Source organism: Zunongwangia sp., assembly GCF_048269745.1.
GTDB lineage: Bacteria > Bacteroidota > Bacteroidia > Flavobacteriales > Flavobacteriaceae > Zunongwangia.
This window is the reverse complement of sequence record NZ_JBLXIB010000001.1, coordinates 461,374-576,716: the sequence shown is the minus strand read 5'-3', so window position 1 is coordinate 576,716 and position 115,343 is coordinate 461,374. Positions and strand designations below refer to the sequence as shown.

General features: G+C 34.1%; 107 protein-coding genes and 1 tRNA gene (2 of these 108 only partly in view). 56 read left to right on the top strand and 52 right to left on the bottom strand.

The window, feature by feature from the left end; translation table 11 throughout:
- Positions 1 to 398, top strand: partial view of a hypothetical protein gene (locus ACN0WI_RS02560; RefSeq protein WP_417885042.1) — the 3' portion only. Its footprint begins 3,355 nt before the window's first position; the window shows 398 of its 3,753 coding nt (coding positions 3,356–3,753); its start codon lies off the left edge, out of view; it ends in the stop codon at positions 396 to 398.
- Positions 399 to 513: 115 nt separating this feature from the next.
- Here ACN0WI_RS02560 and ACN0WI_RS02555 read toward each other — a convergent pair whose 3' ends face one another.
- Positions 514 to 687, bottom strand: a complete 174-nt coding sequence (locus ACN0WI_RS02555) for an N-acetylmuramoyl-L-alanine amidase family protein (RefSeq protein WP_417885041.1) — start codon at positions 685 to 687, stop codon at positions 514 to 516.
- Positions 688 to 924: 237 nt separating this feature from the next.
- Here ACN0WI_RS02555 and ACN0WI_RS02550 point away from each other — a divergent pair, with 237 nt between their 5' ends.
- The 16 genes from ACN0WI_RS02550 (at position 925) to ACN0WI_RS02475 (ending at position 19,153) form a co-directional block, all read left to right on the top strand.
- The gene (locus tag ACN0WI_RS02550; protein WP_223090183.1) at positions 925 to 1,212 is read left to right on the top strand and encodes a hypothetical protein; all 288 of its coding nucleotides are present in this window, start codon (positions 925 to 927) and stop codon (positions 1,210 to 1,212) included.
- 307 nt (positions 1,213 to 1,519) lie between these two features.
- Entirely contained in the window at positions 1,520 to 3,922 is a 2,403-nt protein-coding gene (locus ACN0WI_RS02545; RefSeq protein WP_417885039.1) for a TraG family conjugative transposon ATPase, read from the top strand.
- A gap of 4 nt (positions 3,923 to 3,926) precedes the next feature.
- Entirely contained in the window at positions 3,927 to 4,502 is a 576-nt protein-coding gene (locus tag ACN0WI_RS02540; RefSeq protein ID WP_417885037.1) for a conjugal transfer protein, read from the top strand.
- Between the two features lie 2 nt (positions 4,503 to 4,504).
- On the top strand, positions 4,505 to 5,347 hold the full coding sequence (locus tag ACN0WI_RS02535) for a hypothetical protein (RefSeq protein WP_417885103.1): 843 nt from the start codon (positions 4,505 to 4,507) through the stop codon (positions 5,345 to 5,347).
- Between the two features lie 10 nt (positions 5,348 to 5,357).
- Positions 5,358 to 5,975 carry a conjugal transfer protein TraK gene (locus tag ACN0WI_RS02530; protein ID WP_417885101.1) on the top strand — a complete coding sequence of 206 codons (618 nt, stop codon included), beginning with the start codon at positions 5,358 to 5,360 and terminating at the stop codon, positions 5,973 to 5,975.
- 43 nt (positions 5,976 to 6,018) lie between these two features.
- A complete protein-coding gene (gene traM / locus ACN0WI_RS02525; protein ID WP_417885036.1) occupies positions 6,019 to 6,948 on the top strand; it encodes a conjugative transposon protein TraM in 930 nt (309 codons plus the stop codon).
- Positions 6,949 to 6,976: 28 nt separating this feature from the next.
- Positions 6,977 to 7,810 (top strand): DUF4138 domain-containing protein, encoded by an 834-nt coding sequence (locus tag ACN0WI_RS02520; RefSeq protein ID WP_417885035.1) that lies wholly within the window; start codon positions 6,977 to 6,979, stop codon positions 7,808 to 7,810.
- A 7-nt stretch (positions 7,811 to 7,817) separates the two neighbouring features.
- A complete protein-coding gene (locus tag ACN0WI_RS02515) occupies positions 7,818 to 8,183 on the top strand; it encodes a hypothetical protein (protein WP_417885034.1) in 366 nt (121 codons plus the stop codon).
- A 145-nt stretch (positions 8,184 to 8,328) separates the two neighbouring features.
- On the top strand, positions 8,329 to 9,330 hold the full coding sequence (locus tag ACN0WI_RS02510) for a type IV toxin-antitoxin system AbiEi family antitoxin (protein ID WP_417885033.1): 1,002 nt from the start codon (positions 8,329 to 8,331) through the stop codon (positions 9,328 to 9,330).
- A complete protein-coding gene (locus ACN0WI_RS02505; protein WP_417885032.1) occupies positions 9,311 to 10,162 on the top strand; it encodes a nucleotidyl transferase AbiEii/AbiGii toxin family protein in 852 nt (283 codons plus the stop codon). The genes ACN0WI_RS02510 and ACN0WI_RS02505 overlap by 20 nt, the downstream gene beginning before the upstream one ends.
- Positions 10,163 to 12,517, top strand: coding sequence for a type I restriction-modification system subunit M (locus ACN0WI_RS02500; protein WP_417885031.1), 2,355 nt, complete (start codon positions 10,163 to 10,165; stop codon positions 12,515 to 12,517).
- On the top strand, positions 12,514 to 13,806 hold the full coding sequence (locus ACN0WI_RS02495; protein WP_417885030.1) for a restriction endonuclease subunit S: 1,293 nt from the start codon (positions 12,514 to 12,516) through the stop codon (positions 13,804 to 13,806). The genes ACN0WI_RS02500 and ACN0WI_RS02495 overlap by 4 nt, the downstream gene beginning before the upstream one ends.
- A gap of 2 nt (positions 13,807 to 13,808) precedes the next feature.
- Positions 13,809 to 14,369 (top strand): anti-phage protein KwaA, encoded by a 561-nt coding sequence (kwaA, locus tag ACN0WI_RS02490; RefSeq protein WP_417885029.1) that lies wholly within the window; start codon positions 13,809 to 13,811, stop codon positions 14,367 to 14,369.
- A 1-nt stretch (position 14,370) separates the two neighbouring features.
- A complete protein-coding gene (gene kwaB, locus ACN0WI_RS02485; RefSeq protein ID WP_417885028.1) occupies positions 14,371 to 15,312 on the top strand; it encodes an anti-phage protein KwaB in 942 nt (313 codons plus the stop codon).
- A 41-nt stretch (positions 15,313 to 15,353) separates the two neighbouring features.
- Positions 15,354 to 18,449, top strand: a complete 3,096-nt coding sequence (locus tag ACN0WI_RS02480; RefSeq protein ID WP_417885027.1) for a type I restriction endonuclease subunit R — start codon at positions 15,354 to 15,356, stop codon at positions 18,447 to 18,449.
- Entirely contained in the window at positions 18,446 to 19,153 is a 708-nt protein-coding gene (locus ACN0WI_RS02475; protein ID WP_417885026.1) for a PP2C family protein-serine/threonine phosphatase, read from the top strand. The genes ACN0WI_RS02480 and ACN0WI_RS02475 overlap by 4 nt, the downstream gene beginning before the upstream one ends.
- 88 nt (positions 19,154 to 19,241) lie before the next feature.
- On the opposite strand, the gene ACN0WI_RS02470 is transcribed toward ACN0WI_RS02475, so the two are convergent.
- The 6 genes from ACN0WI_RS02470 to ACN0WI_RS02445 form a co-directional block, all read right to left on the bottom strand.
- Positions 19,242 to 20,822: a type IV secretory system conjugative DNA transfer family protein gene (locus ACN0WI_RS02470; protein ID WP_417885025.1), complete on the bottom strand. Its 1,581-nt coding sequence runs from the start codon at positions 20,820 to 20,822 to the stop codon at positions 19,242 to 19,244.
- 15 nt (positions 20,823 to 20,837) lie between these two features.
- Entirely contained in the window at positions 20,838 to 21,869 is a 1,032-nt protein-coding gene (gene mobB / locus ACN0WI_RS02465) for a MobB family relaxase (RefSeq protein ID WP_417885024.1), read from the bottom strand.
- An 11-nt stretch (positions 21,870 to 21,880) separates the two neighbouring features.
- A complete protein-coding gene (locus ACN0WI_RS02460; protein ID WP_417885023.1) occupies positions 21,881 to 22,282 on the bottom strand; it encodes a BfmA/BtgA family mobilization protein in 402 nt (133 codons plus the stop codon).
- A 431-nt stretch (positions 22,283 to 22,713) separates the two neighbouring features.
- Positions 22,714 to 22,911 carry a hypothetical protein gene (locus tag ACN0WI_RS02455; RefSeq protein ID WP_417885022.1) on the bottom strand — a complete coding sequence of 66 codons (198 nt, stop codon included), beginning with the start codon at positions 22,909 to 22,911 and terminating at the stop codon, positions 22,714 to 22,716.
- Between the two features lie 10 nt (positions 22,912 to 22,921).
- Entirely contained in the window at positions 22,922 to 23,371 is a 450-nt protein-coding gene (locus ACN0WI_RS02450) for a JAB domain-containing protein (RefSeq protein WP_417885021.1), read from the bottom strand.
- A 75-nt stretch (positions 23,372 to 23,446) separates the two neighbouring features.
- Entirely contained in the window at positions 23,447 to 23,791 is a 345-nt protein-coding gene (locus ACN0WI_RS02445) for a single-stranded DNA-binding protein (RefSeq protein WP_417885100.1), read from the bottom strand.
- 792 nt (positions 23,792 to 24,583) lie between these two features.
- Here ACN0WI_RS02445 and ACN0WI_RS02440 point away from each other — a divergent pair.
- A complete protein-coding gene (locus ACN0WI_RS02440; RefSeq protein WP_041579188.1) occupies positions 24,584 to 24,904 on the top strand; it encodes a helix-turn-helix domain-containing protein in 321 nt (106 codons plus the stop codon).
- Positions 24,904 to 26,166 (top strand): type II toxin-antitoxin system HipA family toxin, encoded by a 1,263-nt coding sequence (locus ACN0WI_RS02435; RefSeq protein ID WP_417885020.1) that lies wholly within the window; start codon positions 24,904 to 24,906, stop codon positions 26,164 to 26,166. The genes ACN0WI_RS02440 and ACN0WI_RS02435 overlap by 1 nt, the downstream gene beginning before the upstream one ends.
- A 151-nt stretch (positions 26,167 to 26,317) precedes the next feature.
- Here the strand turns inward: ACN0WI_RS02435 and ACN0WI_RS02430 are convergent.
- The 3 genes from ACN0WI_RS02430 to ACN0WI_RS02420 all read right to left on the bottom strand — a co-directional run bounded on the left by ACN0WI_RS02430 (position 26,318) and on the right by ACN0WI_RS02420 (position 28,655).
- Positions 26,318 to 26,390: transfer RNA gene (locus ACN0WI_RS02430), tRNA-Met, on the bottom strand.
- A 119-nt stretch (positions 26,391 to 26,509) separates the two neighbouring features.
- Complete coding sequence (locus ACN0WI_RS02425) at positions 26,510 to 26,692, bottom strand: CPXCG motif-containing cysteine-rich protein (RefSeq protein ID WP_417885019.1); 183 nt, start codon at positions 26,690 to 26,692, stop codon at positions 26,510 to 26,512.
- Between the two features lie 40 nt (positions 26,693 to 26,732).
- Positions 26,733 to 28,655, bottom strand: a complete 1,923-nt coding sequence (locus ACN0WI_RS02420; protein ID WP_417885018.1) for an ABC-F family ATP-binding cassette domain-containing protein — start codon at positions 28,653 to 28,655, stop codon at positions 26,733 to 26,735.
- 71 nt (positions 28,656 to 28,726) lie between these two features.
- Here ACN0WI_RS02420 and ACN0WI_RS02415 point away from each other — a divergent pair, with 71 nt between their 5' ends.
- The gene (locus ACN0WI_RS02415) at positions 28,727 to 29,119 is read left to right on the top strand and encodes a DUF983 domain-containing protein (RefSeq protein WP_417885099.1); all 393 of its coding nucleotides are present in this window, start codon (positions 28,727 to 28,729) and stop codon (positions 29,117 to 29,119) included.
- Here the strand turns inward: ACN0WI_RS02415 and ACN0WI_RS02410 are convergent.
- From ACN0WI_RS02410 to topA, 7 genes are all read right to left on the bottom strand, one after another.
- Positions 29,116 to 30,174 (bottom strand): NAD(P)/FAD-dependent oxidoreductase, encoded by a 1,059-nt coding sequence (locus tag ACN0WI_RS02410; RefSeq protein WP_417885017.1) that lies wholly within the window; start codon positions 30,172 to 30,174, stop codon positions 29,116 to 29,118. The genes ACN0WI_RS02415 and ACN0WI_RS02410 overlap by 4 nt on opposite strands.
- 80 nt (positions 30,175 to 30,254) lie before the next feature.
- Positions 30,255 to 31,118, bottom strand: a complete 864-nt coding sequence (gene gldN / locus ACN0WI_RS02405; RefSeq protein WP_417885098.1) for a gliding motility protein GldN — start codon at positions 31,116 to 31,118, stop codon at positions 30,255 to 30,257.
- A 40-nt stretch (positions 31,119 to 31,158) separates the two neighbouring features.
- Positions 31,159 to 32,715 carry a gliding motility protein GldM gene (gene gldM / locus ACN0WI_RS02400; RefSeq protein ID WP_417885016.1) on the bottom strand — a complete coding sequence of 519 codons (1,557 nt, stop codon included), beginning with the start codon at positions 32,713 to 32,715 and terminating at the stop codon, positions 31,159 to 31,161.
- Positions 32,716 to 32,757: 42 nt separating this feature from the next.
- Positions 32,758 to 33,420: a gliding motility protein GldL gene (gene gldL / locus ACN0WI_RS02395; protein ID WP_417885015.1), complete on the bottom strand. Its 663-nt coding sequence runs from the start codon at positions 33,418 to 33,420 to the stop codon at positions 32,758 to 32,760.
- A 101-nt stretch (positions 33,421 to 33,521) separates the two neighbouring features.
- Positions 33,522 to 34,898, bottom strand: coding sequence for a gliding motility lipoprotein GldK (gene gldK / locus ACN0WI_RS02390; RefSeq protein WP_417885014.1), 1,377 nt, complete (start codon positions 34,896 to 34,898; stop codon positions 33,522 to 33,524).
- Between the two features lie 114 nt (positions 34,899 to 35,012).
- Positions 35,013 to 36,170 (bottom strand): formimidoylglutamase, encoded by a 1,158-nt coding sequence (locus ACN0WI_RS02385; RefSeq protein ID WP_417885013.1) that lies wholly within the window; start codon positions 36,168 to 36,170, stop codon positions 35,013 to 35,015.
- Positions 36,171 to 36,172: 2 nt separating this feature from the next.
- Positions 36,173 to 38,692 carry a type I DNA topoisomerase gene (gene topA, locus ACN0WI_RS02380; protein WP_417885012.1) on the bottom strand — a complete coding sequence of 840 codons (2,520 nt, stop codon included), beginning with the start codon at positions 38,690 to 38,692 and terminating at the stop codon, positions 36,173 to 36,175.
- 469 nt (positions 38,693 to 39,161) lie between these two features.
- Here topA and miaB point away from each other — a divergent pair, with 469 nt between their 5' ends.
- From miaB to groL, 7 genes are all read left to right on the top strand, one after another.
- Positions 39,162 to 40,607 (top strand): tRNA (N6-isopentenyl adenosine(37)-C2)-methylthiotransferase MiaB, encoded by a 1,446-nt coding sequence (miaB, locus tag ACN0WI_RS02375; RefSeq protein WP_417885011.1) that lies wholly within the window; start codon positions 39,162 to 39,164, stop codon positions 40,605 to 40,607.
- A gap of 45 nt (positions 40,608 to 40,652) precedes the next feature.
- Positions 40,653 to 41,954 carry a sigma 54-interacting transcriptional regulator gene (locus tag ACN0WI_RS02370; protein WP_417885010.1) on the top strand — a complete coding sequence of 434 codons (1,302 nt, stop codon included), beginning with the start codon at positions 40,653 to 40,655 and terminating at the stop codon, positions 41,952 to 41,954.
- Positions 41,955 to 41,984: 30 nt separating this feature from the next.
- The gene (locus tag ACN0WI_RS02365; protein ID WP_417885009.1) at positions 41,985 to 42,488 is read left to right on the top strand and encodes an LptE family protein; all 504 of its coding nucleotides are present in this window, start codon (positions 41,985 to 41,987) and stop codon (positions 42,486 to 42,488) included.
- Positions 42,488 to 43,348, top strand: coding sequence for a hypothetical protein (locus ACN0WI_RS02360; RefSeq protein WP_417885007.1), 861 nt, complete (start codon positions 42,488 to 42,490; stop codon positions 43,346 to 43,348). Before ACN0WI_RS02365 ends, ACN0WI_RS02360 begins: the two co-directional genes overlap by 1 nt.
- Entirely contained in the window at positions 43,345 to 43,698 is a 354-nt protein-coding gene (secG, locus tag ACN0WI_RS02355; protein ID WP_417885006.1) for a preprotein translocase subunit SecG, read from the top strand. The genes ACN0WI_RS02360 and secG overlap by 4 nt, the downstream gene beginning before the upstream one ends.
- Positions 43,699 to 43,847: 149 nt before the next feature.
- Complete coding sequence (locus ACN0WI_RS02350; protein WP_417885005.1) at positions 43,848 to 44,123, top strand: co-chaperone GroES; 276 nt, start codon at positions 43,848 to 43,850, stop codon at positions 44,121 to 44,123.
- 71 nt (positions 44,124 to 44,194) lie between these two features.
- The gene (gene groL / locus ACN0WI_RS02345) at positions 44,195 to 45,835 is read left to right on the top strand and encodes a chaperonin GroEL (RefSeq protein WP_417885004.1); all 1,641 of its coding nucleotides are present in this window, start codon (positions 44,195 to 44,197) and stop codon (positions 45,833 to 45,835) included.
- Positions 45,836 to 45,970: 135 nt separating this feature from the next.
- Here groL and ACN0WI_RS02340 read toward each other — a convergent pair whose 3' ends face one another.
- From ACN0WI_RS02340 to ACN0WI_RS02320, 5 genes are read right to left on the bottom strand one after another with little or no spacing between them, the layout of a single operon-like run.
- Positions 45,971 to 46,111, bottom strand: coding sequence for a hypothetical protein (locus ACN0WI_RS02340; protein WP_417885003.1), 141 nt, complete (start codon positions 46,109 to 46,111; stop codon positions 45,971 to 45,973).
- Between the two features lie 35 nt (positions 46,112 to 46,146).
- A complete protein-coding gene (locus ACN0WI_RS02335; RefSeq protein WP_417885002.1) occupies positions 46,147 to 46,776 on the bottom strand; it encodes a copper homeostasis protein CutC in 630 nt (209 codons plus the stop codon).
- Between the two features lie 36 nt (positions 46,777 to 46,812).
- Positions 46,813 to 49,458: a carboxypeptidase-like regulatory domain-containing protein gene (locus tag ACN0WI_RS02330; RefSeq protein ID WP_417885001.1), complete on the bottom strand. Its 2,646-nt coding sequence runs from the start codon at positions 49,456 to 49,458 to the stop codon at positions 46,813 to 46,815.
- A 30-nt stretch (positions 49,459 to 49,488) separates the two neighbouring features.
- Complete coding sequence (locus tag ACN0WI_RS02325) at positions 49,489 to 50,289, bottom strand: GLPGLI family protein (protein WP_417885000.1); 801 nt, start codon at positions 50,287 to 50,289, stop codon at positions 49,489 to 49,491.
- On the bottom strand, positions 50,286 to 51,128 hold the full coding sequence (locus ACN0WI_RS02320; RefSeq protein WP_417884999.1) for a GLPGLI family protein: 843 nt from the start codon (positions 51,126 to 51,128) through the stop codon (positions 50,286 to 50,288). Before ACN0WI_RS02320 ends, ACN0WI_RS02325 begins: the two co-directional genes overlap by 4 nt.
- A gap of 159 nt (positions 51,129 to 51,287) precedes the next feature.
- Between ACN0WI_RS02320 and ACN0WI_RS02315 the strand changes: the two genes are divergently transcribed.
- Entirely contained in the window at positions 51,288 to 52,772 is a 1,485-nt protein-coding gene (locus ACN0WI_RS02315; RefSeq protein WP_417884998.1) for an SLC13 family permease, read from the top strand.
- On the opposite strand, the gene ACN0WI_RS02310 is transcribed toward ACN0WI_RS02315, so the two are convergent.
- On the bottom strand, positions 52,767 to 52,997 hold the full coding sequence (locus ACN0WI_RS02310) for an exo-alpha-sialidase (protein ID WP_417884997.1): 231 nt from the start codon (positions 52,995 to 52,997) through the stop codon (positions 52,767 to 52,769). The two genes, ACN0WI_RS02315 and ACN0WI_RS02310, sit on opposite strands and share 6 nt — an antisense overlap.
- A gap of 63 nt (positions 52,998 to 53,060) precedes the next feature.
- A complete protein-coding gene (locus ACN0WI_RS02305; RefSeq protein ID WP_417884996.1) occupies positions 53,061 to 54,086 on the bottom strand; it encodes a helix-turn-helix domain-containing protein in 1,026 nt (341 codons plus the stop codon).
- Between the two features lie 269 nt (positions 54,087 to 54,355).
- Between ACN0WI_RS02305 and ACN0WI_RS02300 the strand changes: the two genes are divergently transcribed.
- From ACN0WI_RS02300 to ACN0WI_RS02275, 6 genes are all read left to right on the top strand, one after another.
- Complete coding sequence (locus ACN0WI_RS02300; RefSeq protein WP_417884995.1) at positions 54,356 to 54,691, top strand: arsenosugar biosynthesis-associated peroxidase-like protein; 336 nt, start codon at positions 54,356 to 54,358, stop codon at positions 54,689 to 54,691.
- A gap of 44 nt (positions 54,692 to 54,735) precedes the next feature.
- Positions 54,736 to 55,791 (top strand): arsenosugar biosynthesis radical SAM (seleno)protein ArsS, encoded by a 1,056-nt coding sequence (gene arsS / locus ACN0WI_RS02295; RefSeq protein WP_417884994.1) that lies wholly within the window; start codon positions 54,736 to 54,738, stop codon positions 55,789 to 55,791.
- Between the two features lie 196 nt (positions 55,792 to 55,987).
- Complete coding sequence (locus ACN0WI_RS02290; RefSeq protein WP_417884993.1) at positions 55,988 to 56,608, top strand: TIGR04282 family arsenosugar biosynthesis glycosyltransferase; 621 nt, start codon at positions 55,988 to 55,990, stop codon at positions 56,606 to 56,608.
- Between the two features lie 2 nt (positions 56,609 to 56,610).
- Positions 56,611 to 57,423, top strand: a complete 813-nt coding sequence (locus ACN0WI_RS02285; RefSeq protein ID WP_417884992.1) for a purine-nucleoside phosphorylase — start codon at positions 56,611 to 56,613, stop codon at positions 57,421 to 57,423.
- 5 nt (positions 57,424 to 57,428) lie between these two features.
- Positions 57,429 to 58,400: an arsenosugar biosynthesis arsenite methyltransferase ArsM gene (gene arsM, locus ACN0WI_RS02280; protein WP_417884991.1), complete on the top strand. Its 972-nt coding sequence runs from the start codon at positions 57,429 to 57,431 to the stop codon at positions 58,398 to 58,400.
- 30 nt (positions 58,401 to 58,430) lie between these two features.
- Positions 58,431 to 59,240 carry a DUF547 domain-containing protein gene (locus ACN0WI_RS02275; protein WP_417884989.1) on the top strand — a complete coding sequence of 270 codons (810 nt, stop codon included), beginning with the start codon at positions 58,431 to 58,433 and terminating at the stop codon, positions 59,238 to 59,240.
- On the opposite strand, the gene ACN0WI_RS02270 is transcribed toward ACN0WI_RS02275, so the two are convergent.
- Positions 59,237 to 60,277, bottom strand: a complete 1,041-nt coding sequence (locus ACN0WI_RS02270) for a glycoside hydrolase family 113 (RefSeq protein ID WP_417884988.1) — start codon at positions 60,275 to 60,277, stop codon at positions 59,237 to 59,239. The genes ACN0WI_RS02275 and ACN0WI_RS02270 overlap by 4 nt on opposite strands.
- 188 nt (positions 60,278 to 60,465) lie before the next feature.
- Here ACN0WI_RS02270 and ACN0WI_RS02265 point away from each other — a divergent pair, with 188 nt between their 5' ends.
- The 5 genes from ACN0WI_RS02265 (at position 60,466) to mptB (ending at position 67,163) form a co-directional block, all read left to right on the top strand.
- Positions 60,466 to 61,752 (top strand): NAD(P)/FAD-dependent oxidoreductase, encoded by a 1,287-nt coding sequence (locus ACN0WI_RS02265; protein WP_417884987.1) that lies wholly within the window; start codon positions 60,466 to 60,468, stop codon positions 61,750 to 61,752.
- Positions 61,753 to 61,757: 5 nt separating this feature from the next.
- Positions 61,758 to 63,338: a 4Fe-4S binding protein gene (locus ACN0WI_RS02260; protein WP_417884986.1), complete on the top strand. Its 1,581-nt coding sequence runs from the start codon at positions 61,758 to 61,760 to the stop codon at positions 63,336 to 63,338.
- Positions 63,339 to 63,411: 73 nt separating this feature from the next.
- Positions 63,412 to 64,110: a glycosyltransferase family 2 protein gene (locus ACN0WI_RS02255; RefSeq protein WP_417884985.1), complete on the top strand. Its 699-nt coding sequence runs from the start codon at positions 63,412 to 63,414 to the stop codon at positions 64,108 to 64,110.
- Positions 64,111 to 64,124: 14 nt separating this feature from the next.
- Positions 64,125 to 65,597: a cellulose synthase family protein gene (locus ACN0WI_RS02250; RefSeq protein WP_417884984.1), complete on the top strand. Its 1,473-nt coding sequence runs from the start codon at positions 64,125 to 64,127 to the stop codon at positions 65,595 to 65,597.
- 135 nt (positions 65,598 to 65,732) lie between these two features.
- Positions 65,733 to 67,163, top strand: a complete 1,431-nt coding sequence (gene mptB / locus ACN0WI_RS02245; RefSeq protein ID WP_417884983.1) for a polyprenol phosphomannose-dependent alpha 1,6 mannosyltransferase MptB — start codon at positions 65,733 to 65,735, stop codon at positions 67,161 to 67,163.
- On the opposite strand, the gene ACN0WI_RS02240 is transcribed toward mptB, so the two are convergent.
- The 8 genes from ACN0WI_RS02240 to ACN0WI_RS02205 all read right to left on the bottom strand — a co-directional run bounded on the left by ACN0WI_RS02240 (position 67,140) and on the right by ACN0WI_RS02205 (position 75,497).
- Complete coding sequence (locus ACN0WI_RS02240) at positions 67,140 to 67,817, bottom strand: lipid-A-disaccharide synthase N-terminal domain-containing protein (RefSeq protein WP_417884982.1); 678 nt, start codon at positions 67,815 to 67,817, stop codon at positions 67,140 to 67,142. The genes mptB and ACN0WI_RS02240 overlap by 24 nt on opposite strands.
- Positions 67,818 to 67,888: 71 nt before the next feature.
- Positions 67,889 to 68,860 carry a deoxyhypusine synthase family protein gene (locus ACN0WI_RS02235; protein WP_417885097.1) on the bottom strand — a complete coding sequence of 324 codons (972 nt, stop codon included), beginning with the start codon at positions 68,858 to 68,860 and terminating at the stop codon, positions 67,889 to 67,891.
- The gene (gene speB, locus ACN0WI_RS02230) at positions 68,853 to 69,728 is read right to left on the bottom strand and encodes an agmatinase (protein ID WP_417884981.1); all 876 of its coding nucleotides are present in this window, start codon (positions 69,726 to 69,728) and stop codon (positions 68,853 to 68,855) included. Before speB ends, ACN0WI_RS02235 begins: the two co-directional genes overlap by 8 nt.
- 66 nt (positions 69,729 to 69,794) lie before the next feature.
- Positions 69,795 to 71,189, bottom strand: coding sequence for an arginine decarboxylase (locus ACN0WI_RS02225; protein WP_417884980.1), 1,395 nt, complete (start codon positions 71,187 to 71,189; stop codon positions 69,795 to 69,797).
- A 305-nt stretch (positions 71,190 to 71,494) separates the two neighbouring features.
- The gene (locus tag ACN0WI_RS02220; protein WP_417884979.1) at positions 71,495 to 72,334 is read right to left on the bottom strand and encodes a pseudouridine synthase; all 840 of its coding nucleotides are present in this window, start codon (positions 72,332 to 72,334) and stop codon (positions 71,495 to 71,497) included.
- 143 nt (positions 72,335 to 72,477) lie between these two features.
- On the bottom strand, positions 72,478 to 73,383 hold the full coding sequence (locus ACN0WI_RS02215) for a geranylgeranylglycerol-phosphate geranylgeranyltransferase (RefSeq protein ID WP_417884978.1): 906 nt from the start codon (positions 73,381 to 73,383) through the stop codon (positions 72,478 to 72,480).
- A gap of 26 nt (positions 73,384 to 73,409) precedes the next feature.
- Entirely contained in the window at positions 73,410 to 74,348 is a 939-nt protein-coding gene (locus tag ACN0WI_RS02210; RefSeq protein ID WP_417884977.1) for a mevalonate kinase, read from the bottom strand.
- Between the two features lie 60 nt (positions 74,349 to 74,408).
- A complete protein-coding gene (locus tag ACN0WI_RS02205; protein ID WP_417884976.1) occupies positions 74,409 to 75,497 on the bottom strand; it encodes a diphosphomevalonate/mevalonate 3,5-bisphosphate decarboxylase family protein in 1,089 nt (362 codons plus the stop codon).
- 101 nt (positions 75,498 to 75,598) lie between these two features.
- Between ACN0WI_RS02205 and ACN0WI_RS02200 the strand changes: the two genes are divergently transcribed.
- The gene (locus ACN0WI_RS02200) at positions 75,599 to 76,075 is read left to right on the top strand and encodes a TspO/MBR family protein (protein ID WP_417884975.1); all 477 of its coding nucleotides are present in this window, start codon (positions 75,599 to 75,601) and stop codon (positions 76,073 to 76,075) included.
- Here ACN0WI_RS02200 and ACN0WI_RS02195 read toward each other — a convergent pair.
- Together ACN0WI_RS02195 and ACN0WI_RS02190 are read right to left on the bottom strand one after the other, a co-directional pair.
- On the bottom strand, positions 76,072 to 77,286 hold the full coding sequence (locus ACN0WI_RS02195; protein WP_417884974.1) for an NAD(P)/FAD-dependent oxidoreductase: 1,215 nt from the start codon (positions 77,284 to 77,286) through the stop codon (positions 76,072 to 76,074). The genes ACN0WI_RS02200 and ACN0WI_RS02195 overlap by 4 nt on opposite strands.
- Positions 77,287 to 77,346: 60 nt before the next feature.
- Positions 77,347 to 78,018: a glycerophosphodiester phosphodiesterase gene (locus tag ACN0WI_RS02190; RefSeq protein ID WP_417884973.1), complete on the bottom strand. Its 672-nt coding sequence runs from the start codon at positions 78,016 to 78,018 to the stop codon at positions 77,347 to 77,349.
- A gap of 376 nt (positions 78,019 to 78,394) precedes the next feature.
- Between ACN0WI_RS02190 and ACN0WI_RS02185 the strand changes: the two genes are divergently transcribed.
- The 4 genes from ACN0WI_RS02185 to ACN0WI_RS02170 all read left to right on the top strand — a co-directional run bounded on the left by ACN0WI_RS02185 (position 78,395) and on the right by ACN0WI_RS02170 (position 82,549).
- On the top strand, positions 78,395 to 78,916 hold the full coding sequence (locus ACN0WI_RS02185; RefSeq protein WP_417884972.1) for a DUF421 domain-containing protein: 522 nt from the start codon (positions 78,395 to 78,397) through the stop codon (positions 78,914 to 78,916).
- A 31-nt stretch (positions 78,917 to 78,947) separates the two neighbouring features.
- Positions 78,948 to 79,568 carry an FMN-binding negative transcriptional regulator gene (locus ACN0WI_RS02180; protein WP_417884971.1) on the top strand — a complete coding sequence of 207 codons (621 nt, stop codon included), beginning with the start codon at positions 78,948 to 78,950 and terminating at the stop codon, positions 79,566 to 79,568.
- Positions 79,569 to 79,983: 415 nt separating this feature from the next.
- Positions 79,984 to 81,774, top strand: coding sequence for a hypothetical protein (locus ACN0WI_RS02175; RefSeq protein ID WP_417884970.1), 1,791 nt, complete (start codon positions 79,984 to 79,986; stop codon positions 81,772 to 81,774).
- A gap of 136 nt (positions 81,775 to 81,910) precedes the next feature.
- Positions 81,911 to 82,549 carry an OmpW/AlkL family protein gene (locus ACN0WI_RS02170; protein WP_417884969.1) on the top strand — a complete coding sequence of 213 codons (639 nt, stop codon included), beginning with the start codon at positions 81,911 to 81,913 and terminating at the stop codon, positions 82,547 to 82,549.
- A gap of 19 nt (positions 82,550 to 82,568) precedes the next feature.
- Here the strand turns inward: ACN0WI_RS02170 and ACN0WI_RS02165 are convergent, their stop codons facing one another.
- The 5 genes from ACN0WI_RS02165 to ACN0WI_RS02145 form a co-directional block, all read right to left on the bottom strand.
- Positions 82,569 to 83,051 (bottom strand): hypothetical protein, encoded by a 483-nt coding sequence (locus ACN0WI_RS02165; RefSeq protein ID WP_417884968.1) that lies wholly within the window; start codon positions 83,049 to 83,051, stop codon positions 82,569 to 82,571.
- A gap of 91 nt (positions 83,052 to 83,142) precedes the next feature.
- On the bottom strand, positions 83,143 to 84,390 hold the full coding sequence (locus ACN0WI_RS02160) for a tetratricopeptide repeat protein (protein ID WP_417884967.1): 1,248 nt from the start codon (positions 84,388 to 84,390) through the stop codon (positions 83,143 to 83,145).
- Positions 84,391 to 84,544: 154 nt separating this feature from the next.
- The gene (locus tag ACN0WI_RS02155; protein WP_417884966.1) at positions 84,545 to 86,062 is read right to left on the bottom strand and encodes a M56 family metallopeptidase; all 1,518 of its coding nucleotides are present in this window, start codon (positions 86,060 to 86,062) and stop codon (positions 84,545 to 84,547) included.
- A 12-nt stretch (positions 86,063 to 86,074) separates the two neighbouring features.
- The gene (locus tag ACN0WI_RS02150) at positions 86,075 to 87,571 is read right to left on the bottom strand and encodes a M56 family metallopeptidase (RefSeq protein ID WP_417884964.1); all 1,497 of its coding nucleotides are present in this window, start codon (positions 87,569 to 87,571) and stop codon (positions 86,075 to 86,077) included.
- A 110-nt stretch (positions 87,572 to 87,681) separates the two neighbouring features.
- On the bottom strand, positions 87,682 to 88,047 hold the full coding sequence (locus tag ACN0WI_RS02145) for a BlaI/MecI/CopY family transcriptional regulator (RefSeq protein ID WP_417884963.1): 366 nt from the start codon (positions 88,045 to 88,047) through the stop codon (positions 87,682 to 87,684).
- 445 nt (positions 88,048 to 88,492) lie between these two features.
- Between ACN0WI_RS02145 and otsB the strand changes: the two genes are divergently transcribed.
- From otsB to ACN0WI_RS02130, 3 genes are read left to right on the top strand one after another with little or no spacing between them, the layout of a single operon-like run.
- Complete coding sequence (gene otsB / locus ACN0WI_RS02140; protein ID WP_417884962.1) at positions 88,493 to 89,281, top strand: trehalose-phosphatase; 789 nt, start codon at positions 88,493 to 88,495, stop codon at positions 89,279 to 89,281.
- 2 nt (positions 89,282 to 89,283) lie between these two features.
- Positions 89,284 to 91,695, top strand: coding sequence for a glycoside hydrolase family 65 protein (locus ACN0WI_RS02135; protein ID WP_417884961.1), 2,412 nt, complete (start codon positions 89,284 to 89,286; stop codon positions 91,693 to 91,695).
- Positions 91,696 to 91,705: 10 nt separating this feature from the next.
- Positions 91,706 to 92,203, top strand: coding sequence for a DUF456 domain-containing protein (locus ACN0WI_RS02130; protein ID WP_417884960.1), 498 nt, complete (start codon positions 91,706 to 91,708; stop codon positions 92,201 to 92,203).
- 10 nt (positions 92,204 to 92,213) lie between these two features.
- Here the strand turns inward: ACN0WI_RS02130 and ACN0WI_RS02125 are convergent, their stop codons facing one another.
- Positions 92,214 to 93,404 (bottom strand): GAF domain-containing sensor histidine kinase, encoded by a 1,191-nt coding sequence (locus ACN0WI_RS02125; RefSeq protein ID WP_417884959.1) that lies wholly within the window; start codon positions 93,402 to 93,404, stop codon positions 92,214 to 92,216.
- 154 nt (positions 93,405 to 93,558) lie between these two features.
- Here ACN0WI_RS02125 and ACN0WI_RS02120 point away from each other — a divergent pair, with 154 nt between their 5' ends.
- Positions 93,559 to 94,215 (top strand): hypothetical protein, encoded by a 657-nt coding sequence (locus ACN0WI_RS02120; RefSeq protein WP_417884958.1) that lies wholly within the window; start codon positions 93,559 to 93,561, stop codon positions 94,213 to 94,215.
- A 49-nt stretch (positions 94,216 to 94,264) separates the two neighbouring features.
- Here ACN0WI_RS02120 and ACN0WI_RS02115 read toward each other — a convergent pair whose 3' ends face one another.
- From ACN0WI_RS02115 to ACN0WI_RS02100, 4 genes are all read right to left on the bottom strand, one after another.
- Positions 94,265 to 94,960, bottom strand: a complete 696-nt coding sequence (locus ACN0WI_RS02115; RefSeq protein ID WP_417884957.1) for an LrgB family protein — start codon at positions 94,958 to 94,960, stop codon at positions 94,265 to 94,267.
- A complete protein-coding gene (locus ACN0WI_RS02110; protein WP_417885096.1) occupies positions 94,957 to 95,196 on the bottom strand; it encodes a CidA/LrgA family protein in 240 nt (79 codons plus the stop codon). Before ACN0WI_RS02110 ends, ACN0WI_RS02115 begins: the two co-directional genes overlap by 4 nt.
- 95 nt (positions 95,197 to 95,291) lie before the next feature.
- A complete protein-coding gene (locus tag ACN0WI_RS02105; protein ID WP_417884956.1) occupies positions 95,292 to 96,065 on the bottom strand; it encodes a creatininase family protein in 774 nt (257 codons plus the stop codon).
- 3 nt (positions 96,066 to 96,068) lie between these two features.
- Positions 96,069 to 97,805, bottom strand: coding sequence for a beta-N-acetylhexosaminidase (locus ACN0WI_RS02100; protein ID WP_417884955.1), 1,737 nt, complete (start codon positions 97,803 to 97,805; stop codon positions 96,069 to 96,071).
- A 153-nt stretch (positions 97,806 to 97,958) separates the two neighbouring features.
- Here ACN0WI_RS02100 and ACN0WI_RS02095 point away from each other — a divergent pair, with 153 nt between their 5' ends.
- Positions 97,959 to 99,005, top strand: a complete 1,047-nt coding sequence (locus ACN0WI_RS02095; RefSeq protein ID WP_417884954.1) for a flavin-containing monooxygenase — start codon at positions 97,959 to 97,961, stop codon at positions 99,003 to 99,005.
- On the opposite strand, the gene ACN0WI_RS02090 is transcribed toward ACN0WI_RS02095, so the two are convergent.
- A complete protein-coding gene (locus ACN0WI_RS02090; RefSeq protein WP_417884953.1) occupies positions 98,980 to 99,828 on the bottom strand; it encodes a universal stress protein in 849 nt (282 codons plus the stop codon). The genes ACN0WI_RS02095 and ACN0WI_RS02090 overlap by 26 nt on opposite strands.
- Before the next feature lie 143 nt (positions 99,829 to 99,971).
- Here ACN0WI_RS02090 and ACN0WI_RS02085 point away from each other — a divergent pair, with 143 nt between their 5' ends.
- The 6 genes from ACN0WI_RS02085 to ACN0WI_RS02060 all read left to right on the top strand — a co-directional run bounded on the left by ACN0WI_RS02085 (position 99,972) and on the right by ACN0WI_RS02060 (position 105,490).
- Positions 99,972 to 100,874 (top strand): YihY/virulence factor BrkB family protein, encoded by a 903-nt coding sequence (locus ACN0WI_RS02085; protein WP_417884952.1) that lies wholly within the window; start codon positions 99,972 to 99,974, stop codon positions 100,872 to 100,874.
- A gap of 132 nt (positions 100,875 to 101,006) precedes the next feature.
- Complete coding sequence (locus ACN0WI_RS02080) at positions 101,007 to 101,555, top strand: PAS domain-containing protein (RefSeq protein WP_417884951.1); 549 nt, start codon at positions 101,007 to 101,009, stop codon at positions 101,553 to 101,555.
- Positions 101,533 to 101,919, top strand: coding sequence for an acyl-CoA thioesterase (locus tag ACN0WI_RS02075; protein WP_417884950.1), 387 nt, complete (start codon positions 101,533 to 101,535; stop codon positions 101,917 to 101,919). Before ACN0WI_RS02080 ends, ACN0WI_RS02075 begins: the two co-directional genes overlap by 23 nt.
- 847 nt (positions 101,920 to 102,766) lie before the next feature.
- Positions 102,767 to 103,501: an SDR family oxidoreductase gene (locus ACN0WI_RS02070; protein WP_417884949.1), complete on the top strand. Its 735-nt coding sequence runs from the start codon at positions 102,767 to 102,769 to the stop codon at positions 103,499 to 103,501.
- A gap of 22 nt (positions 103,502 to 103,523) precedes the next feature.
- Positions 103,524 to 103,745 carry a hypothetical protein gene (locus ACN0WI_RS02065; RefSeq protein WP_417884948.1) on the top strand — a complete coding sequence of 74 codons (222 nt, stop codon included), beginning with the start codon at positions 103,524 to 103,526 and terminating at the stop codon, positions 103,743 to 103,745.
- Positions 103,746 to 103,849: 104 nt separating this feature from the next.
- The gene (locus ACN0WI_RS02060; protein WP_417884947.1) at positions 103,850 to 105,490 is read left to right on the top strand and encodes a carboxylesterase/lipase family protein; all 1,641 of its coding nucleotides are present in this window, start codon (positions 103,850 to 103,852) and stop codon (positions 105,488 to 105,490) included.
- A 74-nt stretch (positions 105,491 to 105,564) separates the two neighbouring features.
- Here ACN0WI_RS02060 and ACN0WI_RS02055 read toward each other — a convergent pair whose 3' ends face one another.
- From ACN0WI_RS02055 to ACN0WI_RS02040, 4 genes are all read right to left on the bottom strand, one after another.
- Positions 105,565 to 105,990, bottom strand: coding sequence for a Fur family transcriptional regulator (locus ACN0WI_RS02055; RefSeq protein WP_417884946.1), 426 nt, complete (start codon positions 105,988 to 105,990; stop codon positions 105,565 to 105,567).
- A gap of 5 nt (positions 105,991 to 105,995) precedes the next feature.
- On the bottom strand, positions 105,996 to 107,183 hold the full coding sequence (locus tag ACN0WI_RS02050; RefSeq protein ID WP_417884945.1) for an efflux RND transporter periplasmic adaptor subunit: 1,188 nt from the start codon (positions 107,181 to 107,183) through the stop codon (positions 105,996 to 105,998).
- 81 nt (positions 107,184 to 107,264) lie between these two features.
- Positions 107,265 to 111,599 carry a CusA/CzcA family heavy metal efflux RND transporter gene (locus ACN0WI_RS02045; RefSeq protein ID WP_417884944.1) on the bottom strand — a complete coding sequence of 1,445 codons (4,335 nt, stop codon included), beginning with the start codon at positions 111,597 to 111,599 and terminating at the stop codon, positions 107,265 to 107,267.
- Between the two features lie 105 nt (positions 111,600 to 111,704).
- Positions 111,705 to 112,088 carry a DUF6660 family protein gene (locus ACN0WI_RS02040; protein WP_417884943.1) on the bottom strand — a complete coding sequence of 128 codons (384 nt, stop codon included), beginning with the start codon at positions 112,086 to 112,088 and terminating at the stop codon, positions 111,705 to 111,707.
- 95 nt (positions 112,089 to 112,183) lie between these two features.
- On the opposite strand from ACN0WI_RS02040, the gene ACN0WI_RS02035 reads away from it, so the two are divergent.
- Positions 112,184 to 113,812, top strand: coding sequence for a dihydroxyacetone kinase subunit DhaK (locus ACN0WI_RS02035; protein WP_417884941.1), 1,629 nt, complete (start codon positions 112,184 to 112,186; stop codon positions 113,810 to 113,812).
- Positions 113,813 to 114,219: 407 nt separating this feature from the next.
- Here the strand turns inward: ACN0WI_RS02035 and ACN0WI_RS02030 are convergent, their stop codons facing one another.
- Positions 114,220 to 114,651, bottom strand: a complete 432-nt coding sequence (locus ACN0WI_RS02030; RefSeq protein WP_417884940.1) for a cold-shock protein — start codon at positions 114,649 to 114,651, stop codon at positions 114,220 to 114,222.
- 625 nt (positions 114,652 to 115,276) lie between these two features.
- Positions 115,277 to 115,343, bottom strand: partial view of a fatty acid desaturase family protein gene (locus ACN0WI_RS02025; protein ID WP_417884939.1) — the end only. 947 nt of this gene lie beyond the right edge of the window; 67 of the gene's 1,014 nt are visible here — the last part of the coding sequence; its start codon lies off the right edge, out of view — the gene reads right to left on this strand; the stop codon is at positions 115,277 to 115,279.

The following is a 115,343-nucleotide window of genomic DNA, read 5'->3' as shown; positions in this document are numbered from 1 at the left end:
ATGTAAATCAGTCTAAAAATGCTTTAAATTTCTTGAAATCATATATTAAACATAATCAAGAAAATCGTAAAAAGATTGATGTAATATTTGATATAATTAGAAAGCAATTCAATCAAAATTTTGAAGAACTACTGCTATTCTTTCTTGATTTGAATAGCAATGTAGAATTTTTCAAGCTAATAGATTGGCCAGGAAATCCAGGAGTACAAATGGGTGAGGTTAATTGGGGTGAATTACACGCAAGAAGATGGGAAAGGATTCTGGACATAGTCGAAAAATCCAAAATGGTGATTGAGATTATTCCAATCAAATCATTTTTAAAAAAGAGAATTCAATCAGAGTATAATCACGCAGAACAAGAACGAATGCAAAAATTCATAAGGCCTTCTGACTTTTAAGATGCCATATTATTTCACTTACTATTTTACGAATACATTTTTTCACCTCAATACCCAATTCTCTAATAGCTATCAATTTTTTAATTAAATATTACTTTATTACTAGAGTCAAGACCTAATAAGTTTCTGACTTTTCGTTAAGACTTACTATTTCCTTTGCAATATCCAATACCACATCTTTTTCCTTAATTCCATTTATACCGATGGCACCGGAATCTTTTCCGCCGTGCCCAACATCGATCAAGATTCGTTTTTGAGCGTCAATTTCCTGCCTAAAAATGATCCACATATTCAGAAGCAAAATCGCAAAACTGACGTTTTTGAGTATCTTTTTCATTTCAACTTTTCGAGTTATTAACAACCTCCCTTTCAAATTCCATAGAATTTGATATCAAATAACACTATTGAAAATCAATTGATTATAAATAATATTTTATCAACAAATAACTGATTTACAGATATTTAAACAAGTAAATTATTACTTTTCTCATAACGAAAACGAATCAAAAATTTAAACCGTTCCGTTATGAAAAAATCAATTTACCTGACAAGCTTTCTTTCGCTGCTATCTACTTCTCTTTTCGCCCAAATTGGTGGTATTGAAGATTCCGTTGATGATGTATCCAATACCATTAGAACCATTTTCCCCATCATCCTGGGAGTCATTTTCTTAATCGGCTTTCTTTTTAATGCCGGTCATTTCTTTGGGGAGAATGCGGACCTTAAAAAAGGGATTACCCGTGTGTTGGTCTTTGTCCTCATTGCCGGTGCCGTAGTGGGCATTTTCACGTACCTCATTGGAATCGTAGTCTAAGTCGCCAAGCGACATTTGGCAATTAATAATTCTGTTATGAAGAAGTTCGAGATCTATAAGAATATTAGAAAAAGGGCAGTCATTTTTGGACTGCCCCTCTCCCTCTTTGCTGTGATGATGATATCCATCATAGCTTCTTTGCTCATTATTATTTTCTCGTTCAGTTTTGGAGTAATCATTGGCGTATTGTTTCTTAATGCAGTCTTATATATCGTCCTGACACGAATCACCAACAATTCTCAAGTTTTTCAGCTGGCGAAAACCTTTCCCAAAAGCATCAGTAACAAACGAAATTCCGGTCTCGATTATGAACACGATTAATCTTTCTACTTACCAGCCCATTGCGGATATCCGTGATAATATTCTATTTGCCAATAATGGCAATGTTGTGCTATGCTATAAAGGAAAACTACCTGAAATTTATTCCTTATCGGAAAAGGACTTTGAAGATATGCACGGTGCCTGGTTTCAAGCATTGAAATCTTTACCTGTCGGTACAGTGGTTCACAAGCAGGATGTCTATCTTAAAAAGCGCTATACAGCTGAACAGCTTTCCAATAGAACATTTTTGGAAAAAGCCACTAGCAATCATTTTAAAGGCCGCGAATATATTGATCATAACTGTTATCTCTTCTTTACGCTAACCAAAAATAAAGCGCTGAACAATCCTAAATATGTCAATCCTTTCCGCAAGGTCTCAAAAACTATAATACAGGAATTGGATGACAATGTTCAGCATTTTATAAGTGCTGTAAGTGATTCCGTTTCCTTTATCAATAACAGTCGAAAAATGAAATTTCTTCCGCTTGACTCAAAGGAAATTCAAGCGATAACCCAACAGTACTTCAATGGCTTTAATGAAGGTTTTGATACCGATATCATACTGGACAAGAAAAACCTCAACATCGGCGAAAATTATTTTGATGCCCTTGCCATCAACAGTGAACTGTGCTTTGGCGAAAGTGTACAGACTAGCAAAACCAATGATAAATTCACTTCTGACGATTTTGTATTTCATCAAGGGTTTATTGATGGTTTAGGGCTTACGCTAAACGAGAACCATATCGTTAACCAAATCTTGTATTTGGATGACAAACATAAATGGCGCAAGCTACTTGATAAAAAAGTGGAAGAGCTTAATAAAAGTTCCAATTTCGGCTCGCAAAACAAAGTGGTGCTTGGTAAAATCCAGCACATCCTGGATCAGATCAATGCCGATGATAATGCCCGGATTATTCGTGGACACCTAAACATCATTTTCTGGGGTAGGGATGCCCGTAGCCTTGATAGAATTGCTTCCAAAATAAAAACGGAATTTAAGGAACTGGATATTATTCCTTATTACCCAAGGGGCGAAGAGCGGAAGAATTATATTCTGAACAGCTACTACAGTTTTTCTTCTAATTTCTCCAATAACGATTTGTATGTAACAGATTTAAAACACGCACTTTGCCTGTTGATCAATAATAGCAATTACAAATCAGATCCTACCGGAATTATATTCAATGACCGAGAACATAACACTCCGGTGCTCAAAGATGTCTGGGACGAACGCAAAAAGCGCATCAAGGCACGTAACTTTGCCATATTTGCACCAACCGGTGAAGGGAAATCCTTTTTGGCCAATAACATTCTGCGCCAGTATTTTGAAAGCGGAGTTCGCCTGGTCATTATTGATTTGGGTGGTTCCTATACCAAATTTGCCAAGCTTTATCCTGAGCAATACACTGTACTCCGCTATGAAAGTGGAAAAAACTTGGGCATCAATCCATTTTATATCAGCGATACGAATGACCTGACACCGGAACGCCTTGAAGATTTATCAGTATTTCTATTTGAACTCTTTGCTTCAGATTTAAAAGTATCCAAGGCCCAATCGGTTGCCGTAAAAAAGATTCTGCGTCATTATTACCATAGTGTTTCTGAAAATCACTCGCTGAATGGTTTTTACAATTTTATTGAGAGTAATCAAAAAGATCTTTTAAAGCAACTTAAAATCCATCCCGACTACTTCAACATTACTAATTTTCTGCACGTAATGTCTGAATACGTCGGCGATGGTATATATAGTTTTCTTTTTGAAGTCAGCGAAGACCAGACTTACAAAATCGAGGATAAACGCCTTATTGTTTTTGAACTGGACGAAGTCAAGGACAATAAAGAAATCCTCTCGGTAATGCTCAAGCTGATTAAATCCGCAATACAGCGAACGATTTGGAAAAATCGAGCTGAAAAAGGCATCATCCTTTTTGATGAGTTCGCCAAGCAACTGAAGTTTGAAAACGTACTGGAAAGTGTGGAATTTTACTACCAAGCTATCCGAAAACAAAATGGTGCAATCGGCATCATTTTGCAATCCATTAATCAACTTCCCAACAATTCCACCTCTGCAAGCATATTGGAGAACACCCAGGTCATTTATAGCCTGAACAACGAGAAAGGCTACGACGAACTGGCAGAACGTCTCAACCTCTCTAGCCACGATCTCAATCAATTAAAATCCATTAAGAACAACCTTTCCGGCACAAGAAAGTATACCGAAATGTTCATCAAAATTGGAAAGGAAAGCAACATTTTCAGGTTGGAAGTTCCCAAAGAAGTATATGCCGCTTATCTCACCGATGGACAAGAAAATGAGGCCATAATGTCCCTTTATAAAAAGACCCAGGATATGGAAAAAGCTATCAAGGAATTCATCGCTAAAACATAATATTATGAAGACAAAAATTTTAATTGTTGCAATAGCCCTGACTTTTATAGTGCACGGCCGTGCTACTGCCCAGGGAATGCCCGTTTATGACAACACCAATTTTGTAAGTCTGGTAAAACAATTAGTAGAATCCGGAAAGCAGACTGCTCAACTTATCAAGTCCGTGAAATTCCTGAAAGATGCAAAAGACAGGATTGAGAAGGTTTCCAGTGTAGTACGGCAACTTAGGGCTGTACAAGAGATTGGGCAAAACAATCAACGGCTCATTAGCGTAATGCAAAATGATTTGCAGGATATCTTAAACTCCCCGTATATCAAGCCGGAAGAAATTTCCCGTATCACAACCTCGTTTGAAAACATTGTTCAAAATTCTTTGGAAACAATGGATTTTATTGATCAAATCTTATCCAGCAATTACCTAAAAATGAGCGATGCCGAACGTGCCACCATATTAAAGCAGAAAGAAATGGAATCGAAGGAAATGGTCTCCGGTATTAGGGTAAAAACTAAACGCTACCGTGACATTATTTCCTTTCGAAAAATGCAGGATAAAATCAATAACAGGGAAACAGAATATTGATGATGAATGCAGTAATTATTTTAAGTGTTGGTCTTGAATACGTGGACACTGTTTTTCAGACCATTCAAGACAGTGATTTTTCCCAGTATACCATTGGCGGAATGAAAACCCTTGCGGTGCTTTTCTTCCTAATTAATATTCTAAAAAAATATAATGAGGGAGTGGCTAATAAAGACGGATATACCTGGGGACTAAGTCCGGGTGAACTTGCCAAAAATTTTGCGGTGGTTATCCTCGTTATATTCTCCACACAGGTATTGGGCTTTTTTGACAGTATTCTGGTTTCCATTGAAAGTCAATATCGGGACACCGCTCCTGCTTTGCTTCCCTTGCAGATGCAGGATATTCCTATCGAAGAAGAAGTTAACCTTATAGATACTGCTAAAAATGCAATGACATTGCTTTATGAAGCTTTGGTTACTCCACTATATGGATTTAAGATACTTGCCTTTATCGGAGGGGTCATTTTGTGGATTCTTGATTTATTTATCTATCCATTGTTCTTAGCGGAACGTTTTTTCCTTCTCGGTATAATGCAAGCGTTTTTTCCGCTGGTGATTAGCCTGGCCGTATTTGAAAAGTTCCGTTCCCTGGCCTATACCTTTTTTAAACTGTATGCTGCCGTGTATATGTTGGTACCAGCCTTCTTTTTGGTCAATGTTTTTGTTAATGCACTTTATACAGAGATCAATACCAACTTTTGGACAAATCTTTTCGGTACCGATACTGGAAGCGGATTTTTTGCCCCGGTGGTACAGCTTGGAACCATAGGTTTTATTGTTTTTCTGAAGTTCAAACTGTACCGACGCGCCACCTCTTTCACTTTACGATTATTTACCGCCTAAAACAACTATGATGAAAACACCTTACAAGAATATTTACGCCGTCCTTAAAACAAACCGGTTCATTGTTTTGGCCGTTGTGATCAGCTGCTTACTCTCCAGCTGTTTTGCCATTTGGATGGTATTTAATATCAATAAAAAAGCCTTGAATAACGCTTTTGCCATCAACACCGATGGCAGTATCATCCCTTTAAAGCTCGTTAGTCAGAAAGAAAACTTTCAAGTGGAAGCTTTGGCGCATTTACAGTTGTTTCATAATTATTTCTACAATATTGATGCAAGCAACTATGAAAAGAACCTAGAAAAAGCACTGTGGCTGGGCAATAGCTCAGTCGATAATTTATATCGCCAAAAAAAGGCAGATGGTGTTTATAATCGACTGTTGCAATATTCTCTGGTTCAAAAAGTACGGAGCATCGATTCCCAAATCGAAGAACAAAATGGAACTTATACCTTCAGAACGGTTACTGTTTTTGAGATTAACCGGGGATCGATCATCGACACCTATCAATTAATTTCGACCGGAAACCTGATGACCGTCGAACGAAACTTTCCCAATAATCCACACGGATTGCTCATCACGAATTATTTCGAAAAATCCCTTAAAAAATTAAGTAATGAAAACCAATAACCTGCCCGATGGCAGTCGGGTGTGTATTTAAAAGACAATAAATATGAAGCTTGAAAAAAATAAAATAGTCTTTGCATCAGTACTCGCCGTAATGGTACTTTTCCTGATCTCCTATTCTATGATGGTAATGGGCGATGATGAAAATGAGGATACTAATTTAAAAGAAACATCGGTTCCCGCACTGGAAGAAAACCAAAAGGAATATGATTCTAAACTGGATGCCATCAACGATCTAAAAGAAGTACGTGAAACCAATGCGCCCAGCATCTATGACGAAAAACTGATCGATTCCCTTGGCTTTTATGATGAAGGTCTACAAGAACTTGAAAAAGAACGTCTCGTGGATAGTATCTACGCCTCAGGTAGGATTAAATATTCCCAAAGAGTTTATGAGCCTATTGGCCATAGCGAAGCTGATGCCAAAGTGGAAAGGATAATTGATTCTACCGAAACAAAAGCGGAACAAAAAATTGCTGCTAAAGAAATGGGACTGGAACATCAATTATTCTTTGCCTCAGATCCGAAAGAAAGTGATAGTTCAGTTTCCGGCACTACCGATGACCTGATTTATGCCGTGGTGGATGGTGATCAGGTAGTGAAAGCCAATTCACGCTTACGGATGCGCCTGATCAAATCGGCAATCATTAATAGTAAACAGATTCCAAAAAATACACCTATTTACGGTTTTATCAGTTTTCAGCCCAACCGGGTATTGATCGAAATCGAAAATATTCAGCATCATCCAACCAAATTAAAAGCCTTTGATCTTCAAGACGGAAGCGAAGGGGTTTATGTAGAAAACAACTTCCGGGCTCAACTTTCAACCGAGGTCATCGGAGATATGGTAGATGACATCAATATTACCGGAGTACCACAGGTCAGTGGCTTCAAAAAAATATTCCAGCGCAATAACCGAAACGTAAAGGTGACCGTGCTCAACAATTACAGGCTCATCCTTAGACCTAAACTGTAGACTCAAAACAACATTCAAATCTATTCTTATGAAACATTTAATTTTTATCTCATTATTGCTGTTTGTTCCTGTTCTCACCACAGCACAACCATCTTTTCGCTTGGATACCATTTATGCGAACGATCAAAAAAATGTAGCATTGTTCTTCCCAGAGCCGATCCGGCAAGGGATAACAGGATCTGAAAACTTTGTCTTTACCTATAATCGTGAGAAAGGACAATATTTCGGCTTGCTCCAAGCAAAACCCGGGAAAGAAAGCAATCTTTTGGTAGTAGGCAAAAACGGGACTGTTTTTTCGTATATCGTAACCTATAAGAAAAAGCTGAATCGACTGAATTATTTTATACCTACATCTAAAAGCATCGGTAATGAAAGGCCTATTGCTCTTGATTCAACGCCTCTTGCTAAGCGTGAAGACACAATAGATAACAAAACCTATTATTACAATAAATTTTGTTCTTATCTAATTGACCGGAAACAACGCATTGGCCGACTTAAAAAAAGAAACGAAGGGATCGTTTTGCGTGTGAAGAATATCGTTTTTGATAAAGAAGAACTCTATTTCGTGATTCAGATTGAAAACAAATCCTCGTTAGATTATGACCTTAACTTCCTAAAATTATCGATTGAGACAAGAAAAAAAGGCAAGAAGAAGTCTTTACAACGGCTTTATCAAGAACCGGTTTTCAACTATAATTTGCCGGCAAAAGTCAAAGAAAACGAAACTGTAAAACTGGTTTATGTAATACCCAAGTTTTCTATAAGCAATGACCGAAGGGCAGTTTTAGAGCTCAATGAGAAGAACGGGGAACGAAACTTAAAACTAAAGATTTCGCATAGATTTATCAATAACCCAAATTAGCATCATTATGAAAAAAATAGTAGTTTTTTCGTTAGTAGTATTATTTCTCTCTTGTGCCGGAAAACAAAATTTATCTCCTTCAGAAACCGCCAAACTCGTCGCTGAAAGTTTTTATCACGGTGATAAGGCAACATTAAAAGAATATACAACAGAATCTGGATATTCAAATCTTTCCAGTATACAAGAAATGTTTACTGAAGATAAAAATTCAGAATCCAACTTTAAGGTCGTGGATGAACAAAGAGAAGGTGAGGTAACTTGGGTTAAATATTCAACATCCTACGACCCTAAACCCGGTATTTTTAAATTAGTCAAGGAAGATGGCGTATGGAAGGTTACGCATAATGGGCCAAGGGATAAAGGCCCGTTTTAAATTAAACACGAATAGCTTAGCCGTCCATTTAGTTCTCCTTACTTCATCAAATTCTTTTAGGAATTAGTGTGATTTATTAAATTTGTTCACTATATTTGAATGTTCATTGTCACTGAACAAAATTAAATAATGAACATAAAGAACTATGTATCACAATAACGACTTCATCTATGAGGCTGCTTCTAAACTGGAAGAACTAACTCAAGTTTCTATTCAGGTAGATAGCAATAGAGCTGATTATGATGCGCTTTTGACTATAAATAACACACAATTTATAGTAGAGAGCAAATCTGCTGTTAGGACATCTAACCAAGGATTTATCTTATCTCAATTAGAAGAACTGAAAAATAATAGTAACAAACCTATTATTTTAATAGCTGAATATATTTCAAAAAAGGCAACCCAAGAACTTAAGGGACGTGGTATTAACTATATCGATGTTGCCGGCAATGCATTTATAAAGCATATAGATTTAACGATCTTCGTAGAAGGTCAAAAGAATACAAAGAAAGATAAGACAAATCAATCACGAGCTTTTCAAGAAACAGGGTTAAAAATTATTTTTCATTTATTAAATAAACCAGAAAATCTTCAAGATTCTTACAGAATAATTTCGGAGCGAGCTGATGTATCCGTAGGATCGGTAAGTAATGTAATGGCTGAACTTGAAGCCTTAAATTACTTATTAAAAACAAGTAATAAACGAGTTCTTAAAAATAAAAGAGAATTATTAGAGCGGTGGGTGGTCGATTTTAATGCAACGCTTAGACCTCGAATTCTCAGAAAACGAATGCGTTTTATAGATCAGGAACAACTAAAAAACTGGCGCGCTATAGATTTACATTCAGAAAATGGTTCTATCCTTTGGGGAGGTGAACCAGGAGGAGCGCTTTATACAGATAACTTAAGACCTGAGCAATTTACCCTATTTACAGATTTAGAACTTTCTCAAGTCGCAAAAACACTACGTTTAATCCCAAGTGAAACCGGTACTGTTGAGATCTTACAAAAATTTTGGAAAGATAACAGCACTAATAACCAAGCCGCACCCCCACTTTTAGTATATGCAGATTTAATAAACAGTGGCTATGGAAGAAATATCGAAACCGCAAAAAAAATACTAGAGAATGAACTACAGTATATCTAGCGAGAAATTTACGCATCCGCTATTAAAACCTATTCTGTTGGAACTTACAGAATACTTCAAAGAAGCTGGTATTTCTTTTTTTGTAATCGGCGCCACCGCACGGGATATCATTATGGAACTACACGATGCGCAGTCCGGTCGCTTAACCTACGATCTTGATATTGCAATTACGGTGAACGATTGGGAACAATGGTTAAGTGTTGAACAGGAGCTTGTAAAGCTTGAAAATTTCACCAAGGATAAAGATCAAAAACAACGCTTTATCTATAAAGGCAAATTTCAATTAGATATTGTGCCTTTTGGAGAAATAATGAAAAAAGAGCACAAAATATTTTGGCCTCCTAACGAAGAAATAGCAATGTCCGTTTTAGGTTTTACAGCTGCTGATGAAGCTGCACTACCAGTTCGTATAGACAATGAAACCGAAATCAAAATTGCGACTCTCAGCGGTATTTTCATTTTGAAAATAATCGCTTGGAAGGATCGCCACCAGCGCAACAATAAAGATGCGGATGATATAGGTTTTATTTTAGAAAACTACTTATCAATTCACGAAGAAAGAGCTGCGACCCATTATTATGATGCTGTATATGGCCAAGAACCATTCAAGAATACTACCGGAGGAGCAGTTCTTTTAGGAAAGGATAGTAAGGAATTATTAGAAAAACACACAGAAACAGTTGACTCTATTTTTAAAATCTTAAACGAAGAAATCGATAAAAAGGAAGAAAGTAAACTGATTAATCAAATTATAGAAACCCATAAATCCCTAAACTATGACGAAGTGCTACAATGCATTGAAAATATAGTTAATGGATTAAACGAAAAATAAATGACTCAAAATTCGCATTCTAAACTTATAGCTTTTATCTGGTCTATTGCGGACGATTGTTTACGCGATGTATATGTACGCGGAAAATATCGTGATGTTATCCTACCAATGGTTGTTTTGCGCCGACTGGATGCTCTACTCGAACCATCGAAGAAAGAAGTAATGGACGAAGTCCGGTTCCAAACGGTAGAAGCAGGCTTTACAGAGCTGGAATCTGAAGGACTGAAAACGGCAGCTGGTTATGAATTTTACAATACCAGCAAATGGACACTTCAATTACTAAAAGATACTGCTTCCAATAATCAGAGCATTCTCTTGGCTAATTTTGAAGATTATATTCTAGGATTTAGCGATAATGTTAAGGAAATCATTTCAAAATTTAATTTGGTTCGCCAAATTAAACATATGGCCACCAAGGATGTATTACTCGATGTGCTGGAAAAATTCACCTCACCACGAATTAACTTAACTCCATTTGAGAAAGAAGATCCCGATGGTTATAAACTTCCCGCATTATCCAATTTGGGGATGGGTTATGTATTTGAGGAACTCATACGAAAATTCAACGAAGAAAATAACGAAGAAGCCGGAGAGCACTTTACACCTCGTGAGGTAATTGAATTAATGACGCATTTGGTATTCGAACCTGTTAAGCATCAACTCCCACCCGTAATGACTATTTACGACCCCGCCTGTGGCAGTGGCGGAATGCTCACGGAAAGTCAGAATTTCATCAAAGATGAAGCTGGTGCCATTCAAGCTAAAGGAGATGTCTATTTATTTGGAAAGGAAATCAATGACGAGACCTATGCTATTTGTAAAAGTGATATGATGATTAAGGGAAATGACCCTCAAAATATCAGATTAGGATCTACGCTTTCTACCGATGAATTTTCCGGAAAGAATTTCGACTTTATGCTGTCAAATCCGCCTTACGGAAAAAGTTGGGCCAGTGAGCAGAAATACATCAAAGACGGAAAGGATATTATCGACCCACGTTTTACCATTCAACTTTCCAATTATTGGCAAGAAACAGACACCGAAAAAGCCATCCCGAGAAGCAGCGATGGGCAATTATTGTTCTTGATGGAAATGGTGTCCAAAATGAAAAATCTAAAACAAAGTCCATTAGGAAGCCGAATTGCCAGTGTTCACAACGGCAGTAGTCTTTTTACTGGTGATGCAGGCAGTGGGGAAAGCAACATTAGACGTTATTTAATTGAAAATGATTTACTGGAAGCCATTGTGCAACTACCCAATAACCTATTTTACAATACGGGTATTACCACTTATATATGGTTGCTTAGCAATAATAAAACCAAAGAACGTCAAGGCAAAGTACAACTCATCGATGCGCAGCCGCTTTACCAAAAACTAAGAAAAAACCTGGGACAAAAAAATTGTGAATTTACCTCGGAACATATTGCGGAAATCACGCAGACTTTTCTGAATTCAGAAGCAAGAGAACGAGAGGAAGACGACCAATTGGCAAGCAAAATTTTTAACAATACAGATTTTGGGTATTACAAAGTGACTATTGAACGTCCCAAGCGCTTGCGGTCTCAATTTACATTAGAAGCTATTGAAAGTTTACGCTACCACAGCCAATTGCAAGAACCAATGGAGTATGCTTTTAAAACCTTTGGTAAAAAGGTTTATACAGAATTGCCCAGTATTAAAACAGAAATCTTAAACTGGTGTGAGGCTAATGATATCAGTTTGAGTTCAAAAAAGAAAACACAGCTTACCGCAAAGAAAACGTGGGAAGATGCTAAATTCTTGGTAGATACTGCCACCAAATTATATGAAGCTATTGGAGACAAAGTGTTTATGGACTTTAACCACTTTTCAAAACAGGTCAACAAAGCACTCAAAAAGTTGGATATCAAATTAAGCAACGCGCAGAAAAAAGCCATTTTGGATGCGGTGAGTGTTTACGATCCTGAAGCCGAAAAAGTTATCAAAACCACCAAAATCTTAAAAGGTGAAAAACTGGAAAACCTTTGCGCCCATTTAGATTGCACGCCCACACAACTACACCATTTCGGCTATTTCCCGGGTGGAAACAAAGATACCTATACAATTTACGAAAGTGAAAGTGATTTACGGGATTATGAAAATGTTCCCTTAAACGAAACCATTTATGATTATTTTTTAAGAGAAGTTTCAACTCACGTGGAGGAAGCTTGGATAGATTTGGATAAGACCAAAATTGGGTATGAAATTAGTTTCAACAAGTATTTCTATCAGCACAAGCCCTTACGCCCGCTGGATGAAATTGATAAAGACATACGTGAACTGGAAACCGAAAGTGAAGGTTTGATTATGGATATCTTAAACAGCGTGAACCTATGAAAACATACCCGGCATATAAAGACAGCGGTGTAGATTGGTTAGGCGAAATTCCGGAGCATTGGGAAGTCGAAAAAGGAAAATGGTTGTTTATTAAAAATGAAAGACCAGTTAGAGAAAAAGATGAAGTCGTAACTTGTTTTCGCGATGGTGAAGTTACACTTCGATCTAATCGTAGAATAGACGGTTTTACAAATTCTATTAAAGAGCACGGGTATCAAGGAGTAAGAAAGGGAGATTTAGTTATTCATCAAATGGACGCCTTTGCAGGTTCTATTGGTATATCTGACTCTGATGGAAAATCGACTCCTGTTTACTCAGTATTAACACCTAGGGTCACAGAGGTAATGTCCGAATTTTATTCACGTTTACTTCGTAATATGGCAAAAACAGGTTTTATCGAGTCATTGGCTAAAGGTATACGCGAAAGAAGTACAGACTTTAGATTTAATGATTTTAGTAAATTAGTTTTACCCTTTCCCCCAAAACAAGAACAACAAGCTATCGCCAATTTTTTAGATGAAACCTGCGGAAAACTGGAAACCGTCGTAGCGCAAAAAGAAAAAATGATTGCGTTGCTTAAAGAGCGTAAACAAGCTTTAATTCAAAATGCAGTAACACGTGGTTTAAATGAAAATGTGCCACAGAAAGATTCAGGGGTAGATTGGATTGGAGACATTCCTGAAAATTGGGAAGTGAAGCGATTAGGAACGTTCGGTTATTTCTCTAAAGGAGGCGGTTTTTCTAAGTCTGATTTAACTGAACAAGGTGTTAAAGCAATTCTATATGGTGATATATATACTAAGTACAATTTTGAAGTAAAATCTGCGGTGCGTACTATTGGTATAAAAACGGCAAAAAAAGCAAGACTTCTTAAAAAAAATGAATTGCTTTTTACTGGTTCAGGTGAAACTAAAGAAGATATTGGAAAATGTGTGACTTTTCAATCGGATGAAATAACGGTAGCTGGTGGCGACGTAATTATATTTACCCCGGTTTCAAATAATTCAAAATATTTGAGCTACGTAATGAATTCCGAATTGGTGAAAGCAGAAAAGTCAAAAACTGCTAAAGGGGAAATTATAATCCACACCTATGCATCTAAATTAAAAGATATTCATTTACCAATCCCACCTAAAGAAGAACAAGAAGAAATTGTCAATTACATTGACGTGCAATCACAAAAAATAGATCAAGCCATTACCCAACAAGAACAAGCTATTGTAAAATTAAAAGAATATAAGGCAAGCTTAATTGATAGTTGTGTATTGGGAAAAATAAAAGTGAGTTGAATATGAGGGAGCTGAAACTTTTTATAATGTCTTTTTGGATATTCTTTTTGTTGCTGATAGTTGTTACTATAGATTTCCCAATATGTATAGAAGATCAATGTAAATTCATTGGTTTTAAAAATCTTTTAACTATTAACAACATTATTGCATTTGGCTCATTTTTACTCATAGTTATGGGGATGATTTTTTATTATCAATTTTTAAATGGATTAAAAGGGGATCTAGATCTACCTGTTAAAATTGAAAAAATTGAAAATATAAACTATGAATACTTTGCCTTACTAATGACCATTATTTCATTAATAGCATTTGATTTCACTACTATAAGAGGTCTGGTATTGCTTATTGTTCTTTTGATAATTTTGGGTGCTATTTTTATGAAAACCAATTTATTTTATTCCAATCCCTCCTTTGCCCTATTGGGGTTTCATATATACAAAGCTGATACGAATAATGAATCCCTAGACAATAGCATTTTTATAACTAAAGATAAAATTCAGATTGGTGATAAAGTAAAGTATTTAAAAATATCGGAAAAAGTTTATTTCACTAAAAAAGTATAATATGGATATTGGACAAATAAAAGAAAAATTTAAATCGATAAATGAAATGGAAGGTATAGGCTTAAATGTCTATTTTCTTTTAAGCGTAGAAGGTGAAAACCAATTAAAAAGGGCAAATATTATTGAAGATGTCAAACAAGATTTAATTAATGCTTATAAAAATCAGTTAAAAAAAATTGTTGATAATGAAGATATAGCTTTATTGAACTTATCTGCTGCGGATGACAGAAAAAGTGTTTTGTATGAATATGACTTAGAAGATAAACCTAGTATTTTTGATTATTTTGACAATATTGCAGATCAAGCAAATCAACCAGATTACTTTAATTTTCAAAATGATTCATTAAAAAACCTAGAAGGCTATTACATTTACTTGGGTGACCACGCAAACAATATCCTACTTTACAGGAAGCAAATGCCTATTAATCTATTTAGACAAGGTAAAATATATTTAATCAAAGATCACCAAACACAATTTGATAAAATCAAAAAAGAATTTTTACGTATCGATACTAAAGTAGATGTCATAAAAATAGGTGAATCCGTTTACATCAATAATATTTCTATTCTAGAACGCCACTATGAGTTCAACGATATAATTGTTAAAGAAGCCACATCATCTTTAACAAGCATTGAAAATCTTGAAATATTGGAAAACATTGAAGTTTTAAGCGAACGTATAGACGATTTACCTTTTGCTAGGAAATTATCCAAAATATCCACTAGTTCACCTGTATTTAATTTACCTAAAGAGTCAATAATTCAATTTGTAAAAAATCACGATAAATTAGGAACTGAATTTAAGTATTCTACCGACAGTACACAGATTTTATTGGATACAAAAAAATCTCAAAACTTTTTCCTAAAGTTAATGAACGATGACTTTCTTCATTCACAACTAACCAAATTCAATTATGTAACACCTGCTAAAGATCAACTTTAAAAAATAGTTTATTTGACCTGAACTTCAGAAAACCATTTACAATGAATAACCAAACCAACGAACAAGCTTTAGAAGCTGCAATCCAAAAATGCTTAACAGGGGTTTCACTAGAAACACTTAAAGAAGAAGGCACTTCAGTTGCAGAAGCTAATGCAGTATATAGAACAAGAAACGGGTATTATAATGGAGACCGTTCTCATTTTGATTCAAAATATGCACTAGATACCGAGCGGTTTTGGAATTTTCTAGAAAGCACACAGGAAGAAGAACTCGATAAACTCAAACGTAGTAACGATTGGAAACTTAAAATCTTGCAACGTTTGGATCGCATTATCAAAAAACAAGGGGTGCTGCACGTACTCAAAAAAGGTTTGGGAGTTGATGATGCACATTTTACCTTATTGTTTCCATTACCTTTAGGAAGTAGCAGTGCAAGAGTTGCTAAAGATTTTGAAAGTAACCAATTTAGCGTAACCCGCCAAGTGCCGTATTCAGAAAGTAATCCGCGGGAAGAAATTGATATGGTAATTTTTGTCAATGGTTTACCGCTAATTACCCTTGAACTCAAAAATCAATGGACAGGTCAAAATGCACGCTTACACGGTCAAAACCAATACCGCAAACAGCGTGATCCCAAAGAAACTCTGCTCAATTTTGGACGCTGTCTTGTACATATGACCGCCGATACCGATGAAGTATTTATGACGACTAAACTGAACGGCACAGATACATTTTTCTTACCTTTTAATCAAGGCTATAAAAATGGTAAAGGCAATCCACCTAATCCATTTGGTCATAAAACAGCCTATTTATGGGAAGAGATATTTAAACCAAAAAGCATAGCTAATATTATTCAACACTTTGTGCGCTTAGACGGAAAGTCTAAAGACCCTATAAATAAACGTACTTTATTTTTCCCTAGATACCATCAAATGCGTGTGGTTCGAAAAATTATGGCACACGTGAGCGAAAATGGAACGGGCTTCCGTTACCTTATTCAACATTCTGCTGGTTCGGGAAAATCAAATTCTATTACCTGGGCAGCTTACCAGTTGATAGAAGCATATCCAGAAAATGAAGAGGTGGCCGGTAAAAAAGCAATCGACAAACCTATTTTTGATTCTGTTATTGTCGTAACCGATAGACGTTTATTGGATCGACAGATTCGTGAAAACATTCGCAGTTTTTCGGAAGTCAAAAATATTGTAGCCCCTGCTTATTCCAGTCGTGGTCTAAAAGAAAGCTTGGAACAAGGTAAAAAGATCATTATTACTACGATTCAAAAATTCCCTTTTATCGTGGAAGGCATTTCTGATTTAAGTGATAAACGTTTTGCAGTGATTATTGATGAAGCACACAGTTCACAATCGGGCACCACGGCAGACAACCTAAACCGGGCTATTGGACAAGAATCAATTGAAGTAGAAGCCGAAGATGTTCAAGATAAAATAGCGCAGGTGATGCAATCCCGAAAGATGCAAACCAATGCTTCTTATTTAGCCTTTACAGCAACACCCAAAAACAGTACGTTGGAAAAGTTTGGAATGCCACAAGACGATGGCAGTTTTGAACCTTTCGATTTGTATGCGATGAAACAAGCCATAGAAGAAAGCTTTATTTTAGACGTACTGAACAATTATACCACATTTAAAAGCTATTACCGTTTGACGAAATCGGCAGAAGAAAACCCGATATTCGACACCAAAAAAGCCCAAAAGAAATTAAAAGCATTTGTGGAAAAAGACCAGCAAACCATAGATACCAAAGCTGAAGTGATGCTGGATCATTTTATAAAGCACTTTGTGCAAAAGAAAAAACTAAAAGGAAAAGCTAAAGCGATGATCGTAACGCAGAGTATTGAGTCTGCTGTTCGGTATTTTAAAGCTATTCAACGTTTGCTGGAAGAGCGTGGCAACCCATTTGGAGCCATCTGCGCTTTCTCAGGAGAAAAAGAAGTAGACGGTATTTCTTTAACCGAAGAATCTGTCAACAATCTACCTGCGCATTTAGATACCGCCAAGTCATCTGATCCCGATTATATTCAGGACAAGATTGCACGTTATTTTGATATGGACGATTACCGTATTTTGGTAGTCGCCAATAAATACCTTACAGGATTTGACCAACCAAAACTCTGCGCTATGTATGTAGATAAAAAACTGCAAGGCGTACTGGCTGTGCAAGCCTTATCTCGGTTAAACCGTTCGGCTCCAAAACTAGGAAAAAAGACCGAAGATATTTTTGTGTTGGACTTTTTCAATGACAAAGAGGATATTAAAAAAGCTTTTGACCCTTATTATACAGTAACAACGTTAAGTAGTGCAACAGATATAAATGTGTTGCACGATGCCAAAATGATTTTGGATGAAGAAGGTGTTTACGAATGGTCTGAAGTGGAACTGTTTAACGACTTATTCTTTTCAAATGCAGATACGGAAACCTTGGGAGCCGCTCTAAGCAAACCCCAAGCCCGTTTTGATGTGGAATTGCAGTTAGACCAGAAGCAAAAGGCAGATTATAAAATCAAAGCACGGCAGTTTGTTAAAATTTACGGGCAAGTAGCAGCACTATTGGATTTCAATAATCCGGAATGGGAAATGCTATATTGGTTCTTAAAGTTTCTTATCCCTAAAATGATTGTGAAAGACCCCGATGAAGACGACTTGGACAAATTATTGGATGCCGTTGACTTGGCGACTTATGGATTGGAACAGCGTGATAAAATAGGAGTAAAAATAGGTTTGGACGAAAGTGACTCAGAACTCGATCCGCAGAACCCAAGTATTCGTGGCGCTCACGGAGAAAACGAAGAAGATGAACTGGAAGCCATCATCAAAACTTTTAACGAACGTTATTTTCAAGGCTGGGATGCTACCCCAGAGGAACAACGCGTTAAAATGCTGAGTTTGCAGAAATTTGTGGAAGCTCATCCAGACTTCGAAGAAAAGGTTAAACTAAACCCAGACGAACAAAACAGCGATATTGCTTTACGTCGCATTATTCAGGAAGTGTTGTCCAGACAAAGAAAAAATGAACTGGAACTCTATAAATTGCACACCCAAGATAGCGCCTTTCAACAAGCGTTTTTCGATACGCTGAAACGGATGGTTCAATTGGATGTACCGACAAATAAATGAAATCTAAAGTAATATCACATATTGGAAAGCGAGAAACCAATCAAGACCGAATATTGGCTGAGAAAATTGGTACTCATTCATATCTCTATATAGTTGCAGACGGAATGGGAGGATATGACGATGGTGATATCGCTGCGGAAATGGTTATTGACAGCTTGACTACTTTCCTATCCAATAGCGATCAATTTAACGTAAATGTCATTCATAAGGCCATAAACAAAGCAAACTTAGCTTTATGCCAATACCAAGAACAACATCAATCAAAACTTGGATCTACCCTTGGCGGAATACTAATCTCAAAAAAAACCGCTAAGACGTTTTGGGTGGGAGATGTGAAAATTCTTCATTATTCAAAAGGCAAACTTTGCTTTGAGAGCAAATCACATAATCTAAGGAATGAGCTTTATGAAACTGACAATTCAAATGGTAGGGTAAATTTATCTAAATATAACCATATTGTTACCCGTTCTATTCAAGGTGATGTTAAGAAATCTGTGCCTTCCTATCACGAACTCACCTTCAATAAAGGAGACAAATTGTTTATTTGTTCGGATGGTGTTCACAACATCATAGATCCAAACACGCTTCAATACTTACTCAATAAAGAGGAGTCAACCGATGCTCTCTTTGCAACTATTGACCAAAGAATTCAAAAAGAAGCGAGTGATAATGCTAGTTTGATTTTAATAGAAGGTTTTGATTGAGGTAAATTAAATCCTCGTAAATAAGTTAAAAATTTTCGGGACACAGTGCGTCCCGAATTCAAAAATCCCATAACAATAATTAAATTTACTACTCAAATATAGACCTCGCTTCTTCATAAATCCGCTCAAAATTAGTTTCCAGATCAGTCTGAGAAAACTGCTTTGATTCTTCAGGTAATCCCCTTTTAATCTTGGCTAATTTAAATTGTACTTTTTTGTCTTCTCCATCTGCGTAGGTAATAAATTCCCCTTGTTTTAAACGAAAGAAAACATCCGCCCTGATTTTTGGAATTTCTTTTTCACCAGTAGTAATCCGTGTATCAAAATCAAGGTTATGCCCACGGCTCACACTCTTTGTTGGGTCTTTTATAATCTCAAAAAAGCGTTCATAATATTTTGCGGTGTCCGGATCGTTGACCTTTCCAAAGAACTGATAGGAAAGATTGCTTAATATCGCTTTACTCGCTTTATCTCCATACATCATATCGTTTTGGATCTTGTCCTGCATCACATATACCGTAGAAATATTATAGCTCCGAAGTGTCGCCGGAATACGGTGCATATTGAGTAAACGTATCGTCGGTGCTTCTTCCATTAACAGAAATGAAGGTTTGGAATTCCGCACGCTCATTTGTTTGGTAATGGTATGGACAACGGTAGCAATCACTGGCGAATAGGATGTTTCAAATTTGGGATTATTGACGATTGAAATTACCTCAGGATTTTCTTCACTATTGATATTAAGCGGCACTTCATCTGCGGACAAGGCCATAAAAATCCGTTGCGTGCTGATGCGTTTCAGTGCATTGGCCAGAGTACTTTTTACCCCGGCAGTTTGCCGTTCCGAATCCTTGCCGCTAATAAAGGCATCTGCCATTGCCCTTGATGTGGTGTTAGTTTCCAGAAACTTTATCAGGCTGTCGGTGTCCAGGTATTGATAAATAGCAATTAAATGTGGAAGGGTGCAGAATTGGGGGTAGGTCGTTTTGAGTTTCCAGATTAATCCCCCAATCAAACCTTCCGCAGCATCATTGAAAAATTTAGTTGTACCGCTTGTTCCCGATTCCCGTTGCTCCAATAAATTCTCGATGAGTACCCGGGACACCTCATTCACACTTTCCTCATTCTCTAAATAGCGAGGTGCAATGGGATTGACCCGATGTATGATTTTATCTAAGGAAATCACCTTAAACGGAATATCCCCATCCTTAAAAAGTGGATACGCCATTTCCGTCAGTTCAAAATCCTTATAATCGTGGATGATACCACAAAAACCTTCTTTCCGGAAATGTTTTAGGAATCCATACACCACACTTTCGGTTTTTCCGCTTCCGGCAGAGCCGATGATGGATGCCCCACGTTTAATATTGTCCAGTTTGAAACTTCCGTTGGTTGTGGCAAAATCAACTTGGTACCTATGGTCACTTTTTTTTGAGTTTTCCCTTTTATGCAAGAAAACATACAATGCCGTGTGGATTAGCAAAAGCGGACAGGTCACATTCAACAATACTAAAATCAAATTATTGGAAGCTTGTAAAAAATAAGACAATGCAAACAATAACAGGTTGTTTACCCAAAATGCATAGTTGGAAAGTCGATACCCACCATAAAATAAAGCACTGGTCAGCCCTATGATGGAAAGAATGGTAAAGAGATGATCTACAAACATACTATTAGAATTAAATTAAATACCTATGGAACTTGATTTGATAGCTACTTCCACACCCCGGCGTAAGCGGTTCAAAACTTTCATTGCCAATTGCGCTTGAGAAACCGGAATACTGGGCAGCATCGGAACACCACTTTCTCTCATCATTCTAAAAGCAATCGCCTTTTCATTGGTGGGCAATTTCATCAGGGATGCAAAATAGACTTTCGGATTCTTGATGAAATCCTTTCGAGCTTTGTAGGTCTCAGCGAAGTTCCTTTGATAGCCAAAAGTTTTGTCAAAAGTCTTTTCTGCTCGCTGGAAAAACCTATCACGGTCAAAGCCCCGTTTTACTTTCTTCCCGTGCATCTCGACTTCCGATGCCTTATGCTTGCTTCCCGGGGAAAGGCTAAAGGTATTGGAGGCATCCTTTCGGCTTACGATGATATGAATATGACTTTGGTTTCCTGCTTTTGGCATTCCCTGAACGATTCGCTGCCCATACTGCTGATGGGGCGCTTCCCTTTCTAATTTGGAGATCTTTCGTTGTAGGGATTTAATTTCCCCTTCCCTGCTCTGTACTTTCAATTGTCGAATCTCATTTTTAAGCTCAAGGATTTGAGTGGCATAGGGCTGGTTTTCCTTGATCTGCCGATCCGTTCCCTTAAAGGTGCGTTGGTGTTCTATTTTTGCATAATACTTAATATCCTCAATACGAATAGGTCGTCCGTTGATTTCACGGTTAAAGGAGGCTACATAATCCTTCATCAGTTCCCGGGTATATTTTTTTAAATCTTCGCTGCTATTCTGCAATCGTTTCAGCTCATATCTGGAAGGGCTGACCGTAATGGAATAGAATTTAGGTTCGTTCTTTTTCAGTTTAGCAGTGTTGCCATCAATTTCTTTGACTACTTCTTCAGCGGAAATTTGATCATCATATTGATTAAAAAAATGCTCCATTTCAGAAGGCTCTAAGCCTTCGTTTTCCTTTTCCAGGTAACCGACAAAATCGCCTGAACCTGGTGAATAATGCCCTCCCAGTTTTTGAGGTGTGATCGTAATATACATAGCTCAAAAATTTAGTGTTCGTTATGATGATTTTTCTTTTCCTGAAATCCTGCCTCACCGGCAGGCAGGCTTACTTTAGGTGGTTCTTCGGCATATTTCTTTTCCACAATCAAGGGTTTCTTTTTGGGTTCTTCTATTTCAAACAGCGATTGAATCATTGCCGCAGTCGGTTTGGTTTGTGTTTTTTCCACATCCCGCATTATGGCGATTACCGCATTGATTCTTTTTAAAAGTTTCGCTTCGATGGTCCTTCCAGTAGGCCCTAATTTCTCTTTTGGGGAGATCTCGTTATAGAAGAAAAAGTCGAGCATTGTTTCCAATGCCTCGGTGTGTGATTTGAAGTGTGTTCTTGAAAATTCCTGAAAACGTTTCGCTGTTTCCTTTTTAAACCTGATACCGATAAATGAGTCCATAATTCGCCGATTTGTCGCAAATCATTCCCTAAAAATGGGCGTTTACAGGGCATTTGTCGCAAATTGTAGAAGGTCGGGAATTTAGCATTCTTTCAAATCACTAAAAATCAGTGATTTAAAAATAAAAAAGAGTCCTAAACATCGCATCGCGTGTTACCCTCTTGCTACTCCTTTTCGTTCGCCCCAGGCGAACAAAATTTCGTACAATTTGGATCAAAATCCAATTGCCATTTTGAGGAAAATAATTTCCTGTTATGTTATTTTTCGATGGGTACGGTTATCGGCGAAAGTCAAAAAAAAGGATAACCCTACGTAAAATTGAATGCTGAATTTCAGCAAACTAAAGATAATGATTTTTATGGAATTAGAACAAATCCAACAAAAAAACACCACTACAATATAGCGGTGTTTTCCTGATAAATTTTTAAAAATTAAATATTGAATACAAAAGTATAAGAATACAAATTCCGTATGGCTTCTTCTTCAATCATCGTTTCAAAACTGGTGTAATATTCCTTAACGTATTTACGGATTTCATTCCCAAATTTTCGTTCCACATCCTTCTTGGAATTTTCCAAAAGTCGGTTTTGAGCTTCCTTGCTCAAGTCTGTAAAATTTAGATAGATCATAGCTTTCAATTTATAGGATTCCGTTATCTGCAAAACTGTAGTAATCGCCATCGGGAGTCAGTATTAAATGGTCTAAAATTTTGATATGAAACAACTCTCCAGCCTTTTTAATTTTTTGGGTCAGGCGTTTATCGGCTTCACTTGGTTTTAAAGTTCCACTCGGATGGTTATGTAGTAAAATAACTGCCGTAGTAAGGCTCTTTAAAAGGACGGCAAACAGGATGCGGACATCTACTAAAGTGCCGGTAATCCCCCCATTGGAAACCTCATAAATCCCTTTGACTTTATTGGCATTATTAAGCAAAAGTATTTTAAAGGTTTCGTATAGTTCGATTGTTTCTTTGTTCCAATGATTATAGGCTAAATCTGCTGCACTCTGGGAACAGGTGATCTTGGGAAGTAAATTTGCTTTGGTGCTTCCGCTGTAACTTATGGCTATTTCATTAACTTTGCTTTTCATTGTTTTTCAATTATTTGTGAATGATGAATAAGAGGGCGCAACTTTCCAAGGGAACGTCCTCTTAAATTTTAAGGATTACTTATCGCTTTTGCTTCCAAGTAATAGAATTTCATTAGCTTCAACCTCGGTTACATAGCGTTGGTTGCCGTCATCCGTGGTATAACTTCGGGTTCGTAGTTTTCCCGTTAGGGCGATTTCCTTTCCTTTGCCTACATAATTTTCGATAATCTCGGCAGTCTTGCCCCAAGCTACAACGGTATGCCAGTCGGTGGACTGTATTTTTTCGCCTTTGTTGTTTTTGTAGACCTCGTTGGTGGCAACTGAAAAACGAGCTACTTTTTTTCCGCTTTCAAGGTTGGTGATGGTTGGCTCTTGTCCAACGTTTCCGATTAACTGTACGTGATTTTTTAAAGTACTCATAATAAAATATTTAAAGACCTGTCTGCCGACAGGCAGGTTAATATTACTATCTGAACCATTCAGAAAGTTTGCGTTTCTATTTTTTTGAAGTGATTTACTTATTATATCTTGAGCGTTTTCCTTTTTTGTTTTTTTTGGTGCCGCTTCCTTTTTGATGTTTTTGTACGATTTCATAAGATTCATTTTAGATTTACTTCCCATAGCGCCCTCGCTGTTACCTTTTTTTGTTGCTGATACATTTTCAATATTTGGAATTGATAAGGATTTATAAAAAGGAGGCACGACTGGCTTATGCAATCCGTTCAACTTCCAAATGTTGGTATTTTGCTGTCAAAAAAAGGGAGGGACAGTGAGGGTGCGGGAGTAGGTCTAAAGGCTTTTGTGAAGTACCAATACATAGGAAGCGACACCAAATGATTAAATGGAATTCCGATGGAGCGGACTCCGTTCCCGATTTCGGATTGGGAATGTAGTGTTCCTTCCCAGAGCATCGGGAAGGGTTAACGGAATGAAAAGGAGAAATTGGGGATGGTGTTCAAGACTTCTATAGGGAAGCTTTTTGCCCGGAATGTAGCTTTTTGCGAGATGAGGGGAATATGCTGAGTGAACTCAATAAAAGAATAATGCTTTATGGGCTAATTATACGCTATAGTGGAAAATATATGTAACAAATTCAATTGTCCTAAAAAAATACTTTTTTTGGCACAAAATTAAGCTCCTTTTATTATTTTTTTCAATAGCGTAAAATACTATTTACTTTTTTAGCTATTTTTGTAAAAAATATTTAACGTTATGCCTAGAAATAGCCTTATACTACTACCTAAAAACCAGAAGCTTTTACAAGCAGTGGGAGAAAATATCAAGTTGGCACGCTTACGCAGGAAACTAACGATGGATCAGGTTTCAGAGCGGGCAGGGATTTCCCGTCCTACACTTTCTTCCCTAGAAAAAGGAAGTCCTTCAATTTCTTTAGGTATTATTCTACAGGTTTTATTAGTATTAGGATTGGAGAAGGATATATTGCTTTTGGCCAAAGATGATACATTGGGTAGAAAAATACAGGATGCCGATCTAACCGTTAAAGAACGTGGTCCAAAAAATACCAAGAAATAATGACACAGGAACGAAAAGAAATATTGGTATATGCGCATTGGGATGGAATTGAAGCTCCATTCTTAATGGGGAGTTTATATGCTACGCCATCTAGAGGAAAAGAAATATTTTCCTTTGAATATGCTAAAGAATGGTTACAATCGGATTATGCCCAGATCATAGATCCAGATTTACAATTATTCGAAGGAGCCCAGTACCTGACTGATGAGAAATCCAATTTCGGTATTTTCTTGGATTCCTCACCTGATCGATGGGGTCGAGTTCTAATGATGCGTAAAGAGGCTGCTAAAGCTAGGAAAGAAGAACGCCGGCCTAACACTTTAATGGAATCGGATTACCTACTCGGAGTTTATGATAATAACAGAATGGGAGGACTTCGTTTTAAAACAACGTCCGATGGTGCATTTTTAGATGATGATGAAGCGATGGCCGCACCACCTTTTGCTGCACTTCGGGATCTTGAATTTGCCAGCTTACAACTAGAAAAAGAAGATGCCCCTGACAATCCAGAATACCTAAAATGGCTAAATATGCTAATGGCACCAGGATCTTCTTTGGGAGGTGCAAGACCCAAGGCAAACATTCGGGATACTGACGGAAGTTTATGGATTGCTAAATTCCCAAGTCAAAATGATCGTCAGGATATGGGCGCTTGGGAAATGCTTGCCTATCAGCTTGCCATTCAATCTGGTATTGAAATGGCACCGTCAAGGATACAAAAATTCTCACACCATCAACATACATTTCTAACACAACGATTTGATCGTAACAACGCTGGTACCCGTATTCACTTTGCTTCTGCAATGACCTTATTAGGATATACTGATGGAACGGACTATCAAGATGGGGTTAGTTATTTGGAGCTTGTGGAATTTTTGATGCAGCATGGAACTAACGTTGATAACGATCTCAAAAAATTATGGAGCCGCATTGTTTTTAATATAGCCATATCAAATACCGACGATCATCTTCGCAATCACGGATTCCTTTTGAGGGATTCGGGCTGGATACTTTCGCCGGCTTATGATATTAATCCAACCCCGAACGGTACTGGTTTAAAACTTAATATTTCAGAAACCGATAATGCGTTGGATTTTGACCTTGTACGAGAAGTAGCTCCATATTTTCGGTTAAAAGAAAAAGAGGCCGATGCTATTATCAATACAATTGGTCAGAATATAGCCCAATGGGAACAAATAGCGACGGATCTAGGTATTCCAAGAAACGAAATGGAATTAATGAAAAATGCATTTAAGTATTAAAATAGTTCATCAATCCTATTTCTTGCAATAAAATAATAGCATTTGAAATCAAGAGAAATGTCAAATCGAAAACGTTGTGATTCTGTACCTATTCTGTACCCCTTGTAAAAAAGAAAGGCCTCACATTTCTGTGAAGCCTTGTCATTGCTAGTAGCGGGAACTGGACTCGAACCAGTGACCTTCGGGTTATGAGCCCGACGAGCTACCTACTGCTCTATCCCGCGATATATATTTTTAATATCTCTATTTCAGTATGTCTTGATAGCCATTGTTTCGCTATCGGGATGCAAATATACAACTCTTTTTTACTTCTCCAAAGGAAAAATAAAAAAAACTGATTTTTTTATTGTTCTATATTTCGAGCTTCAAAAACTTGAAGATTGTTCTCTTCAAATTCTATATGAAACTCTATAGGATTACAGCAATTCTCACAATCTTCAATATAAGTCTGGCTAACAATGGAAGGGTCTAATAATATTGATATTTCTTGCCAACAATATGGACACTGAAAAAAATATTCTTCCATTTTATCGAATTTTAATTAAAGTTATATAAATTAAAATTTATTATTGCTCTAATTCTTCTATCTGAAGAAGTAAATCTTCCCACTCTGTAGTGAATTGCTTTAGTTGTTTCTTTTGAGCATTATAATTATCTAAAAAGTGAGGCTGAGCTATTGTTTTCTCATAATTTGTAGCAAGCTCATGATCTTTATTTTTAAGTTCTCGCTCAATTTTAGTGATTTTAGATTCTATTTTACTCAATTTATTATTAAGTGTTTTTAGTTGCTTTTGATCTCCGTACGATTGTTTTTCTTTCGTTATTCCTTTCTGAACACTAGCTTTAGGTTTCTTGTCGCGCTTTTCTACGGCACGCATATCTTCTAGCTTTCTCTGTTCTAAATAATAATCGATATCTCCTAAATATTCTTTTATCTTATGATCACGAAATTCGTACACTGTACTTGTTAAACCTTGTAGGAAATCTCGATCGTGAGAAACCAAAATAAGGGTTCCTTCAAAATTATTTAAGGCATCTTTTAATACGTTTTTAGATTTAATATCTAAGTGATTGGTAGGCTCATCCATCACTAATACATTAAAAGGCTGCAATAGCATTTTACAAAGTGCTAAACGGTTCCGTTCTCCTCCGGAAAGGACTTTTACTTTTTTATCAACTTCATCTCCTCTAAATAAAAAAGACCCCAACATATCTCTAACCTTAGATCGGTTAGTTTCGTTAGCAGCATCTACCATTGTATTGTAAATACTTTTCTCTCCGTCTAAATAATCAGCTTGATTTTGGGCGAAGTACCCTAACTGAACATTATGTCCTAGTTTTAACTCCCCGGTATGAGAAAGCTCATCTATAATTATTTTAGCTAAAGTGGTTTTACCTTGACCGTTTTGTCCTACAAATGCAATTTTACTTCCTCGCTCTATCAATAAATTTATATCACGAAGTACTTGATGGTCTCCATAAGCTTTACCTACATGATGAGCTTCTACAACAACTTTTCCCGGCTGTACGGAAACAGGAAAAGAAATATTCATTACTGCATTATCATCTTCATCTACTTCAATACGATCTATTTTATCTAACTTTTTGACTAAAGATTGAGCCATAGAAGCTTTTGTTGCTTTCGCACGAAATTTTTCAATCAACTTTTCAGTATGCTCAATTTCTTTTTGCTGATTTTTTTGAGCTGCTAATTGCTGATCTCGTAATTCTTTTCTTAAAACCAAATACTCAGAATACGGTTTTTTATAATCGTAAATTTTCCCAAGAGAAATCTCTATAGTTCGGTTAGTAACATTATCTAAAAACATTTTATCGTGGGATACTAATACTACACAACCCGAATAATTATTAAGGAACTGTTCTAACCAAATAATACTTTCGATATCTAAGTGGTTAGTTGGCTCATCTAATAAGAGTAAATCGTTATTTTGAAGTAGAAGTTTAGCTAACTCTATACGCATACGCCAACCACCGGAAAAAGTATCGGTCAGTTTATCGAAATCCTCTCGTTTAAAACCTAAACCTAATAATACTTTTTCAGTTTCACCTTGATAAGCATAGCCTCCAATTATTTCATATTGATGGGTGATATCGGTTAAACTTTGTATAAGTTCGGTATACGAATCACTTTCGTAATCAGTTCGTGTAGCTAACTGATGATTAATTTCATCCATTTGAAGCTCTAAACTTTTTATAGCTTCAAAAGCCTGGTAAGCTTCATCTAAAACAGTTCGGCCTTGAACAAAATCTATATCTTGTTTTAAAAAACCAATATTAAGCTCTTTATCCTTAGCTATCTGGCCAGTATCGTACTCTTGTTCTTCAGCAATAATCTTAAGCAAAGTAGATTTTCCGGCACCGTTTTTACCAACAAGGCCTATACGGTCTCCTGCTCCTAAGCGAAAACTAATTTCTTGAAATAAATATTCTCCTTGAAAGGAAACTGAAAGTTGATGTATATTAAGCATTATTGTATAAAAAGTATCTTAGATTTCCTGCAAAGATGCTTAAATTTGTACATCAAAAAAAATATATATTTATCATGCTTAAAGGAACTAAACTATACAGCATTTTTACAGGAGCTTGTCCTGTATGTCAAGAAGAAAGCATGTACAAAGAAAAGAACCCGTATAAATTAGGTAAAGTTTACGAAATGCACGACCATTGTTCGCATTGCGGAACAAAATACAAAATAGAACCATCCTTTTTTTATGGCGCCATGTATGTAAGCTATGCACTTGGGGTTGCTTTTTCTGTAGCTGCTTTTATTATTTCACATGTTTTTTTAGGAGGCGGTTTAGTTGCTTCTTTTTTAGCTATTGTGGGAACATTAATCTTTTTTATGCCAATAATTATGCGATTATCTAGAAATATTTGGATTAATTTCTTCTTGAATTATAATAAAAATGCAGCTAAAAAAAATTCAAATTAAGCATTTTGAAAATGCTTTTTTGTAAAGCGATCAATATCTATTTCAGGAGATAAAGGAATATCTTCCTCTATAAAATTTAAAAGTTGTTCTGAAATTAGTGGTGCAATAAGCACACCTCGGCTTCCAAAACCATTACAAACAAAAAGGCTATTATGCTTAGGGTGTTTTCCTAACATTGGCCTACGATCTTTAGTTGCCGGGCGTATACCTGCTACCTGATCTACAACTTCAAAATCACATTTTACTACCTCAGATAATTGCTTTTCTAATTTCTCTTTAGCATTTTGAGTAGGATTTTGAGTTTTATCCTGATGGTTATAGGTCGCTCCTATTTTATACAAATCGTTTCCTAATGGAATAATGAAAACAGAAGATTTTACGGCTTGTTTTAATTGAAGTTGAGGAGATTTAATTATAATATACTCCCCTTTATTTCCTCGTATTGGTAAATAATCAAAATAAGGATTTTTGGTTATATTAAAACCATCACAAAAAATAATGTTTTTTGCTTCGATACCTTTGTATATGACTGAATTTTCCAAGAGTTCTAATTGATTGTAATCGAAACTAGAATATTCTAACTGTTTTTTTTCTTGTAAGTAGCTAGCATAAGTATCTATTAGCTTCTCGGTAGCAAGAGCTCCGGTTTGCTGTACTTTACCAAAAGAAAATTCATTTTTTATATTTGAATTTAAATCTTTTACTAACTGCGGACTTAAAAACGGAGTTAATCGAGGCTTATCGGTTGCTTCGAACCATTGATTTTGTTCTTCTACAGAATGAAACCTACGATGTATAGAAAAAGATTGTAAAAAGGCTGTACTAAACTTTTCCTCTAATGCTTTATAAAAAGGAATGGCATATTTTAATTGCTTATCGGCTTCCCAAGCTAATGTAAAACGTTTTAAAATAACCGGATTATAAATTCCGCCAGCTACTTTAGAAGATGTTAAAGAATTATCTTCAAACACCAAGAAAGAACGTTCTTTTTTCTCTAATTGTTCAGCAATACATAAACCACTTAAACCAAAGCCAACTACAATATAATCGTACATTCTATTTTATTTTACTACAAAGTAAGCATAAAAAAAGCGCCTAAAAAAGGCGCTTTTACATTATATTATTTATGTAGATATTAATAATTCCACATGTCTTGCTCAAAATTTCGAATTTCTTCTTTAATTCTCTGAGATTCTAATAGCTGCATAAAACTATTATCTACTATATAATCATTTATTGAACGATCTCCTTGAACATTATCTTCTTTATAGATAATAGAATTAAAACGACGGGCATTTAATAACTGATCAAAAGAGATTGTATTATTATTACCCATGTAAGCTTTTGCATCAAATAAAACTTGTCTAGCATCTGGATACCATACCCAAAAAAGGTCTACTAGATCGTTCATATCACTATCTAAAAAGTTTACATCGGGAGCTCTTGGAGCTATTCCTAGAATTCGATATTTCAATTGTGCTTGTCGCTTATCAAAATACCAAATCCCTCGTATTTTATACTCTTTAATATCTGCTGAAGTAAGTTCTCTACGGTCTATAAACTGCTCATCAACTTCCTCTCCGGCATTATATTGCTCAATACCTAAATTAGTAGTGTCTACACGAGCAAGAGTTGCTTGGATATCTTTTAAAGTACGCTTTTCTGTAAAATAAGAATCTGCATAGATATTTTCTATTTTCCCGTTTTTAATTGCTCGAATTAAAACATCATATAAAGATCTTCTATTTGATGATATATTCAATGTATCGATTGGATAATACAACGGAAAATTAATACGCTCATCTAAATCTATAATTTCCCAAGTTCCTTTAGACCATAAAATATCTCGATTTCCAACATAACCATATTCTAAAGGTTTGGTTTCTTCTAAACCTTGATCTCCTAAAGGCTTACCTATATCTTCTGGCTTTTCAGCATTTAAGATGTTTACTGTTTGCGCAACACCTGACATTGTTATCAGACAGCATAAACTAAGCATTAATATTTTCCTTATCATAAAAACGTCTTTCATCACAAATTTAGTTTGTAAGCTCTATAAATACAGGAGCTACTTGTTTTAAACGATAACCACTGTTTGTTGATAGTGAAGCTTCAATATCATAAACTTGAACTGTTTCTCCACGAGAGGCTCTTCGAAGTACTGATTTTGCCTGACTATTTAAGCGATTCCCGTTAACTACTACAGTAGGCTGACCAGAAACTTTGAATTTAAATCCGGTTACTCTCAATCCTATATTGAAATCGAAATCCGGTAGATTTGCACCTATGTCTGAAGCTTCTAAACTGTTTCTAGGCATTTTAACTGCTCCAGATTCTCCACGAACTGTACCTACAGGACTTGGAATATCTTTAATTCTAAATGTTGAACTTGAAGGATAACTTTGACCATCTATTGTTCCTGTTACATTTATACTAACCTCTCTTGCCTTCAAGCTAGTAACATCCATTACGTAACTACTACCTGACACTCTAGATATTCCAGGTGCGCTTACGCTTATACTACTAGCTGGAACTCCTGCCATAGAAATAGTTAATGGATTTTTCACTCCTCTATATAAAACATTCATTTTATCTGCTGAGATAGTCGCTGAATTAGGCTTAGGAATTACCGCATATTCTTGACTTACAGGAACAGGAGTATCTTCTCCATTTTCAGTAAAAATCAACTGTCCTTCAATTTTATGACTTCCAGCATTTCCAGTTGGTACATTTAAAACAACTTTACCACCTTGAATAGAATAATCACTATTAGATAATTTCCTTCCATCTAAAGTTAATTCTACTTTATTCGGTTTTGTTGTTGCATCGGTTCTTCCTAATACAATAGAACCATTAAAAGTTTCACCTTGGTAATATGCCGATTTTGGAGTTTCTAATAAAGTTGAATAATTATTCATAGAAACCTCTTCTTGCAATTGGCCTGATAGCATTGCAGAAAGAATATCATTTTCTGTAGTTTTAACATCAGATTGAATTTGCGTCATCTGTGTGATAGACGCTACTAATGGATATCCTTCAAAATTATAGGTTAACCAAGGCTTTTTTATTCCTTCGCTATCAGTTTCATCAGCAGTACTAAATTTATTTTTAATCTCTGCTTTTAAACCCGCATAATCTTCTCCTAAAGTTTCGATTACTGATTTTCTATAATTACTGATTTTGTCAACAAATTCTTTACCTCTTGGAGATATTCTCCCTCCAGTAAAAAATTTCTCATCTAGGATAATATTTTTATCCATCGCTTGGTAATCTGTTTTATCATCAACTTCTTTCAGTAAGTTTTGTTTTACACCAGCTATATACTGGTCTAAGTTTTGTGATAATTGATGAATTTTTTCAGCTTTTTTAGCTAGATCAGCATATTTTTCAGCTTGTTCACTCGCTTTTGCTTGCAAACCTTGCATAGCTGATGAATTACGTTTTTCAGCAGTTGCATTAGAATCTTCTAACTTCTCATTCATCCGACCGAATGCAACTAAAACTTCTTTAGACATATTAAGTGCCATCATTGCGATAAACACTAAATACATCAGGTTAATCATCTTCTGCCTTGGGCTTTGTTTTCCTGATGCCATGTATTTTTCTTATAAGTGATTATAAAGTTTGTAGATTTTCAGTTAAGCTCGCTTCTGAATATTCATTGCTGAAAGCATACCGCCATAAACACCATTTAAAGATGCCATATTTGAGGTTAACGAATCCATCTCAGCTTGCAGTTTACCTGCATTTTCAGTAACAGCTTTATTGATTTCAGCTTGTTTAGAAGCTGATTCTACCTGTACTTTATAAATACTATTTAGAGTCTCTAATTGTGTAGCTGCAGTACTTAATTCTTGGCTATACTTTTTCTGTGAAGCCATTGCATCTACAGTTGGAGAAATATTTTTTGCTGCTCCTTCAAAATTACGAATACTATCACCTAGGCTAGTCATTAATGAAGAATCTATTTTCGCCTCTTTTAACATATCATCTAATTTTTTAGACAACATGCCTTCTGTTTCTTTCACTTGCTCTACATCACCTTCTTTTCGATTAACAGAAGTTGCAACTGCACTACCATCTACTAATTCAGGATAAACTAAAGACCAATCATATTCATCATCTACGGAATCAAACGCAGATACAGTAAACACTAAAGCTTCTGTTATAAGACCAGCGATCAACATCTCATTTCCAAGCGGCCAGTGCATAATTTTAAAAAGTGCCCCCAAGATAACTACAGCCGCACCTAGACCATATACCATATTCATTACCTTAGCTTTTGATTTCGATTTTGCCATTCTATTAAATTTTATAATTTTTTATAAGATTAATGTTTTTGTAAGAATTTGGAGATTCTGAATCGACTAACCTACTATTACTTCCGCTAAAGAGAAAGTTTTTATCGTCGAAATGTATTTTGTTGATTAAGAGGAACATCATTTCCTAAATAATCTTGTACTGTTCTAAACCCTATGTAACTTCTAGCTGAATCCGCATACTCATAATCCCTAGAACTAACTTGTAAGAAGTAAGCTACATCTTTCCAAGAACCGCCTCTAATAACCTTTTTGTTATTATCATAATTATTTACTGTAGGGTTCATTGAAGACATATATTCATAAGAAGATGGATCGTAAGAAGAATTAACCCATTCAGATACGTTACCTGCCATATTGTATAATCCAAATTCATTTGGATCATATGATTTTGCTTCAACAGTATAAAGAGCTTGATCGGCTGCATAATCCCCACGAAGTGGCTTAAAATTCGCCATAAAACAACCTCTATCATTTTTTGTATAAGGACCACCCCATGGATATGTCGCTCCTTCTAACCCTCCTCTAGCAGCATACTCCCATTCTGCTTCAGTTGGTAATCTATACGCAGGCACATTGCTCTCTTCTCGAGCTTTTTTATAATCGTTATTATATTTAGTACGCCATTGTGAAAATGCTCTTGCTTGTTTCCAAGTAACACCTACAACCGGATAATCATCAAATGCGCTATGCCAAAAATAATCGTTATGCATTGGCTCATTATATGAATAATTAAAATCTTTTATCCAAACGGTTGTATCTGGATAAACTTCAACAACTTCAGACTGAATATAATCGCTTCTATTATCATTTTTGCCTTTAGCCGCAGCCTGAACGTCAAACCAAGAATATTTATATTTTAGCTTATGAACATCTATGGTTCTTAATCCATTAAAAGCTTCGTCTTTTGGAATATATAATTGATCCATCACTCTAGAATAAGCAACATCTGGATAATCTTCAGTATCCCATATAATATCTATATCCTTATTCAGCTTTCTGTTTTCGTAATCATCCAACTCACTACCGGTACCATAAGTCTCCATCATATATTCTTGGTAAGGAGTAAGATCGCTCTCGTCATTATCTAAAAAAGCATATTCTCCGATGCCATCATCACCAGGAGTAGCTCCTTCTAATTCTGCTTCCATAGCTAGCATAACACGTGCAACAGAATCTTTTACATAATTAACAAATTGACGATATTCTGCATTGGTAATTTCAGTTTCATCCATATAAAATGAATTAACTGTTACAGTTTTTGGAGATGCATCTAAAGTTCCTGCTATATCATCATCCGACTTACCCATAATAAACGATCCTCCAGGAACTAAAACCATCCCAAAAGGTTCTTCAGGTATCCATTTTTTTCCTTCCGCACCTACTAACTGTCCTTTATCATTGCTTCCACAACTATATAGTAAAGCAAGGACAGATAACAGCGAAATAATTTTCTTCATAATCTTTATTAGGTTAAGACATCTCAAATTTAGGCAGTAAACCTATCTAAATATTTTTTAAAAAACAACAGTTTTAAGAAAAATACAACTACTGATTGGTTTACTAAGATTCAGTTAAACTTCATTTTTTCGTTTTGCTTTATACCACCGATCTGGCATTTCCTGATCGCAAGCTTTTAGATAATCATCCTCACTACATGGTAAAAGCGTTGTGTTTTCTAATCTAGATCCTTCTGTAGGTTGATAAGGTATTTCTATCCACCAACGAGTACTTCTGGGACTTTTGTAAAATACTAATACATCATTATCGATCGGAACTTGATACTTTATAAAAGTATCTATTGCTTTTTTTGTATTCTCATTAGTTCTATAATTTACACCTTCTATAAAATACCAAATAAGCTGAGCAACAAGTTTTGCCGATTTATTTTTGGGTAACTCACCTGCTTCATAAATACCAAAAGAAGATACTGCATCGCTCAAACCTGCATATCTAACTAATGCACAAATCTCTCTACCTGTAAACCCATTTGGGTTTCCTTGAGACTCGTCTCCTAAAGTTGCCGCTTCAATACTATTTACATCAACTCCTACAATATCTGCCATTCGTAAAACAGGTTCCATCTTAGATAAATCAGACGCTGCTTCTCCTAAACGAATTGCATCGAAGAAAAAATGATCCATTAATGCAATTTCTTCTTGAGAATTATAATAGGTTTGATATCCTATATTAGAATAGTTAAATAGATTAAAAGGCTTATTAACGATAATTTTACTAACATAAGATTTATTGGTGATTTCTTTTTCCGCATCTCCTAAATCTAATTGCGCATCAATATTCACCAAATTAACCATAGTTTTTAGATTATCGTAAGCTCTATATTGAGCGTACATCAAATCTTGAGAGCCTCCTAAAATAACAGGAATTATATTTTGCTGAAGTAAAAACTTCACCAAACTCTGTACTGCAAAATAAGTATCTTTAACGCTATCTCCCTTTTTAACAGTTCCTAAATCAGCCAGATTTACATCCCAGTTGCCAGGAAATAGAACATAAAATTCTCTTCGGATTTTATCGAAACTTAATTCTTTTTTTTCTTCTACAGATTGCCGATTCTCTTCTACACTAAAAATTGCAAGCTGTACATTACTTAAATCTAGTAAACTTTCAGGTAGGTTTAATTTTATTTTGGCGCCTAACGAATGCTTACTTATAGTTTTAATATACTTTACAGTATCTTCAGGTAAAGGACTTAAAAAATCCCAATTCATTTTTATTTATTTTTGGTCTTTTTCTTAGTCGTTGTTTTTTTTGCGGTAGATTTCTTTTTAGTTGTTTTCTTTTTGGGAGCATTTTTTTCTAAAATACCTTTCACCTCCTCTAAGGTAAGTTTAGTGGCATCTACTGTTTTAGGTAATTCAATTTTTGTTTTACCTTTTATAACATTCGATCTACCCCATCTGGCTTTTTCTACCCGTATTCCTTCTTCTTCCCAGTTATGAATAACTTTTTCAATTTCTTTTCGTTTCTTCTCTTCAATTAAAGTAACGATATCATCTTCGGAAAGATTGTCGAAATCATATTTTTTATTCACGTTAATGAATAAGCTATTCCATTTCAAATAAGGACCAAATCTACCCACTCCTTTTTGAACTGGTTTATCTTCGTATTCGTAAATAGGTGCATCTGCCTTTTCACGTTCAACAATTAACTCTTTTGCTCTATCGAAATCTACATCTAAAGGTTTCTCTCCTTTTTCTAGAGAGATATATTTTTTCCCAAATTTAACATAGGGTCCATATCGTCCGTTATTCACTTCTACTCTTTCTCCCTTGTACTCTCCTAATTCCTTCGGAAGTTCAAAAAGCTTCATAGCTTCTTCAAAAGTAATAGTATCTAATGTTTGATCTGTACCTAAACTTGCAAATTTTGGTTTTTCTTCATCTTCAACTGACCCTATTTGAACCATCGGTCCAAATTTTCCTAAACGTACACTTACCGGTTTACCTGAATCAGGATCTTCCCCTAAAATACGTTCTCCTACTTCTCTATCAGCATTTTTTGCTACATCCTGAACATGCGGATGGAAATCTTTATAGAATTCCTTCATCATGTGTGTCCACTCCTCATTTCCTTCAGCAATATCATCGAAACTCTGTTCTACTTTAGCCGTGAAATTATAGTCCAAAATATTCGAAAAATGATTCACCAAAAAGTCGTTTACTACTTTCCCTACTGCTGTTGGTATTAATTTTCCTTTGTCGCTTCCTACCATTTCGGTAAGATTCTTTTCGGAAATAGCCTCTTTTTTAAGAGTAAACTGTACATATTCTCTTTCTGTACCTTCTACCGTTCCTCGTTCAATATAATTTCTATTTTGAATGGTTGATATAGTAGGTGCATAAGTAGATGGTCTACCAATCCCTAACTCTTCCATTTTTTTCACTAAAGATGCTTCCGTATAACGGTATGGAGGTCTTGTAAAACGTTCGGTTGCGGTGATATAATTATTTTCTAAAGATTCACCCTCTTTCATATTAGGAAGCATTCCACTTTGCTCTTCAGCATCATCTTCATCATCACTTCCCTCTAGATATACTTTTAAAAATCCTTCGAATTTTAAAACTTCTCCGTTAGCTGTAAAATATTTATCGTGCGTATTTGCTTCAATTTTAACATTGGTTCTTTCCAATTCCGCTTCAGACATTTGTGAAGCAATTGCTCTTTTCCAGATCAACTCATACAAGCGTTGTTCGTCTCGCTCTGCTTTTACACTATGGCTTGCAAAGTTGGTGGGACGGATTGCCTCGTGAGCCTCTTGTGCTCCTTTTGTTTTTCCTTTAAACTGTCTGGTTTTTGCGTATTCTTCCCCGTAAGCTTTTAGAATTTCTCGATTTGCACCTTTTCTAGCATCTTCAGATAAGTTAACACTATCTGTTCTCATATAAGTAATATGCCCAGCTTCATACAAACGCTGTGCAAGTCGCATTGTTTTACTCACTGAAAAATACAATTTTCTAGAAGCTTCCTGCTGTAAAGTAGAAGTTGTAAAAGGAGGAGCTGGTGATTTTTTAGCGGGTTTTTTAGTAAGATCAGCTACTTTAAAATTGGCTCCTAAATTATCTTTTAAGAAAGCCTCAGCTTCTTCTTTACTATCAAAATTTTTAGGGAGCTTTGCTTTAAAACTTTTCCCTTCGCTGTTAGAAAATTCAGCATCGATTCGGTAAAACACCTTAGCATCAAAACCCTCTATTTCTCGTTCTCTCTCAACAATTAAACGAACGGCTACACTTTGAACTCTGCCTGCAGACAAACCGCCTTTCACTTTTCTCCAAAGCACTGGTGAAAGTTCGTAACCTACTAATCTATCCAATACACGTCTAGCTTGTTGTGCATTAACTAAATCGTAATTTATTTCTCTCGGGTTTTCTATAGCATTTAATATGGCCGATTTAGTAATCTCATGAAATACAATTCGCCTTGTTGTATCGCTTTTTAGCTTTAACTCTTCAGCTAAATGCCAAGCAATAGCTTCCCCTTCTCGGTCCTCATCACTAGCTAACCATACAATTTCTGCGGTTTTAGCCATTCCTTTAAGTTTTCTAACTAAATCTTTTTTGTCTTTAGAGACAATATATTTAGGAGAAAAACTTTCAGTATCTACACCTAACTCTTTCGTTGGTAAATCTGCAATATGTCCAAAACTAGAAGCCACCTTATAATCTTTCCCCAAAAACTTCTCTATCGTTTTTGCCTTGGCAGGAGACTCCACGATCACTAAATTTTTTGCCATAGTATCAATATTTGTAATTGCAAAAGTATAGGATTTTTTTTTTAAGCAAATAACTCTAACATTAAATGAATTAAAAAAATAAAGCAAGAACATCTATTTCTACTTATTATGAAAGTAAATAATGATGTAAAATTAAATACAGTAAGGTAATAACTAAAAAAGTAAAAAAATCAATTATTTAATGAACATAAACCAATTCAACAAACTGATTTTATTATATTTACAAATACAAAAACTCTTCCCCGATTACATTATATTGGTCTGAAAATAAAAATTTTTTCATAGGTGTTATCTTTAAAATTCAGGCTTATAATGAATAAATCGGGGATTTTTTAATAAAAATATTTTTTCTTTAAATTTTTAAAACGAAAAATTCAATTAGTTTTATTAAAAAAATCACTGCCACTTTGTCACAACACTCTTAAAGTGTATCTTTGCATCCTAATTACACTAAAGCTTAGTGCAGCATATGGAGAAGATTATTGACGAAAAACAACAGGGCAACACCCTTGTTATGGAGGCTAAAGCCGAAAATAAACGTAAACTTTTTATTGAAAGTTACGGTTGCCAAATGAATTTTAGCGATAGCGAAATTGTAGCTTCTATTTTAACTAAAGAAGGATATAATACCACACAAAATTTAGAAGAAGCCGATTTGGTTTTAGTAAATACTTGCTCAATTAGAGAAAAGGCTGAACAAACTGTTCGAAAACGTTTAGAAAAATACAATGCTGTAAAACGTATTAATCCAAACATGAAGGTTGGTGTGTTAGGATGTATGGCTGAACGATTAAAAGATAAATTCCTAGAAGAAGAAAAAATTGTAGATCTTGTTGTTGGCCCAGATGCTTACAAAGATTTACCAAACTTAATTAATGAAGTTAATGAGGGTAGAGATGCGGTAAATGTAATCTTATCGAAAGAAGAAACTTATGGCGATGTTTCTCCAGTTCGCTTGCAGAGTAACGGAGTATCTGCATTTGTTTCGATAACCAGAGGTTGCGACAATATGTGTACCTTTTGCGTAGTTCCTTTTACCAGAGGTAGAGAACGAAGCCGAGATCCGCAAAGCATTATAGAAGAAGTAAATGATCTTGCCGAAAAAGGTTATAAAGAAATTACATTACTAGGCCAAAATGTAGATAGTTATTTATGGTACGGTGGTGGCCTTAAAAAAGATTTTAAAAATGCTACAGCAATGCAAAAAGCTACGGCTACAAATTTTGCAACTCTTTTAAAATTAGTAGCTGAATCACAGCCAAAAATGAGAATTCGTTTTTCTACATCTAACCCTCAAGATATGACTTTAGATGTAATAGAAGTAATGGCTGCTCACCAAAATATTTGTAATTATATTCACCTTCCTGTTCAGAGTGGTAGCGACCGTATGCTGCAAAAAATGAACCGTCTACATACCAGAGAAGAATATTTTGCATTAATCGACAATATCAAAAAACTAATTCCAGAATGTGGAATTTCACATGATATTATTACCGGATTTCCTACCGAAACAGAGGAAGATCATCAAGATACACTTTCCTTAATGGAATATGTAAAATATGATTTCGGTTTTATGTTTGCTTATTCGGAACGTCCAGGGACAATGGCGGCTAGAAAATTTGAAGATGATGTTCCTCATGAAGTTAAAAAACGCAGACTATCAGAAATTGTTAGCCTTCAACAAAAACATAGTAAATACAATACCGAACAGTATTTAGGAAAAACAGTTGAAGTTCTTATCGAAAAAGAATCTAAAAAATCGGCTGCACATTGGAGTGGACGAAACTCTCAAAACACCGTAGTTGTTTTTGATAAAGATTGTTATAAAATAGGCGATTTTGTAAATGTAAAAGTTAACGATTGTACTAGTGCAACACTAATTGGAGAACCTATTGGCTATAGTAAAAACAACTAATTTTCTCTTATTAAAATTGTGTAAACCAACACGTAATACGTTTAAATGGAATCTGTACAAGCAATAAAACAACGATTTGGAATTATAGGAGACGATCCTAAATTAAACCGAGGTATAGAAAAAGCTACTCAAGTAGCACCAACAGATATTTCTGTATTAGTAACCGGAGAAAGTGGTGTTGGTAAAGAAAGTATTCCTAAAATTATACATTCTCTATCTCACCGTAAGCATGGCAAATACATTGCAGTAAACTGTGGAGCAATTCCGGAAGGAACTATAGATAGTGAATTATTTGGTCATGAGAAAGGTGCATTTACAGGTGCTAGCCAAACTCGTAGTGGCTATTTTGAAGTAGCCGATGAAGGAACCATTTTTTTAGATGAAGTTGGAGAACTTCCACTTGCTACCCAAGTACGTTTGTTAAGAGTGCTTGAAAATGGGGAATTTATGAAAGTAGGTTCTTCTAAAGTACAAAAAACAAACGTTAGAATTGTCGCAGCTACAAACGTAAATATGTTTGAAGCCATTAAAAAAGAAAAATTTAGAGAAGATCTTTATTATAGATTAAGTACAGTAGAAATTCAGCTTCCGCCATTACGCGAACGAAAAGCTGATATTCATTTATTATTTAGAAAATTTGCCTCCGATTTTGCTTTAAAATATAAAATGCCAACCATCCGTTTAGAAGACGATGCTGTAGAAATTCTTAAAAAATATAGATGGAGTGGTAACATTCGGCAACTTCGTAATATTGCTGAACAAATTTCAGTACTAGAACGTGAGCGCACTATTTCCGGCAAACGATTATTAGAATATCTTCCGGATATGGGAACTAACCTACCCGCAATAATTTCAGACAAACAAAAAGAAAGAAGCAGCGATGGAGATTTTAGCAACGAACGGGAAATTTTATATAAAGTCCTGTTCGATATGCGTAACGATTTGAACGACCTTAAAAAGCTAACGCTTAAATTAATGCAAGAAGGGAATTCAAAAGAAGTTCGAGATGAAAATGAAAGCTTAATTCAAAAAATTTACGGAAACGGTTCTGAAGAAGAAGATTTTAATGTAGAAGATTTAGACAGTGAAAATCTCGAAGTACTTCAAATTCCTGAAAATAATGCTTCCATTGACGATTCTGAAATAGATTCGATTGAAAAAGAAAGGGATAAATATCACTTTGCCGAAGAAATTGAAGAAGAAGAAACCTTAACCTTACAAGATAAAGAATTAGAGCTAATTAAAAAATCATTAGAAAGGCATAAAGGAAAACGCAAAGCAGCCGCTCAAGAATTAGGAATTAGCGAACGAACTTTATATCGAAAAATAAAACAATATAATTTATAATATCGGCTAATTTGCCGAAACGATCTCTATATGAAAAAAGTAGCTTTAATAATTGCAATTTTGGTTAGCTTCTCTGTCGCATCTTGTGGAATTTATTCGTTTACGGGAGCCAATACCGAAGGCTTAAATACTTTTCAGGTTAATTATTTCCCGAATAATGCCGATTTAATTGAGCCTGGTATAGAACGCCAATTCCGCTTAGATCTTCAAGATTTAATCCAAAATCAAACAAATTTAACGTTAACCGATAATAATGCCGACCTTATTTTTGAAGGAGAAATAACCGATTTCTATTTTGCTCCAATGACAGCTACTTCAAACAATACTGCTGCACAAACCCGTTTAACGATAACTGTTCAAGTTCAGTTTTACAATACAAAAGAACCAGAGAAAAATTTTGACAGACGCTTTTCTTTCTATTACGATTATGGAGCGCTTGAACAACTTACAGGATCCGATTTAGATGCTGCTGTAGCAGAAATTTATGAAAGGATAACTCAAGACATATTTAATGCCTCGCTTAACGATTGGTAATGGATGTAAAAAACCTTACATATTTGCTAGAAAACCCTGAAGAAATATCACTTCAGCAAACACAAGAACTTGAAAATATTTTGAGACAGACTCCCTATTTTCAAGCAGCCAGAGCAATTCGTTTAAAAGGTTTAAAAGACGCCAACAGCCCTTCGTACAATTCAGCATTAAAAAAAACAGCAGCCTATACGGCAGACCGAGAAATGCTTTTTGATTATATAAGCTCTGAGAGTTTTAATCAGAATAAATTAAACACATCAAAAATTCAAAAAGAAAACGAGCTTTTTAATGTGGAAGTTTACGATGCTATTCAGGTTTTAGGAAACAAAAGCATGGAAATTGGAGAAGCTATCCGAATGAAGTTAGATGAATCCAAAAGAGTATTTGATCCTGAATTGTTTAGAACCGCAACAACCAAAAAATCGGAATCTCCAAAAGAAGAAACTCCTCAAAAAATATTAAAATTAGGTACTCCTTTAGAATTTAACAATTCAGAATCGCATAGTTTTTCTGAATGGTTACGGTTAACAACTGCAAAACCTTTACCTAAAAAATCAGCAAAAACTCCTAAAAAAATACAAGAAAAATTCGATATTATCGATAAATTTATCGCGAAAAACCCAAAGATAAAACCCAGTAAACCAAAGACAAAAGCCAATTTAGCCGACGTAAACACCACTACTCCTGAAGCATTAATGACAGAGACTTTGGCGCGAGTGTATTTGGAACAAAAAAACTATAAAAAAGCAATTCAAGCCTATAAAATATTAATTTTGAAAAATCCCGAAAAAAGTGGTTTCTTTGCTGATCAAATTCGAGCAGTCGAAAAATTACAGGAAAATAATTTAGATAAAGAATGAGTACATTCACAATTTTTTTAGCATTAATAGTTATCGTAGCATTTCTACTAGTAGTAGTTATAATGGTACAGAATCCGAAAGGCGGAGGATTATCTTCATCTCTAGGCGGTGGAGGCCAACAAGTTGGTGGTGTCCAAAAAACTAACGACTTTTTAGACAAAAGCACTTGGACATTGGCTACCATTTTATTGGTCTTAATATTATTAAGCAACGTTACTATTATGGATGGTAAATCAGGTGTTACCGAATCTAAAGTTTTAAATGATGAAGATGTAGAAAACACCTTACCTGCTGCTCCTGCACAAATGGAGAACACAACTCCATCAACAGATACAGATACTGCTCAATAAGCATTATATAAACATATTTTTTAAAATGCCAGCTTCTGACAAGCTGGCATTTTTTTTGGGCAAGTGTCAGCTTTTTTTGGATGGCACAATTTTCGAAATACTCAGAATCGAGTATTTAAAATTAATTAATCAAAATAAATTCAAAGAAAATGGGACTAAACATTAAACCGCTTTCAGACAGAGTTCTTATCGAACCTGTTGCTGCTGAAACTAAAACAGCTTCAGGTATCTATATCCCTGAAACTGCTAAAGAAAAACCACAACGAGGAAAAGTTGTTGCAGTTGGTAAAGGAAGTAAAGATCATGATATGACTGTTAGTGTTGGTGACACAGTTCTTTATGGCAAATACGCCGGTACCGAACTTAAATTAGAAGGTACAGATTATCTTATCATGAGAGAAGACGATATTTTAGCAATCGTATAATTTCTTTCTCAAATACAATTAAATTAACCAATTTTTAGCTGATTTTTTCAGCTACTAAAATTTATAATAAAATGGCAAAAGATATAAAATTTGACATTGAAGCACGCGATGGAATTAAACGCGGTGTAGATGCTTTAGCAAACGCAGTAAAAGTAACATTAGGACCAAAAGGTCGTAATGTAATTATTAGTAAATCTTTTGGTGCTCCAACTGTAACTAAAGATGGTGTTTCTGTAGCAAAAGAAATCGAGCTTGAAGATGAGCTTGAAAATATGGGAGCACAAATGGTAAAAGAAGTAGCTTCTAAAACTAACGATCTTGCCGGTGATGGTACTACTACTGCTACCGTATTAGCACAATCTATCGTTAAAGAAGGGCTTAAAAATGTTGCTGCCGGAGCTAACCCAATGGATCTTAAAAGAGGAATCGATAAAGCGGTAGAAGCTTTAACTAAAAACTTATCTGAGCAAACTCAAGAGGTTGGTGATTCTTCAGAAAAAATTAAGCAAGTTGCTTCTATTTCAGCAAATAACGATGAGCTTATTGGTGAATTGATTGCTGAAGCTTTCGGAAAAGTTGGTAAAGAAGGTGTAATTACTGTCGAAGAAGCTAAAGGTACCGATACTTACGTAGACGTAGTAGAAGGTATGCAATTCGACAGAGGATACCTTTCTCCTTACTTTGTGACGAACAGCGAAAAAATGACTGCTGATTTAGAGAATCCTTATATTCTTCTTTTCGATAAGAAAATCTCTACAATGAAGGATTTGATGCCAGTTCTAGAACCTGTAGCACAATCTGGAAAACCACTTTTAATTATTGCTGAAGATGTAGATGGCGAAGCACTTGCTACTTTAGTGGTAAACAAATTAAGAGGTTCTTTAAAAATTGCTGCTGTAAAAGCTCCAGGATTTGGAGATCGTAGAAAAGCAATGTTAGAAGATATCGCTATTCTTACCGGTGGTACTGTTATTTCTGAAGAAAGAGGTTTCTCTTTAGAAAATGCAACTATCGACATGTTAGGTACTGCTGAAAAAGTAGCTATTGATAAAGATAACACTACTGTAGTTAATGGTTCTGGTGACGATAACGCTATTAAAGAGCGTGTAAACCAAATCAAAGCACAAATCGAAACTACCACTTCAGATTACGATAAAGAAAAACTACAAGAACGTCTTGCTAAATTAGCTGGTGGTGTTGCAGTACTTTACGTAGGTGCAGCTTCAGAAGTTGAAATGAAAGAAAAGAAAGACCGTGTAGATGATGCGCTTCATGCAACTCGTGCGGCTGTAGAAGAAGGTATCGTAGCCGGTGGTGGTGTAGCTTTAGTAAGAGCAAAAGCTGTTCTAGATGCTATCGCTACAGAAAATGCTGATGAGGCTACAGGAATCCAAATTGTAGCTCGTGCTATCGAATCTCCACTTAGAACAATTGTTGAAAATGCAGGTGGTGAAGGATCTGTTGTGATCAATAAAGTTCTTGAAGGCGATAAGGATTACGGATACGATGCTAAAACAGACACTTACGTAGACATGATGAAAGCAGGTATTATAGATCCTAAGAAAGTAACTCGTGTAGCATTGGAAAATGCTGCTTCAGTTTCTGGAATGATCTTAACTACAGAATGTGCTTTAATCGATATTAAAGATGATAATGCTGGCGGCGGAATGCCTCCACAAGGAATGGGTGGCGGAATGCCAGGAATGATGTAATTATCACCCACATATAAAATTGAAAACCCGCTTTTTAAAGCGGGTTTTTTTATGTGAAAAAAGATATAACAATCCCTTAATTATTCGGTAACACCAAAAACGTAATTATAGCCGTATTTTTGTAATACGTATTTCTTAATGCATTAATGCACTTAAAATACCGGTTTTAAAATTACTCCAATCCATAATTATCTGGAATACTACTATAGCTAAGATAATTAATACGGTAATTCGTAAATTTTCCTCCGGTTTTCTTTTCTTCTTACTTTTCATCATAAAAACGTTTGGATTAGCTAAATTATAAAAAAATATTAAAATTCACCAACTATTCGCCGACCATGATAGGCATTTGCACCGACAGAAATATGTATCTGGTCTAAATTGGCTCTAGTTATCTTCCCGGCAGGCATGATTTCCAACAAATTAGCTGCAATATTTATCATGCATTCTAAATTGGCTCTACCTTCTTCTGCAGTTGTTTTACCTCCTGAAGTTAAAATCGTTGAAATTCCATCAATTTTAACTAAATCTTCAGTTGCTTTTAATATATCCGGAGTTTCATCGATCGCTTTATGTATTACTACTTTTAATGGTTTAGAAAGCGCTACCAAAGTCGAAATTCGGTCTAAATCCAAAGTGTTATCTGTATTCAAAATTCCAAAAACTACTCCCTCTACTCCAACTTGCTTGCAAAATTCAATATCCTTCTTCATTCTTAAAAATTCATCTTCAGAATACACAAAATCTCCTGCGCGAGGGCGAATCATAACTCGAATTGGAATATGTAACTGCTCTTTTACCTGCTGGATTGTATTTCTATCAGGAGTAATTCCATCTAAAGCTGAGTTTGCGCATAACTCCACTCGATCTGCACCACACGCTTCAGCTTTTAAGGCTTCTTCTAAAGATTCTACACAGGCTTCTTTTATAAAATTCGTCATTTATCACAAAATTAATTCTGGGTCAACTTAAAAAATTTAAAGCGTAAACTTTATAGTTGCCATTACCTGAGACGGGCGCAAACGATAACTACTTTGTACGTAATAATACTGGTTGTTACTGGCGTTTATAAATTGATCGGTATTCAGGATATTTCGCCAACTAATATTTAAATCCATTTTTGGTTTTTCAAAAGTAAACTGATAACCCAGGTTCAAAAAATAATTATCGCCATTTTCAGATAAAGAATTGCCATAATATTCACCGCTAATACTTAAGTATTGATTGTCTTTTGGATAAAAATAAAGATCTGCAGTATGCTGATGCGTTTCTATTTGCTGAAAATCGTTGCCTCCAAAACCCGAAGTAAACATTGAGAAATTACCCGAATAATTTGCAATTAACCAACTGGAAACCTCAGCATCTACACTTCCTCGTAAAACAAAACTTTGCGTATTTACCTCGGCTAGCGTATTATTTAAAAGTTGTTGACGTGTCGACAAATTATAAGAAGCATTCAGTTTTACTGTTGTTTTTATTTTTCTGAAATATTTACTCCCGCCGGCACTAAAACTATGAGCATCAAACGTATTTTCGCTTTCTATTGCTTCTAAAATTGTAGCTCCATTTTCACCAATAGTAGAACTATACAATAAATTATTTTCAGTAAAATTATACGAATACGACGCGTTTAAAAACAATTGCTTTAACGGATTTCGATAAGCCAGCCCTGCACTATAATCTTGTCGTGTTTTTTCTGAAATTGGCGCGTCATACCGATTCAAATTTCGATAGCCATTCAGCAAAAATCCGTAGTATAATTGTTGAATTTCACCAAAATCATAACGCAATCCTGCTGAAGCATCTACTTCCCAAAAAGTTGAAAGTTTTTTATCTACAGAAAACCTGGGTTCGAAAACCAATCGATCTAAATTTCTTTTTTCTTCAAAGTTATCATCTTCAAGATCTAAAGTTTTAAATGCTAACGGCGTACTTAAACTCAAATTCCAGGTTTCATCTTTATTTTTAAATCTGAAATAGTTTTTGAAATATATTGAAGACTGTACAAATTTGGTTCGGTTTTTAAAATCGGTATCTAAAACCTCTTCCCCATCTTCCAGAAAAATATCGGTCTTTAATTGTTGATTTTGAATAGAAAATCCAAATTTGGGCGATATTGTAAATTTGCCAAGCGCTTTGGTAAAACCAGCTGAATTATTGGTATACCAATTTCTTGCGGATACCAGTTGCTGAATTTCACCATAAGAATCGCCATCATTAAAAATAGTCTCAAATTGCCCCGGTTGCACCAGCAGATCTTGATTGGTTTCCGTAAAGCCGGTGTTTGAAGTAAAAGTAATTAATTGTTTACCGACAGTTCTAAGCAGGCGCAGATCATTTTTTATTCCGAAGAAAGGATTATCTAACTGCTGTTTTATTTGTGTATTAGAACGATCTATTAATCCACGATTAGCATTCCAAGAACCATTAAATTCCAATTGATTTTTCAGATAATTTTTATCATCATTATTCTCAAAGGTAAGTTCTCCTTCTAACTTGCTTACAAAAATATCGTTGCTGGTGTTTTCAATCAAATCAATCGTATCGGTAGGCGTAAAATACCGAGTTTGCGTACGTCCATCCTGCTGTTGGTAATCATTAAGATAAGAAATATTTAGTTTTAGATCCCTATCTTTTTTTAAACGCTGTAAGATGTTTACTGAACCTAAGTGAACATTATTATCAAGCCAGCGCTGTGATGAGAATGGTGGCTCAGATACATTTTGTATCGAAAGCCAATCGGTTTTATCAATATCAAACTCTGCTCCAACAAAACGAATAGAAAAATTGCGAATCTCGCCAGATACATCGTTCCCGGTATTATTGCTTTGATAAGTAAGGATGGCCTGCTGCTTTTTAGTAAATATCATTGGCGTTATTTTAGTTTGCCAAAGCAAAGGCGCAGCGCCAATTCCGGCAGTCGCCGTTCCGCTAACCGTAACCTCTTTTTTAAGCTTGATATTTATGGATGCCCGCTCTGAAAATTCTAAACTATCCAAAACTTTTACGGGCTGATGATTTTCCAGAATTTCAACTTTAGAAACTGCATTCGCTGAAAGATTATTATTGGCCAGATTATAACGCCCTTCTAAAAGATCTAATCCTTCAATATAATATTTTTGGATAGGCTCGTCTTTATAAAAAATCTGTCCGTTTGGCCGAATATCGATTCCCGGTAATTTCTTTAAGATATCAGCTATTACGCGATCATTTTTATCTTTAAAAGCAGCTACCGAAAAACTAAGTGTATCGCCGCGTTGCTGTAAAATTTCAGATTTCACGATAACTTCTTGTAAAGCTTCTGAAGAAGGCGAAAGTTTGACTTCTAATTGCTGTGATTTATTCTGAACAGTTTTTTCAAAAGTCCCAAAACCAATATAGGAAACTTTTAAAAACAAAGATTCTGATTCGGTTTTAACGCTAACTTGAAATTTTCCATCGGAATCTGAAATGGCATAGGCTAAAATTGAAGAAACCGAATCTTTACTGATTATCACCGCTGCACCGCTGAGATTTTCATTTTTATCGTCGAAAATCTGCCCCGTTATTTCTGTTTGAGAATAACCTGTAAAAACAACGAATATTGATATCAGAAAAAAGAATATCTTCCTAGAATTATTCAATGATTATATTTTTTGATTGATGATGATTTTTTACTTCTGAAGCTCGATGGGATTATTTCGTCGCTTATACTTTTTAGTGAGTTCCTTTTTTTGTTTAGCTTCATCTTTTTCACTCCAACCAAAAACAACTCCTGCCTTTTCCATTGTTCCAATTGGATCGCGGTTATAATCGTCTCGAACCTGATCAAGTTCTTCCTGAGAAACAGTTTTATAGTTGTCAAGATTCAATAGTATAGCTACCGGTTTTTCTAATTCCTGAAATCCGGTAAGAATAAAATGATAATGATTTTTTTGGTCTGAAATCTCTACAATAAGTCCAGGCAACCCATTAAACTTATAAGGGCCATCAGAAAATGGTAATTCTGGAGTAAACCAGGCTATATATTTTCTACCAGCAAAAGAGCCGGTTGCCTTCTGAACGCTAAAGCCTAAAATTTCTTTATTCTCTGGCTCAATTTCCCAATCGATTTGTTTAAGATCCTGTTGATATTTCAAATCATATTGAAAAACTTTTTCGGCTAAAACAAGTTTGTTATTCTGGTAATTTTTAAAAATTTTATATTTAAAATCGGTCATTTTATTGTACTCATCCATCCTCATCCTTTTAGGATTAGGCATATTCTCTAAAGAATCTTTAACCGCTTTACCTAAACTTGAATATCGAGATATTCCTTCTCCTAAATAAAGCACACCGGTTTCAGTTTTTATTGAATTTTGATCAGTAGAATCTTCCTGATATTCGAGTTGATAAGTTGCTTTATAGGAATATGAATTTTGCGCCACCACATTTTCTAAGCAAAGTATAAACACAAGGATAAAAAGACTTCTCATTTTTCTAATTCTATAGGATTATTTTTTTTAGCCAGTTCTGCTCGATGTTTTCTAAGATAATCTTTTTTTTCCTCACCTTCAAGACCTATTCGAATCACCTTGCCACCTTCACCTACATAATTATTTACATAACTAATAGGATCGTTTTCATAGGTTGACAATAAATCCAAAAGTTCCTTTTTCTTAACTTCTTTATATTTTTCAGGAAAGATCTCGTACTCTAGAGGATTTGCAAGCTCTTCAAATCCACCAAAATCAAAAACATATTCAGCTTCGATATCTTGCAATTCTAGAATTAATCCAGGTAAACCTGCAAATTTATACGGCCCATCTGAAAGTGGTATTTCTGGAGTAAACCATGCAATAAAATCTCTACCACCAAAACTTGTGGTTGCTTTCTGCACTTCATAGCCTGACACCTCTTTGACCTCCGACTGTATTTCCCATTTAATTTGATCTAAAGTCTCTGGATAATAGAGTTTATCACTTAAAAGCTTAATCCCGTAGCCTACTTTATTATCTGGTTTATTTTTAAAAATTCGATAATTAAATTCAGTTTTGGTGCTTTTAATCTTTCGTTTCCAGCTTTCTGTACCTATCATACTTTTATCTATATTTTTAGTTACAGAATCTTTTAAGGCTACACCTCTACTTAAAAAAAGAGAAGAATTTTTATTAGCAAAAAGCCACATAATTTCAGATTTACTGGATTCCAGATCGGTAGAATCTAACTTGTACGTCAGTTTATAAGTTACGCGATAGTTTAGCTTATTTTGTGCTTGAAGTTGAATACTACTCCATATAAAAAAGCTTAAAATGAAGATGATTTTATTATTCATAATGATAGTTGATTGATTTCTATCACAAGATCTATTATAAAATCGAAACACACAAGAAAAATAACTACTTTTATAGTTATTAAACTACTTTTTACGTTATTTAGAAAAATTTGGAGCTATTCAAAAAATAATTATCTTTCAAAAGATAAAAAATTACAAATGAACAAGTTATTACGTAATTGCATTCTAATTTTAGGGCCTTTAATTTTCGTAATCTTTCAAAATACAACACCTCCTTCTGGAATGTCGGAAGCGGCCTTTACCGTTTTAAGTGTTACGATATGGATGGCACTTTGGTGGGTTACTGAAGTAATCCCTATTGCAGCAACTGCATTAATACCAATAATTCTTTTTCCGATAACCAATTCGCTCGACATTAATGCGACTACGGCTTCTTACGGTCATAAATATGTTTTTCTGTATATGGGTGGATTTTTTGTAGCGGTGGCTATAGAGCGATGGAATTTACACAAACGAATTGCGTTAAATATTATTCATCTAATCGGAACAAATGTAAAGATGATTATTCTTGGCTTTATGGTGGCTACTGCTTTCTTATCAATGTGGATTTCGAATACAGCTACTTCGGTAATGATGTTACCTATTGGAACAGCCATAATTATGCAACTTCAAGATAACCCGAAAACCGATAAAAATGAAAACAAAATATTTGGAAAAGCACTAATGTTGGCTATTGCCTACAGTGCTTCAATAGGTGGTATAGGTACTTTAATTGGTACTCCGCCAAACTTAGTTTTTGCTGGTATTGTTGAAGAATTATATCATATTGAAATAAGCTTTTTAAAATGGGCTATGCTTGGTATTCCTATTAGTATTATTATGCTGGTAGTATGTTGGAAATACTTTACCGACATAGCTTTTCGATTTAAACAAAACGAATTTCCTGGTGGAAAAACAGAAATAAAAAAACAGTTAACGGAATTAGGAAAAATGAGTATTCCGGAAAAAAGAGTCCTTATAGTTTTTGTGGCCACTGCTTTCTGCTGGATTACCCGATCTTTTTTTATTCAAAAATTCCTACCTTTTATAGACGATACCATTATTGCAATTTGTGCCGGAATTATGTTATTTGTAATTCCTGCCGGAGTTAAAAAAGAAAAAAAATTGAAATTGCTAAACTGGGAAGAAGCAGTGAAAATACCTTGGGGAATTATTTTACTTTTTGGTGGCGGAATGGCTCTTGCAAAAGCGTTTAGCGATACAGGTTTGGCTGTTTGGATAGGCGAACAACTAAGTAATCTTGAAAACTTGCCTTTATTTTTATTATTATTAATATTAGTAAGTGCTATGAACTTTTTAACAGAAGTTACTTCTAATACCGCTACCACAGCAATGTTATTACCTATTTTAGCGCCAATGGCTTTAGCCTTAAATTTACACCCTTACCTATTAATGGTCGGAGCAACCTTAGCTGCTTCTTGTGCATTTATGCTTCCGGTAGCGACCCCTCCTAATGCTGTTGTATTTGGTTCTGGTCATTTACGTATTGCTGATATGATGAAAACCGGTTTTTGGCTTAATATTTTTTCAATCCTAATCATCACTTTAATCGTTTATTTTTTCTTACCAAAATTATGGGACTTTGATCCTTATACGATACCGGATATCTTTAAAAATCTATAATTTTTTCAATTCAAAATATTTAATTTTCTTTCTATTGTATGTATAAGTGATATGAATATGACCATTCTTAGACTGAATGATAGCTGGATAGCTGTACTCCCCTTTTTCTTTATTTTCCATTTGCAGCAAATTCTGCCAATGCTCGGCATCTCGAGTATAAGCCAAGTTCAGCTTACTTCTACCGTCCCACCAGTCTTCTCCACTGGTCATAGGATTATAAACCATTAAAAAACCTTGAAATGGTATTCTCCTTAAAAAGATATGATCTTAATATTAGTAAATTAAGTGTTAGTCATCATTAGACATTTTTGCTTTTTTTAAAAAATATTTGGGACTAACTCCATATTTTTCTTTGAATATTTTCGAGAAATAACTTCGATTATTCAAACCAATGGCAGCAACTATTTCTGATATATTTTTTTCAGAATCCATTAACATTTCTTTTGAAGCTTCTAATTTTTTAAATTGAATAAATTTATTAACAGTTAAATCATACATATACTTAAACCCGTCTTGTAATTTATTAACATTGGTTCCGGTTGCTTTAGCTAACTCTTCTACTGTAAATATTTTTGAGATATCAACTTCAATAAGTTTTACTGCATGCTGTACTTTTTCAATATCGGATTTCCGTAATAACTGCGGTAATTTCTCTGTATCAGCATCATATTCGTACTGTTCTATTTGAGCCGCTAACATTTCTAATGTTTTTCCTTCTAAAAAAATAGATCGCAAAAATCCACTAAGATTATCCGACTCCATATCATTCATTAAATCTGCCGATTTAATGCTATAATTACCATGATAATAAAATTCTTCTTCCGAAATCTCATCTTTGAAAACATTTTTAAGTCTTTTCTCTAAATCTTTAAAATTATAATTATTACGATACGAAAATATAGAACGGATAACCTCTAAACTTGAAATATGCGTATGCACTCCTTTCTTAAACTTTAGAACATGGCCAGTATACCCACTACTAGAAACAATAATATTTTGAAATGTATGTACTGTTTTTGAGTTATCGCTTCCTTCAAATCGATGCTCAAAATCTCCTTTAGAACAAAAAATAAATTTTAGAGGATGAATAGTATCCAGTGTAAAATGGATATCTAAATCTTCTTTAAACTCGCAGTTGTAAGTTATAATTCCAATACCGGAATCAAAATTAGTACCTTTTATTTCCCCTTTCCCTAAATGTTCAGGGATTTTTAAAATCATTTCTCCGGATTCTTCAACTACATGTTCTTGTAAAGAAGTTGCAATGTCCTGTATTATTTCTCGTACAGGTAAAGTTTTTACGTCTATCTTCATCTAATAACTAAACAATTAAACTAGAATAAGTAGTTTAAATAAAATTTAAACAGTTTGTTAATGCTCCAATAATAGAGCCCAACAAAAATAACTATACATTTTAAAAAAAGGAGTATCAATTGCTTTTCTCCTTGAAAATAATGAGAAAAGTGTTAATAACTATTTAAAAAACAGTAAAGCTAAAATATATTAAAATTTTCTTAAAACCAATTTCTAAAAGCCAATTCATCTTATCTTTTAATAATTATATATTTACTGAAAAAAAAGCAATGTCTAAAAATTATTACGACCCAGCCGATTTAAGAAAATTTGGAGAAATCACTGAATGGAGCAAAGAACTTGGTGAAAAATTTTTTGATTATTACGGAAAAGTTTTTGAAGAAGGAGCCCTTTCTGCTCGAGAAAAATCTTTGATAGCATTAGCTGTTTCTCATGTAGTAAAATGCCCATATTGTATCGATGCTTACACAAAAGACGGATTAGAACGCGGTATTACCAAAGAAGAAATGATGGAAGCAGTACATGCCGGAGCGGCTATAGAAAGTGGCGCAACTCTTGTACATGGAGTACAGATGATGAATAAATACAAAAAGCTTAGTATGTAAGGCATAGGGTATTTATTCAAATTCGAAAACATTAAAACAAGTTTATGCCTATAAAATCCCTAAAAGCAAGGAAAGAAAATTTAGCCAATCCGTCACGCCAGCTGGAAATTTTAAATGGGGGTATTTTTGAAGAAGGAAAAACCCTAACCTTTAAGGATAAAATTTCGAAAACCAATAATTACCCTTTGCGGCCTAAAATAATAGAGATCCTACAGCTTAATTTAGGATATATGTGCAATCAAGTTTGTGCGCATTGCCATGTAGATGCTGGCCCTGATCGTAAAGAAATAATGACTAAAGAAACCTTACAACAGTGCTTAGACGTTATTAAAAATACTAGTGCTCATACTTTAGATCTAACTGGAGGTGCTCCTGAAATGAATCCTAATTTTAAATGGTTTGTAGAAGAAGCATCTAAAATAGGTATTAACGATATTATTGTTCGCTCTAACCTAACTATTATTTTAGCTAATCCAAAGTATAAAGATTTACCCGATTTTTTTAAAAAGCATAACATCCATGTAGTTTCTTCGCTTCCATTTTACAAACGCGAAAAAACCGACAAACAAAGGGGAAATGGTGTTTTCGATAAATCGATAAAAGCCTTAAAAATGTTGAATACAGTTGGCTACGGGCAAGAAAACAGTAAACTAAAATTAGATTTAGTTTACAATCCATCAGGTGCATTTTTACCAACCAATCAGGCAGCAATGGAAAATGACTTTAAAAAAGCACTAAAAGAAGATTTTGATATTGATTTTAATAACCTTTTTGCAATTACAAATCTTCCTATTAGTCGATTTTTAGAATATTTAATTGCTTCAGAAAATTACGAGGATTATATGTATTCCTTAGTAGATGCGTACAATCCGGCTGCGGTAGAAAATGTAATGTGTACCAATACAATTTCGATTAGCTGGGATGGTTGGCTTTACGATTGTGATTTTAACCAGATGCTCGATCTTAAGGTCAATTCTAAAGTAAAACATATTAGTGAATACAATGAAGACCTTCTCAATGATCGAAATATTATTATTTCACAGCATTGTTATGGTTGTACCGCAGGTGCCGGCAGTAGCTGCCAAGGTTCTACTATATAATCTTAATCCGAAATCACAAAAAACAGGATTATATTTTTCAGTCTCATAATTTTGCGAGTTTCCTAAAAAGGAAGCTGAAATTAGCTATTTATGCTATAGAAATTTCACACAAATTTAGTGGCGATTTCGATATAATCATAGTATCTTGCTAGGAATGAAAAAACCTTCAGCTTTTAAGGTATAAAACATTATTTTTTTGAGAGAAACTAATACTTCAAAAAACTTACTTTTAATATTTACCCGCAATCCAGAGTTTGGAAAAGTAAAAACAAGACTTGCCAAAGATATTGGAAATCAAGCTGCATTAGATATTTATAATTTTTTACTGGCGCATACGGCGAAAATTTGCTCTCCACTCTCTACTGACAAAGCAGTATATTATTCCGAAGAAATAAGTAAAAACGATATTTGGAATACTGCGATTTTCCAGAAGAAAATACAAATAGGTGAAGATCTTGGCGAACGAATGAAAAATGCTTTTACTGAAGGTTTTGCACAAGGGTATAACCAAATAATAATTATAGGAACCGATCTTTACGATATTAAAACTTCAGATATTGAAAAAGCTTTTGCTGAATTAGAAAAACATGAAGTTGTAATCGGCCCAGCTGAAGATGGTGGTTATTATTTATTAGGATTAACTAATTTAAGACCAGAATTATTTGAAAATAAAACATGGGGAACCTCAACGGTACTACAGGAAACAATAAACGAACTTAACAAATCAAATTATAAATTATTGGAAAAGCGGAATGATGTTGACGTCTATTCAGATATAAAAGATCAACCTGTTTTTTTCCATTTTTTTAAAGCATGACAATGATAGATGCAATTCAGGAATCCACCGATTATTTAAAATCTAAAGGATTTGAAAATCCTGAAATAGGAATTATTTTAGGAACAGGGCTTGGTAAGCTAATAGATGATATTAAAATCGAACACGAAGTAAGTTATAATCATATACCATATTTCCCAACAGCTACAGTAGAATTTCATAAAGGAAAATTAATCTACGGCAGTATGGAGGGGAAAAAAGTGGTGGTAATGCAGGGACGTTTTCACCTTTACGAAGGTTACACCCTACAAGATGTCACTTACCCCGTTAGAGTAATGAAACGATTAGGAATTCATAAATTATTAGTTTCTAACGCCGCAGGTTCGATTAACATGGATTATAAAAAAGGAGAATTAATGTTAATTGAAGATCACCTGAACTTCCAGGGAGGATCGCCATTAGCCTTTAGAGGAGTAGAAAAGCTGGGAGAGCGTTTTGTAGATATGGCTCAACCTTATGATCCAAAAATGAATGCTACGATAGAAAAGATTGCAAAAAGTAACAATATCAATTTACATAAAGGGGTATACGCTTCTGTTTTAGGTCCACAATTAGAAACCAGAGCTGAGTATCGATTTCTAAAAATCGCAGGAGCCGACGCCGTGGGAATGAGTACCGTTCCAGAAATTATTGTTGCAAATCATTTAAATATTCCGGTTTCCGCAGTTTCTGTTATTACAGATGAAGGAAATCCAGACGATCTAAAACCAGTAGATATTAGCGAAATCATCGCAATGGCCGAAAAAGCCGAACCACAAATGATTGTTCTTTTTAGAGAACTTATCAAAACGCTTTAATACAAATGAGCAGTTATTTAGAAACCACAAAAAACGTTTATAAAGATGCAGCGCTTACACCAGATGTTGGACTTTGCTGCACCACCAATCCTATTTGGGAATTACCGGGATTAAAAATCCCGAAGATCATGCAGGAAATGAATTATGGTTGTGGTAGTACAGTGCATGCGCGTGATCTTTCTAATAATCCACGTATTCTTTATGTTGGCGTTGGTGGCGGTATGGAATTATTACAATTCGCTTATTTTTCAAGGCAACCACATGGAGTTATTGGCGTAGATGCCGTCGATGAAATGTTGGAAGCTTCTAGAAAAAATTTCAAAATTGCTGAAGAACAAAACACCTGGTTTAGCTCAGATTTTGTGGATTTAAAGAAAGGTGATGCGCTAAACCTTCCACTAAAAGACAATTCGGTTGATGTTGCCGCACAAAACTGCTTATTTAATATTTTTAAAGCTGAAGATCTTAAAAAAGCGATCGAAGAAATGTATCGAGTTTTGAAGCCACATGGCAAACTGGTAATGAGCGATCCTACCTGTGAGCAGCAAATGAATGATGAGCTAAGAAACGACGAGCGATTAAGAGCATTATGTCTTAGCGGAAGCTTACCAATTAAAGATTATGTAAAGGCGTTGACAGATGTTGGTTTTGGAACTATAGAGATTAGAGCAAGAAAACCATACCGAATTCTGGATCCTAAACACTATCCCACTAAACAATTAATTTATATTGAATCTATAGAGGTTGCCGCTATAAAAGATCCAATACCAGAAGATGGCCCCTGCATCTTTACAGGTAAAGCAGCAATTTATTATGGCGAAGACGACCATTTTGATGATAAAAAAGGTCATATCCTTTTAAAGAATCAGCCTTTGTCAATTTGCGATAAAACAGCCAAAGCTTTAAAAGGTTTGGGACGAGACGACATTTTTATTAGCGAATCTACTTTTCATTACGATGGAGGAGGTTGTTGCTAAACACAAAATTTAAACTGAAAATTGCGCAGCATGAAAAATTTTAATCTACTTAAACGAATATTGATAATGGCCATTTTCCCTATTGGTTTAAGCAGTTGCGCGTTATTTTCAGCGGCCGGATTTTCCAGTAAGGGTTTACCACATTCCAACGTAAAAGGTGAATTGATTTCAACAATTTCTAACACTTCAACGAATATTGATCATTCTACCTGGCATAATTTGCTACAAAAATACGTAGATGAAAAAGGACTGGTAAATTATGAAGGCTTCAAGAAAGATCGAAAAGCATTTGATAAATACATCAAAATGCTTTCAGAAAACAAGCCAAATCAAACCTGGTCTGTCCAAGAGCAACTATCCTATTATATCAACGCATACAACGCCAATACGGTAAAACTTGTTTTGGACAATTATCCCCTTAAATCTGTACAGAGTATCGATGGTGCTACCACCAAAGAATTTGTAAGTATGGGAACTAAACAAATTTCACTGGGTGCTTTAGAAAATAGTATTCTAAGAAGAATGAACGAGCCACGGGTTAATTTTGCCATTTGCAAAGCTGCCATATCCAGCCCACGACTGCTAAATGAAGCTTACACCGCTGATGCTATTAATGAACAACTAGAATATGCTACCCGGTCTTTTATAAATTCGCCTAAAAATAGTATTAAACCAGAATCGGCTCAGCTTTCCAGACTTTTCGATTGGTACAGTGGTGATTTTACGGGTGGAAGTATTACCATTGGTGAATATATTAATCGCTACAGCGATGTGAAAATGAAAAATTGGAACAATATTTCTTTTAAAGAATATAACTGGAGTTTAAACAAGCAGCCTTAAAAACGACTATATTTTTCATAATTCGACTTTACGATTTCTTCAGCCATTTTATTTTGTGGGGTAAATTGGTCGTTTTGCTTTCCTCCTGCACGTTCATGATCGTGATGCCATTTCCAAAGAAGACCACCGGCAAACCATTTTTCCGGCCAAAACTCATCGTAAATCACCTGTAATGCCTTTGCCTGTAATTCTTCATTTAAATTTTCAGGAACCTCATCTCCTCTTCTTCTCGTAGAAGCCTTCCACGGCTCCTTTGTGGCAAAATCAACATTTCTATAACCATATTCTGTAAACAACACCTGCTTTTTAGTTACTGAAGATAAATTTTGCAGCATTTTTTTATGTGATTCCCACCCCTTACTTAACTCAGCTTCTGTAGGATTTTCTTCTTCACTCACCGGAAAATAAGCATCGACACCAATAAAATCGAGTTGATCCCACAACTGAAATTGTTCAACTTTATCCCAGTTTTCAGCATAAGTGATCTTTCCTGAATACACTTTGCGCACTTCAGTAATCATCTTTTGCCAAAATTCGGGTCTTTTCTCTGTAAAATTATAAAGCTCGGTTCCTATACAAAAAAGTGCTATTTGCTCTTTTTCGGCCAATTCAGCATACAATAAAATATATTCCAGATAGCTATTTTCAAAAGTTTGCCAATCTATTTCAGAAGTCATATTAAGATCACCGGTAAACTCGCCATGCCAAATCCAAATTTGAGGTTTTAGCATGATCTTTATCCCATTTTCCTGAAGTAAATGAATACTTTGTTGTACACCATCTACCCGTTCTCCCCACCACTGTCGCTTATTATTAAAATGTAACTCTGGACTTTCTAAATCTTCAAGAAAAGCAAAAGGCATCAAGGCTACAGTATTAGCATTTACATTTTTTAAAGGAAGAATATGCTCGGTTTTTAATGAATCTCGGGAGGCTACTAAACTTAATCCGTTATACTTTAGCTTCGGAAAATCTGGCTGATGACTGCAAAAAGTGAAAAGCAAAGAAACAATAGCTAACCAAAGTTTAGATTCCATTCAATTCTTTTTAATATTCGAGTTATAATATAAAGTATCTCAGTACTAATATCTATAATCGACAAAAATCTGGTTCGTTTTTAAATCGGTTTTATACAATTTTAAGTTAAGATACTTCTTTACTTGCGACTAAATTTAAATATTATCGCAAATTTGAAAACACTTAAGATCTAAATCTATAGCACTTCATGGAGCATATCGTTATTTTAGGTAACGGAATTTCTGGAATTACCACGGCTCGCCACGTTCGAAAGCGATCGGATAAAAAGATCACCGTAATTTCTGCGGAAAGTGATTACTTTTTTTCTCGTACTGCACTAATGTACGTGTTCATGGGACACATGAAGTGGAATCACCTTAAACCATATGAAGATTGGTTTTGGGAGAAAAACCGAATCAATCTTAAAAAAGGCTGGGTAAATCAAATCGATTTTAAGCAGAAAACACTTCATTTTAAAAATGGTGAAACGCTTGATTATGACAAACTGGTTTTAGCAACCGGTTCTATACCGAACAAATTTGGTTGGGAAGGTGAAAATCTAGAAGGTGTACAAGGATTAGTGTCTAAACAAGATCTAGAGTTACTGGAAAAAAATACTCAAAATTGCAAAAAAGCAGTTGTTGTAGGTGGCGGACTTATAGGTAATGAACTTGCTGAGATGCTTCGCACTCGTAATATTGAAGTTACGATGTTGGTTCGTGAAAAAGCTTTCTGGCATTCGGTATTACCTTTTGAAGATGCCAAAATGATTTCTGAGCATATCAAATCTCATGGAGTGGATTTACGAACAGAAACAGAACTCGATAAAATAATTCCGGATGAAAACGGAAAAGTAAAAGCCATCATGACCAAAAGTGGTGAACAAATCGATTGCCAGCTAGTAGGTTTATGCGCCGGTGTTCGACCAAATATCGATTTTTTAAAAGATTCCGGGTTAGCGATCGATAAAGGGATTTTAGTGAATTCTTATTTAGAAACCAATATTCCCGATGTTTATGCAATTGGTGATTGTGCCGAGCAACAGGAAGCCATTGGACTGCGAAAATCTGTTGAAGCGGTTTGGTATACCGGAAGGATGATGGGCGAAACTTTAGCACTTACACTTACCGGAGAAAAATCTCGATATAATCCGGGAAATTGGTTTAATTCGGCTAAATTCTTCGATATAGAATATCAAACCTACGGATGGGTTTGGGCAAAACCTAAAGAAAATGAACAGCATTTTCATTGGCAGAACGAAGATAATACCAAAGCAATCACGATTAGTTTCGATAAAAAAACGAATTATTTTTTAGGAATAAATACCTTCGGAATTAGAATGCGACACGAAGTTTTAGATCGTTGGCTTACTGGAAAGCGAGAGATTAATTACGTACTCGCCAATCTAAAACAAGCTAATTTTGATCCTGAATTTTATTCTCGGAATGAGGCAGCAATATTTTCTGGGTTTAAGAAAAATCTCCAAAACGCATAAACCAAATGAGCAACATCGAACATAATATGTCTATTACCGGGGATGCTCCAAAAAGTATTTCCACTACTCAAAAAATAGCAAGCGCTATTGGCCTTACCGGTTTATTGATCTTGGTTCTTGCCATTGCAAATTTCAATTTCCCGAATAAAAGCCTATTTCTGACTTTATCTTTGGGAATGATTACTTTAGGAACAGTTATTTTTTCTGTCGATACCTATTGGGGAAAACATGCCGGAATCAAAAACGACGGCGTTTGGTTTAAATCGTTAAGCGGCAAAGGTTTTTGGGCCTGGCTGCTTGGGATTGGTCTGACTTTATTTTATGTGGTGTTATATTGGTTTCCGCAGTATTTAGGTCTAAACAGCGAAAGCGCAAATAACGGAATCATCGCCTTGTTCGATCCACTAAGTAAATTTATTAATGGTGGTCCGGCCAGCCAATGGTTTGTTTACGGAACTTTGTATACGGTAGCGATCTGGATATTCGGATTTAAATTTATACTGAAATATCGACATAATCGCTATGAAATTATAAGAACCTGCTCGGTCATGTTTTTTCAGTTAGGTTTTGCGTTTTTAATTCCTGAAATTCTTGCGCGGCTCAATAAACCTTATTTTGCGCCGACAACAATCTGGCCACTGAATTACGATCTTTTTGCCGGCTATCGCCTAGATTCATTTTTATCTGCCGGAAATTTAGGTATTGCCATGTTAATTTTTGGTATCGTTTCGATCTTTGTCATTACCCCTATTCTCACCTATAAATACGGAAAACGCTGGTATTGCAGTTGGGTTTGTGGTTGCGGTGGTCTCGCTGAAACCGCAGGAGATCCCTTTAGGCAACTATCAGATAAATCACAAAAAGCCTGGAAAATCGAGCGCTGGGTAATTCATAGCGTTTTAGTTTTTGTTACCGTAATGACCATCGCCGTTATCTACTCCTATCTTGGTGAAAATGCCGATCGATTTTGGTTAACTAAAGATGTTTTTCTTTGGGGGAGCGCCGGTTTCCTTACGCTGCTTTTTGCGCTCATCATAATTTTTAAAAGAGATCAATTACAAAAAGATGCAAAGTACGGAGCCATTGGATATTTAGTGGTGATCTTAGCGATTATTGGCATTAATTATTTCAACGGAAATTCAAATATTTTCTTTTTCCCAGGTTATAAACTCCGCGAATGGTATGGATTTTTAATTGGCGCGGCATTTTCTGGAGTAATTGGTGTTGGTTTTTATCCCATTTTTGGTAGTCGGGTTTGGTGTCGTTTTGGTTGCCCTATGGCGGCAATTCTTGGGATGCAACAAAAATTGTTTTCAAAATTTAGAATTACAACCAACGGTGGCCAATGCATTAGCTGCGGAAATTGCTCTACCTATTGCGAAATGGGAATCGATGTTAGAGCTTACGCCCAAAAAGGACAAAACATTGTGCGCTCTAGTTGTGTAGGATGCGGAATCTGTTCAGCGGTTTGCCCTCGAGGTGTATTAAAATTAGAAAACGGAAAAACGGAAGGCCGAATTAACGAAAATGAAGTATTGTTAGGGAACGATGTAGATCTATTGGATCTTCTGAATCAAAAATCTTAATAAAATTCGCGGTAAACCTTACAGGTTTCAAAAACCTGTGAGGTTTCGAAATTGATTAAAAAGCCTAAAGAATTTGAAGAAAAACCCAATTATAAAAGTTATTATCCCTGCGTATAACGAAGCCGATTCGATTGCAAAAGTTATTGGAGAAATTCCCAATATCGTCGATGAAGTTATTGTGGTAAGCAACAATTCGACCGATGATACCGAGAAAAATGCTTCAGCTGCTGGAGCAACAGTACTTCAGGAAAACCGAAAGGGTTATGGCTATGCTTGTTTAAAAGGCATGGACTATATCGCTAATCAAAATTTAACTCCAGATATCATTGTTTTTCTAGATGGTGACTATAGCGATTATCCTTCAGAATTAACTGATATTATTGCGCCTATTCAGCAAAAAAACATCGACATGGTAATTGGTGCCCGCGTTAAAAAGTGGCGGGAAGCAGGATCGATGACTTTTCCTCAGATCTTCGGAAACTGGCTCGCTACCACTTTAATGCGTTTATTTTTTGGAGCAAAATTTAGCGATCTTGGTCCATTTAGAGCGATCAAATACAAGAAACTGCTTCAGCTAAATATGGAAGATAAAACCTATGGCTGGACTGTAGAAATGCAACTTAAAGCCATAAAACAAGATTTTACGTATGTAGAAATACCGGTGCATTACAAAAACAGGATTGGTGTCTCTAAAGTTTCTGGAACGCTAAAAGGGGCTATCTTTGCAGGCGTAAAGATTTTAGGTTGGATATTTAAATATAGCTTTAAATAGATTAAAAAAACAGATTGGATTTAGCGATTATCATATTATACACATTAGCCTTGTTGGTGATTTTCTTTTATAGTATTTCAGAATTGCAATTATTGCTGAACTACTTTAAAGCGAAAAAAAGTATTGATAACGCTGAAAAGTTTGATCTAAGTAATCCTACTGAAATCCCTAAAGTGACCATCCAGTTGCCGCTTTACAACGAAATGTATGTGGTAGAACGATTACTACGGAATATCGCAAAAATCGATTATCCAAAAGACAAACTGGAAATTCAGGTACTAGATGATTCTACCGACGAATCTGTTCTAAAAACCACTGAAATTATTGCGGAAATGCGAAAAAGCGGAATTGAGATTCAGCATATCCAACGGGAAAAACGCAGCGGATTTAAAGCTGGTGCACTAAAAGAAGGATTGGAAATTGCCAAAGGAGAGTTTATAGCCATTTTTGATTCCGATTTTATGCCGAATCCAGATTGGTTGCAACAAACGGTTCCATATTTTAAAAATCCTGAAATTGGCGTAGTGCAAACTCGCTGGGCACATCTAAACCGGGATTATTCGTTGCTTACAAAAATCCAGGCTTTTGCTTTAGATTTTCATTTCATACTAGAACAAACCGGCAGAAATTTTGGTCGGCATTTTATCAATTTTAATGGTACCGCAGGTATTTGGCGCAAAGAATGTATTCTTGACGCCGGTAATTGGAGTGGAGATACGCTTACCGAAGATTTAGATCTAAGTTATCGTGCACAGCTTAAAAAATGGAAATTTAAATACCTGGAAGATGTTGAAACTCCGGCTGAACTTCCGGTAGTGATCAGCGCTGCACGCTCACAGCAATTTCGTTGGAATAAAGGTGCTGCTGAAAATTTCAGGAAAAACTATCGAAAATTGGTTAAAGACCCCAGTGTTTCTTTCGGAACCAAATTTCATGGTTTTTTCCATTTACTGAATTCTAGTATGTTTTTAATTGTGCTATTACTGGGGATTCTAAGTGTTCCGGTTTTATACATCAAAAACAACAATCCTGCGTTTAGCTGGTATTTTAATGTGCTGGCAGGATTTGGCATTAGCACGATCATTTTCTTTTGCTGCTATTTTGTTCCGTATGCCAAAATTCATGGAAAAGGAGTAAAATCTTTCTTCAGTTTTATTGGGATGTTTATCACCTTTTTTGCGGTGGCAATGGGATTTTCTGTGCATAATTCGTTGGCAGTTTTAGAAGGTCATTTTGGGAAACGATCTGAATTTATACGAACTCCAAAATTCAACGTGAATACGCTTAAAGATTCATGGAAAGGCAACAAATATTTATCGAATAAATTTTCAGCAAATATTCTTATCGAGGCCTTGCTTTGCCTATACTTCGCATTCGCGTTATACAGCGCTTTTGCTCTAAATGACTTCGGATTAATTCTTTTCCATCTAATGCTTTTCGGAGGCTTTGGTTTTGTGGCTTTTAAAAGTATTTTTTCTAAAGGATAGCCTTTAAAACCGCTTGGCTATTAATAGTTAGAATAGAGACAAGTAAAATCCAAAAAAATAGTGACGTTCTTCTCAACTAATTTTCAATATTTATTTTCACTATTTTCGTAATCTCACTTAAAATTTTGAGCTGCTTTGCTGCAATCCCTGAAACTCTATAAAATTCCGTTGCTTTTATTTTTTACAGCAGCTGCTTTTTACTGGAGTTTTGCTTACGATCTTGATCGAGCAGATTTCCCAAAATTAATCACCCTTTACGCTGGTTTGTTTTTTCTTAGTTTTAAAATAATTCAGCTTTTAAAAACAAGGTTTTGGTTATTGGCGGGTGCGGCTATAATTTTTAGGTTGATTTTAATCGTAGCCTTACCAAATCTTTCGCAGGACTTTTACCGATTTATTTGGGATGGGCGATTACTGGCCAACGGCATTAATCCTTACTTATCAACACCCAATCGATTAATGGAATCGGCTCATTTTGGTGGTATTTCTCAGGCCCAAGAGCTGGTAAATGGCATGGGTTCTTTAAGTGCTTCCAACTACACTAATTATCCACCACTAAACCAATTGATCTTTGCCGTTGCTGGATGGATATCTGGAAATAGTATTCTTTTGTCAGTCCTTATTTTTCGGGTTTTTATTGTTTTGTCTGAATTCGGTATTCTCTTCTTCGGAAGAAAACTTTTAAAGAAACTTGAATTACCAGAACACTATATTTTCTGGTTTATTTTGAATCCTTTTGTAATTATTGAATGCTTCGGAAATTTACATTTTGAAAGCGTTATGGGATTTTTCATCATTCTTGCTTTCTATCTATTGCAGAAGCAAAAATGGATATTTGGAGCTTTTGTTTTAGGATTCTCGATTTCCGTAAAATTGCTTCCGCTTATGTTCCTGCCGCTTTTTCTAAAGTTTTTCAGCAGTAAAAAAAATGATTCTAAAATTATCGAAAATCGAAATTTAGAGACTCAGTTTTCAGAAAAAATAACCGATCTAAAATCGATAAAATGGGCTAAACTTCTTGGCTTTTATTTTATCGTTATGCTTACGGTCGTTTTAAGCTTCCTTCCGTTCTATAATTCGGCTTTTCTGAATAATTTTTTTGAAAGTGTTGGGCTTTGGTTTCAAAAATTCGAATTCAACGCCAGTTTCTATTATATCATTCGATGGATTGGGTTTCAAATAAAAGGTTATAACATTATTGCTGATGCAGGAAAAGTACTTCCTGTGATCACTTTTCTGATTATTGCAAGTATTAGCTTATTCAGAAAAAATAATAGCTTAAAATCGCTAATTTCGGGATGCCTTTTTGCAATTTTCTTTTATTTCTTACTATCTACTACGGTTCATCCCTGGTATATTGTAACTCCGCTTCTGCTTTCGATATTCACAAAATATCGATTCCCGATCGTCTGGTCTTTAATGGTAATACTGAGTTATTATGCCTATGGAAACACCGAATTTCATGAGAATTTATGGCTAATCACATTAGAATATGTTATTGTAGTTGGCTTTGCGATTACTGAAGTTTTCTTTCCGAAGAAATTAAGCTTTAGCCTTTTTTCGTGATTTATGAATAATAAAAAGATTACGAATATATACAATACCCCCAAAAAAATGGGCCGATAAAAGTACTGGATCTGTTCTGAAACAGGCATACGTAAAAATAATGACAGACCCTGTTAAACTCATTATCCAGAAACCCCAGGGCAAGCTACTCTCATCATGCTGCTCTGAATACCACCATTGATAAACGAATCTACCAGTATAAATGATTTGGCCTATGGTTCCTAAAATTACCAACCATATCGCAATATTATCCCCGGTAAATAACCTTGACCAATTGAGATCGCTATAAAACACCAGATATGCAGTGATAAGAATTGGTGAAAGAATTACTGCGATTTTAAAGAAAATATTGGAAGGTTTCCACTGACCCTGAAGCTGCAAATTTCGAAAATAAATATAGTAAATAAGCGCCTGACCAATCATAATCGATAAATCCTTACGCAGATAACCGTATACAAAAAACAAAATTGCTCCTAAAAGACTAAGCTGCCAAAAAAGCGTTGGCGTTTGTACTTTATTTTTTTTCTCTGAAAGTATCCATTGATTCACGAGTCGGGCAGAAAAGCACAGTTGCGCTAAAAATCCGATACCATAAACGATCCACATATTCATACGCTCAGCATTAAAATAAAAAAGCTGTCCAAAATAAGCCAAAATTGACTTAAGGACAGCTTTATCCTATTGTAAATCTTTGTTAATACTTTTTACCCAAAAAGCTAAACAAACTACATATCTAACAGATATGCAAATATGAGTGGCGCTACGATAGTAGCATCACTTTCTATAATATGTTTTGGAGTATCAATGTCTAATTTACCCCAAGTAATTTTCTCATTAGGAACAGCTCCTGAATATGAACCATAACTTGTAGTGGAATCTGAAATTTGACAGAAATAACTCCAAAATGGTGTATCGGTTCGCTCTAAATCCTGGTATAACATTGGCACTACACAAATAGGGAAGTCTCCAGCAATACCGCCACCAATTTGGAAGAAACCAATTCCGTTTTTAGAATTCTCAGTATACCAATCGGCCAAAAAGGTCATATACTCGATTCCAGATTTCATCGTACTGGCTTTTAATTCTCCCTTAATAACATAAGACGCAAAAATATTCCCCAGTGTACTATCTTCCCATCCTGGCACCACTATTGGCAGGTTTTTCTCTGCAGCGGCATACATCCAAGAATCTTTAAGGTCGATCTCGTAGTACTCTTCTAAAACCCCGCTTAATAATAATTTATATAAATATTCATGAGGCAGATAACGCTCTCCCTTATCATCTGCTTCTTTCCAAATTTTATAAATATGTTCCTGAATTCTTCTAAAAGCCTCTTCTTCGGGAATACAGGTGTCGGTTACTCGGTTTAAACCACCTTCTAACAATTCCCATTCTTCTTTTGGAGTAAGGTCACGATAATTAGGAACACGCTTGTAATGTGAATGCGCCACAAGGTTCATCACATCTTCTTCCAGGTTAGCACCAGTACAGGAAACAATCTGTACTTTATCTTGTCTAATCATTTCAGCAAAGATCTTTCCAAGTTCGGCAGTACTCATTGCTCCTGCAAGAGAAACTAACATTTTGCTACCTCCTTCTAATTGCTTTTCGTAATCTTTAGCGGCATCGACAAGCGCTGCTGCATTAAAGTGTAAATAATATTTTTCTATAAATTGCGAAATCGCTCCTTTATTCATCTTCGTCGTCTTCATTAGAATCTTGATATTTAAATTTGTAGCTAAGCATTTTATAATAAAGTTTTGCTGCTAAAAAGTCGGAAGATTTTTCATCTTTATTTGGGCAAAGCTCAACAATATCAAAACCTACTACGTTTTTCTTTTTGAACATTAATTTTAAAAACTCCAAGGTTTCGTACCAAAATAAGCCTCCTGGTTCCGGTGTACCTGTAGATGGTAAAATTGAAGGATCAAAAGCATCTAAATCTATAGTGATAAAAACGTTTGGCGTCATTTGCCCGATAGCATCATCCATCCAGTCTTCATATAAATCGTGTCCAAAATAAACTTGATTCTCGTCCATATGATCGGTTTCTGAAATATCCATAGAACGAATACCAACCTGTACCAAGTTTGTATTTTTACTAGCTTCATGCATTGCGCAGGCATGATTGCATTTAGAGCCTTCGTATTCTGATCTCAAATCGGCATGAGCATCAAGTTGAACAACTGTTAAATCTGCAAAATTCTCATTAAAAGCTTTAATACTACCAATAGATATACTATGCTCACCTCCGAAAAGGGTCACAAATTTATCTTGAGAAATATAGTTTTTTGTGGTTTTATAAACTGCTTCTACCATTTTTTCAGGTGAAGAATCTTCGGTAACGGCTGGTGCTAAATATACACCTTTTTTATACACTTCAGATTTGGTTTCTATATCATATAGTTCCATATTTTCTGAAGCTTCTAAAAATGCATCCGGTCCTTTGTCTGCACCTTTTTGCCAAGTACTAGTGCCATCATACGGAACTGGAATCAAAACTACTTTTGCTTCGTCTATTCTGGAGTATTTGTCAGGTATCCCGGCATAATTTTTTTTACTCATTGTAATCTAATTGGTTTAGTAAGAAATAGTTATTTGTATTAAAGATAAAAAATTTAATTATCATGTTCAGTCATATCCCAAAATATCCAACATATCTTCAGCTTTTTGCTGTTCTCTGAATAATTTGGTGATAATATTTCCGTTTTCGTCTTTATCTATCAATAAATGTTTAGGTTGTGGAATTAAACAATGTTGTAAGCCTCCAAAACCTCCAATTGTTTGCTGATAGGCTCCTGTATTAAAAAACCCGATATAAAGTGGTTTTTCTTTTTTAAATTTCGGTAAATAAATAGCATTAGTATGCTGTTCGCTATTATAATAATCGTCGCTATCACAAGTTAGCCCTCCTAAAAGCACACGCTCGTATTCATCATCCCAACGATTAACAGATAACATGACAAACTTTTTGCTAATTGCCCAAGTATCGGGTAATGTTGTTATGAAAGAGGAATTAATCATATTCCATTTTTCACGATCATTTTGTTGTTTCTGGTATAGAATTTCATAAATAGCTCCGCCACTTTCTCCTACGGTAAAACTACCAAATTCTGTAAAAATATGAGGAACAGCTACTCCTGCTTCTTCACAAGTAGATTTTATTTGGTTGATAATTTCTTCAACCATATATTGATAATCATAGTCAAAAGCTAATGAATTTTTAATTGGAAAACCTCCTCCAATATTAAGACTGTCTAGCGTAGGACAAATACGTTTCAGGTTAATATAAACCTTTAAACACTTATTTAATTCATTCCAATAATAAGCAGTATCTCGAATACCTGTATTAATAAAAAAGTGAAGCATTTTTAAATTAACTTTATCATTATCCTTAATAGATTGATTGTAAAACGGAACAATATTTTTATATCCAATTCCCAACCTTGAGGTGTAAAATTCGAATTTTGGTTCTTCTTCAGAAGCAATTCGGATTCCCACTTCAAAATCATCGTTTATATGATCTTCTAGTAAATTTAATTCTTCATAATTATCTATAATCGGAATACAGTTTCTGTGTCCATTATTAATTAATCTTCCGATATTAACTATATACTGGTCGCGTTTAAAACCATTGCAAATTACATAAGCGTTGTTATTTAATTTACCCGCAGCTTTTAATTTTTCTACAATATGAATATCGAAAGCTGAAGAGGTTTCAATATGAATATCGTTTTTAAGCGCCTCATTCATTACATACTGAAAATGAGAACTTTTAGTACAGTAACAGTAATTATAAGATCCTTTATAATCGAGATTTTGCATCGCGGTTTTAAACCAGCCTTTTGCTCGATTAATATTTTCTGAAATTTTTGGCAGATATGTAAATTTTAATGGTGCTCCGTACTGTTTTACTAGATCCATTAAATTGATATCATGAAATTGAAGCTCACTACCTTCTAACTTAAATTCTTCTTGAGGAAAGTAGTAAGTCTGGTTGATTAAATCCCTGTATTTGGTATTCAAATTTTTAAAATAAGTGGTTAAAAATCAAAAATTAGTTATTACACAACTATTCTGAAAATTCAGATAGGTAAAATATTGTTAATACGTTATAAAAACAAACTATTAATAATTTAGCATTTTGGCTAAACCTTTTTAGCACCAGAATTGGCGAATATTTGAAAGAGAAAATGTTTTTCAATCTAAAAACACTAAAAGATATTTATTAGTTTTTTTGATTTGCCGGCAGAAAATTAATCATAAAAAATCCCCGACATGAATCGGGGATAAATTTAAATAAAAAATGATTTAAAAATCAATAATTTGGATTACAAATTACCAAGATTTATAATTTCTTGTTTTGTTAATGTTCTAAAGCGTCCTCGAGGTAAATCTTTTTTCGTTAAACCACCAAATACAACTCGGTCTAGGTTTACTATTTCGTAACCTAAACTTTTAAAGATTTTTTGAACAATATGGGCTTTTGTACTAACAAGCTCCATTCCTACTTCAGATTTTGGACGATCTTTAACATAACTAACTTCAGTTACGTTTACCTTTTTACCTTCTAAATGAACGCCTCCATCTCTAATTTTTTCTAAATCACTTTGAGATAGGGTCCTGTTTAACTTTATGTGATAAATTTGACGTATCCCATTTTTAGGGTTAGCTAACTTTTTAGCCAAACCTCCATCATTAGTAAAAACTAATAATCCGGTAGTTTGCGTATCTAATTTACCAACAGGATCTAATTTAGATTTAGATGCCTTGGCCATAATATCCATTACTGTTAAGCCTCCTTTATTAATACTTCCAGTTACAAAAACACCTTTTGGCTTATTAAGTACAAAATATTCCGGCTTATCTGGAGTAATATTACGTCCGTCAAACTTAACCTCATCCGTTAATTTTACTTTATAACCCATTTCGGTTATTATTTCCCCGTTAACCGTTACGTTACCTGAAGCTATATAAATATCGGCATCTCTACGTGAACAAATACCTGCATTTGCAATGTATTTATTTAAACGCATTCCATCTTCTTGTTTTTCTAAAGCAGTTGTTTTACGTTGTTTTACAGGAGCATTACCTCGAGCATACGATTTTTTTCGACTTCCACCCTGTCTCCCACTTTGTTTTCTTTCTGGAGAATTATCATTTCTGCTCATAGCGTTAATTTTGTGCAAAGATACTGGTTACCTTCGATGTTAAAAAATGTATTTTTAAAAGATTTTGTTTTTCTTCTTTCTAATTCACTTATATAAAGAAACTTGAGAAATGTATCCTAGCTAGTCATTTCCTTTTGCAGTTTTTAAAAAACTCGATTTAATATAGCTCTCGGATCTATTAGTAGAATACTAAAAACTCCGGCTACAATTATAAATTTTAAAATATTATGTAACAGTAAGTATTGCCATTTTGCCTTGCTAAAATACAAAATGAACATAAAGAGAATTAAAAGTGCAAAACTAGCATAAAAGTAGTAATGCATATACCCCACATTAAATTTTTGTGTAAGTAATAAGGTTGGAATAATTGAAATTAGGAAAAGAATACCTAAAAACAATTTACTTGACCGCTCTCCGTAAACCACAGGAATAGTATGATAATTTAATGCCAGATCTCCTTTAATATTCTCTAAATCTTTTACTAACTCTCGCATTACAATCATTAAATACAAAAATGTAGCATGTATAAAAATAACTGTTTCAGTATTTTTATAGTATACAAAAACGGCAAAGAAAGGAATAATTGCCATTATAGAAGCAACTAAATTTCCTACAAATAGAATTTTTTTTAATCGATGGGAATAAAACCAAATTGCGAAAATATACAATGAGAAAAAAACTACCGTTTTAAACGAAACATAACTTGCAAAAAAAACCGCAACCATATTCAGAATAAAGTATACTGAGAGCTTTGTTCGCTGACCAACAATACGGTCTAACATCGTTTTTTTAGGACGATTGATAAGATCTTTTTCGCTGTCGTAAAAATTATTAATGATATAACCTGAAGCGATTACGGTAGCCGTACTCAAAATCAGAAAAAATAAATTATCATCAAAAATCACTTCTCGTAACGGAAGCTCTGGCGCTAAAATAAATGCTGAAGTTAAGTACTGAGCTATAACAATCATTAAGATGTTATATCCTCGTACTACAGAAAAAAGACTAAGCATTTTAAGCAAAAACCGCTTATTTATTAGCGACGCCATATGCTATAAGATTTGAAAGATTTTTTTTAGAAGTTATAAACAACTTCTAGATTATAGCCTTTTAAAGATTTTCTCGCTTTCTCTATATTTTCGGTGAAGCCTAGTATATAGCCACCACCTCCAGAGCCGCAAAGTTTAAGGTAATAATCGTTAGTATCGATACCATGTTTCCACAATTTGTGAAATTTAGCTGGAATCATAGGTTTAAAATTATCTAACACCACATGGGAAAGACTTTTTACATTTTTAAATAGTGATTTCACATCTCCTTTCAGAAAATCGTCCACACAAGCATCTGTATGTTTTACAAATTTGGTTTTCAACATTTTCCGGAAAGGTTCCTGCTTCATATTCTCCATAAAAATACTCACCATTGGTGCCGTATCTCCTGTTGAACCACTATCTAGAAGAAAAACTGCTCCAGTACCATTTTGTGTTTGAGAAGGAATTCCTGCAGGTTCTATATTATCTTTAGAGTTTATTAAAATGGGAATGCTTAAATAACTATTTAAAGGATCTAAACCAGAAGATTTACCGTGAAAAAACGATTCCATTTCTCCAAAAATCTTCTTCAATTTTAATAATTTTTCTCTAGTGAGATTTTCTAATACCGTAATTTTATCGGTAGCATATTTATCATAAATAGCAGCCACTAATGCTCCACTACTACCAACACCATAGCCCTGAGGAATACTAGAGTCAAAATACATTCCTTTTTTAATATCAGCATTTAAAGTATCAATATCGAAATGTACTAAATCCGGATTCTTATTTTGTAGCTCATTTAAATAAGCTGCATAACGAGCTAAGTGTCCGTTAGATTCTTTTGCTTTTGCTGAAGACTCTTCAGAAACCTTTAAAGCGCCATTGTAAAAATTGTAAGGGATTGATAAGCCTTTAGAATCTTTAATGATTCCGTACTCCCCAAACAATAAAATTTTCGAATAAAATAAAGGTCCTTTCATAGTAATTACCCTAAGCAGTTTAACTGAATTGGCATCTGGCTTTCAGTATTATATATAAATTTACAATAATTTTGAGCCTTCTCCAACTTCATCGCAAATATAGTGTCCATTTTCACAATAGCCAACTAACTCATTCTTAATGAATTCTAAAATTTCGGTTTTATTTTGGCTGGGGTATAACATATGCACATTTGCTCCAGCATCTAACGTAAAACAAACCGGTATTTTTGATACTGCTCTTTTTTCCCAAATTTTATTGATAATTGCTAATGTATTAGGCTTCATCAACATAAAATAAGGGCTGCTACTCATCATCATCCCATGTAAAGTTAACGCTTCTCGTTCTACAATTTCAATAAATTTATCTAAATCGCCATTCTCGAAAACCGGAATTAAATTTTTTAAATTATCGTGAGCTTGGCTAAAACGAGCTTCTGCAAACGGATGTCCTTTCATTAAATTATGTCCAACCGTACTACTTACTTGTTTTTGGCCTTTATCTACTAACAAAATAGTATCTTGAAAATCGGTAAAAACAGGATGAATTTGATATGGATATGCGATTCCGTATTCATTACTACTTCTTTCAATTTCGGCATGCTGCCCCCAAACTACTAAATTACCTTGTACACTTCTACAAGCGCTACCACTCCCTAAACGAGCTAAAAAAGAAGATTTTTTATAAAAATAATCATCATCCATTTCAGGATTTAACTCTTTTTCAAGACTCATAATCCCTAAGGCTAATGCACTCATTCCGCTAGCCGAAGAAGCTATTCCGCTACTATGAGGAAAGGAATTCTCTGAATGAATTTCAAATTCATAACTATCTAAATAAGGACAATATTTATAAATACGCTCAAAAAAATCGGCTATTTTCGGTTTAAAGCTATCTTTTTGCTGACCTTCAAAATAAACATCGAATTTAACCTGATTAAATAAGGAATATTCCGAAGCTTTTACAAACTTAAGAGTTGTAGTAGTTTTGCAATTAGAAAGCGTAAAACTAACAGAGGGATTTGCCGGAATCTGGTTTTCTAATTTCCCCCAATATTTTACTAATGCTATATTACTAGGTGCTTCCCAAGTAAATTCTCCTTTTTCTACAGAAGCGTTTTTTGAAGAAGCTACAAAACTATCGTTAGACATGCGGCGTAAATTTTTGCAAATATATACTTTTAAATTTTTCTATATCGTTTGTTAAAAACTCATTTTTTTTATATTTTTAGATAATATCTAACAAACCATTTATGAATATTAAGCTGCTTTTACGCAGTGCAACTACCACAGGTATCTGTATGATATTTGGTCTATTAGGAGTTATAGCTCTACAAAATGGAGTTAAAGATTGGTACCCAGCATTGCAAAAACCTTGGTTTACCGCACCCGATTTTATTTACGGGCCAATTTGGATTGTAATGTATTGTATGGTTGGGCTTTCTGCGGGTTTAGTTTGGAGCAAAGGCTTTTACCATAGATGGGTAAAAACAGCTCTTTATCACTTTGGTTTTATAATGATGCTAAATGCTTTTTGGTTTCTTTTATTTTTCGGACTTCACGAAACCTTCTTAGCTTTATTAGCTATACTTGGTACTTTAACGATCACTTTCTTTACAATTAAGTGGTTTAAAATAGTAACACCTTTGTCTGCCTATTTATTAATACCTTATGCCGTTTGGATGCTTTACCTAACTTGTTTTACTTTTGAATTTTGGCGAATAAATTAATGCTCGGCTATAGCTTTTGCTGCTAAGTAAGCACCCGTCCAAGCATTCTGAAAATTAAAACCTCCCGTAACAGCATCGATATTTAAAACTTCACCTGCTAAATATAAATTTTCATATTTTTTACTTCTGAAATTTTTAAAATCTATTTCTTTTAAACTTACCCCTCCAGCCGTTACAAACTCGTCTTTAAACGTACTTTTCCCATTAACCTTAAATTTTGCTTTTGTTAGTTGTAGGGAAAAATTATCTAACTGTAAATTCGAAATATTAGCCCAAGCTAAATCTTCTTGAATTCCGGCTGCTTTTGCTAATTGAATCCACAAACGTTTTGGAATTTTAAACTGAGAATATTTCATAACTCTTTGTTTCGGAGAATTTTGCTTACAATTTTGAAGTTCTTCCCGTATGCTTTCTGTAGTAAAACCAGGCACCCAATTTACGAAAATCGAAAATTGATAATCTAATTGGTTTAACTCGCGCGCAGCCCATGCTGAAAGTTTTAAAATTCCCGGCCCGCTCATTCCCCAATGGGTAATTAATAATGGTCCTTCGCTTTCTAAGTTTAGGTTTTCAATTTTCACCTCAGAATAATTAGAAAGTCCTGCTAAATTTTTAATACGAGTATCGGTAATATTAAAGGTAAAAAGTGAAGGCACAGCGTCTATTAAATTATGCCCTAGCTTTTGTAGAATATCCCACATTTTAGGATTACTCCCAGTAGTTATTACAAGTTGATTACAGGTAAAAGTTTGTTTGGTGCTTTGTACCGACCATTGATTATCTAGCTTTTCAATATTTTTCACAGGTTGACCTGTTAAAATTTGTATTCCTAAATGTTTAGCTTCATTCAAAAAACAATCAATAATTGTTTGCGAATCATTAGTAACGGGAAACATTCTTCCGTCTTCTTCCGTTTTCAACTCTATTCCTCGATCGGCAAACCAACCTATGGTATCTCCCGTCATAAAACTATGAAAAGGACCTAACAACTCTTTATGCCCTCTTGGGTAATTTCGAACTAATTCCTTAGGAATAAATTCTGCATGAGTAACATTGCACCTGCCTCCACCTGAAACCTTAACCTTAGACAATACTCCTTTTCCACGCTCTAAAATTCCAATACTTAGCGCAGGATTAAAAGTGGCTGCATTTATGGCTGTAAAAAAACCTGCTGCTCCGCCTCCAACAATTAGCACATCAAAATGAGCCATAAATCTTAAATTGATAATTGAGTAAAAGTGTAATCTATATTCTTATTGTTTAATTAATAATTAAGCTATACGATCTGGATAATCGGAAATAATTCCATCTACCCCTAACTGTTTCATTTTTTCGATGCTCTGTTTTTTATTAACTGTCCAAACATTCACTTTAAAATTATTACGATGGGCATCTCTAATAAAATCCGGCCCAACTAATTTATGGTATGGATGAACAGCTGCTGCCTTTAAATGCCGCGCTTGTAAAAAAGCCATGCTTAAATCGTCCTCAGTTAAAACAGCAAGAGGCACATCTATCGATAAACCACGCATTGTCATTAACTCATCAAAGATAAAACTAGACACTAAAACTTTAGATTTTGAGTACTTTTTTAAATAAGGCATTAAAGCTTCTGCTGTTCCAACTGCTTTTAATTCGATATTTAGAATCGCTTGATTTTCTACTAATAAAAAAACTTCATCTAAAGTCGGAATTTCATATCCTCCTTCTGTTTTATACGATTTTAATTGTTTTAGTGTTTTTGCTGCCACATATCCTGTTCCATTGGTTGTGCTTTCTAATTCTTCATCATGAATAACAATAAGCTCTCCCGTTTTGCAAAGGTGTACATCTAACTCAATCATATCTACTTTAAGATTAAGTGCTCTTTTTATACTAGCTAGAGTATTTTCAGGAATATGACCTTTTGCACCTCTATGGCCTATTTTTAATGGTTTTGTCATATATTTTTGTTTTTATTTGGTTATTTGTTAGTTTTTTTAATTTAATATAGAAACACTTATCAGTACTTAACATTTAATTAGCGGTATAACTAACTATATTGAAGTGTTTTATAATTTACTAAAATGCAAATTTTATTAGGTGAACCAAAAGAATTTAAGCGCAAGTTAAAAATCAAAACACTGACTAACATAAAATATTACTATAAATGTTCCTCTAAATACAAAACTGATAGTAGAAAATTTAAAAGCTATATATTAAATACAAATTAGATTAATTGATGACAATTTACAATTTCATTAAAAAGAAGCATTTTTTTTGAAAAAAGAATACTCTAGTCTGTTAGATTAAAGAAATACAACCAATAAACTACAGAATATGGAAAAATGGTTTGAAGCATCACCAACAAGTTTACTAGCAATTATAATTAGTGCAATAGGTATTTACTGCTTGGTTATTATTTACACCCGAATTGCCGGTAAACGAAGCTTTTCTAAAATGTCGAGTTTCGATTTTGCCATGACAATTGCTAGCGGAAGTATTTTAGCTTCGACTATTTTATTAAAAAATGTTAGTTTACTTCAGGGGGCTATTGGACTATTAATTGTGTATGTTTTACAAATTAGCACTGCTTATTTAAGAAGATTCCACCTATTTCAGAAATTAACCGATAATAAACCGCTATTACTAATGAAAGATGGTGAAATTTTTCACGATAACTTAAAAAAAGCTCGAGTAACTGAATCTGACTTACGTGGGAAACTACGGGAAGCTAATGTTATCCAATTATCCGAAGTTAGAGCCGTAGTTTTTGAGACTACCGGAGATGTTTCAGTATTGCATTGTAATCCAAAAAAAGAATTAGAAGAATGGCTAATTAAAGATGTTAACCATAAATAGTAATTTTAGCAGCTAATTTTAAGCGATTTCTATGTATCAGCCTACACAATACTGTAAAAACAATCGGAATTTTATTTTCAACTTTATTAAAAATAACCCGTTTGCCACCATGGTTAGCCAAGAACAACATTTAGTGGCTACTCATATTCCGGTTTTAGTTGAAGGAAATGCTGAAAACTTTAGGTTATACGCTCATATCGCCAATCATAACGTACAATTAAACACACTAACAAATTCTGCTGAGGTTTTATTTATATTTCAGGGTGCTCACGGCTATGTAAGTTCATCTTGGTATACAGAAAAAGATATTAGTACTTGGGATTATTCTGCAGTACATATAAATGCAAAAATTAAATTACAAACTACTCAAGAATTAGAGCAATCGCTACAAAAGCTTGTCAATTTATTCGAAAACAAACAACAATTCCCTTTATTTTATAAAGATATCCCACAACAAATGCTTCACGAGCATCTTCATTTAATTACCGGATTCTGGGCAAAACCTTTTAAAATTCAAGGAATTGCAAAATTACATCAGGGATATTCAGAAGAAAACATTCAATCTTCTGTTACCCATTTAGAAAATGGCACACTAACCGAACAGCAATTAGCAAAAGATATTAAAATAGAAAACGAACGATATAAAAATTAGATTACTATTTAAAAAAAATCAAGAATTAGTTAAACTTCCTTTTCATAACGGATATTTAGTATTTCGATAATAAACACCAAAAATAACCCCCAAAATCGTTGAGTTTTTTATTGATTTTGGGGCAATTTCCCCGTAAATAAAGCTATAAAAATGCCATTTTCTATACTTATGAGAACCTTTACAAAGTAAGTGTTGATTAAATCTCTATTCTCAAAAAAACTTCATCTCCTAAAACCAAAAACAATCTAAAAATCAAATACTTAAATTATTCAAAATTGATAATAAAGAATTCAAAATTAAATAAAATGAACCTCAAAAATTATGGTATTTATTAGTTACCTCTTTTTAAAACATGATAATTATCATGTTTTAAAAGAAATAGGAAATTAACCTTTGCTGATTAAATTTTTAATATATGAATTCAAAATCTCCACATACGTTTCACATACCGGTGATGGGAATTTCATTTACTATTGATACTCCAGTAAAAGTTGCGTGTTATGGGATAAACTCTTCAATTTCGATAATTGAAGATCATCTCATCGAAAAAATGCGAGCGTATTATTATGGTAAAAATAACGAAGAATATCATCCCATAACTAAAAACGAAGATAATTATCGAGCTAAACGAATAACCGATTATTTAAACTTGGTCAATAAAGAAATCAAGAAAAAAATAGATCAGGTTAAAGAAGCTGCTTTTGAAGCAAATTCTGAAATCACTAAGTATTTTGAAATGCTTCCTGACACTGCTTCTATTAAAAAAAAGTATCTTGAATTTTTGAATATCGATAATCCTGAAGCTCAAAAAGAAATAGAGCAAGAACTTCGAAACAACGTAAAGCCTGGCGCTATTGAGGTTAATATAATGACCAAAGTAGACAAAGAAAATGTTGATAAAAATGGAGCAACTATCGAAAACGGTTCTGATGCTTTACAAGCTTTAAAAGGCTATGCTGAAAGTAATTTAGAAAATTCTACCATAGTATTCTCTGCCGGCATGAACCCAAGATTATTTAATTATATGAATAATTTTGATGCTTTTAAGATGAATACAAAAGGGAATTTTCCTAAAGCAGTTGCTATTAAAGTAAGCGATTATCGTTCGGCATTAATTCAAGGAAAATACTTAGCAAAACGTGGTATTTGGGTTAGTGAATTTAGAATAGAATCAGGATTAAATTGCGGCGGACATGCTTTTGCTACACAAGGTTTCTTACTAGGGCCTATTTTAGAAGAATTTAAACAAAACAGAGAATCGCTAGAAGCTGAATTAAACGATTTATATTTGAAGTCTTTCGAAAATTCTGAAGAAAAACCATTAACCGATCTTCCGAAAATAAAATTAACAGTACAAGGCGGAATTGGTACTCACGAAGAAGATGTTTTTCTAAAAGAATATTATAATGTAGATGCTACCGGTTGGGGTTCTCCATTTTTACTTTGTCCGGAAGCAACTAATGTAGATGAACATACACAACAACAGTTACAAAAAGCAAAAGAGAAAGATATTGTTTTAAGCCATAGTTCTCCATTAGGGGTTCGTTTTAATTATTTAAAAGGCACAACCGCTGAGACCGAACGTTTACAACGAAATGAAGACGGTAAACCAGGTAGCTCGTGCCCGGAAAAGTTATTGGTATCAAATACAGAATTTACAGATAAACCTATCTGTACAGCTTCTACAAAATACCAAAAATTAAAGTTAGCTCAAATTAAAAATTCAGATTTACTACCTGAAAAAAAGACAAAAGCCATTAACGAATTGCAACAAAAAGAATGCTTGTGTACCGGTTTGTGCAATAGTGTAGCAAAAACTAACAACTTTAATTTTGTAAAAAATCTTAATACAGTTACAGTTTGCCCTGGTCCTAACTTGGCATATTTCTCAAAATCATATTCTTTAAAAACACTATGTGATCATATTTACGGTAAAATTTCTTTAGAAGAAGGAAAACGTCCACATATGTTTATTAAAGAATTACAATTATATGTTTCGCATTTTACAGAGCTGTTAGAAGATACTAACTTTTCAGATCGTAAAGCTACTCGAAATCTAAATAAATTTTTCGGGAATTTAACTGAAGGAATTTCATATTACAAAAGCCTTTTTAATGAAGAGCGTATTAAATGCCAAAAATTTATTCAGGATTTACAAGAATTTGAATTGGAAGTAACCAATTTAAATCCAAAAACAATTGCCTAAATAAGCAAAAAACATAGTTAATTTAAAGCGGTTTTGAAATTTCGAAACCGCTTTTTTTGTGTTTTAAAAATGATTTTTATCAGTTTTTTTACACAGTCTTCTTAATACATTTGTTCCGTTTAAAAAAAAGGTAAAAATGAAAAAATTAGTTTTAAGTACACTATTATTTATTTTAGGGAGCTGTTTTCTTCAAGCTCAAGAAACATTAGATAATCCATGGCAATTTAGATTACGAGGGGTTGTAGTTAGCCCAGATGAAAGTGCAAATATTGAAGCCATTGGAGGCGATGTAGATATTTCTACTACACTAATTCCGGAGCTAGACATTAGTTACTTTTTTACTAAAAATTGGGCATTAGAACTTATTTTGGGAACCACTAAACACGATGTGAAAGCTGAAGGTACTGATGTAGGAGACCTCGATCTTGGACATGCTTGGTTATTGCCTCCTACTTTAACTTTACAATACCATGTAACTGAATTAGGGAATTTTAAACCTTATATAGGTGCTGGTTTAAACTACACCATTTTCTACGGAGTAGATGAAGGACCTAAAGCTGATGATATTGATTATGACAACAGCCTTAGTTTTGCTGCACAAATTGGTATCGACTATATGATAACCGATAAATGGTTTGTAAACCTTGATGTTAAAAAACTATTCTTACAAACCGATGCTACTGTAAATGCCACTACTGCTTTAGGTGCTACTGTAAATGCCGATGTAGATATTAATCCTTGGCTTATTGGATTTGGGGTAGGTATCAAATTATAATATTATCAACCAACTTAACCTAGTTGAGAAAGTCTCCTTCCATGGGGGCTTTCTTTTTTTTAGCCGAAATCGAAATTTTAGCATAATCTTTCTTTAATGCTAAATATCCCATTCCCTGCAACAAATCTTCTCTATCTTCTTGATTATGAATATCTAATGAGTTTGTTATTTTATATAAAGAATCACAAACTAAAAATGACTTTTCGATTAACATTGGCAAGTAAAAACGTGTAGAATGTTTCAGCTTAGCTGTATTAATTTTAATCCCTTCTTTTGTAATCCGAATAATCTTTTTCGAAAAAGGTTGCCAGTATCCAGTTACTTCGATTATGGCTTTTTCATCTTCCCAACGATTGGTAAATTCTTTAGTTTCTTTATCTGAGTAATGCTGAGAAAGAAAATTTTGTAGTTCTTTTCGATAAAAACCACTACTTAAAACTTCATTAGTACGTAATACTAATCGATATGCTTTTAGGTGAGCTCCACGGTAAATTAATCTCATATTTCATGGTTTAGTTAGTTAGCTACATCGAAATTAATCAATAATTCAACTAAATACTAGCTATTCACTACAAGATTAAATGAACTTTATGTTATTTTTTATGCTTTACCAAATTTTTTGCAGAATAATTTTCAACTTCCTTTAGAGAGTCTTCTGTATTGGCTTTATCTAATTTATCGGCCGCCATGTGCTTTTTTTCCTTCAAATCGCTGATTCTATTTTTAGTAAGATACAGCATATCTTTGGCTAAATAATTGGAATCTTTTCCATTATATTTATTCCAAAAAGCTTGATAATAATTTATTCGGGTATCGATATCTTTAAAATAATTATCGGCCGCTACCGCACGCTCATAAAGAGCTCGTATATGATCTGGATTTTCTTTTAAGATTTCCTGAAACCAATCGAAGGCCTTTTTATACTTCTCTTGATTTTTATAGGTTAATGCTAAGGAAAAATATTCGGCATCCATAGGCTGATCTTTGATTTCGATAGCCATTAAGAAATGTTCTTCGGAATTCTGATAATCTTTTTTTAATGCGTACATTTTTCCTAATAAAAAATGTGTAGAAGAATTTCCTGGCTCATATAACAAGGCTTTTTTGTAATTTTCAATAGCCTTATCAAAATTACCATCTTTATAATAGGCATAAGCCAATTTGGAATGAACAAACTCGTTTCGCAGACCTAGCTCAATGATTTTTTCATAATGTGGAATTGCTTTGTAAAAAACGGCCATTGCTGAATAAGTTTGGGCTGTTATTGAACGCAAAGAAACATTCTTTTCATTTTTCGATAGGCCCATCGCCGTGTAAGCCAATGTCTGCTGATATTCCTCATTTCTAAGACTCTCCTTAGATAATTTATACAGGGCATTTTGGTGATACTGGTCGAATTTATGTGTTTTTTTATATAAATCTAAAGCAATGCTATCATTCCCCATTCGCTCGTTTGCCAAACCTCTGGAATAATAGAATTGCGCATTCTCAGGAAAACGAAGACTTATTTTTTCATATAAACTGTCAGCTTCCTTTAATTGATTTAGACTTAAAAGTGTTTCCCCATAATTTAGTGCCGTAATTACTCGACTCGAATCAAAATCCAGGATTTTTTTATAGGTTTTTAAAGCTTTTTTATTTTCACTATTGGCTTTGTAATATTTAGCCAGATCTTTTAAAATTTTTACTGAAGAAGTATCTTCTTTCTCCATTAACGAAATCGCTTCCTCATATTTCCCAACTACATATAAACTATCGGCAATTTTTGTGTTGGACTGTGAAAAATTCTTAGTAGAAAAAGTTAGCAGAAAAGTAATAATACCAAGCTTTATCAAATTCATAATTCTAAAGTATTTTAAAAAGCATAACCTATTTACAAATATTCAAGCAGAATTTACTTTCTGCATATCTAGAGAAACAAAGCTTAAAGCAAACTCAAAAAGTCTTATATTCAGATAAGCTGCCCTATAAAAAGAACAGCTTTATACTAAATTATTATTTTGAAGCCGGTGCTGGCGGCGGTGGCGGTGGCACAGAACCATCTGATTTTCCGGCTACTCCGGAAGTACCTCCTCCATTTTGGAAAGCAATTGGCAGCGAATAAATAACACTTGCCGCTTTTCCTCTTTGCTTACCTGGCGTCATTTGTGGAATGGAATTTACTACTCTTTTGGCTTCTTCTTCTAATTCTGGCACCGGACCTCTGGCTTTTATATCACGAATATTTCCAGTTTCATCTATTCTAAACTGTACGATTACTCGCCCAATCGCTCCTTCTTCTAGCACTCCTTTACCAATATCCGTATTAAACTCTTCTGCAACAAATTCCATTAATTTTTGAGACATACATTCCTTGCGGGCCTCATTACTTTTTAGATCTTCACATCCAGGAAAAACAGGAACTTCTTCTATAACCGCGAATGGAACATCATTGGTATCTGCCCACCCTCTAACTTCATATACTTTATTTTCCTCTTTGAAACTAGTCCCTTCCATTTTTTCTTCGACTGCTTGTAACACCTTTACTAGTTCGATCTTTTCATCTTCAGAAAGATTATCCTTATTTTGAATTTTTGAAATAAGATTATCGATATCTCCTGTTGGATCATCTGAGGATACATCACGTTCATCTGAACAGGATACGTAAATCAACATCATAGCAAGTACCGGTACTACCAGTAAAAACTTGAATTTTGCGATTGTTGAAGATTTATTTTTTTGTAACATAACTATTCGTTTTTTGATTAATGATTTATTAAAAAATTGATTGGTGAATGAGAGATTTTGAGTATCAAAAGCGCTATTAAGCAACTGATTGAAATAATGCTTTTTAGAAGTTTTTTTTACCACCGCTTCATCGGCTATAAATTCGTGAAGTGCGGCTATTCGATTCTGAAAAATATAAACTAGCGGATTGAACCAAAACAGCACTTTTAAAATCTCGAAAAATAGCAGATCTAAGCTATGTTTTTGCGAAACATGAATTAATTCGTGTTCTAAAATCTGCTCACGTTCTTCAGCTGAAATGTCGCTACCCAGAAAAACAGTTTTCAAAAAGGTAAAAGCCACTCTGGAATTGGGAATTTCAACAATTTTGAAGTCTTTTTTATCTTCAGCTTTAAATTGAAATAACTTCCCTATAACTCGCCACCTTTTTAAGAATAAAACCAAGCTCATAAAACTACCCAAAGCATAGACGACCAACCACCAATTTACTGCCGCTGTCTTTTCAGCTTTAATATGTACCGTAGGTAATTGTTGAACTTGCGGCTGGTTACCTCCTATAAACACCTCGGGTAATTTAATCGTATTATTAATTGCCGTGACGGCAGATGCAGGTAAAACTTCAGATAACGCAGTAAAACTTACAAATGGCAATATTAAGGATAGCACAGGTGTTAGCAAGAGATACCAACGGTTAGCTGTAAAGAAAGTTTCCTTTTTCAGAAACAATTCATATACCAGTAGAAATGCCAGTTGAAAAATTACAATCTGAATAATGTACTGCATCATAATCTAATAATTTTAAGCCTGAACCTGAAAAGTTATCGGTAAAGAATAAATAATATCTTCTTTGGAGCCATTTGCTACTGGCTTAAATTGAAGCTTATTGATCACTCTTCTGGCTTCCTTCTCTAATTCTGGATAATCTGTTCTAATTTTTAAATCTATAATTTCACCTTCTGGATTTACTTTAAACTGACTTAGAATTCTGGTTAGGCCTTCTATACCTAATTCTTCTCCTAGATTGGTATTAAAATTAGCTGCTACAAACTGCATAACTTTCTGGGAAGTACAATCTTTTCTTTCTTCAGGGCTGCTTAGAGCTGCGCAATCTCCCATTACTGGCGGATTTTTAGCTTCACTCCAGGAAACACCATCTTTAAATAAAATTTCATCTAATGCCACATATTCTGGCTCTCTTGACTTACCAGACAAATCATCTGTTCTAGAGCCTAATTCAAAGTTCGCATACATGGTGAAAGCTGGTTCTCCATTTATTGAAACCGGATGCTTAGAAAAACCTTCTGGCACTTTTTCTGTTTCAGAATGAACAGTGTATGTTGCATCTCCTGTAGCACGATCAAAAGATACCCAAAGCACATACCCTTCATTTTCTTTTAAAAATGCAGAAGATTTTAAATGAATTTGAAAATTTTCTTCTGTTGTCTTTTTCGAGTCGTCTTTTTTACTCACATAAGTGTATTGCTCTAAATTTGGATCTGCCTCTTTATTTGCTCCATTTTCATTCGAACATGATACATAAAAAAGCATCATTACGATCGCGGGAATGAGCAATAAAAATTTAAGTTTCGATAATTGACCTGATTTTCTTTTCTGTAACATAACTATTCGTTTTTTGATTAATGATTTATTAAAAAATTGATTGGTGAATGAGAGATTTTGAGTTTCAAAAGCACTATTAAGCAACTGATTGAAATAATGCTTTTTAGAAGTTCTTTTCACGACAGCCTCATCGGCGATAAACTCATGAAGCAAGGCTATTCTATTCTGAAAAATATAAACTAAAGGATTAAACCAGAACACTACTTTTAAAATCTCGAAAAAAAGTAAATCTAGGCTATGTTTTTGGGATACATGAATAAGTTCATGTGCCAGGATATGCTCTCGCTCTTCTGCTGAAATATCGCTACCCATAAAAACAGTTTTCAAAAAGGTAAAAGCCACTCTGGAATTAGGAATTTCAACAATTCTGAAGTGTTTTTTATCTTCAATTTTAAACTGAAAAAATAGTTTTAAAGCACTCCATCTATTGAACAATAGTAACAAGTTTACCATACAACCAGAAATATAAGCTACCATCCACCAATTTATATTTAAAGCTTTTTCTTGCTGAATTTGAGCTTTTGGTAACTGTTCTACTATTGATTGATTAGTACCTATAAAAACTTCAGGCAAAACAAAATTTTGACTTTCAACCGGCAACATTTCTTGCGGGAAGAACTCAGCTAAATAAGGAATTGGCAAAAAAGGCAAAATCACAGCTAAGACAGGCGTCACTATTAAATACAAACGGTTAGCTGTGAAAAAGGTCTCTTTTTTCAGAAACAATTCATACACTAGTAAAAATACCAGCTGAAAAATGATAACCTGGAGTAAATACTGAAAAATCATTTCTTATCGTCTTTATTAATCTCTTTTAAAATGGCCTCTAAATCTTTAGTGTCCATTTCATTCTTTTTCATAAAAAAGGAAACCATGCTTTTAAAAGACCCATTAAAATAATTATTCATAAGCTTAGTCATGCTCTGATTGCTATAGGTTTCTTTCTCTACAAGTGGAAAGTAGATGTATCCTTTTCCCTTTTTACGATGATCTACAAACGCTTTGTTCTCTAAAATTCTTACAATCGTAGAAACCGTATTATAAGCCGGTTTTGGCTCTGGCATCTCCTCGATAATTGTGGCAACATTTGCTTCTTTTAATTGCCAAAGAATTTGCATAATCTCTTCTTCTGCTTTCGTTAATTGCTTCATCTTTTTTATTTTTTAAAAAGCTCTTTTTTATAATTTTTGGTTAAACTAACTTATCATTTGATACAAGCTAATTTAAACTAAATAATTAGTTTTAACTAATAAAATAGTTTTAAAATTTAAACTTTAACATTTATAAATACTCAATATCTAATAGGCTATCAGAATTTTGCAAACCGGACAAGTATTTCTATTTAAAATTATCGGAATATTCCTTTCTAGATTACTTAACTATTTAACATCAATAAATAAACATTTTAAATCATAACTTTAATAGAAAACTAACATAAATAGCAAACAAAAATTGGTATCTTGACTATGCAAAACAGTTACAACCTATGGTGTTGTAATTATTATAAAAAATGATTTAGTTATACGATAGCTATCAAGATTACTATTCTAAAACCTCGAGTATTAAATAAAATTTTAGCACTTACAACTACAAATTATGAAACATTCGCAAGATCCGAAGCAACTTGCTTCAGCGATAGAAAACCTAGAAGATTTAAAAGCAAAATTCGACCAAAGAAAGCCTCTTATTTTTTTAGATTTTGATGGCACTTTAGCTCCTATTGTAGAAAATCATGAAGATGCTAAAATGGACGATGAAACTCGAGAAATTGTTCAGCAATTATCTCAAAAATATGCTATCGCCGTAGTTAGTGGTCGTGGTTTAAGCGATGTACGCGAAAAAGTAGGTCTTACTGATATTTTTTATGCTGGCAGCCATGGTTTTGAAATTGCCGGGCCTAATAATTTTAAAAAAGATAATGAAGAAGCAGAAAAAATGCTGCCGGTTTTTGATGAAATTGAAGAAATTCTTCAGAAAAAATTATCTAAAATTAATGGGGTTCGGTTCGAGCGTAAAAAATTCACCCTTGCCATCCATTATCGGCAAGTAGCTGAAAGTGAAATTTCAGACTTTCACTCAATTATTGAAAAAGAAGTGAGCAACTATCCTAAACTACATAAAGGAGACGGAAAAAAAGTAGTTGAAATAAAACCCAATATCGATTGGCACAAAGGAAAAGCTGTTAATTTTCTTAGGAAGGAACTCAGTGAACAAGAAAATCCATTTTCAATATATTTAGGTGACGACACTACGGATGAAGATGCTTTTCGAGAAATGGAAAACGGCCTTGGTATTTTAGTGGGAGAACATGGACACAATTCATACGCTGATTATCGCGTAGAAAATATAACTGAAGTAAAGAAATTTTTAAAAGAACTATTATAGTTATGAATTCTTGGAATGTATGTTACGCAGAATTCGATTTAGAAAATGAACGCCTACGCGAAGCTCTTTGCACCTTAGGGAATGGCTATTTTGCCACCCGTGGTGCTTTAGAATGGTGCGATGCTCAAAAAAACCATTATCCCGGAACATATTTAGCTGGTGGTTACAATCGGTTAACCACAAAAGTTTCAGGTAAAAAAATTGAAAATGAAGATTTAGTAAACTGGCCAAACTGGCTAGTCCTGAAAATGAAGATTGAAGATGATGATTGGATTTCCCCATCCAATATTAAAATTGAAGACTATCAGGAAAAACTAGATTTACAACGAGCTACCTTACGCCGTTATATCTTATTTACCGACCAGAAAAACAGAAAAACAGAATTTATAAGCGAACGAGTTATCTCGATGGCTAATAAACATAGAGCGGCAATAAAATGGGAAGTAAAAGCTATAAATTGGGAAGGTACGGTTACCATACATTCAGCCTTAGATGCTTCAGTAATTAACGCAGGAGTAGATCGGTATAAAGATTTAAGCAGTAAACACCTAAATATTCTTTCCATTGGGAAACATCAAAATGGAGCCATTTTTGTAAAATCTGCAACTACCCAATCGGATATTAGAATGGCGCAAGCTACGAAAACGTTATTTTACAAAAAAAATAAAGAAAATCTAGTTCCCAAAAGTTCGCTTATAGAAAATGAAGAATATATTGGAGAAGACTTCAGTGTAAAACTTTCTAAACAACAACCAATCTTCATTGAAAAACACCTGGCTCTTTATACTTCGAAAGATGAAGCTACCACAGAATCTTTACTAGAAGCTGTTAATGCATTAAGCGAAGTAACACCTTTTGAAAAATTAACTAGTGAGAATACACTGGTTTGGCAATCCCTTTGGACGGAGAATGATATTGAAATAGAATCTGATGATTTTGAAGACCAGCTAATTCTGCGTTTGCATGTTTTCCATTTACTACAAACGTATTCAGCCCATACCACTAATCTTGATGCTGGCATACCTGCACGTGGTTGGCATGGCGAGGCTTATCGAGGCCATATTTTTTGGGATGAAATGTTTACCTTTCCACTTTACAATATCAGCTCTCCCGAAATTTCTCGCAACTTACTGTTATACCGATATCGAAGGCTCCCAGAAGCCAGAAAAGCAGCCCAAAAAGCAGGTTTTAATGGCGCGATGTTCCCTTGGCAAAGTGGTAGCAATGGTCGAGAAGAAAATCAGATATTACATTTAAATCCAGAATCCGGAAAATGGAATCCGGACAACACCTATTTACAGCGCCATGTAAATGCAGCAATTGCATATAATGTATGGACGTATTTTGAAACAACCGGAGACATTGAATTTTTATCGTTTTACGGAGCTGAAATGATACTGGATATTGCCCATTTTTGGAGTAGTAAGTGTAGTTATTCCGAAGAAAAAAAACGTTTCGAAATTCATAAAATTGTAGGACCCGACGAATACCACACTAAATATCCCGATAGTAATCAAAGTGGATTAAAAAATAATGCCTACACCAATGTGATGGCCGTTTGGGTATTAGAACATGCGCTAAAAACGATACAACATTTAGATCCGGCTTATGCTAAAAATCTTTTGAAACGATTAGCGATTTCTGATAAAGAATTAGAACGATGGCAAGCCATTACAAAGCAAATGTATATTCCGTTTTTTGAAAATAGTAATGTAATTGCTCAATTTGAAGGCTTTGATAAGTTGAAAGATCTAGATTGGGAAAAATATCGATCTAAACATGGAGAAAACATGCGATTAGATCGAATTTTGGGTGCAGAAAACGATGATATAAATAAGTATAAAGCCGTAAAACAAGCCGATGTTTTAATGCTTTTCTATCTTTTCTCTATAAAAGAATTACAATCGATTTTCCGTAAATTAGGTTACGATTTTGAACCCAACAAACACCTTATCGATACGGTTAATTATTATAAAAAAATTACCTCGCATGGTTCCACACTTAGCCAATTAGTACACAGTTGGGTATATGCAAGGCAAAACCGAAAAAAAAGCTGGCATAATTTTGAAAAAGCGCTTATGAGCGATTTTAAAGATGTACAAGGAGGCACTACTTCAGAAGGAATCCACCTAGGAGCCATGGCAGGGACTATAAATTTGATTCAGGAATGTTATACTGGTATGCGTTTCGAAAATAATATTTTACACCTACAACCTAGATTACCTGAAAATCTTGCTAAAATTAAATTCCGCCTTCGCTACCTTCAACATTGGGTAGAATTGGAGTTAACGCATGATTACCTAACATTAAGAAATAACGGAAAATGGCATCAAAAAATTAAAATTATTGTTAAAACCAAATCTTTTTATTTTGAGCCTGGCGAAGAAAAACAAATAAACTATCATCAACTCTAATTAAAAACTAATGGGGCTATTTTTTATAATTTTAGCTGGTTTATTATTACTAATCGGAATTACGGGTAGTATTTTACCTGTAATTCCAGGTGTTCCGGTAAGTTGGTTAGGATTATTAATTTTGTATTTGCATCCTAATTTATCAATTAACTATTGGTTTTTAGGAATTACATTAGTAATAGCCATTCTCATTTATGCATTACAAATTGCCATTCCCGCAATGGGAACAAAAAAATATGGCGGTAGTAAATTAGGAATAATTGGTACTACGGTGGGATTAATTGTAGGAATTTTTATTCCAATCCCCTTAGGTATTATTATTTGTCCATTTATCGGTGCTTTTTTGGGAGAAATAATCAATAAAAATGATTCTAAAAATGCACTACGAGCTGCATACGGATCGTTTATTGGATTTTTAGCTTCAACTTTTATAGAATGCCTAACAGCAATAGTTTTTCTAGGCTTATTTATCTACCGATTATGGAAATATCAAGATATTTTATTTTAATAGCTTATGCTTATAAGTCGCATGTTAACTTTAAACTATAAAAATTACCATTATTTTTTTCAGAAGTAATAGTAAATCCGCCTTTAACCTTTTTCACTAAATGATTTACAAGCTTTAAGCCTAAACCAAAACCTTGGCGGCTAATTGTATCTATCGAAACTTGAGTTAATTCAGATTCTAGAATTGCTGATATATTCTCCTCAGGCAAGGCTTCTCCGATATCCTTAACTTCAACTATTAAATATACTTGGTCTGAAACCTCACTATTCTTCAAAGATAAAAAAACATTTACTTTGCTTTTTTTAGGACTTGAGCGTATAGAATAGGAAATGATATTACCTACAATCTGAAATACATAGCGATTAAAAAATTTGATTTCGTTATTACCAGGAATTAATAATATATCTAAATCTACTTGTTCAGCTTTGGCCTGTACCGAAAATAAATTCAGTAATTTTTCCTTCAAAATAACCAAACTAGTTTTGCCTTTGCTCTTATAAAATAAATTATTTTCTTGTTTATTTAGAATAACAGAAAGTAAATCAAGCATCTCTGAACTAGTTTGTCCACATAATTGTAAATAGTTTTTTAAGTTCTCTACTTCTTTCTCATCTTCAGACAACTTACTTAAACCTAAAATATTGGTTGCAGGTCCTCTTAAATCGTAAGCAAGTTCTCGCTGACTTGATAAAAGTTTGTGAAAACTAGAATTAATTTTTGCGTTTTTTTTAAGCAATTCTAACTTTTCAACAATCTCTTTTGCTAAAATTTTTAAGAGCTCTTTATCCCCTGTTGACATTTCATGTTCAACTTCATCTAATACACATAATGCTCCTATTGACTCTCCATTATCTGTAATTAGTGGCACTCCAAAATAATAATGAATGGCTTCTTCTAAAGGAACATCATATTTATCGTCTTCTCTAAAGTTTTTAACCTCATAAGATTCATGATGAATGGTGTATTGGCAAATAGACTGCTCTCGTTTCATAACGCCAACAGGAAGTCCTTTTGCTGCAATGGACCATTGCCAATAAGAATCTAAAATATTAACAAGAGAAATTTGCGCTCCCGTAATCATAGAAGCTAGATTAGTAATATTCTGAAAATATTGATCTGAACTTGAATAATCTATTGCAAACTCAGCAACAGCTTCAATTCGCTTGAACTCTGCCTCTAATGATTCTTTGGAAATTTTCATTATTTATAATTAACTAACAAAAATATTATAATTCACTTTGTTAATATACTAATTAAATACGAAGATTCTTATTAACAAAGGTTTATAATGTATTATTTCATTAAAATAACCAACCAGTCGTATATTTATATTAGAAATAAACTAATCCATTACTATGAAAAAAAAGAGCGCTATAAAATTTACGGCTTTAATTTTTGCAAGTGCAGGAGTGCTTGCTTTTACATCTTGTAAAAATGAAAAAAATAATGATGCAGGATTAGATAAATTAGAGCAATACGAACCAAAAGAAAATACAGACAATCAATATCCAACAAATGCTACCGCAGAATACTTAACGTATATCGAAAGGGATATGGATATGGACAATGAGCAAACGGAAAAAATTAATTCTAAAGATGCGCTACATAAATTAATAGCAGCTGTTCAGGAAAAATCTGAAGATTTAAAAACCATACCTAATGAGGAATTAGACAGTTTAGCTGAAAATACGTCCAAAGGTTCTGAAATTAAAATTGATAATTTTAAGCATCAAGCCGGGCTTTTAACAAATCAGTTAGAGCTACTACAAAAAGATAATTTTGAAAATTTAGCGGGATCCATTGCAGATCTTAAAGAGGATTTAGCTGAAGTATCAAAATCTAAAGAAATTAATTATGAGAATGAAGATATCCAAAATTTCTTTGAAGATGCTGCCGATATTTTGGAAGATATGATTACCGATACTCCAAATGGGAATGTTGAAGCTAGCTATATAAGTGATGATTCTTTACAATATAGCCAAAAACCTGATACTATAGAAGTAAAAGAGTAATCACATTTTTTATAAAGCTTAAAAAAAGCCACTTATAAGTGGCTTTTTATTATGGTAACAACCACATTAAAACATACGGTGCTAACATAGCTGTAATAACTCCATTTATACACATTGCTAAGCCACTATATGCACCCGAAATATGGCTTACTTCAAAAGCTCTTGCAGTACCTATGCCATGGGCAGAAACTCCTAAAGCTGTACCTATAGCCTTCTTATCGTGTATGCCCAGTAAATTCAAAAAATACACTCCTACAGCATTCCCTAAAACTCCGGTTATCATAACAATACCTGCTGTAATTTCTGGAATTCCTTTTGTGATTTTTGCTATTTCTATAGCAATAGGAGTTGTAACCGATTTTGCAATTAAAGAACGTGTAATAACTTCAGGAACGGAAAAAAGGATTAATATAACAGTTACTGATAGCATACCAACAATAGCTCCAGAAAAAACAGCTATTAGAAATACTTTTAAATGCTGTTTCATCTCTTCAAACTTTTCATAAAAGAAGACTCCTAATGCAACAACTGAAGGCCCTAAAAAGAAACTTATATAATTAGCTCCTTTATTATAATCTTCAAAATCGATATTTAATAGTACTAATATTCCTATGATAATTACTGAAGAAACAATAACTCTATTAAATATTATATAGTCAAAACGTTTCTTTATCTGACCTGAAAAAAAGTACGCTAAAAGAGTTACTGTTACCCCAAATATGGGTAATGAAAAAAGTTCTTTCATTTTTTACTGAATTTTTGCATCACAAATCCCGTTACATATAAACACAGAAGTAAACTAAAAATAGTGGCCACAGTTATTGGAAGCCAGATTTCCTTAATCATATCTACATATACCATTAACCCTACTCCATACGGAATAAAAAAGACAACCATATATTTGATTAAAACATCAGATGCAGGTTTTACATCTTTCAATTTTATAATTTTAAAATATAGCGAGAAAAAGATAAGCAACATCCCTATTATATTACCTGCAAGTGGGACAGAAAACAGATAATGAATAGATTCTCCAATAAACAAAAACGTAAATATTATTAATAAGGATTTTAACATTACTCGTATAAATCTTCTATAGCTGTATTATGTAATTCAGTTAAAAATTCAGCAATTCTATCGGATACCGCTTCGGTATATACCTTTCCTTTAGCTGCACTAGCTTGCTTTGGATTTCCTATTCCGGTATCTTGGGTTACTTTAGTCCATTGCCGTTGTGCAGTTACCCAGCCTTCTTTTAGGCCTTTTAATTTAAATTGTTTTGCTATTCCATCTCCTGCTTCAGATAATGGTAGAACAAGTTCAGGACGATAATGTAAAACCATCGAAGTTTCTAATTCTCCAGCATGCCCTCCAGGATCATCAAAATAATCGTTCGGGTTTACACTGGTAAACCAATTAATACAACAGGTAAACACCTCTGGGAAATCAATACTTAATTCTCTAATATGAGATTTAAAATTATTCCCTCCGTGAGCATTAAGGATTACAAATTTTTTAATGCCATGGTTTTGAAGTACGGTTACAGTATCTTTTAGAATAGCATATTGTGTACTTGGATTAATATTCATGCAAAATTTAATATCCATTTGCCCGGTATTAATACCAAATGGAATGGTGGGTAATAGAAGCGCTTTTGCTCCTTTTTGCCATGTTTTTTCACACGAATCTATTCCTATACCATCCCCGATTATATTATCGGTTCCGTAAGGCAGATGGTAATTATGTGCTTCTGTTGCGCCCCAAGGCAATACTGCAATTTCAAAATCTTGTTGTTTTATATTTTTCCAAGTGGTCTCTGCTAGTACAAAAGGCCTACAATCCGTAGCCATATTTTACGATTTTGGATTTTTCTGTAATTCTTCTGCTTTTTTTAAATCAATATCGGTTGGCAGATTTTTCGAATAATTTAAACTTAAATTATCAAATCTTGCTTCTAACGAAGGCAATCTTTTTAAGAAATTGAACCAGTCCTTTTTGTTTTTTGGCGTCCAAACAACCTCGGCAAGCGCACTCATTCTTGGTAACACCATATACTCAACTTTTTCTGGACTATCAATATATTCTGTCCAAACATTTGCTTGTGCTCCTAAAATATAATTGCTTTCTTCTTGGTTTAAGCTTTCTGGAATTGGATTGTAATTATAAACATCAAAAACAGAAGTATGTCCACCAATAGCTAAAGGCTCTGTATTAGGATTTCCTTGATAATGATCAAAATATAATACTTGGTTAGGCGTCATTATAACATCATGCTTTTGCTTGGCAGCCTCAATCCCCCCTTTAGTTCCTCTCCAAGACATAATAGTTGCATTTGGAGCAATACCTCCTTCTAAAATTTCATCCCAACCAATAATTTGTTTCCCCCTTCCATTCAAGAATTTCTCTATGCGCTGTACAAAATAACTTTGGAGTGCATTTGCATCTTTAAGGTTGTGCTCTTTCATAAACTGCTGTGCCTGTTTGCTTTCTTTCCATTCTTTTTTAGGAACCTCATCGCCTCCTATATGAATGTATTTTCCCGGAAATAATTCAGCTACCTCGCTTAGCACATTTTCTAAAAATGTAAACGTCGCTTCCTTTGGTGCGTAAATTTGTTCAAAAACACCCCATTTTGTAGCTACAGTATAAGGCCCTGTTCTATTTCCCAATTCCGGATAAGCTGCTAAAGCTGCGCGAGAATGTCCGGGAAGTTCTATTTCCGGAATTATCGTAACATGCTTAGTTTTAGCATAGGCTACAATTTCTTTAATTTGTTCTTGTGTGTAAAAACCGCCATACTCTTTTTCATCTCCTTTATAGGGATCAAAATTTTTACCTACTATTGTTTCTTTACGCTTTGCTCCTACTTCTGTAAGTTTTGGGTATTTTTTTATTTCAATTCTCCAGCCCTGATCATCCGTTAAGTGCCAATGAAAAGTATTCATTTTATGAAGCGCTATCATATCGATATACCTTTTTATAAATGAAACTGGAAACATATGTCTAGCAACATCTAAATGCATACCTCTATACGAGAATCTTGGATAATCTGAAATTTCTACAGCAGGAATTAAAATTTCTGCTTCACTAAATTTATTAGTGGTAAGTGCTAATTCTTTATTAACGATTTCAGCTTTTTTTGCTCTATTCTTTTTCAAAGGCACCAATTGGCGTAAGCTTTGTATTCCGTAAAAAACAGCTTCAGCCGATTTCCCTTCAATTTTAATATTATTGGTTTGTATGCTTAAATGGTAAGCATCTTCATGTTGTAAAGAATCGTTTATTTTAAGAATTATCCCATATTTTAATGCTTCAGGATTTTCAGGAATAGCAGTTATTTTGGGCAAACCTCCTAAATATTCTTTGGCTAACTTAGCTTCGTTTTGTAAGCTATCGTATGCATAAATTTGTGTGCTATCATTAACTAAAAATCGCCCTTTATATTTATCTAATTGGACTGGCTTAGGAATTATGCTATACGTTTCTGCTTTATTATCAATGCGGCTTAATTGATTAATACGCGGATTATCATAATCTTTTTTACAGGCTAAAAACGATAAGAAAAGAAATAAAAAAAAGTAGTTCTTCATGATTCGAATTGGTTAGTAGTCGTTTAGCAATAATGCCGTTCGGAAATCAAAATTACTAATAATGTTTAGTTATTATTCTAAATAAACGGCTAAAGTTTACAACCTATTGCATGTATATTTATTGGTTAATTTTATTTTTGTAAAAAACAGACTATGAAGGATTTTGTTATTGTTGGAGGTGCTCAGGCAGGTTTATCTATGGGATACTATCTTAAAAAACTAGGATATAATTTCATTATTATCGATAAAGAGAAAGAAATTGGTGCTTCTTGGTTAAACCGCTGGGACTCTTTACGATTATTTACCCCTTCTGAATTTAATAACTTACCCGGTTTTGAATTTCCCTCAAAAAAAGGGCATTACCCTTCTAAAACTGAAGTGGCCGATTATTTTAAAAAGTATGCTAAAAAGTTTGATTTCCCCTTACAATTAGAAACACTCGTTATAAAAATTGCAAAGGAAAAAAATATTTTTACTATTGAAACCAAGAAAGGTACTTTACAGGCTAAAAATGTAATTGTTGCCACCGGACCTTTTCATGTTCCATATACGCCACCGTTTTATAAAAAAGTGAATTCTGAAATCCTTCAAATTCATAGTAATTTTTATAAAAACCCTTCCCAACTTCAAGAAGGGCCTACTTTGGTTGTAGGAGCGGGAGATTCTGGTTTTCAAATTCTAGATGAAATTTCAGAAACCAACTGTACTACTTACTTTTCCGGAACTACTGATGTAAAAGTACTACCTCAGGAAATTTTAGGAAAAACATTATGGTGGTGGTTTACTAAAACAGGATTCTTAAGTTTTAGTAGAGATTCTTGGATTGGATGCAAAATTAGTAACTCTAAACAACCAATTATTGGCACCGATGTAAAAGGTATTTTGAAGCGAAAAAATGTGATTCCGGTAGGAAAATCACTTGATGCTGAAAAAGATGTTATAATTACTGAAAAAGAGACCTTAAAAGATGTCCGGAATATTGTTTGGGCAACCGGCTACCTACCTAATTTTGATTGGATTGAAGGTTTACAAACTACCAAAGACGGTTACCCAAAACATAAACGAGGCATTAGTACCATTAAAGGACTTTATTTTATTGGCCTGCCTTGGTTATATACTCGAGGATCTGCAACCTTAGGCGGACTAAAAAAAGATGCCGAATTTTTAGCAAAAGCTATTCATCCTGATCCTGATTATTAACTATATAATTTTCAGAAGGTAATACCAAAAATGGCTCTTTTACATAATATGCTACTTCATGAACTAACGAGCTAAACAATAATTTTTCAATAAATGTGTGTTTATTTTTTACCATTACTAATAACTGGCTTGCATTTTTAGTACGGTAATCTTGCAAAGCATCCATAACGCTTCCTTTACTCTCTTGAATAAAATTACTTCCGTTTTCCTCAAAAAATTGTAATAAACTATCTTTAGAAGCTGTTTGTTCTTGAGTTAACTCGCTTCCTAAATTCACATTTAAAAGATGTACTTTAGATTGAAAATGGTCGACAATTTCTTTTAGAAAATCTAGATTATATTCTGAAAAATTTAATTTTAAATCACTTGGAAATAAAATCTCACTTGGCTTTTCAAAGGTAGATCCTGAAGGGATAGCTAATAATGGGCATTTAGCTACTTTAATAGCATGCACAGTGTGTGTTCCAAAAAGTAACTCACTTCCTCCTTGAGCTCCCTCTGTCCCCATAACGATAAGATCTATAGATTTTTCGGCTACGCGATCTTTAATTTCTTCATGAAGCATTTTAAAAGAAGATACTAATTCAAACTCATGCTTATCATTAGGATATTCCTTTTTAATTCGTTCTAAAAATCTAGAAAGATTCTTAATTGAATTGTCTTTATACACACCATATAAGCTACTGTAAATAATAAAATCAGCATTATAAAGTGTGTTTAATAAAATAAACTTAGTCTTCGATTTTTCAAAAAGCTGTACTGCATAACTTATAGCATTAAAACTATTTTCAGAAAAATCAGTTGGTAAAAGTACGGTTTTCATATCTTCAAATTTTCTATAAAAATACAAACGTTATAACTAGAAAAAAAGTTTCTATTGATTCGTTTTTTTAATATTAACAAGCTTTTTGTATAGATTTTTAGCTATTTACAGTAAATTTTCACATTATTTACCAGCTATTTTTTATGATTCGAGAAGATATTGATACTAAGACGATTCAACAACCTTTTGAGCTCAATCCAAAAGAATGGTTTGAAGTTATAAAACAGGTGAAAAATGAAATTGGAGCTGATAAAGTAAGTATTGTTTCTGCCGGTGTTGCTTTTTATGCCTTTTTAGCAATTTTCCCAACTATAATGGTTATCATTTCTATTTATGGATGGACTACAGACGCTCAAGAAGTAGAAAAGCAACTACAAGAACTTGCTTCTATGATGCCAAAACAAGCTTTTCAAGTTCTTCAAGAACGTATTCAAATTTTTCTAGAAGCCAATAATAATAAATTTAGCTTCGGTGCCATTTTTGGAGTTTTAATAAGTATCTGGAGTGCAAATAAAGGGACCAACGGATTGTTAATTGGAGTAGATATTGCTTATGACACTGAGAAAGACCATAACATATTTAAGCAATATGCTATGGCTATTGCTTTTACAATTGGTGGTTTTGCAATGTTAATTTTAAGTATGGTTTTAATAGTAGGCTTTCCTGCTATTGTGCACAATATTGGATTACCCGATGTTTTAGCCGATTTAATTAGTTGGCTACGTTGGGTAATTTTAGCTATTTTAGTTAGCTTTTTTTTATGTTTAGTTTATAAATTTGCTCCCGCTAGAGAAAAGCCTAAAACTCGATGGGTTATCCCAGGTGCTATATTTTCAACAATTGTATGGTTAATAGCTTCTATAGGTTTTTCCTATTATGTTAGCAACTTCGGAAATTATGGCGAAGTGTATGGATCTATATCTGCAGTTGTTGTGTTATTACTTTGGCTATATATTACCTGCTTTATAATTTTATTAGGTGCTGAAATTAATACTGAAATTGTAGATTATTTAATAATTAAAAAAGGAAAAAAGAATAATAATTAAAAAGTAGTGTTCCAACTTTTAGCACAAAACCAGTTATTTTATTAATTACATTATACTACTTTTGTATTTGTCTATATATTTAAATTTGATTTTTTAAGATTTAAATACATTACTAAAACACAACTACTGAATATGATTTCTTTAGATATTATTTTAAGTAATCCTAAATTAAAAATAAAACGAGAATCCACAACTCAAAAGCTTCATCCACTTCAAAGTTGCGATATTCATAGTTGCCATACCGACGAGTTAAAAAAAATAAATCGTCGCCAACAAGAAGTTAAAGCCTTACAATCCTTGGCAAAAAAACACGAATGGGATGTCTCTATAGAATCTATTTTACAAAACGATTACGAGACCTTAATTCTTACCGAAAAAAATCAAAAAATATGTTGGGCTAATAAAGCTTTTACTAAAATGACCGGATATCCTGTTAGCTATGCTTTAGGGAAAAAACCTAGCTTTTTACAAGGTGAACACACATCAGCTGCCGATAAAAAGCTAATCCGCCAAAATATCTCAAAAAACAAACTATTTTCCGGAATATTACTCAATTACCGTAAAAACAAAGAAGCCTATTTATGCAAAATCGATATTTTTCCGCTTAAAAATAAATCCGGAAATATCGCTCATTTTTTAGCACTAGAAAAAGAAGTTTATGAACCTAGAAGAAAGAATTAAAAATTCGAAAACTAGCTTATTTAAAGCTGTTTTTCCAAATACCACCAACCATTACGATACGCTTTTTGGAGGCACCGCCATGCAAATGATGGATGAAGTCGCATTTATAACTGCAACTCGCTTCAGCCGGCAATGTATGGTAACTGTTAGCAGTGATCGTATCGATTTCCATAAACCTATTGCTTCCGGTACTTTTATAGAATTAAAAGGAACTGTCACTAAAGTAGGAAGAACCAGTCTCAAAGTTCAAGTTGAAATCTATGTAGAGCAAATGTATTCTCAAAATAGGGAAAAAGCGGTAAAAGGAGAGTTCACTTTTGTTGCATTAGATGAAAACAAAAAACCAGTTCCGTTAGCGATATAATTACATCTAGAAATAAAGATTTTCGATTGAAATTTATAGGGTTTCGAAACTATTAAATATTGATTTTATTTTGGGATCTGTACGCCTTAAAATTCGGCATTTACTTCCCACCGACAAAAACCGCCTTTTTGAAATCTATTCTTATAAAGAAGTGATAAAATTTCGCGGCTCAGCTCCGATGTAAAAAATTGAAGATACCTCCTTAATGATTGTAGAATAAAAAAACGAAACAAACTTAGTTTATAAACATAGATTAGCAATTATTCAAAAATCGGATAAAAAATTAATTGGCACTTTGCTAATTAAAGGTTTCAAAAACCAATCCTACCGCTTCGAAATTAGTTCTTCATTCGATAAATTATATTGAAATAAAGGTTATGCTAGCGAAACTGTAAAACTACTAATTAACTACTTTTAAAATACAAAAAAGCAACAGAGCTTATTGCCTACTGTGCTAAAGAAAATTTAGCCTCTGCCAAAGTATTAGAAAAAAATGGTTTTCAAAAAATAAGCAATTTTGGTACAATTCATCTCCAACACCTAATAAAACTGTAACGTTCGCTAATTCTCAGCTATAGTACTATACGGATAGTTATTTGTTTCAACTTCTACTTTTCCCATAAAGAAACTGCTTTTTATACTAAAAGTACATTACTATTTATCTTCTTTCTATTCACTATCCAGAATATTATTTATAATAACAAAAACATATAAAAAACTTATCATCAAAATATTACAAAACATAAAAATATTGTTTAACGAAGTATTATTAAAAGATTAAGAGCCTATTGGCGTAAAATTTAAGTGTATTTTATTTACTTATCTTTTTAAGAATTAACGACACACTATGAATATAAATAATCGAGTGGCTTTTATTACCGGTGCCAGTAGCGGTATAGGAAAAGCTATCGCTAAAAAACTTTCTGAAACTGGATGCAAAGTCATCCTTGCAAGCAGGGATCTTAAAAAATTGAATGCATTAAAAAATGAACTTGTTGGAGAAAGCATTGTTGTGGAAGTGGATGTTAGCCAAACTGAAAGTGTAGCAAAAGCCTTTAAAAAAGCACGAGTTGCATTTGGAAAAATAGATATTTTAATAAACTCAGCTGGTGTAATGCCACTTACCTATTTAAAAAATAGACATCTAGATGAATGGCTACAAACCATAGAAGTTAATGTGAAAGGTTGCTTACGTTGTATTCATGCTGCTTTACCGAGTATGATAAGCAATAAACAAGGACATATAATTAATATTTCCTCTGTAGATGGGAAAGAGTTCTATAAAGGTGGAGCAATTTATGGCGCTTCTAAATCTGCAATTATTGCCTTATCAAAAGCTATGCGAATGGAACTTTCTCCAGATTATAATATTAGAGTGACTTGTATTGAACCGGGAACAGTAGATACTAATTTAAGAGATAGTATAACCGATGAGGAATTGTTAAACGATAAAGATTACGATAACGAAGACGAGCCAAAATTAAATGCAAATAACATTGCAGATGCAGTTCTATACGCTCTTAATCAACCTGAAAATGTAAACGTGAACGAATTATTAATAAAACCAACAAATAAACAATAAAAAACACTTAAAATTTAAATTTATGAATAATAAAATAGAATCCACAGCAAAATGGATTGCAGGCTTATTAGCCGCAAAAGCAGGAAAAAAAATAATAGCTAAAGGAGGAATTATAGGTTTAGGAGTAGGAGTTGCTGCAGGAGGCGCATATTTAGGTTATAAACTTTTAAAGCGCTTAAAAAGTCAGGAGGATATTAGTAACAATCACCACGAAATTGAAGGGGAAAAGAAAATTGTAGTATAATTTCTTATTTTATTTATAAAATTTAAAAGCTGGATAAACTCCGGCTTTTTTTATGCTTACTTTTTAAACAATGATTAGTATATTTATCTTAAATTTTAATCGTAATGAAAAAAATAATTATCTTTTTAGCAGCATTAGCATTAGCATCCTGCAAAAATAACCCTCAGAATGTTTCTTCTTCAGCGACAAATCTAGTTGTAAAAACTGAAAATGGAGCTATAATGGGAGTGACTAATAAAGATCATTCAATAAAAAAATATCTTGGAATTCCTTTTGCACAGCCACCCGTTGGCGATTTACGCTGGAAAGCTCCTCAAGATGTAAAAAATTGGAGTGACACCTTACAAACTAATGAATTTAAAAGTAAACCTGTACAAGCCAATGTGTTTGGCGATATGAGATCTCGTTCTAACGGAATGAGCGAAGATTGCCTATACTTAAACGTATGGACACCTAAAACCACATCTGAAGAGAAACTTCCTGTACTTGTTTATTTTTACGGTGGTGGTTTTGTAGCTGGAGATGCTTCAGAACCTCGATATGATGGTGAAACTATGGCTAAAAAAGGCATTGTTTCGGTTACTGTAAATTATCGGCTAAATGTGTTTGGATTCATGGCGCATCCAGAGTTAAGCAAAGAAGCTCCATACGAAGCATCCGGAAATTACGGCTTATTAGATCAGCAAAAGGCTTTAGAATGGGTACAAAATAACATCGCTGCCTTTGGTGGCGATCCTAATAAAGTTACTATTGCCGGAGAATCTGCTGGCTCCATCTCAGTTAGTGCACAAATGGCATCTCCACTTTCAAAAGATTTAATTAATGGTGCCATTGGTGAAAGTGGCGCTTCTATTAATCCTACGCTTTCACCGGTTTCATTAAAAGAAGCTGAACAAAACGGACTTGATTTTGCTGAAAAAGTTGGTGCTAAATCACTTGCTGAACTAAGAGCTATGAGCACCGACTCTATTTTTAAACTATATCAAAATAAAGGAAAATTAAATTTTCCTACGGTTATCGATAATTACTTTTTACCAAAATCTCTTCCTGAAATATTTGAAGCTAAAGAACAAGCACAAGTTCCTTTATTAGTAGGATGGAATTCTGCTGAAATTCCAGGAATGGCAATCATGCAAGGTTTAGAATACTCTAAAGAAAACTTCATTAAAAAGGTAAAAGAAATCTACCCTAAAAACTATAAAGAAGTTTTAAATCTATACCCCCACTCTAATAAAGACGAAGCAAAATTATCGGCAACAAAATTAGCTTCCGATCGTTTTATAGTGTATAGTACTTGGAAATGGTTCGACCTTCATCGAAAAAATTCAGACCAACCTGTATATCGATATTTATTCAGTAAAATTAGACCAGAATTAAAAGACAAATCGAAACAACCTGGGCTTGCCGGTGGAACTAAAGAAAAGGATGAAAATGCCCCTGAAACTCCAAAACCAATTGGAGCTTCGCATGCTTCAGAAATAGAATACTTTTTAGGAAATCTAGATCGAAACAAAGAATATTCTTGGACAAAGGATGATTATAAAACTTCAGAAACTATTCAACAATACTTAGCCAACTTTATTAAAACCGGAAACCCGAATACGGAAGGTTTGCCAGAATGGCCAAAAGTAAAGGCAGATGATAATACTCCATCTGTAATGATTTTAAATACTACATCTAAAACTGAAAATGCTAAGAACGATGAGCGCTTTTTGTTTTTAGATAAACAGTTTTCTAATAAATAAAACCTGTTTCTGCCTCAAACAAAAAATCCTCTAACAAAGAGGATTTTTTGTTTACTTACATTAGTGTTTTCAATCTATTTTATGGATACTTTACATGAACACTTATCACACAAACCTTTTACTACCAAATTGGCATCCGTTGCTTTAAAGCCTTTTGGCAAATTTATGTTTGGAATGGTTTGATTGGTTAGACACTGTGTTTCCCCACAACAAGAACAATGAAAATGTAAATGCAATTTATCACTCACACTATCTTTTCCGTCGGTTTGTAATGCAAATTTTGCAACACCGGTTCCATCTTCAATTTTATGGACTAATCCTTTTTCTTCAAACAATTTTAAACTTCTAAAAAGCGTAGTACGCTCAGTTTTATCGAAAGCGGATTCAATATCACTTAAACTCATCGCTAAAGATTCTTCTGCCATAAATTTATAGACCAACAAACGTACAGCGGTTGGTCGAATTTCTTTATTCTTTAAAATAGCTTCAATTTCTTTCATAGCGATTAGTGATGATGCCCTCCTTCTCCTTTATTCATTTCAGCTTGTAAATAATAAGCATTATTTAAAGCAAATTTCGTGTCTTTTTCTGGTTGGTCCATAAAGGTAACATTTATCCACTTACCATCCTCTATTCCGCTCTTCACTTCCCACGGAATAAAATGCCAATCATCCTTATTTTTTTGTGCTTTAAAAACAAAAGTTCGGCCATTTTCGCTAAAAACACTTTCTTTAGGAAATGCCTGTATTTCATTATTTTTGGTAATGATCTTACCGGTAAGATACATTCCTGGAATTAAATTTTTAGGTTTATCATCAATTTCTGCGTGAATGTGTATTGCTTTTGGATCTTCTTCAAATACCTGACCTACTGAAATTATGGTTGCTTTCATTTCTAAATCGGGTCTCGATTTTAAACTTAGCAATACAGTTTGCCTGTTTTCTACATTTTCAATGTCTTTTTCAAAAACCATTAAATCAGCATGAACATCTTTAGTATTAATAATTTCAAAAAGTTTAGTTTGCGCTTCAACATACTGACCTGTTTTAATATTTACTTTCTCAACTGCCCCATTAATTGGACTCAGAATAGGAACTTGCTGATAAATATTTCCTTTTACTATTCGATTTGGATTAATACTAAGCAAGCGTAATTGTGCTTTTAAACCATTCATTGTTTCTTTCGAATTCTGAAATTCAGTTTCTGTTAACTGAAATTTTTCTCCGGAAGCAACACCGGCATCATACAATTTCTTCTGGCGAGCATATTCTTTTTCTTTTAACTTATATTGATTAAAAGCATTTATAAAACGAGTCTGAATATCAACAATATCAGGATGAGAGATATAGGCTAAAATTTGTCCTTTTTTTACTTGATGGCCTTCAATTACTTCGATGCTATTTATAGTTGCTCCATACACTGTGGTTACCGAAGCTTCATTTTGTGGCGGCACTTCTAATTGGCCGTTAGCTTTTACAGTTCCAGACATATTTCGCATTTCCGGATTTCCTATTTTTATAGCTAAAGCCTTAAATTGGCATTCGGTAATTTCTACTCCTTTTTGTTCTGCTGAATGACCATGATGATTTTCCTCGGTGTCTGCATCTTGATGATTTTCTTTTTTAGATTGCTGATTAGCACAAGCTGCTAAAAAACCAAAAAACAGCATAATTAGTATTGAATATATTTTCATTGTAATTCTTTTAATTTCGATTTATTAAATTGACTTTAAGAAACTTGGATCTCATTTAATATAAACTCCATCCTACACATTCTAAAGCTCACCTCCTAAGTAATATTTCATTTCAGCGTAAGCCAGTAAATACTTTCTTGCTGCCGATATTGCATCGAGCTCGGTTTGTAAAGCTCCCTCCAGATTTTGTATAAAAGCCACATAATCTAACGCTCCTTCATTGTAAGCCAATAGAGCTCCCTTTCGCTGCTCTTTTGCTACTTGTAATGCTCCTTTTTTATAATATTTCCAATTAGACTTCCAACTTCTATAATTCTGTAGCGCTTGTTCATGCTTCATTAAAAATTGTTTTTTAGCAAAATCAGCTTCTCGATTGGCAATTTCAGTTTCGATTTTTGCAGCTTTAACATTTCCGTAGTTTTTCCCATTTAAAAAGGGAATAGAAACTCCTGCTTGATAGCTATAGTAACCACTCTCTCCCTGAACCTCCTGTTTACCATACTGTACATTCAATTTGGGTAAAAATTCAGCTTTTTTAGATTTAAAATTAGCAGTTGCTACTTGTTCACGTTGTTGTACAACATTTAAAAATGGATGATTTTCGTTTACATTTTCTGCTGCTGAAGTTTGAGAAGTCTTTATAAATAAAGTTGAAGTAACCGTTATAATTTGTTTAGTTCCCAACCACAAATTCAATCTACTCAATGCATTTACATAATCTGTTTTAGCTTGCTGTGCTTTAACCTGAATTTGATTGGCTTTATTTTGAGCATTTAATTTTTCTAATCGAGAAATAGCTTCCACTTCATACCGTAATTCCACTGCTTTGTTGAACTTGGTATATATTGAATCTAATTCTTGATAAAGTTCAAATTTTCGTTTTGTAGCATACGCTTCAGTCCAGAGTTTTCGAAGCTGTTTAGCTACTTCTATTTTAGATAAATTCAATTGATTTTTGGCTAATTTCAATTTTTCCTTCTGAAGTTTTAATGAAGAAGCAATTCCGAAAACATCGATATTTTGTTGTATCACACCAATTTTTGTATATATCCCATTACCATCTTTTAACTCTTCTCCCCCAGTAAAAATGGTAGTTTTCCCTAAATCCCAGGCGTTCTTTTTTAAAGCTTGTTGTTTTTCTACAGCTAACTCTTTATTTTTTAAAAGTGGATAATTCTCTACCCCAATCGATACCGCTTGTTGTAAAGTAATTTCTGGTAAAACTTCAGTTTCTTGCGCATTTATGAAATTTGGGATTAGCAATAAAATAATCACGCTGACACCAGCTATTTTTTTAGTGTTTATTCTAAAATTAAAACTACCCTCTTCTACCCATTTATACAAAATAGGTAATACAAAAAGCGTCAATAAAGTTGACGTTATTAACCCTCCAATTACTACTGTAGCTAAAGGACGCTGAACCTCGGCCCCGGCTAAACTTGAAATTGCCATTGGCAGAAAACCAAGCACATCGGTAAGTGCTGTTAATAAAATTGGTCGTATTCTTCGTTTTGTACCCAGCGCAATACGATGTTGTAAATTGGTTTCTCCTTCTTCTTTTAATTCATTCAAACTACTTATTAAAACAAGTCCGTTTAACACCGCTACTCCAAAAAGCACAATAAAACCTACTCCGGCTGAAATACTAAACGGCATGCCGCGCAACCAAAGCGAAATAATTCCTCCAATAGCAGCAAGAGGTATAGCTATATAAATCATAAACGTTTGTCGGAAAGATTTTAATGCAAAATAAATAAGGATAAAAATGAGCAATAGGGCTATAGGAACTACAATTTGTAATCGTTGACTTGCCCTCTCTAAATTCTCGAAAGCACCGCCATATCGTATAAAATAACCTGGTGGCAAATCGAATTCTGCATCTAATTTATCCTGAATATCGTGGACTACAGATTTCACATCACGATCTCGAATATTAATTCCTACATAGGTTCTACGGTTAGTGTTATCTCGACTAATTTGCATGGGTCCCGACTGATAGCTAATTGTTGCGAGTTCGCTTAAAGGTACACTACTCTCATCTGGTAGATTAATGTACAATTGTTCGATATTCGATATATTTTGACGGTTTTCTTCTTCAAGCCGAACTACCAAATCAAATTTGCGTTCTCCTTCAAAAACCACTCCGGCTTTAGATCCTGCAAATGCAGTTTCTATCATTTGGTTTACGCTTTTGATAGTTACACCATAGCGCGCCATCTGCGATCTGTCGTAATCTACGGTAATCTGCGGCAATCCTGCGGTAGCTTCAACCTTCATATCGGCTACGCCTTCGATTCCTGAAATAAGCTTCCCTATTTCTTGGGCTTTTTTAGCAAGAATATTTAAATCTTCACCATATAATTTTACGGCAACATCTTCTCTAATTCCGGTTAGTAATTCATTAAAACGCATTTCTACTGGTTGGGTAAACTCGTAGCTTACTCCGGGAATTTCGCTTATAGTTTGCTTCATTTTTTTAATTAGCTCATCCTTTGTTTCCGCCGAAGTCCATTGCGATTTTGGTTTTAAAATCACAAAACTGTCCCCAATATCCATCGGCATTGGGTCGGTCGGCACTTCAGCAACACCAAATCGGGTTACCACCTGTTCTACTTCCGGGAAATCATTTAACAATAATTTTTCAATTTTAGTGGAAGTTGCTATTCCTTCAGAAAGTGAACTTCCCGGTTTTAAAATGACGTGAAAGGCAATATCTCCTTCGTCCAACTGTGGAATAAATTCACCTCCCATTTTACTAAAAAGATAACCGGCAAAAACTAATAAAATTACTGCGCAGCCTAAAATCCATTTTGAAGCTTGTAATGATTTTTGAAGTAACTGTTCGTATTTTTTCTGAAGCCATACTATAAAGCGATCTCCCCATCCCAGTTTATTAGACTTTTTGTTTTTCAGAAATAAAGCTGAAATCATGGGCACATAGGTTAAACAAAGAATCATAGCACCAAGCATGGCAAAAATAAATGTAAGCGCCATGGGTTTAAACATTTTGCCTTCTACACCTTCTAAAGCCAAAATCGGTAAAAAGACAATCAAAATTATTGCCTGACCAAAAAAAGCAGAATTCATCATCTTTTTAGATGATTTGCTTACTAATTGATCTTTATCGGATTGATTTAGTTTATTTTGAAGGGATTTTCGACTAAATATAAAAACGGTACTTTCTACAATAATTACTGCGCCATCTACAATAATTCCAAAATCGATAGCACCAAGGCTCATTAAATTGGCCCAAACATCAAAAACATTCATTAGAATGAAAGCAAAAAACAAAGAAAGTGGTATTATACTGGCAACAATTAATCCACCTCGAAAATTCCCGAGTAAAAGCACCAAAACAAATATTACAATAAGTCCACCTTCGAGTAAATTACTTTTTACGGTAGATGTTGTATTTGCAATGAGTTCACTACGATCCAAAAATGGTTTTATAGACACTCCTTCCGGCAGTGACTTTTGAATTTGAGCAATTCTTTGTTTTACATGTTCAACCACTTCATTAGAATTTGCTCCTTTTAGCATTAAAACGCTACCTCCAACTGCTTCTCCAGTTCCGTTTTTAGTTAAAGCTCCATAGCGAACCGCATTTCCTAAATGAATCTTAGCGATATCCGCAATGGTAATAGGAAATCGTTCATTTTTAACCACAATATTTTTAATATCCGAAATAGATTTAGTGAGGCCTTCTCCTCGAATAAAATTGGCTTGGTGGTTCTTCTCGATATAAGCACCACCTGTATTTTGATTATTATTGTGTAAAGCTTCAAAAACTTCGGTTATCGAAACATCCATAGAGCGTAAATCATCCGGATTAACAGCAACTTCATATTGCTTAATCTTGCCTCCAATACTATTCACTTCTACCACACCCGGAACCATTGCAAATTGGCGTTTTACAATCCAGTCTTGAATACTACGAAGATCGGTTGCAGTATATTGATCTTTAAATTCAGGATCAACTTCTAGCGTATACTGATAAATTTCTCCCAATCCTGTTGAAATTGGTCCCATAAAAGGTTCTCCAAAACCTTCAGGAATATCTTTTTTCACTTTTGCAAGCTGTTCAGCAACTAATTGGCGTGGTAAATACGTTCCCACTTCGTCATTGAAAACGATAGTCACTACAGATAATCCAAATCTGGAAACCGATCGGATTTCTTTCACCTCAGGAAGATTTCCCATAGAAACCTCTACAGGATACGTAACAAACTGTTCGATATCCTCGGTACCTAAATTAGGTGCCTGTGTAATTATTTGAATTTGATTGTTAGTAATATCGGGTTGTGCATCTACAGGAACCTGTTGCATACTCCAAAATCCGGCTGCAATAAGCACTATTGTGAATAACCCGACGATAAATTTGTTATTGACCGAAAAGTCAATGATCTTATTAATCATCAGAAAATTGATTTAAAATTCAGAAATAGGAAATGAGAAGAATCATTACACTGAAAAAAATCAGTCTAAATTCTTCTAAAATGAATACATATGTAGGCTTCTGAATTAAACCTGAGGGGGTGGTATAAACCGATCTGAAAATTCTAAAGTGTTTTTTTCTAAGTATTTAAAATTTGTAGTAAAATAACAGGAATTAGCTATATCAAAAACTTGTAAATCCTGAACTACTACATGACTATGGCAACAATGGCACTGACAAAAAGGCGAGCATAAATCAGAATCGTTATTTTGGTGAGCATAACTTTGCACGATATGCTCTTCACTTTCTGAAGCATTAGCAACATCGTCACAGGGTATAAAACTGAGCGACAAAAAGAGTATCGATAATATAGTTGCTATAAATCTCACTTTACAAATATAACACAGCGTTTCTGCAATACTATTGCAATTTTTAGAAATTTCATGAAGACTACATATTGAAACTCCCAAAATCAACTTAAAGTTTTTATAAAATCATTGTCCCTGTAAATCCTTATTAAGTTTAAGATTTTTAATTTCCATATCTTTAAAAGAAAAGCTTACTAATGAAATTCTTTATTAATAAACCTGATAATGTAGTAAACGAATCTATCGAAGGTTTACTTACCGATCCTAAATTAACAAAACTAGATACATTTCCTGAAGTTCGAGTAGTTACCCGAAAAGATATTGATAAATCGAAAGTTGCAATTATTTCGGGGGGTGGTTCCGGTCACGAGCCTATGCATGCTGGGTTTGTAGCTAAAGGAATGCTTACAGCTGCCGTTTGCGGAGATATTTTTGCTTCCCCTTCTGTAGATGCAGTCCTTGCGGCAATTTTAGCAGTTAGCGGAGAGAAAGGTTGCTTACTAGTAATAAAAAATTATACCGGAGATCGCTTAAATTTTGGACTCGCTGCGGAACAAGCTAGAGCAATGGGCCACAAAGTAGAAACCGTTATTATAGGAGACGATATTGCATTAGGAACAGATACTCAGCAACGTGGATTGGCCGGAACACTCTTAGTGCATAAAGTGGCTGGCCAATTAGCTGAAGAAGGAAAATCTTTAAATGAAGTGGTTAAAGCTGCTCAAAAAGTAGCCAAAAGTGCCATTTCAATCGGATTATCCTTAACAGAAGGGCAAAAATTCAATAATCCTGAAGAATCAAGGTTAGATAAATCTGAAGCCGAATTAGGTCTAGGAATACACGGAGAACCAGGCGTAGATGTTATTAAAATGAATAACGCCGATGTACTGGTTAGAAAAGCTTTAGATGAATTGAAAGAATATCTATCTGATGATGATGAAAAGTATGTATTGCTTTTTAATAACCTAGGCAGCGTAACACCTCTTGAAATGAATTTGTTGGTGCACAGTTTCGATAAAACCGATCTTGCTTCTAAAATAAAATATTTAGTGGGTCCTACCGCAATGACAACCTCGCTAAATATGAATGGGTTTTCTATCACCCTACTAAAGTTAGACGAAGAAATTGAAAACGCATTATTAGAAAATACGGAAACTCCAGAATGGCGTATCAGAGAATATGCAAAACCAAGCAGTATTAAAAGTCCTGAATTGCCTAAAACAATACAATTTGAAGCTTCTAAAAACGAACATAATGAAAAAATAGTTCAAGAAATTTCAGAATACTTGATTAGTATAGAAAAAGAAATGAACAACCTAGATGAAAAAGTAGGTGATGGAGATGCAGGATCAACTTTTGCAGGAGCCGGTAAAAAATTCAAAAGTATTAACGATAAATTACCTTATGCTTCTTTACCTGAATTATTTACTACTATTGGACGAGTATTAGCTAGAGAAACCGGTGGTTCTAGCGGTGTTTTATTATCGATGCTTTTTACCAAAGCCGGAAGTAGTTTAGAAAAAGAAGAAAATGTTGGTAAAGCACTATTAAGCGGTCTAGAAAAAATGAAATCTTATGGTGGTGCTGAAAAAGGCGACCGTACCATGATTGATGCTATGCAACCTGCTTTTGAAGTATTAAGTGAAAAAAAATCTATAAAACAGGCAGCTGAGGCGGCCCGAAAAGGAGCTGATGAAACGGCAAATATCACCAATACAAAATCAGGTAGAAGTTCTTATTTATCAGAATCTAGTTTAGAAGGAGTTCCAGATCCTGGTGCTGAAATGGTGGCTAGAGTCTTTGAAAAATTAGTTGATTTATTATAACCTTATTAATACAAATCCATTAGCTTAAATTTTTTTAGGCTAATGGATATAATATATAATGCCATAAAATAAAAAAGCCTCTTTCCGAATATCCGGAAAAAAGCTTCTCACTGGTTTACTTAAAACTGAGAATCTCAGTTTAAAAGATTACCTACTGTTCCGAATTCTCGGAACAAACAACACAACTAAATTATTATCTCAAAAACACATTCAAATTGATTTTTGAGTGATTGCGATATCAAATCGCTATATTTCATTATTATGATCAATCTTCTTTTCAAAAAAGATCGGCCTGCAAATTTACAATCAAATTTACTTTTACACAAAAAAATAAATCAAATTTTATATAAGACTGATTAATTCTGAATTAAAATTGATTAGCTAGTAAACAAAATTTATATTCTTTATTAAATTTTCTCTACCTGTACAGCTCTAGCACCTTTTGGTGATTTCTTCTTAAAAAATGATACTTTATCAGTCTCTTTGATAGAATCTACAAGATCTTTTTTGTGAACAAAAATATTATTTCCTGTACTATTCTCTTTAATGAATCCGTAGCCTTTTTCAGTAAAAAATGATAAAACTACGCCTTCTTTTCTTTCCTCCTCTTCTTCATCTCTAGCTGCTCCTAATTGAACATCTTCAAGATTAACACTTTTTCTTTCTTCGCCTGGAGGGGTATCCGTTAAATTTCCGTTATGATCTACGTAAACCATCATATCTTCAAGAGTTTTACCTTTATCGTTACTAGTTTTACGCTCTTCTCTACGTTGTTCTTTTAATTTTCTTTTACGAATTTTCTTTTTGTTGGTTTCCTTTTTATTAAATGAGTCACCCATACACGTTATTTATAGTTTAAAATTTATTTATATTGAATCTTTAATCAGAAAAAATTAAGACATTTTGGTAAGATTGGATAATTACCTATTCAGTTTTTAAAGTGCTGAAAACTTTATTTTTAATTACTGGTTGGTAGCTGAAAAGGCAAAGCTGAGTGAAGTTATCTATATCAGAAATAGCAGAACCAGGAACCGAATTCAATTATTTGATAAAAATACAATTTATAATTTAGCTTGGTAGTCTATTTATCAAATTTATTTTCTAAAGTAAAGTTTAAGAGCAATTTACTATTCATTCATTATAAAGCATTACAAATAAAACAGTGTTTTTAATGTAGTATGAATTCAAAAAAAGCAATTCAACGAAAGATTTTTAAATTTTATAGCTTTTTTAATATAAAATTGTACATTTACACCTCAACTCAAATGTTGAGTATTTATATGATAATTTTAATAAGCACTATTGCTATTATTTGTTTAATTTTTAGTTTGTTGCTTTTGGTTTCTGGAGGGTTTCCCTTTTTGTACAACAAATACTAACACCAAGTATTAATAACCTATAAAAGCTTCTTAAGATATTCTCTTAAGAAGTTTCTTTTTTTATAGCAATTCCTAAAACAGATAGTTAACGCCCTAAAAATTTCAGCATCTTTATATGATCTGAAAGAGCTGCTACAAATGTAGATTTTTCG

What these genes read in the sequence shown, in the direction of transcription:
- ACN0WI_RS02085 (WP_417884952.1), top strand. Translation starts at nt 99,972, where the DNA reads ATGATTCGAGAAGATATTGATACTAAGACGATTCAACAACCTTTTGAG.
- ACN0WI_RS02100 (WP_417884955.1), bottom strand. Translation starts at nt 97,805, where the DNA reads ATGAAGAACTACTTTTTTTTATTTCTTTTCTTATCGTTTTTAGCCTGT.
- ACN0WI_RS02165 (WP_417884968.1), bottom strand. Translation starts at nt 83,051, where the DNA reads ATGAGATTAATTTACCGTGGAGCTCACCTAAAAGCATATCGATTAGTA.
- ACN0WI_RS02080 (WP_417884951.1), top strand. Translation starts at nt 101,007, where the DNA reads ATGATTTCTTTAGATATTATTTTAAGTAATCCTAAATTAAAAATAAAA.
- ACN0WI_RS02530 (WP_417885101.1), top strand. Translation starts at nt 5,358, where the DNA reads ATGAAAACACCTTACAAGAATATTTACGCCGTCCTTAAAACAAACCGG.
- ACN0WI_RS02135 (WP_417884961.1), top strand. Translation starts at nt 89,284, where the DNA reads ATGAATTCTTGGAATGTATGTTACGCAGAATTCGATTTAGAAAATGAA.
- ACN0WI_RS02420 (WP_417885018.1), bottom strand. Translation starts at nt 28,655, where the DNA reads ATGCTTAATATACATCAACTTTCAGTTTCCTTTCAAGGAGAATATTTA.
- miaB (WP_417885011.1), top strand. Translation starts at nt 39,162, where the DNA reads ATGGAGAAGATTATTGACGAAAAACAACAGGGCAACACCCTTGTTATG.
- ACN0WI_RS02350 (WP_417885005.1), top strand. Translation starts at nt 43,848, where the DNA reads ATGGGACTAAACATTAAACCGCTTTCAGACAGAGTTCTTATCGAACCT.
- ACN0WI_RS02210 (WP_417884977.1), bottom strand. Translation starts at nt 74,348, where the DNA reads ATGAAAGGACCTTTATTTTATTCGAAAATTTTATTGTTTGGGGAGTAC.
- ACN0WI_RS02535 (WP_417885103.1), top strand. Translation starts at nt 4,505, where the DNA reads ATGAATGCAGTAATTATTTTAAGTGTTGGTCTTGAATACGTGGACACT.
- ACN0WI_RS02315 (WP_417884998.1), top strand. Translation starts at nt 51,288, where the DNA reads ATGAACAAGTTATTACGTAATTGCATTCTAATTTTAGGGCCTTTAATT.
- ACN0WI_RS02460 (WP_417885023.1), bottom strand. Translation starts at nt 22,282, where the DNA reads ATGGACTCATTTATCGGTATCAGGTTTAAAAAGGAAACAGCGAAACGT.
- ACN0WI_RS02215 (WP_417884978.1), bottom strand. Translation starts at nt 73,383, where the DNA reads ATGGCGTCGCTAATAAATAAGCGGTTTTTGCTTAAAATGCTTAGTCTT.
- ACN0WI_RS02125 (WP_417884959.1), bottom strand. Translation starts at nt 93,404, where the DNA reads ATGAAAATTTCCAAAGAATCATTAGAGGCAGAGTTCAAGCGAATTGAA.
- gldL (WP_417885015.1), bottom strand. Translation starts at nt 33,420, where the DNA reads ATGGCAAAATCGAAATCAAAAGCTAAGGTAATGAATATGGTATATGGT.
- ACN0WI_RS02155 (WP_417884966.1), bottom strand. Translation starts at nt 86,062, where the DNA reads ATGATGCAGTACATTATTCAGATTGTAATTTTTCAACTGGCATTTCTA.
- ACN0WI_RS02475 (WP_417885026.1), top strand. Translation starts at nt 18,446, where the DNA reads ATGAAATCTAAAGTAATATCACATATTGGAAAGCGAGAAACCAATCAA.
- ACN0WI_RS02340 (WP_417885003.1), bottom strand. Translation starts at nt 46,111, where the DNA reads ATGATGAAAAGTAAGAAGAAAAGAAAACCGGAGGAAAATTTACGAATT.
- ACN0WI_RS02555 (WP_417885041.1), bottom strand. Translation starts at nt 687, where the DNA reads ATGTGGATCATTTTTAGGCAGGAAATTGACGCTCAAAAACGAATCTTG.
- topA (WP_417885012.1), bottom strand. Translation starts at nt 38,692, where the DNA reads ATGGCAAAAAATTTAGTGATCGTGGAGTCTCCTGCCAAGGCAAAAACG.
- ACN0WI_RS02505 (WP_417885032.1), top strand. Translation starts at nt 9,311, where the DNA reads ATGAACTACAGTATATCTAGCGAGAAATTTACGCATCCGCTATTAAAA.
- ACN0WI_RS02445 (WP_417885100.1), bottom strand. Translation starts at nt 23,791, where the DNA reads ATGAGTACTTTAAAAAATCACGTACAGTTAATCGGAAACGTTGGACAA.
- ACN0WI_RS02110 (WP_417885096.1), bottom strand. Translation starts at nt 95,196, where the DNA reads ATGTTGCTTATCTTTTTCTCGCTATATTTTAAAATTATAAAATTGAAA.
- ACN0WI_RS02440 (WP_041579188.1), top strand. Translation starts at nt 24,584, where the DNA reads ATGCCTAGAAATAGCCTTATACTACTACCTAAAAACCAGAAGCTTTTA.
- ACN0WI_RS02070 (WP_417884949.1), top strand. Translation starts at nt 102,767, where the DNA reads ATGAATATAAATAATCGAGTGGCTTTTATTACCGGTGCCAGTAGCGGT.
- ACN0WI_RS02075 (WP_417884950.1), top strand. Translation starts at nt 101,533, where the DNA reads ATGAACCTAGAAGAAAGAATTAAAAATTCGAAAACTAGCTTATTTAAA.
- ACN0WI_RS02450 (WP_417885021.1), bottom strand. Translation starts at nt 23,371, where the DNA reads ATGAAAAGCAAAGTTAATGAAATAGCCATAAGTTACAGCGGAAGCACC.
- ACN0WI_RS02455 (WP_417885022.1), bottom strand. Translation starts at nt 22,911, where the DNA reads ATGATCTATCTAAATTTTACAGACTTGAGCAAGGAAGCTCAAAACCGA.
- ACN0WI_RS02540 (WP_417885037.1), top strand. Translation starts at nt 3,927, where the DNA reads ATGAAGACAAAAATTTTAATTGTTGCAATAGCCCTGACTTTTATAGTG.
- groL (WP_417885004.1), top strand. Translation starts at nt 44,195, where the DNA reads ATGGCAAAAGATATAAAATTTGACATTGAAGCACGCGATGGAATTAAA.
- ACN0WI_RS02360 (WP_417885007.1), top strand. Translation starts at nt 42,488, where the DNA reads ATGGATGTAAAAAACCTTACATATTTGCTAGAAAACCCTGAAGAAATA.
- arsS (WP_417884994.1), top strand. Translation starts at nt 54,736, where the DNA reads ATGCCTATAAAATCCCTAAAAGCAAGGAAAGAAAATTTAGCCAATCCG.
- mobB (WP_417885024.1), bottom strand. Translation starts at nt 21,869, where the DNA reads ATGTATATTACGATCACACCTCAAAAACTGGGAGGGCATTATTCACCA.
- ACN0WI_RS02170 (WP_417884969.1), top strand. Translation starts at nt 81,911, where the DNA reads ATGAAAAAATTAGTTTTAAGTACACTATTATTTATTTTAGGGAGCTGT.
- ACN0WI_RS02095 (WP_417884954.1), top strand. Translation starts at nt 97,959, where the DNA reads ATGAAGGATTTTGTTATTGTTGGAGGTGCTCAGGCAGGTTTATCTATG.
- ACN0WI_RS02515 (WP_417885034.1), top strand. Translation starts at nt 7,818, where the DNA reads ATGAAAAAAATAGTAGTTTTTTCGTTAGTAGTATTATTTCTCTCTTGT.
- ACN0WI_RS02060 (WP_417884947.1), top strand. Translation starts at nt 103,850, where the DNA reads ATGAAAAAAATAATTATCTTTTTAGCAGCATTAGCATTAGCATCCTGC.
- traM (WP_417885036.1), top strand. Translation starts at nt 6,019, where the DNA reads ATGAAGCTTGAAAAAAATAAAATAGTCTTTGCATCAGTACTCGCCGTA.
- kwaB (WP_417885028.1), top strand. Translation starts at nt 14,371, where the DNA reads ATGGATATTGGACAAATAAAAGAAAAATTTAAATCGATAAATGAAATG.
- ACN0WI_RS02185 (WP_417884972.1), top strand. Translation starts at nt 78,395, where the DNA reads ATGGAAAAATGGTTTGAAGCATCACCAACAAGTTTACTAGCAATTATA.
- ACN0WI_RS02090 (WP_417884953.1), bottom strand. Translation starts at nt 99,828, where the DNA reads ATGAAAACCGTACTTTTACCAACTGATTTTTCTGAAAATAGTTTTAAT.
- ACN0WI_RS02480 (WP_417885027.1), top strand. Translation starts at nt 15,354, where the DNA reads ATGAATAACCAAACCAACGAACAAGCTTTAGAAGCTGCAATCCAAAAA.
- otsB (WP_417884962.1), top strand. Translation starts at nt 88,493, where the DNA reads ATGAAACATTCGCAAGATCCGAAGCAACTTGCTTCAGCGATAGAAAAC.
- ACN0WI_RS02370 (WP_417885010.1), top strand. Translation starts at nt 40,653, where the DNA reads ATGGAATCTGTACAAGCAATAAAACAACGATTTGGAATTATAGGAGAC.
- ACN0WI_RS02130 (WP_417884960.1), top strand. Translation starts at nt 91,706, where the DNA reads ATGGGGCTATTTTTTATAATTTTAGCTGGTTTATTATTACTAATCGGA.
- ACN0WI_RS02495 (WP_417885030.1), top strand. Translation starts at nt 12,514, where the DNA reads ATGAAAACATACCCGGCATATAAAGACAGCGGTGTAGATTGGTTAGGC.
- ACN0WI_RS02030 (WP_417884940.1), bottom strand. Translation starts at nt 114,651, where the DNA reads ATGGGTGACTCATTTAATAAAAAGGAAACCAACAAAAAGAAAATTCGT.
- ACN0WI_RS02320 (WP_417884999.1), bottom strand. Translation starts at nt 51,128, where the DNA reads ATGAATAATAAAATCATCTTCATTTTAAGCTTTTTTATATGGAGTAGT.
- arsM (WP_417884991.1), top strand. Translation starts at nt 57,429, where the DNA reads ATGAGCAGTTATTTAGAAACCACAAAAAACGTTTATAAAGATGCAGCG.
- ACN0WI_RS02035 (WP_417884941.1), top strand. Translation starts at nt 112,184, where the DNA reads ATGAAATTCTTTATTAATAAACCTGATAATGTAGTAAACGAATCTATC.
- ACN0WI_RS02520 (WP_417885035.1), top strand. Translation starts at nt 6,977, where the DNA reads ATGAAACATTTAATTTTTATCTCATTATTGCTGTTTGTTCCTGTTCTC.
- ACN0WI_RS02065 (WP_417884948.1), top strand. Translation starts at nt 103,524, where the DNA reads ATGAATAATAAAATAGAATCCACAGCAAAATGGATTGCAGGCTTATTA.
- kwaA (WP_417885029.1), top strand. Translation starts at nt 13,809, where the DNA reads ATGAGGGAGCTGAAACTTTTTATAATGTCTTTTTGGATATTCTTTTTG.
- ACN0WI_RS02410 (WP_417885017.1), bottom strand. Translation starts at nt 30,174, where the DNA reads ATGTACGATTATATTGTAGTTGGCTTTGGTTTAAGTGGTTTATGTATT.
- ACN0WI_RS02235 (WP_417885097.1), bottom strand. Translation starts at nt 68,860, where the DNA reads ATGAATAAAGGAGCGATTTCGCAATTTATAGAAAAATATTATTTACAC.
- ACN0WI_RS02175 (WP_417884970.1), top strand. Translation starts at nt 79,984, where the DNA reads ATGAATTCAAAATCTCCACATACGTTTCACATACCGGTGATGGGAATT.
- gldN (WP_417885098.1), bottom strand. Translation starts at nt 31,118, where the DNA reads ATGCTTAGTTTATGCTGTCTGATAACAATGTCAGGTGTTGCGCAAACA.
- ACN0WI_RS02545 (WP_417885039.1), top strand. Translation starts at nt 1,520, where the DNA reads ATGAACACGATTAATCTTTCTACTTACCAGCCCATTGCGGATATCCGT.
- ACN0WI_RS02550 (WP_223090183.1), top strand. Translation starts at nt 925, where the DNA reads ATGAAAAAATCAATTTACCTGACAAGCTTTCTTTCGCTGCTATCTACT.
- ACN0WI_RS02285 (WP_417884992.1), top strand. Translation starts at nt 56,611, where the DNA reads ATGATAGATGCAATTCAGGAATCCACCGATTATTTAAAATCTAAAGGA.
- ACN0WI_RS02195 (WP_417884974.1), bottom strand. Translation starts at nt 77,286, where the DNA reads ATGGCTCATTTTGATGTGCTAATTGTTGGAGGCGGAGCAGCAGGTTTT.
- ACN0WI_RS02470 (WP_417885025.1), bottom strand. Translation starts at nt 20,822, where the DNA reads ATGTTTGTAGATCATCTCTTTACCATTCTTTCCATCATAGGGCTGACC.
- ACN0WI_RS02325 (WP_417885000.1), bottom strand. Translation starts at nt 50,289, where the DNA reads ATGAGAAGTCTTTTTATCCTTGTGTTTATACTTTGCTTAGAAAATGTG.
- ACN0WI_RS02180 (WP_417884971.1), top strand. Translation starts at nt 78,948, where the DNA reads ATGTATCAGCCTACACAATACTGTAAAAACAATCGGAATTTTATTTTC.
- speB (WP_417884981.1), bottom strand. Translation starts at nt 69,728, where the DNA reads ATGAGTAAAAAAAATTATGCCGGGATACCTGACAAATACTCCAGAATA.
- ACN0WI_RS02510 (WP_417885033.1), top strand. Translation starts at nt 8,329, where the DNA reads ATGTATCACAATAACGACTTCATCTATGAGGCTGCTTCTAAACTGGAA.
- ACN0WI_RS02200 (WP_417884975.1), top strand. Translation starts at nt 75,599, where the DNA reads ATGAATATTAAGCTGCTTTTACGCAGTGCAACTACCACAGGTATCTGT.
- ACN0WI_RS02425 (WP_417885019.1), bottom strand. Translation starts at nt 26,692, where the DNA reads ATGGAAGAATATTTTTTTCAGTGTCCATATTGTTGGCAAGAAATATCA.
- gldK (WP_417885014.1), bottom strand. Translation starts at nt 34,898, where the DNA reads ATGAAGAAAATTATTTCGCTGTTATCTGTCCTTGCTTTACTATATAGT.
- ACN0WI_RS02055 (WP_417884946.1), bottom strand. Translation starts at nt 105,990, where the DNA reads ATGAAAGAAATTGAAGCTATTTTAAAGAATAAAGAAATTCGACCAACC.
- ACN0WI_RS02275 (WP_417884989.1), top strand. Translation starts at nt 58,431, where the DNA reads ATGAAAAATTTTAATCTACTTAAACGAATATTGATAATGGCCATTTTC.
- ACN0WI_RS02115 (WP_417884957.1), bottom strand. Translation starts at nt 94,960, where the DNA reads ATGAAAGAACTTTTTTCATTACCCATATTTGGGGTAACAGTAACTCTT.
- ACN0WI_RS02500 (WP_417885031.1), top strand. Translation starts at nt 10,163, where the DNA reads ATGACTCAAAATTCGCATTCTAAACTTATAGCTTTTATCTGGTCTATT.
- ACN0WI_RS02205 (WP_417884976.1), bottom strand. Translation starts at nt 75,497, where the DNA reads ATGTCTAACGATAGTTTTGTAGCTTCTTCAAAAAACGCTTCTGTAGAA.
- ACN0WI_RS02435 (WP_417885020.1), top strand. Translation starts at nt 24,904, where the DNA reads ATGACACAGGAACGAAAAGAAATATTGGTATATGCGCATTGGGATGGA.
- ACN0WI_RS02300 (WP_417884995.1), top strand. Translation starts at nt 54,356, where the DNA reads ATGTCTAAAAATTATTACGACCCAGCCGATTTAAGAAAATTTGGAGAA.
- ACN0WI_RS02190 (WP_417884973.1), bottom strand. Translation starts at nt 78,018, where the DNA reads ATGACAAAACCATTAAAAATAGGCCATAGAGGTGCAAAAGGTCATATT.
- ACN0WI_RS02220 (WP_417884979.1), bottom strand. Translation starts at nt 72,334, where the DNA reads ATGAGCAGAAATGATAATTCTCCAGAAAGAAAACAAAGTGGGAGACAG.
- ACN0WI_RS02270 (WP_417884988.1), bottom strand. Translation starts at nt 60,277, where the DNA reads ATGGAATCTAAACTTTGGTTAGCTATTGTTTCTTTGCTTTTCACTTTT.
- ACN0WI_RS02260 (WP_417884986.1), top strand. Translation starts at nt 61,758, where the DNA reads ATGAGCAACATCGAACATAATATGTCTATTACCGGGGATGCTCCAAAA.
- ACN0WI_RS02365 (WP_417885009.1), top strand. Translation starts at nt 41,985, where the DNA reads ATGAAAAAAGTAGCTTTAATAATTGCAATTTTGGTTAGCTTCTCTGTC.
- ACN0WI_RS02265 (WP_417884987.1), top strand. Translation starts at nt 60,466, where the DNA reads ATGGAGCATATCGTTATTTTAGGTAACGGAATTTCTGGAATTACCACG.
- ACN0WI_RS02305 (WP_417884996.1), bottom strand. Translation starts at nt 54,086, where the DNA reads ATGAAGATAGACGTAAAAACTTTACCTGTACGAGAAATAATACAGGAC.
- ACN0WI_RS02050 (WP_417884945.1), bottom strand. Translation starts at nt 107,183, where the DNA reads ATGAAAATATATTCAATACTAATTATGCTGTTTTTTGGTTTTTTAGCA.
- ACN0WI_RS02160 (WP_417884967.1), bottom strand. Translation starts at nt 84,390, where the DNA reads ATGAATTTGATAAAGCTTGGTATTATTACTTTTCTGCTAACTTTTTCT.
- ACN0WI_RS02120 (WP_417884958.1), top strand. Translation starts at nt 93,559, where the DNA reads ATGAAAAAAAAGAGCGCTATAAAATTTACGGCTTTAATTTTTGCAAGT.
- ACN0WI_RS02385 (WP_417885013.1), bottom strand. Translation starts at nt 36,170, where the DNA reads ATGAATTGGGATTTTTTAAGTCCTTTACCTGAAGATACTGTAAAGTAT.
- ACN0WI_RS02310 (WP_417884997.1), bottom strand. Translation starts at nt 52,997, where the DNA reads ATGGTTTATAATCCTATGACCAGTGGAGAAGACTGGTGGGACGGTAGA.
- ACN0WI_RS02045 (WP_417884944.1), bottom strand. Translation starts at nt 111,599, where the DNA reads ATGATTAATAAGATCATTGACTTTTCGGTCAATAACAAATTTATCGTC.
- secG (WP_417885006.1), top strand. Translation starts at nt 43,345, where the DNA reads ATGAGTACATTCACAATTTTTTTAGCATTAATAGTTATCGTAGCATTT.
- ACN0WI_RS02105 (WP_417884956.1), bottom strand. Translation starts at nt 96,065, where the DNA reads ATGGCTACGGATTGTAGGCCTTTTGTACTAGCAGAGACCACTTGGAAA.
- ACN0WI_RS02145 (WP_417884963.1), bottom strand. Translation starts at nt 88,047, where the DNA reads ATGAAGCAATTAACGAAAGCAGAAGAAGAGATTATGCAAATTCTTTGG.
- gldM (WP_417885016.1), bottom strand. Translation starts at nt 32,715, where the DNA reads ATGGCATCAGGAAAACAAAGCCCAAGGCAGAAGATGATTAACCTGATG.
- ACN0WI_RS02335 (WP_417885002.1), bottom strand. Translation starts at nt 46,776, where the DNA reads ATGACGAATTTTATAAAAGAAGCCTGTGTAGAATCTTTAGAAGAAGCC.